General features: G+C 39.8%; 86 protein-coding genes, 1 tRNA gene and 1 other RNA gene (1 of these 88 running past the window's edge). 46 read left to right on the top strand and 42 right to left on the bottom strand.

Annotated elements, in window-relative coordinates:
- The 5 genes from JEY82_RS09435 to xerD all read right to left on the bottom strand — a co-directional run.
- On the bottom strand, nt 1-344 hold the 5' end (the start) of the coding sequence (locus JEY82_RS09435; protein ID WP_304085163.1) for a lipopolysaccharide assembly protein LapB. 796 nt of this gene lie to the left of the window's left edge; only the first 344 of its 1,140 coding nucleotides appear in the window; its start codon is at nt 342-344; its stop codon lies off the left edge, out of view.
- A 23-nt stretch (nt 345-367) separates the two neighbouring features.
- Nucleotides 368-718 carry a lipopolysaccharide assembly LapA domain-containing protein gene (locus JEY82_RS09440; RefSeq protein WP_304085164.1) on the bottom strand — a complete coding sequence of 117 codons (351 nt, stop codon included), beginning with the start codon at nt 716-718 and terminating at the stop codon, nt 368-370.
- 19 nt (nt 719-737) lie between these two features.
- A complete protein-coding gene (locus JEY82_RS09445) occupies nt 738-1,226 on the bottom strand; it encodes an HIT domain-containing protein (protein WP_304085165.1) in 489 nt (162 codons plus the stop codon).
- Between the two features lie 324 nt (nt 1,227-1,550).
- The gene (locus JEY82_RS09450) at nt 1,551-4,235 is read right to left on the bottom strand and encodes a CBS domain-containing protein (protein ID WP_304085166.1); all 2,685 of its coding nucleotides are present in this window, start codon (nt 4,233-4,235) and stop codon (nt 1,551-1,553) included.
- A 10-nt stretch (nt 4,236-4,245) separates the two neighbouring features.
- A complete protein-coding gene (gene xerD, locus JEY82_RS09455; protein WP_304085167.1) occupies nt 4,246-5,160 on the bottom strand; it encodes a site-specific tyrosine recombinase XerD in 915 nt (304 codons plus the stop codon).
- 116 nt (nt 5,161-5,276) lie between these two features.
- On the opposite strand from xerD, the gene JEY82_RS09460 reads away from it, so the two are divergent.
- From JEY82_RS09460 to JEY82_RS09480, 5 genes are all read left to right on the top strand, one after another.
- Nucleotides 5,277-6,443 (top strand): LL-diaminopimelate aminotransferase, encoded by a 1,167-nt coding sequence (locus JEY82_RS09460; protein WP_092161454.1) that lies wholly within the window; start codon nt 5,277-5,279, stop codon nt 6,441-6,443.
- Nucleotides 6,440-6,937: a 2-amino-4-hydroxy-6-hydroxymethyldihydropteridine diphosphokinase gene (folK, locus tag JEY82_RS09465; RefSeq protein WP_304085239.1), complete on the top strand. Its 498-nt coding sequence runs from the start codon at nt 6,440-6,442 to the stop codon at nt 6,935-6,937. Before JEY82_RS09460 ends, folK begins: the two co-directional genes overlap by 4 nt.
- Nucleotides 6,938-7,023: 86 nt before the next feature.
- On the top strand, nt 7,024-7,290 hold the full coding sequence (locus JEY82_RS09470; protein ID WP_092161458.1) for a transcriptional regulator: 267 nt from the start codon (nt 7,024-7,026) through the stop codon (nt 7,288-7,290).
- Between the two features lie 102 nt (nt 7,291-7,392).
- Entirely contained in the window at nt 7,393-7,971 is a 579-nt protein-coding gene (locus tag JEY82_RS09475) for a transaldolase family protein (RefSeq protein ID WP_304085168.1), read from the top strand.
- A 616-nt stretch (nt 7,972-8,587) separates the two neighbouring features.
- The gene (locus tag JEY82_RS09480) at nt 8,588-10,678 is read left to right on the top strand and encodes a tetratricopeptide repeat protein (protein WP_304085169.1); all 2,091 of its coding nucleotides are present in this window, start codon (nt 8,588-8,590) and stop codon (nt 10,676-10,678) included.
- Between the two features lie 139 nt (nt 10,679-10,817).
- Here the strand turns inward: JEY82_RS09480 and JEY82_RS09485 are convergent, their stop codons facing one another.
- From JEY82_RS09485 to JEY82_RS09535, 11 genes are all read right to left on the bottom strand, one after another.
- Entirely contained in the window at nt 10,818-12,272 is a 1,455-nt protein-coding gene (locus JEY82_RS09485) for a TrkH family potassium uptake protein (RefSeq protein WP_304085170.1), read from the bottom strand.
- On the bottom strand, nt 12,272-13,636 hold the full coding sequence (trkA, locus tag JEY82_RS09490; RefSeq protein WP_304085171.1) for a Trk system potassium transporter TrkA: 1,365 nt from the start codon (nt 13,634-13,636) through the stop codon (nt 12,272-12,274). The genes JEY82_RS09485 and trkA overlap by 1 nt, the downstream gene beginning before the upstream one ends.
- 216 nt (nt 13,637-13,852) lie before the next feature.
- Nucleotides 13,853-14,116 (bottom strand): 30S ribosomal protein S20, encoded by a 264-nt coding sequence (gene rpsT, locus JEY82_RS09495; protein WP_304085172.1) that lies wholly within the window; start codon nt 14,114-14,116, stop codon nt 13,853-13,855.
- A gap of 180 nt (nt 14,117-14,296) precedes the next feature.
- Entirely contained in the window at nt 14,297-16,390 is a 2,094-nt protein-coding gene (gene glyS / locus JEY82_RS09500; protein ID WP_304085173.1) for a glycine--tRNA ligase subunit beta, read from the bottom strand.
- Between the two features lie 17 nt (nt 16,391-16,407).
- Nucleotides 16,408-17,280 carry a glycine--tRNA ligase subunit alpha gene (gene glyQ, locus JEY82_RS09505; RefSeq protein ID WP_304085174.1) on the bottom strand — a complete coding sequence of 291 codons (873 nt, stop codon included), beginning with the start codon at nt 17,278-17,280 and terminating at the stop codon, nt 16,408-16,410.
- A 211-nt stretch (nt 17,281-17,491) separates the two neighbouring features.
- Nucleotides 17,492-18,232: a DNA repair protein RecO gene (recO, locus tag JEY82_RS09510; RefSeq protein ID WP_304085175.1), complete on the bottom strand. Its 741-nt coding sequence runs from the start codon at nt 18,230-18,232 to the stop codon at nt 17,492-17,494.
- A 19-nt stretch (nt 18,233-18,251) separates the two neighbouring features.
- Nucleotides 18,252-19,151, bottom strand: coding sequence for a RodZ domain-containing protein (locus tag JEY82_RS09515; protein WP_304085176.1), 900 nt, complete (start codon nt 19,149-19,151; stop codon nt 18,252-18,254).
- Between the two features lie 128 nt (nt 19,152-19,279).
- Nucleotides 19,280-20,218 carry a SurA N-terminal domain-containing protein gene (locus tag JEY82_RS09520; RefSeq protein ID WP_304085177.1) on the bottom strand — a complete coding sequence of 313 codons (939 nt, stop codon included), beginning with the start codon at nt 20,216-20,218 and terminating at the stop codon, nt 19,280-19,282.
- Between the two features lie 157 nt (nt 20,219-20,375).
- Nucleotides 20,376-21,338, bottom strand: a complete 963-nt coding sequence (locus tag JEY82_RS09525) for a SurA N-terminal domain-containing protein (protein ID WP_304085178.1) — start codon at nt 21,336-21,338, stop codon at nt 20,376-20,378.
- A 29-nt stretch (nt 21,339-21,367) separates the two neighbouring features.
- Nucleotides 21,368-24,826, bottom strand: a complete 3,459-nt coding sequence (mfd, locus tag JEY82_RS09530) for a transcription-repair coupling factor (protein WP_304085179.1) — start codon at nt 24,824-24,826, stop codon at nt 21,368-21,370.
- Between the two features lie 211 nt (nt 24,827-25,037).
- Nucleotides 25,038-25,514: a chemotaxis protein CheW gene (locus JEY82_RS09535; protein ID WP_092161480.1), complete on the bottom strand. Its 477-nt coding sequence runs from the start codon at nt 25,512-25,514 to the stop codon at nt 25,038-25,040.
- 264 nt (nt 25,515-25,778) lie between these two features.
- On the opposite strand from JEY82_RS09535, the gene JEY82_RS09540 reads away from it, so the two are divergent.
- Nucleotides 25,779-25,994 (top strand): hypothetical protein, encoded by a 216-nt coding sequence (locus JEY82_RS09540; protein WP_092161482.1) that lies wholly within the window; start codon nt 25,779-25,781, stop codon nt 25,992-25,994.
- 48 nt (nt 25,995-26,042) lie between these two features.
- Here the strand turns inward: JEY82_RS09540 and JEY82_RS09545 are convergent, their stop codons facing one another.
- The gene (locus tag JEY82_RS09545; protein ID WP_304085180.1) at nt 26,043-27,389 is read right to left on the bottom strand and encodes a UDP-glucose/GDP-mannose dehydrogenase family protein; all 1,347 of its coding nucleotides are present in this window, start codon (nt 27,387-27,389) and stop codon (nt 26,043-26,045) included.
- A 278-nt stretch (nt 27,390-27,667) separates the two neighbouring features.
- Here JEY82_RS09545 and JEY82_RS09550 point away from each other — a divergent pair, with 278 nt between their 5' ends.
- The 8 genes from JEY82_RS09550 to JEY82_RS09585 are packed head-to-tail and all read left to right on the top strand — an operon-like array spanning nt 27,668 to nt 34,975.
- Entirely contained in the window at nt 27,668-28,393 is a 726-nt protein-coding gene (locus JEY82_RS09550) for a pyridoxine 5'-phosphate synthase (protein WP_304085181.1), read from the top strand.
- Between the two features lie 2 nt (nt 28,394-28,395).
- A complete protein-coding gene (locus JEY82_RS09555) occupies nt 28,396-28,770 on the top strand; it encodes a holo-[acyl-carrier-protein] synthase (protein WP_304085182.1) in 375 nt (124 codons plus the stop codon).
- Between the two features lie 15 nt (nt 28,771-28,785).
- On the top strand, nt 28,786-30,324 hold the full coding sequence (locus JEY82_RS09560) for an NAD(P)H-hydrate dehydratase (RefSeq protein WP_304085183.1): 1,539 nt from the start codon (nt 28,786-28,788) through the stop codon (nt 30,322-30,324).
- Entirely contained in the window at nt 30,318-30,773 is a 456-nt protein-coding gene (locus tag JEY82_RS09565; RefSeq protein ID WP_304085184.1) for a CBS domain-containing protein, read from the top strand. Before JEY82_RS09560 ends, JEY82_RS09565 begins: the two co-directional genes overlap by 7 nt.
- Nucleotides 30,770-31,261 (top strand): tRNA (adenosine(37)-N6)-threonylcarbamoyltransferase complex ATPase subunit type 1 TsaE, encoded by a 492-nt coding sequence (tsaE, locus tag JEY82_RS09570; RefSeq protein WP_092161494.1) that lies wholly within the window; start codon nt 30,770-30,772, stop codon nt 31,259-31,261. Before JEY82_RS09565 ends, tsaE begins: the two co-directional genes overlap by 4 nt.
- A gap of 41 nt (nt 31,262-31,302) precedes the next feature.
- Nucleotides 31,303-32,541 (top strand): aspartate kinase, encoded by a 1,239-nt coding sequence (locus JEY82_RS09575; RefSeq protein ID WP_304085185.1) that lies wholly within the window; start codon nt 31,303-31,305, stop codon nt 32,539-32,541.
- Between the two features lie 2 nt (nt 32,542-32,543).
- Entirely contained in the window at nt 32,544-34,148 is a 1,605-nt protein-coding gene (gene cimA / locus JEY82_RS09580) for a citramalate synthase (RefSeq protein ID WP_304085186.1), read from the top strand.
- Nucleotides 34,130-34,975: an MBL fold metallo-hydrolase gene (locus JEY82_RS09585; protein ID WP_304085187.1), complete on the top strand. Its 846-nt coding sequence runs from the start codon at nt 34,130-34,132 to the stop codon at nt 34,973-34,975. Before cimA ends, JEY82_RS09585 begins: the two co-directional genes overlap by 19 nt.
- 102 nt (nt 34,976-35,077) lie before the next feature.
- Here JEY82_RS09585 and JEY82_RS09590 read toward each other — a convergent pair whose 3' ends face one another.
- Nucleotides 35,078-37,315 (bottom strand): DUF3536 domain-containing protein, encoded by a 2,238-nt coding sequence (locus JEY82_RS09590; protein ID WP_304085188.1) that lies wholly within the window; start codon nt 37,313-37,315, stop codon nt 35,078-35,080.
- 231 nt (nt 37,316-37,546) lie between these two features.
- Nucleotides 37,547-37,972 carry a hypothetical protein gene (locus tag JEY82_RS09595; RefSeq protein ID WP_304085189.1) on the bottom strand — a complete coding sequence of 142 codons (426 nt, stop codon included), beginning with the start codon at nt 37,970-37,972 and terminating at the stop codon, nt 37,547-37,549.
- A gap of 236 nt (nt 37,973-38,208) precedes the next feature.
- Between JEY82_RS09595 and JEY82_RS09600 the strand changes: the two genes are divergently transcribed.
- From JEY82_RS09600 to JEY82_RS09640, 9 genes are all read left to right on the top strand, one after another.
- Entirely contained in the window at nt 38,209-38,469 is a 261-nt protein-coding gene (locus tag JEY82_RS09600) for a DUF493 family protein (RefSeq protein ID WP_304085190.1), read from the top strand.
- 280 nt (nt 38,470-38,749) lie between these two features.
- Entirely contained in the window at nt 38,750-41,566 is a 2,817-nt protein-coding gene (gene ileS, locus JEY82_RS09605) for an isoleucine--tRNA ligase (RefSeq protein ID WP_304085191.1), read from the top strand.
- A gap of 89 nt (nt 41,567-41,655) precedes the next feature.
- Nucleotides 41,656-42,147, top strand: a complete 492-nt coding sequence (gene lspA, locus JEY82_RS09610; protein WP_304085192.1) for a signal peptidase II — start codon at nt 41,656-41,658, stop codon at nt 42,145-42,147.
- Entirely contained in the window at nt 42,128-42,883 is a 756-nt protein-coding gene (gene lgt, locus JEY82_RS09615; protein WP_304085193.1) for a prolipoprotein diacylglyceryl transferase, read from the top strand. Before lspA ends, lgt begins: the two co-directional genes overlap by 20 nt.
- Nucleotides 42,883-43,119, top strand: a complete 237-nt coding sequence (locus tag JEY82_RS09620) for a PLD nuclease N-terminal domain-containing protein (RefSeq protein WP_304085194.1) — start codon at nt 42,883-42,885, stop codon at nt 43,117-43,119. Before lgt ends, JEY82_RS09620 begins: the two co-directional genes overlap by 1 nt.
- Nucleotides 43,106-44,026: a tol-pal system protein YbgF gene (gene ybgF / locus JEY82_RS09625; protein WP_304085195.1), complete on the top strand. Its 921-nt coding sequence runs from the start codon at nt 43,106-43,108 to the stop codon at nt 44,024-44,026. Before JEY82_RS09620 ends, ybgF begins: the two co-directional genes overlap by 14 nt.
- A 36-nt stretch (nt 44,027-44,062) precedes the next feature.
- Complete coding sequence (locus JEY82_RS09630) at nt 44,063-44,509, top strand: 4Fe-4S dicluster domain-containing protein (RefSeq protein WP_304085196.1); 447 nt, start codon at nt 44,063-44,065, stop codon at nt 44,507-44,509.
- A complete protein-coding gene (locus JEY82_RS09635; RefSeq protein ID WP_304085197.1) occupies nt 44,509-45,021 on the top strand; it encodes a hypothetical protein in 513 nt (170 codons plus the stop codon). The genes JEY82_RS09630 and JEY82_RS09635 overlap by 1 nt, the downstream gene beginning before the upstream one ends.
- Nucleotides 45,022-45,047: 26 nt before the next feature.
- Entirely contained in the window at nt 45,048-45,782 is a 735-nt protein-coding gene (locus tag JEY82_RS09640) for a protein phosphatase CheZ (protein ID WP_304085198.1), read from the top strand.
- A gap of 93 nt (nt 45,783-45,875) precedes the next feature.
- On the opposite strand, the gene JEY82_RS09645 is transcribed toward JEY82_RS09640, so the two are convergent.
- Both JEY82_RS09645 and JEY82_RS09650 read right to left on the bottom strand, forming a co-directional pair.
- Nucleotides 45,876-46,982 carry a M20/M25/M40 family metallo-hydrolase gene (locus JEY82_RS09645; protein ID WP_304085199.1) on the bottom strand — a complete coding sequence of 369 codons (1,107 nt, stop codon included), beginning with the start codon at nt 46,980-46,982 and terminating at the stop codon, nt 45,876-45,878.
- A gap of 81 nt (nt 46,983-47,063) precedes the next feature.
- Nucleotides 47,064-47,447 carry a helix-turn-helix domain-containing protein gene (locus tag JEY82_RS09650; RefSeq protein ID WP_304085200.1) on the bottom strand — a complete coding sequence of 128 codons (384 nt, stop codon included), beginning with the start codon at nt 47,445-47,447 and terminating at the stop codon, nt 47,064-47,066.
- A gap of 117 nt (nt 47,448-47,564) precedes the next feature.
- On the opposite strand from JEY82_RS09650, the gene JEY82_RS09655 reads away from it, so the two are divergent.
- Nucleotides 47,565-48,170: a flavodoxin family protein gene (locus JEY82_RS09655; RefSeq protein ID WP_304085201.1), complete on the top strand. Its 606-nt coding sequence runs from the start codon at nt 47,565-47,567 to the stop codon at nt 48,168-48,170.
- Nucleotides 48,171-48,292: 122 nt separating this feature from the next.
- On the opposite strand, the gene JEY82_RS09660 is transcribed toward JEY82_RS09655, so the two are convergent.
- From JEY82_RS09660 to JEY82_RS09685, 6 genes are all read right to left on the bottom strand, one after another.
- Entirely contained in the window at nt 48,293-48,550 is a 258-nt protein-coding gene (locus JEY82_RS09660; protein WP_092161529.1) for a HypC/HybG/HupF family hydrogenase formation chaperone, read from the bottom strand.
- Nucleotides 48,551-48,582: 32 nt separating this feature from the next.
- A complete protein-coding gene (locus tag JEY82_RS09665) occupies nt 48,583-49,071 on the bottom strand; it encodes a HyaD/HybD family hydrogenase maturation endopeptidase (RefSeq protein WP_092161531.1) in 489 nt (162 codons plus the stop codon).
- 73 nt (nt 49,072-49,144) lie between these two features.
- Nucleotides 49,145-50,854 carry a nickel-dependent hydrogenase large subunit gene (locus JEY82_RS09670; protein ID WP_304085202.1) on the bottom strand — a complete coding sequence of 570 codons (1,710 nt, stop codon included), beginning with the start codon at nt 50,852-50,854 and terminating at the stop codon, nt 49,145-49,147.
- A 59-nt stretch (nt 50,855-50,913) separates the two neighbouring features.
- Entirely contained in the window at nt 50,914-51,861 is a 948-nt protein-coding gene (locus JEY82_RS09675; protein ID WP_304085203.1) for a hydrogenase small subunit, read from the bottom strand.
- 526 nt (nt 51,862-52,387) lie between these two features.
- Complete coding sequence (gene tmk / locus JEY82_RS09680) at nt 52,388-53,032, bottom strand: dTMP kinase (protein WP_304085204.1); 645 nt, start codon at nt 53,030-53,032, stop codon at nt 52,388-52,390.
- A complete protein-coding gene (locus tag JEY82_RS09685; protein ID WP_304085205.1) occupies nt 53,008-54,042 on the bottom strand; it encodes a 3'-5' exoribonuclease YhaM family protein in 1,035 nt (344 codons plus the stop codon). Before JEY82_RS09685 ends, tmk begins: the two co-directional genes overlap by 25 nt.
- Before the next feature lie 149 nt (nt 54,043-54,191).
- On the opposite strand from JEY82_RS09685, the gene surE reads away from it, so the two are divergent.
- The 3 genes from surE (at nt 54,192) to gap (ending at nt 57,113) form a co-directional block, all read left to right on the top strand.
- Entirely contained in the window at nt 54,192-54,947 is a 756-nt protein-coding gene (gene surE / locus JEY82_RS09690; protein WP_304085206.1) for a 5'/3'-nucleotidase SurE, read from the top strand.
- Nucleotides 54,948-55,148: 201 nt separating this feature from the next.
- Nucleotides 55,149-56,072, top strand: a complete 924-nt coding sequence (gene fba, locus JEY82_RS09695) for a class II fructose-1,6-bisphosphate aldolase (protein ID WP_304085207.1) — start codon at nt 55,149-55,151, stop codon at nt 56,070-56,072.
- 54 nt (nt 56,073-56,126) lie between these two features.
- The gene (gene gap, locus JEY82_RS09700; RefSeq protein ID WP_304085208.1) at nt 56,127-57,113 is read left to right on the top strand and encodes a type I glyceraldehyde-3-phosphate dehydrogenase; all 987 of its coding nucleotides are present in this window, start codon (nt 56,127-56,129) and stop codon (nt 57,111-57,113) included.
- A 61-nt stretch (nt 57,114-57,174) separates the two neighbouring features.
- Here gap and JEY82_RS09705 read toward each other — a convergent pair whose 3' ends face one another.
- Entirely contained in the window at nt 57,175-57,930 is a 756-nt protein-coding gene (locus JEY82_RS09705; RefSeq protein ID WP_304085209.1) for a hypothetical protein, read from the bottom strand.
- A 222-nt stretch (nt 57,931-58,152) separates the two neighbouring features.
- Here JEY82_RS09705 and JEY82_RS09710 point away from each other — a divergent pair, with 222 nt between their 5' ends.
- From JEY82_RS09710 to JEY82_RS09720, 3 genes are read left to right on the top strand one after another with little or no spacing between them, the layout of a single operon-like run.
- Complete coding sequence (locus tag JEY82_RS09710) at nt 58,153-58,965, top strand: amino acid ABC transporter permease (RefSeq protein WP_304085210.1); 813 nt, start codon at nt 58,153-58,155, stop codon at nt 58,963-58,965.
- Nucleotides 58,966-58,993: 28 nt separating this feature from the next.
- Nucleotides 58,994-59,827: a transporter substrate-binding domain-containing protein gene (locus JEY82_RS09715; RefSeq protein ID WP_304085211.1), complete on the top strand. Its 834-nt coding sequence runs from the start codon at nt 58,994-58,996 to the stop codon at nt 59,825-59,827.
- A 10-nt stretch (nt 59,828-59,837) separates the two neighbouring features.
- The gene (locus tag JEY82_RS09720) at nt 59,838-60,725 is read left to right on the top strand and encodes an amino acid ABC transporter permease (protein WP_304085212.1); all 888 of its coding nucleotides are present in this window, start codon (nt 59,838-59,840) and stop codon (nt 60,723-60,725) included.
- Nucleotides 60,726-60,744: 19 nt separating this feature from the next.
- On the opposite strand, the gene JEY82_RS09725 is transcribed toward JEY82_RS09720, so the two are convergent.
- A complete protein-coding gene (locus JEY82_RS09725) occupies nt 60,745-61,446 on the bottom strand; it encodes an HD-GYP domain-containing protein (RefSeq protein ID WP_304085213.1) in 702 nt (233 codons plus the stop codon).
- A gap of 254 nt (nt 61,447-61,700) precedes the next feature.
- Between JEY82_RS09725 and JEY82_RS09730 the strand changes: the two genes are divergently transcribed.
- Nucleotides 61,701-64,145, top strand: a complete 2,445-nt coding sequence (locus JEY82_RS09730; RefSeq protein ID WP_304085214.1) for a methyl-accepting chemotaxis protein — start codon at nt 61,701-61,703, stop codon at nt 64,143-64,145.
- Here JEY82_RS09730 and JEY82_RS09735 read toward each other — a convergent pair.
- From JEY82_RS09735 to JEY82_RS09745, 3 genes are all read right to left on the bottom strand, one after another.
- Nucleotides 64,142-64,789 carry a lysophospholipid acyltransferase family protein gene (locus JEY82_RS09735; protein ID WP_304085215.1) on the bottom strand — a complete coding sequence of 216 codons (648 nt, stop codon included), beginning with the start codon at nt 64,787-64,789 and terminating at the stop codon, nt 64,142-64,144. The genes JEY82_RS09730 and JEY82_RS09735 overlap by 4 nt on opposite strands.
- A 151-nt stretch (nt 64,790-64,940) precedes the next feature.
- On the bottom strand, nt 64,941-65,588 hold the full coding sequence (locus JEY82_RS09740) for a lysophospholipid acyltransferase family protein (protein WP_304085216.1): 648 nt from the start codon (nt 65,586-65,588) through the stop codon (nt 64,941-64,943).
- 8 nt (nt 65,589-65,596) lie between these two features.
- The gene (locus JEY82_RS09745; RefSeq protein ID WP_304085240.1) at nt 65,597-67,312 is read right to left on the bottom strand and encodes an ABC transporter ATP-binding protein; all 1,716 of its coding nucleotides are present in this window, start codon (nt 67,310-67,312) and stop codon (nt 65,597-65,599) included.
- Nucleotides 67,313-67,546: 234 nt separating this feature from the next.
- On the opposite strand from JEY82_RS09745, the gene yedF reads away from it, so the two are divergent.
- Nucleotides 67,547-68,173, top strand: a complete 627-nt coding sequence (gene yedF, locus JEY82_RS09750) for a sulfurtransferase-like selenium metabolism protein YedF (RefSeq protein WP_304085217.1) — start codon at nt 67,547-67,549, stop codon at nt 68,171-68,173.
- Between the two features lie 79 nt (nt 68,174-68,252).
- Nucleotides 68,253-69,014, top strand: coding sequence for a pseudouridine synthase (locus JEY82_RS09755; RefSeq protein ID WP_092161559.1), 762 nt, complete (start codon nt 68,253-68,255; stop codon nt 69,012-69,014).
- Between the two features lie 60 nt (nt 69,015-69,074).
- Here JEY82_RS09755 and lolA read toward each other — a convergent pair whose 3' ends face one another.
- Nucleotides 69,075-69,716, bottom strand: coding sequence for an outer membrane lipoprotein chaperone LolA (gene lolA / locus JEY82_RS09760; RefSeq protein WP_304085218.1), 642 nt, complete (start codon nt 69,714-69,716; stop codon nt 69,075-69,077).
- A 65-nt stretch (nt 69,717-69,781) separates the two neighbouring features.
- Here lolA and JEY82_RS09765 point away from each other — a divergent pair, with 65 nt between their 5' ends.
- Nucleotides 69,782-70,252: an L-2-amino-thiazoline-4-carboxylic acid hydrolase gene (locus tag JEY82_RS09765; RefSeq protein WP_304085219.1), complete on the top strand. Its 471-nt coding sequence runs from the start codon at nt 69,782-69,784 to the stop codon at nt 70,250-70,252.
- Here the strand turns inward: JEY82_RS09765 and JEY82_RS09770 are convergent.
- The 3 genes from JEY82_RS09770 to JEY82_RS09780 form a co-directional block, all read right to left on the bottom strand.
- On the bottom strand, nt 70,249-72,456 hold the full coding sequence (locus JEY82_RS09770) for a DNA translocase FtsK (protein WP_304085241.1): 2,208 nt from the start codon (nt 72,454-72,456) through the stop codon (nt 70,249-70,251). The two genes, JEY82_RS09765 and JEY82_RS09770, sit on opposite strands and share 4 nt — an antisense overlap.
- Before the next feature lie 113 nt (nt 72,457-72,569).
- Entirely contained in the window at nt 72,570-73,130 is a 561-nt protein-coding gene (gene efp, locus JEY82_RS09775) for an elongation factor P (RefSeq protein ID WP_304085220.1), read from the bottom strand.
- A 177-nt stretch (nt 73,131-73,307) separates the two neighbouring features.
- Nucleotides 73,308-73,763, bottom strand: a complete 456-nt coding sequence (locus JEY82_RS09780; protein ID WP_304085221.1) for a type II 3-dehydroquinate dehydratase — start codon at nt 73,761-73,763, stop codon at nt 73,308-73,310.
- Nucleotides 73,764-73,890: 127 nt separating this feature from the next.
- Between JEY82_RS09780 and yihA the strand changes: the two genes are divergently transcribed.
- Nucleotides 73,891-74,520, top strand: coding sequence for a ribosome biogenesis GTP-binding protein YihA/YsxC (gene yihA / locus JEY82_RS09785; RefSeq protein WP_304085222.1), 630 nt, complete (start codon nt 73,891-73,893; stop codon nt 74,518-74,520).
- 110 nt (nt 74,521-74,630) lie between these two features.
- On the opposite strand, the gene JEY82_RS09790 is transcribed toward yihA, so the two are convergent.
- From JEY82_RS09790 to JEY82_RS09800, 3 genes are read right to left on the bottom strand one after another with little or no spacing between them, the layout of a single operon-like run.
- Entirely contained in the window at nt 74,631-75,764 is a 1,134-nt protein-coding gene (locus JEY82_RS09790) for an LptF/LptG family permease (protein ID WP_304085223.1), read from the bottom strand.
- Entirely contained in the window at nt 75,761-76,921 is a 1,161-nt protein-coding gene (lptF, locus tag JEY82_RS09795) for an LPS export ABC transporter permease LptF (protein ID WP_304085224.1), read from the bottom strand. The genes JEY82_RS09790 and lptF overlap by 4 nt, the downstream gene beginning before the upstream one ends.
- A 54-nt stretch (nt 76,922-76,975) precedes the next feature.
- Nucleotides 76,976-77,173, bottom strand: a complete 198-nt coding sequence (locus tag JEY82_RS09800) for a hypothetical protein (protein ID WP_304085225.1) — start codon at nt 77,171-77,173, stop codon at nt 76,976-76,978.
- A 214-nt stretch (nt 77,174-77,387) separates the two neighbouring features.
- On the opposite strand from JEY82_RS09800, the gene JEY82_RS09805 reads away from it, so the two are divergent.
- From JEY82_RS09805 to JEY82_RS09845, 9 genes are all read left to right on the top strand, one after another.
- Nucleotides 77,388-78,182: an undecaprenyl-diphosphate phosphatase gene (locus JEY82_RS09805; protein WP_092161570.1), complete on the top strand. Its 795-nt coding sequence runs from the start codon at nt 77,388-77,390 to the stop codon at nt 78,180-78,182.
- Between the two features lie 137 nt (nt 78,183-78,319).
- Nucleotides 78,320-78,396: transfer RNA gene (locus JEY82_RS09810), tRNA-Met, on the top strand.
- Between the two features lie 95 nt (nt 78,397-78,491).
- Nucleotides 78,492-79,286, top strand: a complete 795-nt coding sequence (gene map / locus JEY82_RS09815) for a type I methionyl aminopeptidase (protein ID WP_304085226.1) — start codon at nt 78,492-78,494, stop codon at nt 79,284-79,286.
- A gap of 67 nt (nt 79,287-79,353) precedes the next feature.
- Nucleotides 79,354-80,874, top strand: a complete 1,521-nt coding sequence (locus JEY82_RS09820) for a nitrogen regulation protein NR(II) (protein WP_304085227.1) — start codon at nt 79,354-79,356, stop codon at nt 80,872-80,874.
- Nucleotides 80,875-80,904: 30 nt separating this feature from the next.
- Nucleotides 80,905-81,321: a hypothetical protein gene (locus JEY82_RS09825; protein WP_304085228.1), complete on the top strand. Its 417-nt coding sequence runs from the start codon at nt 80,905-80,907 to the stop codon at nt 81,319-81,321.
- A 118-nt stretch (nt 81,322-81,439) separates the two neighbouring features.
- A complete protein-coding gene (locus JEY82_RS09830; protein WP_304085229.1) occupies nt 81,440-82,762 on the top strand; it encodes a hypothetical protein in 1,323 nt (440 codons plus the stop codon).
- A gap of 227 nt (nt 82,763-82,989) precedes the next feature.
- Nucleotides 82,990-83,607, top strand: a complete 618-nt coding sequence (locus JEY82_RS09835) for a hypothetical protein (protein WP_304085230.1) — start codon at nt 82,990-82,992, stop codon at nt 83,605-83,607.
- Nucleotides 83,608-83,636: 29 nt separating this feature from the next.
- The gene (locus tag JEY82_RS09840) at nt 83,637-84,389 is read left to right on the top strand and encodes a DUF4198 domain-containing protein (RefSeq protein WP_092161574.1); all 753 of its coding nucleotides are present in this window, start codon (nt 83,637-83,639) and stop codon (nt 84,387-84,389) included.
- A gap of 203 nt (nt 84,390-84,592) precedes the next feature.
- Nucleotides 84,593-85,984 carry a response regulator gene (locus JEY82_RS09845; RefSeq protein WP_304085231.1) on the top strand — a complete coding sequence of 464 codons (1,392 nt, stop codon included), beginning with the start codon at nt 84,593-84,595 and terminating at the stop codon, nt 85,982-85,984.
- On the opposite strand, the gene JEY82_RS09850 is transcribed toward JEY82_RS09845, so the two are convergent.
- A complete protein-coding gene (locus JEY82_RS09850; protein ID WP_304085232.1) occupies nt 85,967-86,164 on the bottom strand; it encodes a hypothetical protein in 198 nt (65 codons plus the stop codon). The genes JEY82_RS09845 and JEY82_RS09850 overlap by 18 nt on opposite strands.
- 132 nt (nt 86,165-86,296) lie before the next feature.
- Here JEY82_RS09850 and JEY82_RS09855 point away from each other — a divergent pair, with 132 nt between their 5' ends.
- Nucleotides 86,297-86,620: a hypothetical protein gene (locus JEY82_RS09855; protein ID WP_304085233.1), complete on the top strand. Its 324-nt coding sequence runs from the start codon at nt 86,297-86,299 to the stop codon at nt 86,618-86,620.
- Between the two features lie 151 nt (nt 86,621-86,771).
- Nucleotides 86,772-87,130: a transfer-messenger RNA gene (ssrA, locus tag JEY82_RS09860) on the top strand.
- A 154-nt stretch (nt 87,131-87,284) separates the two neighbouring features.
- Here the strand turns inward: ssrA and JEY82_RS09865 are convergent.
- Nucleotides 87,285-87,512 (bottom strand): hypothetical protein, encoded by a 228-nt coding sequence (locus JEY82_RS09865; protein WP_304085234.1) that lies wholly within the window; start codon nt 87,510-87,512, stop codon nt 87,285-87,287.
- Nucleotides 87,509-88,576: hypothetical protein (locus JEY82_RS09870; RefSeq protein ID WP_304085235.1), on the bottom strand; the 1,068-nt coding region annotated here is incomplete at its 5' end. The genes JEY82_RS09865 and JEY82_RS09870, both read right to left, overlap by 4 nt.

Raw genomic sequence — 88,576 nt, forward strand, 5'->3', positions numbered from 1 at the left:
AAAGCGTTCACTGCGCGGTCTAAAAAACCACCTCGGCTGAAATCTCTGCCAAGTTCATAAAGAGCACGCGCTTTCGTAGCAGGGGCGAGTCCTGGCCGAACAATCAAACTGTTTCTGATTTGTGCAGCCCGTTCAATCTCACCTTGCGATCTATACAGATTGCCAAGAGCAAGATAAATTTCGACAGCTTCAGGAGTGTCTTTTACCGCTTTACTTAGTTCATCAATAGCCGCACGAGTATCCGCAAGGCCGGTTTCTGTTTTAGCAGTACCAGACGAATACGACGGCGCCCGATTATCGGGCGCCGTCGATTTTTTCTTCCTGAATAAACTAAATAAAGACACTTAAACCTCGTAACAACGAGTCATTAGGATTTGTCATCACTGTCATCTGCGGAGGGATAATTCTTTTCATCAAGTGGCAAATTACGAAGTGAATTAACTTCCTGTTCAAGATTAGACATTTTGGTGCGGCAGGTGCGCAACTGTCCGGAAAGACGAACTTTGTCAGCCATAAAATAAAACAGACAAATAAATGATCCTGCACAAAATGCAACTAGAATCAAAAGATAATATGGAAGAGGCTGGCTTGTAAACTTGAAATCAAGCAAAGCCATAGAAAGCGTAACTTCCTTGGAAAGTTCAGGAGTGTTCTGAATAAAGAACACCATTGAAACGAAAAATAGGATAACCAGAGCCAAAACCTTCAAGTAACGCATGAAACCCTCCTTAGTGTTACTACTCGACAAAACTGTCAAATAACGGCTTGAGTCTACTATAAGTTGAAGACAAGTGTTGCGGAATTACAGTAGTTTCTCCGAACACCGCCATAAACGACGCATCGCCGTTCCAACGTGGAACTAATTGAAAATGAAGATGGGCTGCAATCCCAGCTCCAGCTGCTTCCCCGATATTTAGTCCGACATTTATTCCTTGCGGGTTAAATGCTTTCTCTAAAACATCACAGCTTATTGTTATATACTTCATGATCTCGGAAGCTTCTTCTTCCTTAAGATCAGTGAGTTTGCTTACATGCCTATAGGGCGTAACCATAATATGACCGTTATTGTAAGGAAACTTATTAAGCAAAACAAAACAATGTTTAGCTCTAAAAAGTATACATCGTTCTTCGTCTTCATCTGTGTCAGATGGTATGCAAAAAACGCATTCATCAGGCTTAGGGCCTAATATATAATCCATTCGCCAAGGAGCCCATAATACTTCCATAAAAGCAGTCCTTGATTTTCAGGCATTAAAAGCCGAGAAAGTTACTATTTGATTAGCTTTAACCTTTAATTTGTCACGTTTAGCAAACTAAAAATATTACATTTCAATAATTGTATAATCTCACTTTAAATATCAACATGTTATGTTGACTTCGTAAAAAAAATTACGCCTTAAAATGCGACCTTTATCGTCAGCAAGTAATATTTATAGATATAATTAATCAAAAGTGTGGATGTTCTACACGTGTTATAGCCCAAGAGCAAGGAAAACTCCGTTTTTTATCAGGATGATGCAGTCTCAAAAAACTATCCTGATTTTAACTCCTCAAAGTTTCTCATCAGTTTTATTATTTACCAGATTTAATAACTTTTTTTTTACAAACTCCAATTGTTCATCCTTTCCCTTAACAACTGAATCAAGGCAGGCTAATTTAGTTTCAAAGAGTAACTGGGCATATTGAGGTCCGGGAATAAGTCCCAACTCCTTCAAATCATCACCTGTAATATCGATAGTTTGCAACCTTAACGTTGTCAGATATTGCGAAATATATTTTTTGATCATATCCCGCTTAGTTCTAGCCATTATAAAGAGGACTCCTTCAAGCGGAACAGGGTGCAAAATTGTGTATATTTCGCTTGGCTTTAGTTCTTTCCTTATGTTCATGATGTTTCCGGCAGCCCAGAAAATAGTTTCACGCAAATGTACAAATTCACGTTTTTCTGTTTGAGAAAAACTGAACCGATTGTAAATTTGTTCCATTTTAGGTTTAGAAATGCCCATACAAAGACCGAGAAAATATGTTTTCCAAACTGAAATTGTTGGTTCAAGATAGAGCAGGCTGTGCCAGCTGATAACTCTCTCAAGTTCTGTAATTACTTGTTCACGCGAAGAATTAAGAACTAAAAGCGGATGAATTGCTTCTAACACTCCTAGTTCATCCATCCTTTTAATGCTTCCCGGCACAGCATCTTCATTAAGGATTAATTTAAGCTCATGAACAATTCGGTAGCCGGATAACTTATTAAAAAGATTAAGTTTGAGTGCGTTTTTAATCAGATTAAGCGTTTGGCCACCAATTCTGAAATCAAATCTTTGTTCAAATCTTATTGCACGCATTATACGAGTAGGATCTTCAACAAAACTGAGGGCATGGAGAATTCGAATTGTTCTATCTTTAAGGTCTCTTTGGGCCCCGAAAAAGTCTACCAGCTTTCCAAAGCTTGAGGGATTGATGTGAACAGCCAGCGCATTAACGGTAAAGTCACGCCGATACAGATCCATCTTAATTGATGATAATTCAACTGTAGGCAGAGCGGCAGGGTATTCATAATATTCAAGACGAGCCGTCGCAACATCTACCCTTTGTCCATCCGGCAGAATAACAACTGCGGTTTTAAATTTACGATGATATTTAGCGCGGCCAGACATTTTTTTAGCCAGTTTTTTCGCAAACTTGATTCCGTCAGTTTCAACGACCAGATCAAGATCGAAGTTAGGTTTTGTTAATAAAATATCTCTAACAAAACCACCGACAACATAGGCTTCTGTTCCGAATTCCTCCGCCATTTGTCCTGCTGTTTCAAGTATTTCAAGTATTTTATTAGGAAGACGGTTACGCATGATATTGCGTATGTTCCGCACCTGTTTATTTTCAGGAAATAAAGATTCAGGAATTCGTGCAGGATCTTGAACCAGCAGATTAATAAGATCAGTTCTTGTAATAACGGCAATGACTTTATCATTTTCAACAACCGGCACAAGCCGTTGCTTCTGACCAAGGATAATCTCCATAACTCTATGTAGGTCACAGTCTTTTTTGACAGAAGAGAAAGGATGCTGCATGTATATTTCAACATCAACATCACCAAGTTGATGTGCAAGGGCTTTGTCGGCAATTTTTTGTTCAAGTATTCCTACGCATCTCATGTTCTCCATGTTGTCAACAACAGGAACTCCCTTTAAACTGAACTGAGTCATACGCTCAACAGACTGGGAAATAGTCATGTTGCGAGGGATTGCCACTGCCGGTTTTGACATCAAATTTTCAATATTTAATTTAGGAGTTACTTTGGAGTAGAGCATTGAGAAAAGCTCATCTCTAACCTCGGCCAAAGTCTGGTCTTTAATTGTGGCAGAAGCAGCATAAGCATGTCCGCCTCCGCCGAAAGCTGAACAGATAACACCGACATCAACATCTTTCGTCCGTGATCTGGCCACAAGATGGATTCTGTCATTCATTCTTCCTAAGGCGAATAGAACTTTGACGTTTTCCATATCCATAAATTTGTGAACAAGAACTGAAAAATCACCTACATAATCAGGTGTGCTTATTTCAGAAATGACAATATCTAAATCATTTATAGTATGAGTTGCAGCCCCTTCGAGAAGTTTGCTGAGAAGTGAAATTTGTTGCGATGTCAGTTCGCGGTTGAGCAGGTCGGTTATTACATCAAGCTCCATGCCGCATGTCAGTAGCCATTTACCGGCCTCAAAATCATGTTCTGTAGTAGAATTGAACATAAAAGATCCGGTATCTTCATAAAGCCCAAGCCCGAGAATTGTAGCTTCTTCTTGATGCAGGGTTATATTTTTTTTGCGGATTTCATGAGTAAGAATGGCGACGCTTGATCCCCAGGGTTTTTTTATAATAAATTCGGGATTCAAATCGCATTCCGACTGCATATGATGATCATAGACATGAATTTTGAGGCCCGGATTATCAAGAATAGATTTAACGTGGGAAATTCGAATTTTTCTTGAAGTATCAACAACAACTAAAAGTTTAACTGAATCTTTATCTATTTCTTTTAATTGTTTGAAATTAAAAAAATATGTTGCGCTTTCCATGTAGAAGTTGCGAAGATTTTTTTCCTGACTTCCTGGAAAAATAAGCGTTGCACCGGGATATAGCTTCCCGGCAGCAACAATCGCGGCAAGACAATCAAAATCGGCATTTACATGTCCTGTTATGATTGTTTCAGCTTTTATTAGTTCTTCAGTTTTTGACATATTTTGAATCTCACATTATTGAACGTGGGTGAAAACGTTTATGGAGCTGGACCAGTCTTCCGGCTTGAATATGGGTATAAATTTCAGTAGCACTTATGTCAGCATGTCCTAAAAGTAATTGAACTGTGCGCAAATCCGCGCCTCCATCTAAAAGATGGGTAGCGAAAGAATGCCTGAATGTATGCGGTGATATTGATCTTTTTATACCGGCTTCAAGCGTGTATTTTTTTATTAATTTCCAGACGCCTTGTCGTGTCAGGCCGTTTCCTGATCGATTTAAAAAAATGTTTTTAACATTAGGATTAAAAGCAGGGCGCCAGTCTTTAATGTATAGGTTTAAGAAATTTTGAGCTGTATAATGAATAGGCACAAGCCTTTCTTTTGAACCTTTGCCGAAGATGATTAATAAACCTGTTTGAGGATCAAAATCTTCGATCTTTAAGTTAATTAATTCAGAAACCCGCATCCCTGCAGCATATAAAAGTTCAAGCATCACTTTATCTCTGAAACCAAGTTTTGTGTTCAGGGCAGGACGGGCAAGAACAAGGCTGATTTCATCAGTTGAAAGAAATTCTGGAAGTTTTTTGGGAAGTTTCGGATTTTCAAGCAAAACTGCCGGATTTTCTTTTAAAAAATCACGAGAGGTACAAAAGGCAAAAAAACCTCGTAGTGATGAAAGATGTCTTGCGAGTGATCTGCTTTTAAGAGATTTTGACCGCAAATATGTAAGGTACAGTAACAAAGTTTGACTTGTTGTCTCTTCGATTGTTGAGGATCTATTTTCCAGAAACGATTGAAATGATTCCAGATCTCTTAGATATCCATCCAGACTGTTTTCTGCAAGACCTCTTTCTATTAAAAGATGCTCCAGATAACGGTCAACCCATTGGTGTTTACAGGAAATGTTGTTTTTGTTTTCAGTCATACAAAATAATCACTACACGTATGCAACCGTCTGCTCAAGTTGATTGACAGAGCAAACAAGCCCAATTAAACAGTTTCAGTAATAATCTTACTAAAACTTGAAGGAGTATATTAATAATGCCAGAATTTAAACTTGCCGACAGGATTGCATCTCTTCCGCCTTATCTTTTTGCAGAAATTGACAGATTGAAATCTGAAGTAGCAGCACAAGGGGTGGACATAATCAGCCTCGGCATCGGAGATCCTGACCTTCCGACTCCCCAGTTTATTATAGATGCTCTCTATGAAGCAGCAAAACGTCCCGAAAACCATCAGTATCCTTCATATGTAGGTATGCTGACTTTCCGTGAAGCTGTTGCAAAATGGTACAAACAAAGATTCAATGTAGATCTTGATCCTAAAAAAGAAGTTGTCAGCCTTATTGGTTCAAAAGAGGGAATAGCACATTTTCCTCTGGCATTTGTGAATCCCGGTGATCTCGTTCTTGTAGCATCTCCTAATTATCCTGTTTATCCTGTTGCCAGCAGTTTTGCCGGCGGCGAAGTCAAAATGATTCCGCTTCTTGATGAAAATGATTTTTTGCCCGATCTTGATGCTGTTGATGCGGCAACTTGGGACAAAACAAAAGTTTTCTTTATAAATTATCCTAATAATCCGACTGCTGCGACCGCAACACCTGAATTTTTTGCAAAAGTTGTTGAAATCGCACATAAACATAATGTAATCATTGTTCAGGACGCAGCGTATACTGAAGTTTATTACGATGAAAATAAAAAACCGATATCCATTTTGGAAACTCCCGGCGCGAAAGAAGTTGCTATTGAGTTCCATTCTCTGTCAAAGACATACAATATGACCGGATGGCGCTGCGGAATGGCCGTTGGTAATGCGACCTTGGTTGCTGGACTCGGCAAAGTTAAAGAAAATGTAGATTCAGGTATTTTCCAGGCTGTTCAGGAAGCTGGCATCGTAGCTCTTCAGCATGGTGAACCTTATGTAAAAGAATTTCGTGCAATTTACAAAGAACGCCGCGATGTAGTTGTCGAAGCTCTTAGAAAAATTAATATTTCTTGTAGAGTTCCTGATGCATCCATCTTTGTATGGGCTAGAACTCCTGAAGGTTACACTTCATCTGAGTTTGTATCTAAATTGCTTAAGGAAACAGGCGTCGTTGTTACACCCGGAAATGGTTTTGGTGATTCTGGTGAAGGATATTTCCGTATATCCCTGACAGTAGACACCGAAAGACTCAAGGAGGCAGTATCACGGATTTCCCAACTATAAAGGTCTATGTCAGTCTTGGTTCCAACATCGGCGATACCGATGAGAACTTAAATGAGGCTGTTGCAAGACTGGAAAAATACGAAGGCATTGATCCTGAAGTTTGGTCGGAAATTTATATGACCGAACCACAGGGGCTTAAAGAGCAAGCGTGGTTTGCTAATCAAATTGTTCGATTTGCTGTTGATCCAGAACTTTGGGCGCCGCATGGGTTTCTTTCAACGCTTCAAGCTGTGGAAGGGCAGATGCAGAGAGTCAAAGATCAGGTCAACGGGCCTCGAATCATTGATCTGGATCTTATCCTGTTCGGCGATGAGGCTGTTGAAGGTGGAGACTATTTAACAGTTCCACATTCTCGTGCGAAGGAACGTGCATTCGTTCTTTACCCGCTTGCTGAACTTGATTCTGAACTGGTTTTTCCTGATGGCAGCAAGATTGCTGATGTTTTATCAAAAATTGATTACCGGATTGAAGGTAAGAAAATTTATCAGGATTAATAAGCAGGTTATGCCCGTTTCTTTCGGGCATAACTTTTAAATTTCCAGCCCGTAAGTATGCGGTTAAAATCAAGGCGGAATCCAATATGCTTAAGTTTGTTGTGATTGCTGTGGCTGCTTTTATTATGTGGAAATTATTCACTGGAGAAAAAAAGAATAAAGAAAAGCAAGATAGCAAGCAGCATGATAAAAAGGTCAAAGCCGGAGAAATGGTTAAAGACCCTATTTGCGGAACTTATGTTCAAAAAGACAGCGATATACGAGTCAAAAACGGTGAAAAAGTTGAATGTTTTTGCTCTTATGAATGCCGCGATAAGTATATTAAACGCATTGAAGCAAAAAATGATGATTAGCTTTATTTAGCAGTAATCCTAATTTTATCTTTTACACCCTTTCAGCTAACCAGTTGAAAGGGTGTTCGTGTTTTTTTTAAACTGACAAAAGGGGAGTTCCTAATGAAATTTTTTCTCGATTCTACTTCAATAGACGAAGTTAAGAAGGCAATTGATTATAAGTTGATTGATGGAGTTCACTTTGGTTCTGATTTTTCGACCATAAAAGATATGAATTTATATGAAGATGTGATGGAGATTTTAAAAATTGTTCATGGTCCAGTAGTGATAAAAACTTCAGAACTTAACTCGCAGTGCATTCTGGATGACGCCAAAAGGATAATCGGATTTGGTCCAAACGCGGTTGTGGAAATACCGACGACATTGGAAGGATTGAAATCTGCCGGTATTCTTTCTGAACGTGATATTTCAGTAAGTATGGTTTCGAGATTGATTCCTGTTCAAGCTGTAATGGCGGCAAGATTAGGAGTAGATTTTGTAAATTTGGATTTGCACGAGAGCGAACAGGAAGAGGGTGCAAGTGAATCGCTAGACAGCATCGTTTCAATATTTAAAAATTATGATTTCAAATCAAAAATTATCGCATCAGGTCTGACTGAGGTTAAGCAAGTTTCGGAAGCTCTTAGAATTGGAGTCGATGTCATTTCAGTCTCATATGAATTGCTGATAAAGCTTGTCTAAAAAATGGATATTGCAAGCAACGCATTAAGATTTAGCATTCAAGTTTAGATTCACTCATAGCAAGAGCGAAGAATGCGCATTGCTTACATGTTTAAAAAGTTTTTACGACCAGTTGCTTCATATGAGCTGCTAAATGCGCTTAGAACTTAAAATCTAATGGAAAGCAGAAAGTAGCTAGAACAAATATTATCTCGTTCCATATCAAATCCCATATTTAGGCTGAAAATTGGCATAATTAGTGTTTGTTTAATACAAGCTATTGTAATAATTATGTTTATATTAATGTCTCATAATGTAAATTATGTAAACTTTGGAAATAGTATTGTTTGGTTTAGCCCTAATATGCTGGGTTCATCAATCATTAATCGATAATCTTAGATGGTAAATAGTCTTAATAAACAATAGCTTATGACTTATCGATTGCTTTAAAACCTCTAAGTTGCTCATTGACGAGTACTTGAAAGGCGGTTTTGCAGTTCGTTTCCTTAGAAATGTATATATAAGGTTCAAAATTTCATTTAAATAGGTTCAAGCGTTTGCCTCTTTTAAAGCTTTTCATTAATTGTTTTTGTGACAGAATTTTCTGATTAATTAATTTTGAATAAATGAGGACTTCATGATTTCAAACTTTTGCAGACATAAATTTCGACCGCTACTGATTGCCCTCTTTTTATTTTTTTTAACTTCAACATCATCTTATGCAGTTGAAACGAAAAACGGTGAATCTTATGATTCATGGCTTGAAAAATATGGTGCATGGGACGTTCTTGAAGAAAACTATTCCGGTAGCGGAGATTCTCCGGAATTAATTATAAAAAGGGCTCAAACTGCCTATAATTTAGGTAGGTATTCTGCCTGCATGAATATTTTACAGGGAACACCTGCTTTTGATGATAAATCTCTCGAAACATCACGACTCTGGCTTGGTGGACAAACACAACGAGCTTTAGGTGATCCTGTTAAAAGTGTCATTTGGTTCAGTCAGGCTGCCCGCTTTATGAAGCAGGATTTTATGACTGATAAGTTTAAATCTGAACCAAATCTCAAAACTGTATGGTTTGATGTTTGGCGATCTCTCTATTGGTCGGTGCTAGTAACTTCTGGTTCCGCTCGTGAAGCTCAGAATATGATTCTAACCCAATCTTTTGAACAAGCTGAGAAGGTTTGGCCCACTACTTATTTCATAGTTAATACTAAACCTGTTTTTAAGAGCTCGCTTCAAAAAGGTTTCGATTTCAAACCGGCGTTGCGCAACTCAACTATTATTAATGATAAGGATCGTGAGCTGATTGCAATGTCTATCGCTGCATCAAGTTTGAGCGAATGGGACAAGTCCAACTCTATTCTTGAAGATATCAGTAATTCAACAGTCAAAACTTTTTGGAATTCGGTAAACAGCTATTTGGAAACCGGTAAAAATCCGGCTGGTGTTGATTCGTTTCAAGATGAAAATATTGTTAACGCGTGGTCCTTTTTCAAATCAGGTGTACTGGAACCCGCATATGAATCCCCTACTTTGTGGAAAATGGCCGCTCCGGCCTCCCCTGCTTGGAATGCTTTTCGTAATAAACTGATGTCTATGTCTCCTCGGGAAGCACTTGATACGATTGACCGCGAAACTGGATCGCTGCTTCTTTCAGAAGAATTGGTCAGTGCTTTGCAAAATTATAAATTGGCATTTGCTCTCTTGACCGGAGATATGGAATTAGCAAAAAAAGTTTGGGGGCAACTTGACCCTAATTCATTACCTATGAGTCTTCGTATTGCTGCGGGAATAGTTTTTAAACCTGACTTTTCTAAAATTTTAAGTACTGCAGATGCAGGTAAAAATTCAAATCTATTCATAATATCCGGGCTTTGTGATGCCGCAGGTGTTGAATATTTTAACGATATCAATTCTCTTTTTTGGCAATCTCTTTCAGGTAATCAGTTTAATGCACAGGTTAACAGCAGACCATTAGATCGATTGCTTTTATTTTCAGAATTGGCAAAGGAAAGCTCGAAGAAGATGGATGACAACATTGCACGTAGATGTGCTATGTTATTTCCTAACTCTGACTTAGGCGCTAGAAGTTTTATTTATCTGGCAGATAATGCTGCTCAAAATAGAGACTTCAAGCTTTCAGCTTTTTATTTGAAAAGGGTTGATCCAAATAAGTTTGGAGCTGACATGCAACTAAAATGGCTTATCGCTGCCGTTGAGTATGACCTCGCCGTTGGTAATGAAGCTAAAGCCCTTAAAGCATATAATGAAATTTTAGGATCGGGAGGCGCCCTTCCCCCTGAGAAAGAACTGAGATTAGCGCTTTTAATACAGCAAAAAGGTGATCTTAAAAAAGCTCAAGCTATACTTGAAAGAATATGGAGTGGGCAGGACAAGTTAGATAATGAACTTAAAGCGGAAATTTTGTTCTGGATTGCTGAGGGGGAACAGGCAATGGGAGACAAAGATAAAGCGTTGAAGAGTTATTTGGAATTAGCGTTTAAATTTCCAGAACAAAATATTTGGGCTGTGACCGCCATGTACAGAATTTCAATGATATATGAACATAGAGGTCAATTTGAAACAGCTAAAAAGTTTCTAAATACGGTTATAAAAAATGCTGACAGAAAGGCTCAAAAAGAGGCTGCAAAAGCAAGGCTCAATGCAATCGACACCAAGCTTGCCAAAACAGGAAACGGAAAAGAAGCTTCTTTTCCGTTTTAGCTGGTAACTTGATAAATCGTCTTAAAATTCATTACAGCTTATAGGACAAAAAAACGGCTATGAGGTTCACCTCATAGCCGTTTTTTTTACGAGTAAAGTTTGGATTTATTATCTTTAGAGTTATGCATTGGGGTGCAATTTATTTTCTCCAGAATTCAGGAACACAAAGTACAATTACTGTATAAATTTCAAGTCGTCCAAGCAGCATACAAAAAATTAATGCCCACTTACCAACCTCTGGAATATGAGAGAAGTTGTCAGCCGGGCCGACAGTTCCAATTCCAGGACCTATGTTTCCGATACAAGCGAGAGATGCTGCAAATGAGGAAACAACGTCTACTCCTGTCGCCGCAACAATAAGGCCGCAAAGCACGAATAAGCCGATCCAGAGTACTGCGAAACCGAGAATATCATTCATAGTTTCAGGCTTAATTACTTTTTTTCCGAGCTTTACTCTATTTACTGAGCGCGGGTGAATAATTCTGAAAATTTGCTGATAAGATTGTTTCAAAAGAAGCATAATACGAAGGTGCTTCATACCACCGCTGGTTGATCCGGCGCATCCGCCTAAAAACATGCACAAAAGTAGTAACCCTTGAGCCAGTGCCGGCCATAACTCATAATCCGCAGTTGCAAAACCTGTTGTGCTCATAATTGAAGCAACCTGAAATGATGTGTATCTGACAGTATCAGCAACGGTTTCATAATTGTGGGCAGAATAAACAACGATAGTAACTATAACCGTTATTAAGGCCGTAATGGATGCAAAAAATCTAAATTCAGGATCACGCCATAAAATTAAAGGCCGCCCTTTCAACATTTGGTAATGAAGACTAAAATTGATACCTGCGACAATCATAAAAAAGGTGATAACATAATCGATATAAGCACTGTTAAAATATGCAACTGAAGTGTTCTTGGTTGAGAATCCACCAGTGGCGAGTGTTCCGAATGTATGGCAAAGAGAATCGAAAAAATCCATTCCACCAAGCATTAAGAGTATGGCTTCTATGGCTGAGAATAAAAGATAAACTTTCCAAAGAACTATCGCGGTGTCTTTAATTCGGGGTTTCAGCTTATCCGGAACAGGACCGGGAACTTCTGCTTTATAAAGCTGCATTCCTCCGACCCCGAGAAAAGGTAGAATTGCAAGAGAAAGAACAATGATCCCCATACCGCCAAGCCAATGAGTAAGACTGCGCCAAAAAAGAATCCCTTTCGCAACACTTTCAATGTCAGTCATTACTGAAGAACCTGTCGTAGTAAAACCGGACAAGGATTCAAAAAAACAGTCAACATTACTTGAAAATACATCTCCGAAATAAAAAGGAAGACTTCCGAAAAAGCCGGCTGCAACCCATCCTAACGCAACAATAGCCATTCCTTCTCGATGACTTAAGCCTTGATTTTCATCCTTACTTCGAAAAACAAGAAACAACCCTAAACCGCAGAGACAGGAAATTAACATGGACTGAATCAAAGGCATTATTCCTGAATCTTGATAATACAATGAAAAAGCAAGTGGCATTATCATTGTAAGGCCGACGCACAAAATTAGTGCTCCGATAATATGCAGAACGACCTTCCAGCGCATTAATAATACTCCAGTTTGGTGGTAAGTGCTTTCTCTATTTCAGGTATATTTTTACGAGTTGAAATAATTAAAAGTCTGTCATTGGGCTCAATTACAGTGAAACCTGAAGGAATTATTACTTCCTCTCCGCGTTGGAAGCAGAGAATGAGTGTTCCTTTAGGAAGATTTAAATCTTTGATCGGTTTACCGACAATTCCAGATTTTTCTTGAGCAATTGCTTCAAGAGCTTCAGCTTCTTCACCTTTTATCGAAACGGCAGAAATAACTTTTCCTTGTCTGACAAAATGTAGAATTGAATTAATTGCGGAGAGTCTGGGACAAACAAGATGGTCAATCCCAATAGGTTGAATCAAAGGAATATACGCGAAATTGTTAATGCGGGTAATGGTCTTACGGGCGCCTAAGTTTTTAGCAAGCAGGCAGGATAAGATATTCATTTCTTCATCGCCTGTAACCGCTATAACCATATCCAGTTCACCGACATTTTCTTCTTTAAGTAATTCCTGATCAGTTCCATCTCCATGTAAAACAATAACACGGTCAAGTTTTTCAGAAAGTTCATCACAACGATCAGAATCTTTGTCTAGAAGGCGTGTATGATATTTTTTGTTATCGAGAGCTTGAGCTAAAAGGAAGCCGACATTTCCGCCACCGACAATAAGAACTTTTCTAATGGGATCTGAAAGAATTCCAGCTTGTCTAAGTAGAGATTCCTGCTGGTTACGCATGGATGTAAAATAGACAATATCCCCTTCTTGAATGGTATCGAGACCACCAGGGATGATGAGTCTGTCTTCGCGAACCAAAGCGGCAATGACGACATTAATGCCGATAAGATGCTCTTTGATATTCATAAGAGTTACCCCTACAAGGGGGCTCTCTTTTGGAAGCTTAACTCCGATAAGGCGAACTTTTCCACCAACAAAGTCATTAATTTCCACAGCTCCGGGGACACTCATGACTCTTAGTATGGATTCAACAACTTCTTCATCAGGATTGATCAAAGTGTCAATTCGCAGATCACCTTCAGTGAACATTTCGGAGTACTTAGTATAGTCTTCATTCCGGATGCGCGCGAGTTTGATAATTTTGGGTGCAATACGGTTCGCCAGAAAAGTTGAAATTAAATTTATTTCATCTTTATCTGTAACAGCTAAAAAGATATCAGCGTCAAGAACTCCGGCCCGTTTCAAAATTTCCGGACTTGAACCGGAGCCAAGTATGGTTTGAACATCTAATGTATCAGAAACCCTACTTAATGCTTTGGAGTTTGTGTCTATGACAACAACTTCCTTACTTTCACCGGAAAGACGTCTCGCGACGTTAAACCCAACTTCTCCGGCACCAACGATTATAACCCTCAAAAGCAACTCCTCATGTAAAATCAAATCACAACTAAACGCGAAATTGAAAACACAGTTGAAATCAGCAATTACTCTTTGCTTTGATAGCGCAAAGACAGTGATATTGCCATCGACTTTTTGTATAAAAAGTTAATAGAAAATAGTTAAACACAAAAAGCCCGCCGCATTATGCGACGGGCTGAATAAATCTTTACAAAAATAATAATATTGTAAGAGTTACGCCATCTTATTTACAGCAGCGTGAAGACGAGAAATCCTACGGGACGCTGCGCGTGCGTGGATAACTTTCTTTGTGGCTGCTGCATCAAGAACGGAAGTAGCTTTACGAAGAGCTGTTGCTGCAAGTTCAGTGTCGTTTGAATCAACGGCTGTACGTACTTCTTTAACAACGTTTTTGATACGAGTACGTACCATGTTGTTGCGTGAATTACGAACGAGGCTCTGACGATGTCTTTTGAGTGCGGACTTATGATTAGCCAAGGTATTTCTCCTGTATCTTAAATTTGTATTTCTTTCTCCGGACAGCCGGAGTTACGTTCGAACAAAATGGGTCTTTAACTAAAATCAGTTATACTTGTCAAGTGTTTAAAATGATTTTTTGATTTAAAAAACATTTAAAAAAACTGTCTAACATAACAAAATCATTCAGATGAATCTGATTTAAACCTGAAGAGCACCAAAATCAGCCAACCTGCTAAGTCTGTCTACCAGAGCTTGAAGCAAGTTCAGGCGATTAATTTTTAATGATTCATCATCGCTGATGACCATTACGTTATCAAAAAAGTCATCCACAAATGGTCTTAATTCTCCAAGAATTCCAAAGAGATTTGTGAAATCATCATTTCCCCAAAGTTCTTCGAAACGATCAGCTGTATCATCCAGCTTTGTAGCAAGAGCTTTTTCCTGAGGTTCAATCAGTTTTTCAACTTCATATCCTCCAGTCAAAATGATTCCTGCTTCACTACCCTGTTTTCTGATAATATTTGATGCTCGCTTAAAAGTAAGCACCGACTGCTCGAATCCTTCTTCTTTTGCGAATTCAGATAAAGCTTCAACTCTAGCTTTTAGAGCATTAACATCTCTGAATCCGGCACCTAAAGCAGCATCAACGACTCTTGTTTCATATCCTTGGCCTGTAAAATAGGCGCGGAGTCTGCTGGAAATAAAATCTCCAAGTTTTTCAAGAATCTCTGCTTTATCAAGTTTCCATTTAATATCCTTAGAATATCCGTCATAAGCCATGTCGAAAATTTCGAGGATGTCGACACTTAATCTGAATTCAAGGATCATCCGTATAATACCAAGGGCAGCGCGCCTGAGAGCGTAGGCATCGTTGGCACCGGTAGGTATTTTATTTAATCCGAAGCAACCGACGAGAGTATCGGCTTTATCGGTCATGGATATTATAGCTCCACCAATTGTGGAAGGTACAGGACTTTCTGGTCCTGCAGGGAGATATTGTTCGCTGATAGCTTTGCATACAACATCATCTTCGCCCTTTTTAGAGCCGTAGATTCCGCCCATCAAGCCTTGCAGTTTATCAAATTCATTAACCATTTCAGATACAAGGTCTGCTTTGGCAATTTTACCGGCGCGAGCCATTTCAGTCTGCAAATCAGGATCAATTTTGCCTGCGATTAATGCAGCCAGGCTTTCGAGTCTACGCGATTTATCGCCCATGGTTCCCAAAGGACCAAGGAATACTACGTGTTCAAGCTTTTCAAGCCAGACACCAAAATCTGTATCTAAATCTTTAGCCCAGAAGAAACGAGCATCTTCAAGTCTTGCTTTAAGAACTTTTTCCCATCCCTTACGAACCAGATCCATATCTTTAGGTTTCAGATTTAAAGTACATAGAAAATGAGGAAGCAGGTTTCCGTCAGAGTTCTCAATACCGAAACATTTCTGATGGCTTTCCATACTTGTCAGTAAAACTTCTTTAGGAAGTTCAAGGAAAGATTCTTCAAAATTTCCAATGATAGGCATGGGGAATTCAACAAGGTTACTGACTTCTTGAAGCAGACTGTCCTTCCAGACAACAGACCCGTTAAGCGCGGAAGCAAGTTTATCTCCTTCAGCGCGTACGAGTTCTCCTCGTTTTTCCGGAGAAATAACTACAGAACATTTCTGCTCAATAATATTGAAATAGTCAGAAGCAGAAGCAATATCCCATGGACCGGCACCCATGACACGATGTCCGTAGGTTTTCCGTCCTGAAGTAAGTCCTGCCAATTCGAAGTCTACAACTTGGTCGCCGCAAAGGCACAACAGCCAACGCAGCGGTCTACCAAATGTGAACTCGAGACTGCCCCACTTCATCTTTTTAGGAAATGAAAGCTTTTTAATTGCGGTGATACACATCTCAGGAAGAATAGAAATAGTTGCAGCGCCGCCGACTGTTTTTTTGGCTCCGAGATAGTCACCTTTATCAGTTTTGATAAGATAAATATCTTCGAGTTTGATTCCTTGAGATTTAACGAATCCGTCACAGGCTTTAGTTGGTTTTCCGTCAGCATCGTAAGCTATTCTAGCAGGAGGCCCTGATACTTCCTCTTCAACTTTTCTCTGATCGAGTGCGATGTCTGTGACAAAAACACTAAGTCTGCGAGGAGTGGCAAAAGCGGCTACTTCTGCAAAATCAATCATGTGTTCTTTAAGAAGATCACTGAAAATATTTTTAATATCCTCGCCCAGACGTGGAACAAAGCGGGCGGGCATTTCTTCAATACCTATTTCGAGAATAAAATCGGCCATATCTAATTCCGTTTTTTTTAATCGTTTTCAAGCATGGGGTAATTTAATTCTTCGCGCTGTGCGGAATAAAGTCTTGCTGCAGCGGAAGCTAAAGTACGCACTCTGCCTATATATGTTGCCCGTTCGGTAATGGATATTGCACCGCGAGCATCAAGCATATTGAAAGTGTGAGAACATTTTAGACAATAGTCGTATGCGGGACGGGGAAGCCGTTCTTCGCATAGTCTCAAACTTTCAGCTTCATATTTATTGAATAGATCAAGAAGCATGGCTGAATCGCTGAGCTCAAAATTATATTTAGAATTCTCAACTTCGTTCTGATGGAATATTTGACCATAAGTGATCTTGTCGTTCCACATCAAATCATAAACGGATTCTTTGCCCTGCAAGTACATACAGAGTCTTTCAAGACCGTAAGTCAGTTCAACGGAAACAGGGCTGAGGTCAAGTCCTCCGACCTGCTGGAAGTAGGTAAATTGAGTTACTTCCATACCGTTAAGCCAAACTTCCCAGCCAAGTCCCCATGCACCCAGTGTAGGAGATTCCCAGTCATCTTCTACAAATCTGATGTCATGTGCAGCAGCATCTAGACCGAGAGCTTCGAGGCTCTTGAGATAGAGGTCCTGAACATTGTCAGGGGAAGGTTTTAAAATAACCTGAAACTGAAAGTAGTGCTGAAGCCTGTTTGGATTTTCTCCGTAACGTCCATCAGTAGGACGGCGGGACGGTTCCACATAAGCAGCATTCCAAGGCTCAGGTCCGATAACTCTGAAAAAAGTTGAAGGATTGAATGTTCCGGCCCCTACCTCAATATCAAGAGGCTGAACCAGACAACAACCGTAATCAGACCAAAAGTTTTGCAACGTAAGTATAACATTCTGAAAATTCATTAAATCCCTCACATCTAGAAAAAAACCAAACTTTCTATAGAGTCATTTTTTATATAAATACTATTTGTACAATATAAAAAATGTCCGACTTCTTAACAATTAATAACAGAAATATTTTAGACTTTTTCAAGAAATTTTAAATTAGAATAAGCCTCAAGATTAAGCACAATGTTTATTGCTGCACTTTGAACCAGATAGACATTTAACTTCACTAAATTTTTCGATAACCACTTTCTTCCCAGACCAAACCCATATGATATGCCATGAATTTATCCATTACTGAAAAACATTCTTGCCGTATTTCATATGGAAGGTTCACAGGCATCCAATTAGAAGGACCTGTATCCTGAATCCATGCTAAAGTCCGTATGGTTCCAGCCCCAACAGAATCCCCACTCCTGCCGTTGTCACATTCTGAGCAGGTTATAACACCTTTCTCAATATCAAAAACTACAGGTCGTGCGCTGAATAGAGGTTTGCCGCATCGCGCGCAAATTGTAAAGTCAGGATTGTATCCTTGTTCAAATGCAACCTTTGCTCTGAAAAACAATGGGAAAAAATCATCCGGTTCTGAACTTTCGATAACATCCAGAGTTTCAGATAAAAGATCAAAAACTCTTCGACTGCTTTCCTTTTCTGTTCCGGCTGATTCTATAAACTTTAAACAATTAGCAGCAAGCCCAGTTTTCCGGAGGTTTGTTCTTATTTCAGGATAGCTTTTCATAAGGCTTCCTTCTTTAAGAACCTGATAAGCACCCGTTTTATTGGTTTCGATCTTAAACAAAACCTGTGAAAAAGGCTCTAAGCAACCGCCGAATCTTTTACGACTTCTGCTTCCGCCAAATGCAAAAGCTGTTTGAACACCACGAGAAGCTGAAAGAAAACGAACCCAAAGATCATTTTCTTTAAATTTTCCTGTTTTAAGAATTAAAACTTTATCCGTTGTTTCCATTTTTTAAACGCTGAATTTCCTATTCGGAAATCGGAAACTCGATGGTTTTAACTTTTCCTTTTGCAACATCAAGAACTAAAGGCTTACCATCAGAAACAACCTCGACTCCGCCGGCATTTCCGAATTTAATCTTTAAAGATTCTTTGTATGGCAATGAAATGCTTTCAGTTTCTTGCAGAACGAATTCTTGGTTCTTACCGTCAGTAACGGCCTCTAACCAACAAGCTTCTCCAGATTTAGCTGTAATAACAACTGTATTTGTTACTATTGGTTGAATTGCCGCAACAGGAATTTCTTTTTGTTCGCTTGTAGAAGCTGATTCTTCCGGTTCAGAAATAACTACAATGTTTTCAATTGAGTCAGCAATTGGAGCTTCTTCCTGTACTGTTTCAAGTGAATCTTCAACTGGTGTTTCGATAGATAACTCGTCATTTTGTTCATCAACAGCTACATTTTCAACAATTTCTTCAGTTACCACGATCTCTGTTTTGTTGTTGTTCCAGAAATCCAACAATGCGTTATCATGAAGATAATACACAAGCCCTGCGAGAACTGCGATTAGAATTAGAATTAAAAAAATCGAAGACATAGATGTTTTAGTGGAAACATCTGAATAATCACTTCGAGCCAAGTTTTCGTCGATGGAAGGATCCTGAATATTTTTATCAGTACTACCGTCAACAGAATAAAATTTTGAGAATTCATCTCCAATTTCTTCTGAATCAAGCCCAAGCGCTTTGGCGTAATTTTTTATAAATCCTTTAGCATAGACAGGGTGTGGAAAATCTTTTTTATTGCCGTCTTCAATCGCATGAACATTCACACGGCTTAATTTGGTAAGCTCCATCATATGTTCAACGGTAAGCCCTTGTCGTTCTCTTTCCGCTTTTAATCGGGAACCAAGCTCTTTCAAATCCATACGGCCCTCATAATGATAGTCTGGCTGTTTTATTCAAAGAAAATCTGATTCTTTGAACTTGTCTTTCGACAACAGTTTTTCATTTTAAAAACGCAAAAAATATCCGCTTATAGTTTTCTTGAAAAAATTTACTTTATCTCGATAACGGCTTTCTCTCTCAGTTTATTTATAAAATCAACGAAAACTGCGTCCTGCTTTTCTCTATAAAGACGTTCATAGATATTATCTCTATTGTCAGCGAACGAATCTGATTTATTTTTTACAAAAGAATCAAGCTTAAGCAAAGCAGTTGATTCCTGAACTTTAAACGAGGTACTTATATCCCCGGGGTTAAGTCCATTTAATGCATCATGCCACGTTTTAGCAAGGTCATCCCATTCCAGCACACCAAGATCTCCACCGGTCCCGGCTCCAGGGCCAACAGTGTACTTATTTGCGGCTTCTTCAAAAGTCGTTTCTCCAGAAATGATTTCTTTTCTGATTTTATCTGCCGAAATATTTTCAGGAAAAAGTATTAATTTCAAGTGAACACTCTGTTTAACTTCTTCTTGTTGAGATTGAGTGCTGTTCCATACTCCTTGGATTTCTTCTTCCGTGACTACTACTTTATTTTTAACTTTGTATGATAAGAGTCTGTTTTTACGAATATCTTTCCGCAAAGTTTCTTTAAACCCTTCTAAGTTTGTTTTTTGCAATGCAAGTTGGCGTGCAAATTCTTCATCGGAAAACTTGCTTGCTTCTTTAATACGCTTGATTTCACCTTCGATATCTTGTTCTGAAATTTCGACTTTGAGTCTTTTCGCTTCCTGATCAAGAATCATTTCATTAATCATGCGGTCAAGTATCTGTTTTCTGATATTTTTAATTTGCTGAACTTCTACAGGAGAAATAGATTTCCCATTAAACTGTTTCATAATGGGAGCCATCTTTGTGTTCATTTCATACATGGTAATGATATCGCCGTTAACGACTGCTACAACGCCATCAACGATTTTTTCTTCTGCTCCGGAAAAGGACCCGAAGGAACTGATCAATATGACAAAAAAGACAATAATTACACGCTTCAATACGGCATCTCCCATAAAATATATAATATCGGTATGTTTCTTATCCGACTTTAAATTCGATCTTGTTTCCAGATATAATCCTTAGCAAGAATAACAATTGTTTTAACTAACTAAACCCTTTCATAGAAGTATGCAAGATTAGTAAAACTCTTAATTTTTATTCAGTCTTTGTGTTCTTATTTTCAGAGGCGACAGGGGGTTCAGTTTTTTTCTGTGGTAATAATTCTTTGCTGATTTTAATACTAGAATTAGCCAGTTTATTCTTAAGCCATAATTCAAATTTGTCATCCAGTTTACGTTCAAGAAGAACTTTTTCTACAGCGGGATAAGCTTGAAGAGGTGTTAACAAAGTGGCATCTTTTTTTTCTTTTAAAATTAAGCAAATAAATTCTTTTTCCTGTGTAATTACAGGACTTGCTTTTCCAGATTCAAGCTCCTGAACAAATGGTTCCCAAGTCGTTGGCAACTGTCCGTTTCTAACCCATATTTCTCTAACAGTAACCTGCTTCAAGTTGTTTGATATTTCTTCAGGAGAAATTCCTTTTCTAAATTGTTCAACCCCTTTAGTCACCAATTCGCGGCTGAATCCTTTTATCATTATAAATTTGAACCCTGCCTGCATATAGAAGTCAGATAAATGAGTGCGGTAGTATTCTTCTGCTTCTTTGTAATCAATTTTAATTTCAGGACGCAATATTTGACTAAAAAATTTATCCATTGCTAATTGATATTTGAGCTGACTGCGCCATGAATTGAGGTCAATATATTCTTCGATTAAAATTTGTTCAAATGCGTTTTCAGGATAATCAGAACGGACTTCGTCTTCCGCTTCTTTCAATTCTTTATCTGATACAGGGATATTCCGTTCTTCAAGTTCTTGTGAAACAAGCTCCTGTACAATGATATCGCCTAAAATTTGACCATATTCACTTCTGACCTGACTGACGGAAGGAACAAACCCTGCACTTCCGTCATGCATCAAATCATATTTATAATCCAACTGCGAAAGGTAAACAGGTTCACCGTTTACTCGTGCAACTATGCCCGGATCTTCTGTCTTGTTTTTGCATCCAAAGACAAAAAGAGAGGTCAGCATTAAAAGAATAATTATCTTTTTCATTTATAATTTCCGTACGTTATCACTATGATTTAAATTTGTTCAACTAACGGTTCAAGATTTTTACAAATTTGATTAAGTCCTGCTGCTATTTTAGTGTCTTTTTCAAAACGTATTTCAATACTTACAGGAGGCTTAAGGCGTGCTGAATTTTTATCATCAGCAATCCATTTCATCAATTTAACAGGTTCTACAGGATTTCGACTTTCTTCCCATGTCAAAACAACTCTGGCAGGAAATAAATCAGCTCTTGTAACTCCGAGACATGCTAAAGTTCGTTTCAGATAAAGTACTGTTATAAAATTTTCAACTTCTTCAGGGAAATGTCCAAATCTATCTTTAATTTCAGAGGCAAGTTCTTCTATCCGTGCTTCTGTATTTGCCGAGGAAAGTGCCCGATAATATCTCAACCTTTCTCTGGCATCAGGAACATAGTCTTCAGGTAAATGGGCTTTAAAAACAAAATTCATTTCAGGATCTGTCGCAACAGTGCTGTCATCTCCCTTGATTCTGCGTACTTCTTCGTCAAGCATTTCAAGAAACAGGTCAAGCCCGACTTTTGCCATTTGTCCTGATTGAACTTCTCCGAGAATATTACCTGCACCGCGCAGTCTTAAATCTTCCATTGCAACTTTAAAACCTGCTCCCAGGTAATCAAGTTGAAGAATAATCTGCATACGTCGCTTAGCTTTTTCCGACAAAGAATCAAGAGATGAAACTACAAAATATGCGTACGCCTGTCGTGTGCTGCGTCCAACTCTGCCTCGCAACTGATAAAGCTGCCCAAGCCCGAACATTTGAGCCTGATCTACAATTAATGTGTTGGCATTGGGGAAATCAAGGCCGGATTCAATAATTGCGGTAGCTATAAGAATATCTAATTCTTTGTGCCAGAATTTATGAATAGTATCTTCTAAAGTCTTTTCTGACATTTGACCGTGAGCCATGCCGACTTTGGCATCAGGAGCCAATTTTTTAACAAATTCAGCAACCCTTTCAAGGCCCTGAACTCTGTTATGCACCCAGAAAACCTGTCCGCCTCTTTCAAGTTCACGCTTAACAACAGACGCAAGCATTGCTTCGTCTCGTTCAACTAAAGCTGTTTCAACTGGTTTGCGATCGACAGGAGGAGTTTCAATTGTACTCAGGCTTCGCACGCCGGATAATGATAACTGCAAGGTTCGGGGAATCGGGGTAGCGGTCAAAGTCAGCGCATCAATATTTTTACGCATTTCTTTAATACGTTCTTTATGCCTCACTCCGAAGCGCTGTTCTTCATCAAGAATGAGCAAACCCAGATTCGGAGCTTCTACATCTTTAGACAAAACTCTATGCGTGCCGATAAGAATGTCGAGGGTTCCTGAAGATAGTTGCTCGAGAACTCTTTTTTGGCTGGTCTTGGTTACAAACCTGCTGAGCATTCCAACTACAACCGGGAACCCTTCCATGCGTTGCATAAATGTTTGATAATGCTGTTCAGCCAGAACGGTCGTAGGGCAAAGCAGAATAACCTGTTTACCATCTAAGACGGCTCTGAAAGCGGCTCTTAATGCAACTTCAGTTTTTCCGAATCCAACATCACCGCAGACGAGTCTGTCCATAGGTTCAGGGCTTTCCATATCTCTGAATACATCTTGGATGGCCTTTTCCTGATCCGGAGTTTCTTCAAACCCGAAAGTACTTTCAAACTCCCAGTACATATCATCCAAAGGACCGTAGGCATATCCTTTGGCAACTTTTCTGTAAGCGTACATTTCAACAAGTTCACCGGCGATTTTCTCAATAGCCTTGCGGGCTTTATCACGGGTTTTAGACCAGCGTGTTCCGCCCAGCTTGTCCAGAACAGAACAGGTCCCTTCCGGACCTTTATATTTTTGAACAAGATTAAGCCTGTCGACCGGGACATATAATTTATCATCTGCATCAAAAAACAGCAGAAGATAATCATTAGAAACATCCCCTACTTTAAAATGATGCAGTCCGCCGAAACGGGATAAGCCGTAATCTCTATGGACAAGTAAATCTTCTGGAAGCAAATCTTCATAACTCGTCATTCCTTCAAAGGCTTTGTCCCTGATGCGGGTACCTTTGGCGGCTTGCGGCTGAAGAACGTCTTCTCCTAAAATAATGGTTTGATTCCACTCAAGTTCCATCCCGTTTTTAAGGGGCGAAATAAGTGCATATATTCCTCTGTTCATAGAGGAATACTCAGTTGAAATAGAGAGCTGTTCCGATTCAATTAGCGATAGAAATTTTTTCCGAGATCTGTCGGTTTTAAAACTGAGTACAGTTTGGAACCTGTCAGAGCTCCATTCTTTTAACCCTGCAACAAGAGCAGCCCATGGCCGCTTCATCTGTTCAGGTTTCCAAAAAATATCGGTGAATGCTGTCAGCGATCTTTCAGAAAGATCTATTCCGTCTTTTTCACGGCCTATGACCAGATCTTCATATACAATTTGTCTTTCATCGCGCCAGATGGATCTTGCTTTTTCTTCATTCCAGCAAATTGTATTAACAGGCCATTTACAACCGGAATGAGCAGATTTGTCGTGAAGAAAGGTTTTCCAGCTGTACTCATGGTCCTGAAGACGTAATCTTAAATTTGAAGCTGACGAAAGAACATAAACAGCATTTTTAGATAAAAATGATTTGAGGTCAGTACACTCAGGATAAAAAAGTCCGGGCCAGATCATTCCGTCCGCGTTGCCAACTTTTTCAAGAAGTTTTGCATGCCCTTCAGCAGAAATTTCTCCCGTCTTTTTCAAATGCTTCCATAGTGCTGCGGCTTCATCGATATTGTTTCCGGTCAGCATTGCCGGAGCAACAGGAAGCAAGGTCATTCCATCTAAATCGGCCTTCGAACGTTGGGATGAAGGGTCGAAAACACGAATTTCTTCTAATATATCACCAAAAAATTCTAATCTTAGCGGAAGGTCATATCCCGGAGCATAGATATCAAGGATATCCCCGCGCATGGACATTTCACCATAGCCAGAAACCAGTTTTGTTCTGGTATATCCCCATGAAACTAATTGTTCGATGAGGAGTTCCGGCTCCATCTCTTCGCCTTTGGAAAGATTAATATAATTATTTTCCAAAACTGAAGGCATAGGCCATTTGGGCAGTAAGTTGTCAACAGTCATCAGAACAGACTGTTTTCCGCCGCGCGTTAAAGCATGCAGGGCTGACCAGCGTTCAGACCATTCTGATGCAACAGGATTTTTACAAAGATAAGGAGGAAGGAAAACCCAATCTCTTTCCCATGCAGGAATAATTTTATTGTTTTCAGCAAGATCATTGCGGCTGAATAAAGTGATAAGCGCCTTCAGTTCAGCATATTCCCGTGCTCCCGGAGCAATCATTACAACTGATTGACCTCTGGAGTGTAAATTATGCGCAGTAAACGCCTGTGTCCCGGGACCACTTTTAAAAATTCGTGCAGTGTTTCCGCCTCCGGCAGCAAAAGCGGTAAATTCGGAAGGTAAAGACAATTTGGCTCCAAAATTATTATGAAAAGGAAAGGCCGTCCTCCCGATAATTCAGGGGACGGCCTTTTTTTGCAGAGAAACTGTTCTGTTGTCCAGTAAATAGACGTAAATCGCAATATTTACTGGTGGCAGACATATCAAATCATGGCAATATGCAGCTAAATATAGGATCGTAATCGTTCCTTAATCATACACAACAAGTTGGAAGATTTGATTAAACCTGTGCTAATAATTCCTGCTCATCACCTGAAAGAAGTCTGTTAAGATCAAGTAAAATAAGCAGTCTGTCTTCAAGTTTGCCTACCCCACTGATATATTCAGATTCCAGCCCGGAAACAACAGGCGGTGGTGGTTCAACAGTGTTTGCCGGGATTCTGAGAACCTCGGAAACTGAATCGACAACAAATCCGACTATCATATCGCTGATTTCAATAACGATAATACGAGTATTTTGATCATGTTCTCTGATTTCGAGACCAAACTTACTTCTTAAGTCAATGATTGGAATTACCTTCCCGCGAAGGTTGATTACACCTTCAACGAATACAGGAGCCCGGGGAACTTTGGTGATTTCCATGGTTCGGATAATTTCCTGAACCTTAAGGATATCCACTCCGAACTCTTCTTCGGCAATGCTGAAGGTGACTAGCTGGATAAGTTCGGCGTCTTGCCTTTTCTTATCTTCTTCCATTCATGCCCCCTGTTAGTTGCTATTGCAGTGCACAATCAAAATATTTTGATCATGTAAAAATATTTTTAAAAATAATCTATTCATATTTAATCAGTATATTATTATTCATCTGAAATATTTGCAAGCTAATCATAAAATTATAAAACAATTTAATCAAAATTTTTTATTCAGAGAAAATTGACTACTGGCCCAGAAATGACTACCTAGAAAATTGATTAGCAGAAAATAGCAATAAGGCGAAGACTCAGGAGGGTATGAACTCGCATGGCTCAGTTTTCCCCAACGGATAATGTTACCTTGGAAGATCAGATTAAATCATTAGCAAATGATGAGTTGCTTGACTTCTGGGAAGAAACCCAGTTTCTCGCGAAAATGTTAAATCAAGAAAACCAAGAAGATGTTCCATACAGTCCCGAATATGAACGATTAATTTTGCAGGAACTGCAACTTAGATCGTGTATGAAATCGTTATCACCTTAGACAAATTTAAAGGCCCGCTTAAAGCGGGCCTTTAAATTTTGAATTAAATTAAACAGAATCCCCGACCGGTCTGCGTCCAACGCTGAAGTAAGCAAAACCGTTACTGCCTAGGTAAGACGGGTCGTAAAGATTTCTACCGTCAAATATAACCGGAGCAAGCAAGGCTTCTTTTATTTTATCAAAATCAGGATTTCTAAACTGATTCCAATCGGTCACAACCGCAACAGCATTTGCCCCTTCAAGAACTTCATACTGGTTGTGTACGATCTCCACCAGATCATTATCACGCAAAATTTCTTCTGCTTTTATATGAGCAACTGGGTCAAATGCTTTAATTTTCATTCCTGCTTCAGTCAGCTCTGAAATGATAGATAAGGCAGAAGATTCTCTCATATCATCAGTGTTAGCTTTAAATGCAAGTCCCCATATTGCAAGGGTTTTACCTCTAACTCCACCCTGAGGTTCAAAATAATCCAGAATCTTGCGGGAAAGCATTTTTTTCTGTCTGTTATTAACAGAATCCACAGCTTCAATAAGCTCAGGTCTGGCGCCGACCTCTTTAGCTGTATTGATCAGGGCCTTCACGTCCTTAGGAAAACATGATCCACCGTAACCTACGCCGGGGTAGATGAAATAATATCCAATGCGGTGATCAGAACCTATGCCGAGTCTGACTTCGCGCACATTAGCTCCGACGAGTTCACAAATACCGGCCATTTCATTAATAAAAGAAATTTTTGTGGCCAGCATGCAGTTCGCTGCATATTTAGTCATTTCCGCACTTCTGGTACCCATAAAAATGAGTTTTTCTCTACTACGGGCATAAGGTGCGTATAATGTCTCGAATTCCTTACAAGTTCCTTTTTTTTCAGTGCCGACAACCACCCTGTCCGGCTTCATAAAGTCGCTTACAGCATCCCCTTCTTTTAGAAATTCGGGGTTTGAAGCGACATCAAACTCAAGATTCAAACCTCTTTTTTCAAGTTCTGCTTTAACTATTGAGCGGACTTTATCAGCCGTTCCAACCGGAACGGTAGATTTGTCTACAATAATTTTAGAGTCGGTCATGGTCTGCCCTATTTCGCGGGCAACATTTTCCACAAATCTCAGATCACAACTTCCATCTGAGCTGCATGGAGTTCCGACAGTAATAAAAACAAAACGGGCTTTATCCAGTCCTTCTTTAAGACTGGTGGTAAAGAAAAGTCTTTGATCTTCATAGTTTCGTTTAACCAAGTCTTCAAGGCCCGGTTCAAAAATATGAATTTTCCCCTCTTTAAGAGTCTTAATAACGTCTGGATTTACATCAACACACCAAACATGGTTTCCCATTTCTGCAAAACATGCTGCGCTGACAAGCCCGACATATCCGGTTCCTACTATACATATGTTCATTATTTGTTCTCTCGATAATTCTTTACGTTTAAAAAAACGTCACTAACAGTCCGGCCAAAAAAGTCAAATCAAGCAGATCGTCTGCAAGCTGTGACACAGCGGATAACGCCAGTATATTTTTAATGTCAACTAGTAAATAGTTGCGCCAATATGACAGTTGCCATCAAACACCAATGACTATATTGTCCTTCAACAAAGTCGGATTATACTAATATGCTATGTAAAAACAAATTAATTTCGACAATAAAAATAAAGTTTGTTCACCGGAGGATATAACCATGCCACTCTTATGCGTCAATGTTGATCATGTTGCAACAATCAGACAGGCTAGACTAGGAACAGAACCGGACCCGATAGTTGCAGCCGCTATGTGCGAACTGGCAGGAGCAGCCGGAATCATCATGCACCTGCGTGAAGACAGAAGACACGTTCAGGATAGAGATGTTGATCTTATTGCGCAGACTATTCAAACAAAATTTAATTTTGAAATGGCTGCAACTGACGAAATGCAAGCCTTCGCACTCAAAATAAATCCCGTCACTGTGTGTCTTGTCCCTGAAAAAAGAGCGGAACTCACAACCGAGGGCGGTCTAAGTTGCGCCGGGCATGAAGATAAACTGAAAAAATATCTTGCTCCGATTCATGATGCAGGAATCAAATCAAGTCTTTTCATCGATGCAGATCCGGCACAAATTAAAGCTTCACATGAGATCGGCGCCGATTATGTTGAGATTCATACTGGTCATTATGCCGATGCTAAAACCAGATCAGAACAAAAACTAGAGCTGAACAGAATCATCGACGGTATAAAAAGAAGTCAGGATCTCGGCCTTAAAGTTAATCTCGGCCATGGTCTCAATTATACCAATATCCTCGATTTTGCTAATGTTCCGGGAATTTGTGAATATTCCATCGGGCATTCAATTATGGCTCGTGCAATCTTCGTCGGTATAGATCGCGCTGTAAAAGATATGGTTGAAATTATCAGGACATTTGTGGATTAGAAATGATAGTAGGCCTCGGAATAGATTTAACAGAACTTGATCGCATAGAAAGCTCACTGGAGAAATTCGGTGAGCGCTTTATGCGTACTTTTCTTACTGAAAAAGAAATCAGCTTAGTTCCCGAAATAAACAAGATTCAACATCTTGCAGCTAGATTTGCCGCAAAGGAAGCCGCTGTGAAGGCCTTAGGTACAGGATTTGCTGAAGGAATTACCTTTAAGTGTGTTGAAATTTTAAATCTTAAATCCGGTGCTCCTGAGTTGGTCTTTAATGGAAAGGGGCTTGAGCGATCCCGTGAATTAGGTGTAGAAAGAATACTCATATCAATTACACATGGACGAGACTCCGCTGCGGCTGTTGTAATTCTTGAGAAGTAACATACGGGGGTAATTATGTTTTCATCGCTTCCTACGCCTGTCGAAATGTCGGGTTGGGATCAGGCTGCAATTAACGATATAGGTATCCGTGGTGATATCCTTATGGAAAATGCCGGCCGTGAAGCTACCGCCACCCTTCTCAAGGAATACGGTCCTGTTAAAAACAAATCAGTCCTCATTATCTCGGGTTCAGGGAATAATGGCGGTGACGGCTTTGTCATAGGCAGGCATCTGGCTGACCTCGGCGCAGAAATACTGATTCTGCACACCGCGCCTAAAAATAAATATAAAGGCGAAGCTTCATATCATCTTAAGCTCGCAGTAAAATCCGGTGTTCAGCTTAAATATTTTCGTATCACTGATAAAATCAATATTCCTGAATCTGATATTATCATTGATGCTCTGCTTGGAACCGGTTTTGATAATGAATTGCGGCCATTTGCCAAGGCTGTGGTCGATGCAATAAACAAGGCAAAACAGCGTTCTTTTGTTTTGGCGATCGATATTCCTTCCGGTCTTAACGGACTTACCGGAAAGCCTCATCCTGTAGCCGTCAACGCCCATGCTACAGTGACATTTGAAGCTGCAAAAGTCGGGCTGAGTCTTCCCGAAGCTAAACCTTTCACTGGAAATCTTATTGTCAAAAAGATCGGTATTCCAAGTAAGGTTAAAGAAGATCATCCTGTTGCTCATTATTTAATTAATGATAAAATTTTTGATCAGCTCCCTTCTCTTACTCCGACCATGCACAAAGGAACTTCCGGTCATGTTCTTATAATCGGAGGATCAATAGGGCTCACCGGGGCTTTGCAGCTTTCAGGGCTTGGAGCTTTAAGAGCCGGCGCCGGCCTCGTTACCCTTGCCTGCCCTGCGGGGCTCGCTTCTCAAGTGAAAACATACATGCCGGAACTGATGACTATGGGGCTTGGTTCTGGTGATCACTGGGATGATCAGGCTGTTGAAGAACTTCTTCCGCTGCTTGAAAATTATGATGCGATAGCTATTGGTCCGGGGCTGGGCAGAGCTGAAGGAGCCATGAATCTTGTTGAAGCAATAGTTTCTGCAGGACATCCTCCGGCTGTTTTTGACGCGGACGCTCTTTATGCTTTATCCAGAAGATCACACCTTTTGATCTCAATTGACGAAAATTCTATTTTTACTCCGCACCCCGGCGAAATGGGACGGCTGGTTAATAAGAGTATCGCTGAAGTTGAAGATTCACGCATTGAAACTGCTCATCAGTACGCAGTTTCAAAAAAAGTGATACTTGTTCTTAAAGGTGCCGGAACCGTGATAGGTTGCCCTGACGGTAAAATTGTAATTTCACCTATTTCCGCGCCTAACCTTGCTGTCGCGGGTTCAGGTGATGTGTTGGCCGGAATTATCGGAGCATTACTTGCCAAAGGAATTCCCGCTATGCAAAGTGCATGTATGGGGGTATACTTACACGGAAAATGTGGGCTTTATCTCAAAAAAAATTTTCCACACAGAGGAAATCTCGCATCTGAAATTGCCAACTCACTTCCCGAAGTACTTAAGGAGGAATTATGTTAACTGCTAAAGACATTATGACATCCGGAGCTCTTACTCTCACACCCGATTCCGAAGTAGCTCTCGCTGCAAAATTGTTGCTGGAAAAGCATCTGAACGGTGTTCCGGTTGTTGATTCAAATGGAAATCTTGTCGGCGTAATCTGCCAGAGCGATTTGGTAGCTCAGCAAAAAAGTATTTCAGTACCGTCTTTTTTCACAATACTTGACGGTTTCATCTCTCTGTCATCAAGTGATGATTTTGAAAAAGAAATCACTAAGATTTCAGCTACGAAGGTTAAACAAGCCATGACTCCTAATCCTGTAACCATAACACCTGAAACAAGCATTGAAAAAATTGCCGACCTGATGGTTGAGAAAAAACTTTATACTCTACCTGTTTTGGAAAACGGGAAGCTTATAGGTGTTGTCGGTAAAGAAGATGTTCTTAAGGTGCTGACTAAATCATCATGACAAAGAACCAGTTGATCATAAATCTGCCGGATGTGGAGGCGACGCTGAGATTCGGCTCTTTTCTGGCAGATTTCTTCCAAAAAAAGAAAGAATTCATTCCAATTTTTCTAAATGGAGATCTTGGAGCAGGAAAAACAACTTTTGTTAGAGCTTTTGTAGAATCTCTTCCCGGTGCGGAAAACGCAGAAGTAAGCAGTCCAAGTTTCAATATTCTTAATATATACCCCACAAAACCGCAGGTTGAGCATTTTGACCTCTATAGACTTGAAGGGCAATGTCCTGATGACGAGTTTTTTGATCTATTAAACAATAAAAACACTTTGACAGTTGTAGAGTGGATTCAGTATCTCAATATTGAATTTTGGCCTGATAACGCACTGCTCTTCACTTGGAAAGCTACCCCCACCGGTAGAAAAATCGAATTGACCCTTCATGGTTCAGCGACCCCCCTCTTCGAAGAGATTGCCACACTTCTCGATTCTTTTTAATAACTTACGTTGAATAAATGTGGTAAGGAGATAATGTTCAAATGAACATAGTAGTACAAAAATTCGGAGGAACCTCAGTAAGGAACCTCGAATGTATGAAGCAGGTACTGGAAAAAGTCATGGTACCTTACGAACAAGGCAACAAGGTCATTGTCGTTTTATCTGCAATGTCCGGGGAAACTAATAGATTGATTGCTCTTGCAAAAGAATGGTCAAAAACTCCCGACCTTGCGGAAATGGATTCTCTTGTTTCAACAGGTGAACAAGTTTCAACCGCTTTGTTTACAATGCTCCTTAAAGATAAAGGGATTAAAGCCCGCTCTCTTTTAGGTTTTCAGATCCCCATCAAGACAAATTCATCTCATTCCCGTGCTCGAATTTTAGAGATGGACAGTGATGAAATTATTAGTCTTTTAGAAAAGCATGATATTTTAGTCGTCGCCGGCTTTCAAGGGTGTACGGAAGATAAGCGTATTACAACTCTGGGACGCGGTGGTTCTGATACATCCGCGGTTGCTATGGCTGCAGCTGTTAATGCCGATGTCTGCGAAATTTATACTGATGTTTCCGGTGTCTTCACTACCGATCCTAACATCTGTACTCAGGCGCGAAAGCTGGACACAGTTTCTTATGATGAGATGCTGGAAATGGCCAGTATGGGAGCAAAAGTTCTACAGATACGCTCGGTTGAATTTGCAAAAAAATATAATGTAAAAGTTCATGTTCGCTCAACTTTCAGCGATGAAATTGGGACGTTTGTCACTCAGGAGGATGAAAATATGGAATCGGTAATGGTTTCCGGCATTGCATATGATAAAGATCAGGCTCGCGTTACTCTTGCAAAAGTTCTCGATAAGCCGGGTGTTTCAGCGACTCTTTTTACCCCTCTTGCAGAAAACGGCATCCTTGTTGATATGATCGTTCAGAATCCGAGCCGTGACGGCCGTACTGATATGACCTTCACCATTCCAAGAGCTGACTTGGAAATTACTCTTGAAGTTCTTGATAGAATTAAAGACGAAATGGGTGCAGAAGAAATTCTTTATGATCAGAACGTATGTAAAATTTCTGTTATCGGTGTTGGAATGCGTAATCATTCCGGTGTTGCTTCTAAGGCTTTTCAGGCTCTCCGTGATGAAAACATCAATATCCTGATGATCAGCACATCTGAAATTAAAATTACTTGTCTTATTGAAGAAAAATATACTGAACTTGCCATCAGAACGCTCCACAACACGTTCGGGCTTGATAAAAGCGGGTCCGAAGAAAATATGCTGTAATTATGAAAACAATAAAGATATATGACACTACCCTGCGTGACGGAACTCAAAGCGAAGAAATCAACTTAACCGTACAAGACAAAATACGCATTACCAAAAAGCTCGATGAGCTGGGCGTACATTACATTGAAGGCGGATGGCCCGGATCAAACTCCACAGATAAGGAGTTTTTCGAGGAGATTACGAATTATCACCTTGAAAATGCCAGAGTTTCGGCTTTTGGTTCTACTCATAATACTCGGGTGAAGCCGGAAAATGATACTAATCTGGCTGCTCTAGTTGATTGTGGAGCTAAGGTTGTAACTCTTTTCGGAAAAAGCTGGGACTTTCACGCTACGAATGCTTTAGGTGTCAGTCTTGAACGAAATATTGAACTGATCAGTAATAGTATTGGATTCATGCGCAAGCATGTCGAAGAACTGTTCTTTGATGCTGAGCATTTTTTTGATGGATTTAAAGATAATCCGGAATTCACATTGGCATGTTTGAAAGCGGCCCACGATGCAGGATCTGATGTTCTTGTTTTGTGTGATACTAACGGCGGAGCATTGCCTGAAGAAGTTGCTGAAGCTTGTAAGATTGTGCTTTCTAAGATTCCCGGATCAAAGATCGGGATTCATACCCATAATGACTGCGAGCTTGCCGTTGCCAACGCTCTTACAGCGGTAAGCAATGGAGCTGTGCAGGTTCAGGGAACCATAAATGGATATGGTGAAAGGTGCGGTAACGCTAACCTCTGCTCCATTATCCCGAATCTTGAACTTAAAATGGGTTTTAATGCTATTGGTAAAGATAATTTGATTAAGCTTAAAAGTGCTTCAAATTATGTTACCGAAATTGCGAACTTACGTCCGTTTCTCAGACAACCGTATGTCGGCGCCGCTGCTTTTGCTCACAAAGGCGGCGTTCACGTCAGTGCGGTCATGAAAGATTCAAAAAGCTACGAACATATTGACCCGCTTTTAGTTGGCAATGATAGACGAGTTCTGCTTTCAGACCTTTCAGGCAAAAGCAATATTCTCTACAAAGCTAAACAGTTCGGGTACAATCTAGATAAAAATGATCCAGCTGTAAGAACAATCCTTGCAGATATTAAAGAACGCGAAAGCATCGGTTTTGAATACTCCGCTGCCGAAGCCTCTTTTGAGTTGTTATTCTTTAAAGCCATGGGATGGTCCAAGAGATATTTTGAGTTCATCAACTTCTTTGTGGTTGATGCCAAGCGTAAAGAAGATAATGAGCCATTCTCCGAAGCAACTGTAATTGTTAAAGTTCACGGTCAGGAAAACCATACCGCAGCATCCGGTGATGGACCTGTTAATGCTTTGGATAAGGCCTTGCGTAAGGCTCTTGAGCAATTTTATCCCAGTTTGAAAGATGTCCGGTTACTCGACTTTAAAGTACGCGTGCTTACTGGAGCAATCAGAGATACCGAAGGCACAAGCTCAAATGTCCGCCTGCTCATCGAATCTTCAGATGGTAAGAGTCAATGGACAACAATGGGAGTCAGCAACAACATTATCGAAGCAAGCTGGCAGGCTCTCGTAGACTCAATTAATTACAAGCTCTTCAAGGATGATCCGCAAAAATGGCCAAGCTCAATGTAAACGGTGTAACGATTGATAAGCCTAGTAAGATTTCGATCTTATGTGATAACACCACCACAAGTGATTCTCTAGGTAAAGAATGGGGGCTTTCTATGGCCTTAAACCTACCTCAAGATGATCTTTGGTTGTGGGATTGTGGTGCTGGTTCACTTTTCCTGCAAAATGCACAAGAAATGAAAATTGACACAAATAAGGCGAAAGGGATTGCACTCAGTCATGGTCATTGGGACCATTCCGGAGGCATGGATGCTCTTATGGAGACTGATTTTTTAGGTCCGGTCTATGCGCATCCCAATTTTGCTGCAAAACGGTATTCAGTCCGTGCTGAAGGTGAAGTCAAAGATGCTTCTTTCCCTTGTGAATATCCGGGAACCATAATCGTTCGCGATTATACTGAGCTGGATGATGGGTTATTCATGATCACCGAAATACCTCGCATAGCCGGTCTTTTTGAGGCTACTGGGGGACTGTTCACCGACCCTGAATTGACAACCACAGATCATGTCCCCGACGATGCCTTTTTGTTAATGATGACCAAATCCGGTCCGGTCGTTATTTTAGGATGTTGTCACAGTGGACTTGCCAATAGTCTTTATCACCTGCGTGATTTGACAGGGCTTGAATCAGTGCACGCTATTATCGGCGGACTTCATCTTTTTAAAACTGATGTTAATGAATTTGAAAGCACCGCTAAAGTGATTGAAGAATTTAATCCTAAACTTGTTGCTGCCGGACATTGCACAGGTGAAAAAGGTTATGGATTTCTAAAAAACAAACTTTCATGTGATGTTCATCAGATGGGGTCAGGCTCTGTATATGAATTTTAATCATATGTTCTGATCAGTCGTTTTTATGGTTTTACATAATCGAAATGCCCCTTGGAAAAATTAATTTCTAAGGGGCATTTTTTATAGACTTTAATATTTTAACTACAAATCAAATCCAAGTAGTTCGCTCAGTTCAGCGGAAACAGTGCCATTCTGAGCCTTATCCCAATAGCAATTTTGCAACTTCCAAATATTCAAAGAAAATTCAATTGTTTTAGCTTTGCGTAATACCTCTACAACTTTATCCCACATGAACACCTGATTATGCAGCATATCGCAAAGAGTAATAGACATGCGCTCTGTTAAAGCTGCTGAGTCAGGATGATCACGTCCTGTTTCTTTAATAAAGGCCATAAAATCATCACAGGCCAAAACGTCCGTAAACAAATAGGTCCAGACAAGAGGTGACCAAAGTTCTTTCCATTTTTGAACCCAGATTTGCGTTGATTGATAATCTTCATACCCTAAGAAAATATCAGGCCCATATTCGATGACAGGTAACAGTTTTCGATCCCAGCTGTTATCTGATACGCGTTTAACCCAAGCCATTGAAAGAGACTGTCTTTTTTTCCATGATAACTGATCAAGCTTGAAGACTTCACTGTATCCGTTTTTTATTCCTTTAATCTGAACTTCACCGGAGATTACACTAGGCTCCTTCGTCCATTCCCATTTATAAGTATTAACAGCGGATTCAAGGGACCATCTGATTGCGGCCTCCCCTTTCAACCTTGAACCTAAATTACTTTCAAGTGTTATCGAAACGGAAGCCCCGGGCCAATCTACACGCCCTTCTTCACCCGGAACAGGGAATGCACCTTCTGCGGAAAGTCTTATAAGACCCTGCGCTATTAAACTTCCCGAAGTATCTTTTTGTGGTTTAATTTTACTGTTCCAAAGATCCACACCTGAACCGTATCTTTCTTCGTTGGATTTGGCTTCGGCCATAATTTGTAAAAACTTCTCCTCAAGACCGATCAGCCCAGTACTTTCGGCTATTTCCATAGCTCTAAGAACAAAGGACATATCATTTAACGGTTCAAGTCGAGCCAGATCATCAAAAAACCATCCACAGCTTGCAAATGAAGATAAGGCCCATTTTTGCATGGATAAAAGCTTCCACCCTAAATCAGCCTGAAGCGAACCTTCTTTGCACTTAAAGTAAAGCTTGAAGAAATCAGCTTGATTTATAGATCCGCTAAGCACCGCTCCATATTCCACTAAAGCTTCGCGAGAATCATTAAAGACATTCTTGCCAACTGCAAAAAAATGTTTGTCCATCAAAGTTTTAATTTCATTCAACCCGTCTCTAAGAGGCTTTCTCCATTGCTGATTCCACCCGTCATGGCCTCCGGTGCAACAGCCGCAATCAGAGCGCCATCTCTCAACGCCGTGATAGCAGCTCCATGATGAATTTTCACGTATTTTGACTTTTCTGGTAGGCGGATTTTGCGCAAGATATGCACCGTAGTTAGTCAGATTAAGGTCATCCCGGCCAGTAGCTCCTTGCGATAAAACATAGGCAAGAGCCATTTCTCCGAACTCAAAATGATGACCATAGGTTTCACCGTCCGTGCCTATTGAAAGCAGTCCCTCACCCGAAGCGCCAGAAAGTTTATTCCAGAAATCTTCACCATTTTTAAGGAGTCCTTCAAAAGCAACCGCCTGCGATAATCCTCCGTCATAGAAAAAAACAGATATAGTTTTGCCTGACGGAAGTTCGACAAGATAAGGTTCTTTAATATTAAGTGATCCTTCGTCTACCTGATGCCAATCATTTGAATTCAGTTCAGCGAGGGCTTCTGCCTGACGCGGAGCAAGCAATGTGTAAACGACACCTTGTGCGGCGAGAGCTTCAAGAGAGGCGGTGTTACAGGCCGTCTCAGAGAGCCACATGCCCTCAGGTTTACGATTAAATCTGGATTCAAAATCGGCTATTGCCCAGGCTACCTCGGTTTCCTTATCAAGGTCAGAGGCAAGCGGCATGATCACATGATGGTAAATCTGGGCTATAGCATTTCCATGTCCCCAGCGTTCAATACTTTTTGCATCGGCTTCAATTATTTTTGCGTAAAGTTCAGGCTCAGCTCGCTCAATCCAGCGAAAAAGAGTCGGGCCGACATTAAAACTCATCCATTCATAACAATTTATTATATCAAATATTCCTTTGTCACCCATGCGTCTTGCCCAGGCTAAAGGTCCGTAGCTTTCACTACAGATTCTTTCATTCCAGTGTCTGAAAGGAGCAGCACTCCCTTCTGGAAATATCATATCCAGCCAAGGATCTTCACGAGGGGGCTGATAAAAATGCCCATGAACGCATAAAAATTTTCCAGACATTTGGACCTCACTATTCATTATTTTATTAGTTATATATCCTAAATTACGTTTCAAATCCATTCTTAGTGATTCAAAGTATACTTTTAAATTATAGAATCAAACCCTATCACACTCAATAATTATAACAATAAATTCAGCGCCGAATTACTTTTTCTGTTTTGATTATTATTTCCACAAAAAAAAGCCTCTTGTTTTTTCACAAGAGGCTTTTTAAAAAATCATTTATATAAATTACTTAACACTGAAAAGTTTTAATGGAGGTTTAGTTTTTCTTTTAGGTTTTTGATTTTTATCAGTGACTCCTTTTGGAATCTTTGCAAATAAATTTTCACAGCTATAACATTCCCAGTGCTTATCTCTTTCTTGTAATCGAATTAAAACACCTTCCTGATCATAACAGACCTGACAATAAGGACCGGTTACATCAGAATCCTCTTTGATCCAATATTTTTGACCATCAAAATCCATGCACTCGGCAAGATCCAGAATATCAGAAACTTCTTTAATTTGAGAGCGTAACTCTTTGTTTTCGCTATATAGATCGAGGTAATCTTCTTGAATAATTTTTAAAAGATTTATTGCTTCTTCATTGCGTTCTTCCCGGAAGAGTTCAAGAACTTTGCGGAAATTAGTGGCATGAATGGTTTTATTTCTCATGATATACGCCCTCTTTTGCTTACAATATACAAGGCAACTTAAATATTATATCGGCAGAGTGAGAATATCCTTTAGATATTGAACTATATTTTTTGCTGCCATTGACAGGTTGTTGCAGGATTCATATATCAACAATACATTTTTTAGCGAAATCAGTTTAATTTTTGCTAAAAAATATTGCTTTCAACAATGAACATTTTTCTTTCTAATAAAGAGGAATGAGATCAGGAGTAAATATGGACGAATCAATTAACAAATTTAAAAGAGTTCTTGAAGAACATCACGAATGGCCTTGCGAATACACATTTAAATTTATTGTCCCTTCAAAGTCGCTTGATGAATTGAAAAGTCTTCTCGAAGGCATTGTCCATTCTGAAAAAGACTCCAAGACGGGCAAATATACCAGTGTAACCGCGACAGTTACCGCGGATTGCTCAGATTTTATTTTGAATTTTTATCAGAAAGCCGCAACCATTGAAGGACTTATTTCTTTATAATTAAATTGTAACAATTCACCGTTATGCAGGATGAAGGTTGACTTCCTTCTGTCCTTGTTTAAAAATGACGCGGCTTCATTATACATATATATAATAAATATATATTTTCGAGCTTGCTGTTTAAGCATTCTACTTAAGTCCAACCTACTATTATCTAAAGATTAATTATTAAATTAGTTGTCTATTTTGGTGATGTAGGGTGTTCTTAATTTTGATATTTTCGACAACTTAATAAATTTATCCAATGTTTTAAAGATACTCCCGGAGGATTTTCTAAGCGATGAGCGATTACAAAAAGACCCTGTGTCTGCCCAAAACAAAATTTCCAATGAAGGCAAACCTCAAACAGCGCGAACCTGAAATGCTTAAGCGCTGGGAAGAGACCGGGGTTTATAATAAAATGGTCGAGGCGAATAAAGATGCAGAGCAGTATGTTTTGCATGACGGCCCTCCGTACGCCAACGGGCACATTCACATGGGTACTGCCATGAACAAAGTGCTTAAAGATATCATCGTTAAATCCCGCAACATGCAAGGTCAGAAAGCCGAATACGTTCCCGGATGGGATTGTCATGGTCTGCCTATTGAACATAAGGTTTCGCAGGATCTTAAGAAAAAGAAAAAAGATCTCCCTACTCTTATTATTCGCAAACTTTGCCGTGAATACGCGCTTAAATATGTAGATATTCAGCGCAAAGAATTCAAACGCCTTGGCGTAATGGGCGTATGGGATAATCCATATCTTACACTGAAACCAGAGTATGAAGCGGCTACAGCACGTGAACTCGGACGCTTCATGGAAAATGGTTCTGTAGTAAGAGGAAAAAAACCTATTCACTGGTGCTGCTCATGTAAAACAGCCTTGGCTGAAGCAGAAGTTGAACACGAAGATCATACTTCGCCATCAATTTATGTCCGCTTTCCTCTAAATGATCCGAAAGTTCTGGAAGTTCTTCCTTCAGACATTTCATCTAAGATGGATCTGTCCCGTACATTTGTTTGTATCTGGACCACTACTCCGTGGACATTGCCCGACAATATGGCTGTGGCTCTGCATCCTGAATTTGATTACTGCGTCGCCGAAGTAAATGGTGATTTTTATATACTTGCTGAAAGACTTCTTCCTGTTTGCGCAGAATCTTTCGGTTGGGATAAGTATAATGTCCTCGGAACCTTTGAAGGAGCTAAACTTGAAGGCGCAGTTGCGGATCATCCTTTCTACGACAGAAAGTCTCCTATAGTTCTAGCTGATTATGTAACTTTAGACAGTGGTACAGGCTGTGTTCACACGGCTCCCGGCCATGGTCGCGAAGACTTTGAAACAGGAAACCGCTACGGACTTGAAGTTTATTCTCCGATTAATAATGACGGAGTTTTCCTCCAGGAAGTTGAATTTTTCGCGGGACTTAATGTTTTTGAAGCTAACCCTAAAGTTATTGAAAAGCTTGAAGAAGTGGGCAATCTCCTTGCACGTGAAAACATTACTCATTCCTATCCTCATTGCTGGCGTTGTAAAGAGCCGGTCATTTTCCGCGCAACCACACAGTGGTTCATTTCAATGGAAAAGAACGACCTGCGCAAAAACACGCTTAAAGCTATTCAGGACGATGTAAACTGGATTCCAGCCTGGGGCGAAAACCGCATCTTTAAAATGATTGAAAACAGACCTGACTGGTGTATTTCACGTCAGCGTAATTGGGGCGTGCCCATCATCGCCTTGATTTGTCAGGACTGTGATGAAGTATATAATGAAGCCAAATGGGTTTTCTCTATTGTAGACGAATTTGAGAAGCACGAAAACGGTTGTGATTACTGGTTTGAAAAATCAGTTGAAGAACTGGCCCCTGCCGGACTCAAATGTCCTAAATGCGGTGGAAATCATTGGGCTAAAGAAACCGACATCCTTGATGTATGGTTTGACTCAGGAACCAGTTTTGCTGCTGTCGTTGAAAAAAGACCTGAACTTAGATTCCCTGCGGATTTGTACCTTGAAGGATCAGATCAGCACAGAGGATGGTTCCACAGCTCACTGCTCGCTTCTATGGCAACTCGCAAAACGCCTCCTTACCGTACGGTTCTGACTCATGGCTATGTTGTTGATAAACATGGTAAAAAGATGTCTAAATCTATCGGTAACGTTATTGCACCGCAAGAAATCATAGACCAGCATGGCGCTGAAATTCTGCGCATGTGGGTTTCTGCTGTAAACTATCAGGAAGATGTTAGAATTTCTGACGAGATACTCAGCCGTCTGGTTGATGCTTACCGTAGAATCAGAAATACATGTCGTTACCTACTCGGTAACCTCGACGGTTTCAATCCAGAAACCGATGCAGTACCTGTTTCTGAACTTCTGCCTACCGATCATTTTGCACTTGATTTGATTAAAAGACAGCATGAAGTTATTCAAAAAGCTTACACAGACTTTGAATTCCATAAAGTCTACCATACCCTGCATAATCTTTGCACAACTGACCTTTCAGCTTTTTACCTTGATATCATTAAGGACAGACTTTATGTGTCCGGTGAAAAGAGTTTGGAACGCCGGTCAGCACAGACTGTGCTTTGGCAGACAATGATGATGTTGCTTACGGATATGGCTCCGGTCCTTTCTTTTACTTCCGAAGAAGTTTTCTCACATCTTCCTGAAGAAATGAAATGCGGAGTTGATACTGTTTTTGCTATCCGTCCGAAACTTCTTACTCCTGATCTCAGCAGTGATGAGATCTCCAAATGGGAGCTCCTGCTGGATGTTCGCAGAGAAGTAACTAAAGCAATTGAACCTTTGCGCAGAGAAAGGGTTATCGGTCACTCACTTGATACCAAGATTACTCTTTTTGCAGATGAAACAATCACAAAAGCTCTTGAAAGTGTTGATATGAGAGAGTTCTTTATTGTTTCCGGAGCAGAAGTTAAACCTTTAGCAGCAGCTGACAGTGACGCAGTTAAACCTGAAGAACTTGAAGGACTTGCTGTTGGAGTTGTTAAATCCGAAGGTGAAAAATGCAGCCGTTGCTGGAGATATGACACCCTTGGATCAAACGCAGAACATCCTGAACTTTGTCCGCGTTGTACAGCAGTACTTGCGGGCGAATAAGTCTAATCTTATTCATAATTAAAAAGACTACATGCCCCCGCCCCCATAATTGATTGAGGACGGGGGCATGTTTGCAAAAAGGGTCTGCAATGAAGAAATACTCACTGGCTGGAATTATTGCTGCAGTGATCATTATCCTTGATCAGGTTACAAAAATAGCTGTTCGCAACAATCTGGAACTGTGGTCTTCCAAAACATTGATTCCTGACTATTTCAATCTTGTTTACGTGGTTAATAAAGGAGCCGCTTTCGGTTTCCTTAATCGCGGTGATATCAGTTGGCAACGAACTTTTTTTATAGTTGTGACGATCATTTCATTAGGAGCAATCACCATGTTGCTCAGGTCAACAAATAATAAAGATTTTTTTCAAATATCAGGTCTTGGTTTTATACTTGGCGGAGCTATCGGAAACTTAATTGATAGAATTCTATACGGTGAAGTTACGGACTTCCTTGATATTTATGTCGGGACATATCATTGGCCGGCATTTAATGTAGCAGACATTGCTATCTGTCTTGGAGCTTTAGCCATGATTATTTCAATTTACCGGAACAAGTCTAATGCACCCGATACTGTTTAGCATAGGATCACTGCCGATATACAGCTACAGCGTATATCTCACAGCTGGCTGTCTGATGGCAATGGCGTGGACAATGAGAGAGGCTCGTCTCAAAGACCTGCCCTTCACTATGGCTCCCGTTGCCGGAATTATTGCAATTGTCAGCGGACTTGTCGGGGCGCGTGCTCTTTATGTGGCTCTATATTCACAGGAATTCATTCATAATCCTGTTGAAATTTTATACATATGGCAAGGTGGACTTGTTTTTTCAGGGGCTTTTTTATTCGGTTCACTCAGCGGTTTACTTTTCCTTAAATCTCAAAAACAACCTTTATTGCAATGGCTTGATTGCATTGCTCCGGGAGTAGCTCTTGGGCAGACAATTGGACGTCTAGGCTGTTTTTTTGCGGGATGCTGTTACGGAAAAACAACATCTCTTCCGTGGGGTGTTACTTTCTCCGATCCCGGCTCACTTGCGCCGATAGGACATTTATTGCACCCAACTCAATTATACCATAGTCTGGCCGGGTTATTAACATTCGTTATTCTTCTTACAGCTAAGAATTTTATAAAAAGTGAAGGCGGATTAACAGGTTTATTTCTTATATTGTTTTCAGTGTGCAGATTTATTATTGAATTTTTCAGAGCTGATTACAGAGGCGAACTAGGGTCTTTCAGCTTAACTCAGTTTTTTACTTTGATCTTTTTTTCAATTGGAATTTATCTATTATTTATACATAAGCACAGGAGCGCATAATGTTTTTTGGAAATATACCAACCCTTCCAGCTGAAACATGGATGATTATCCTCGGCAGTGTCGGTTTTTTTGCACTACTTACCCTTTTTGCAATATGGGATGCGTTTAAAAGAGAATTCCCTTCAAATATGGAAAAAGTAGGATGGATTCAGCTTGTAATTTTTATTCCTTTTTTGGGCTGTCTGGCATACTTTATTCTCGGACGAAACAGGGGAAAGAAATATGAAGAAAAATAATTTTATACATCGCCTGCTTATTTCGATTTTGACTCTTTCCGTAATTACGGGGATAGGCGGATGTGTCACCACTTCTGATATGGAAAGCCTCAGAATGGAAGTAAGACAAAATAGAAGTCAGCTTAACAAAAAAATTGACACCCTTGATCAGCAAATGGATCAAGCGGATAAATCTATTCGAAATGAGATAAAAACATCCAATAATCCAATGCAAACCCGTCAGGCAAACATCTGGGCTGAAGTTAATTCTCTAAAGATGGATGTCGCGAAGCTACAAGGATCGTTAGATTCTCTTACTCTCACCGTTCAAGAAATTAATGGTGGCGACTCTAACAGTACTATTTCACTTCGTGAACTTTCTCAGCAGTTTAGCCATATGCGAATGGCTCTTGAAAGCCAACTTGATATGGACTTAAACCTCATTAAGCCGCACAATGAAATGAAACGTCCTGCATCGGTTTCAGCGACAATAAGTCAACCAACTGGAATCGCGGCAGTTCTGGCTTCTCCTGCTAAAACAGACAAAACGGCTGATCCTGCTCAAGCCCTCTATAACAAGGCTCTTGAATCCTTTAAAGCTAGAGAGTATAAAAAAGCGATTGTAGATTGGGCAGAATTCACTAAAAATTTCCCTAAAAATAGCCTTGTACCGAATTCGATATTTTGGGAAGGAGAGTGTTACTACCAACTTAAAGACTATCCTAACGCCGCATTAAAATATCAAGTTGTCATCGCTAAGTATCCATCGAGCAACAAGTTTAAATCGGCGATGCTTAAACAAGGAATTTGTCTTATTAAATTAGGAAAAACAAAATCCGGTAAATATATTTTGGAAGACTTGATCAAAAAAGCTCCTGAATCAGCAGAAGCTAAAAGAGCCAAAGAAGTTATTAAGAACCTAAAATAGCACACCTTTATAAATCTTTTAATTGGAATAAATAAAATGACTGAAAACAAAAATTTCAATAAAATAGTCCACTTGTCATTTCCTCCAAACGTTTCAGGTCGCCCTGTTATCTGTAACCTTGGTAAATTATATGATTTAAGTTTTAATATTTTAAAAGCAGACATAAACCCTCGCCATGAAGGGAATATGACTCTTGAAATTACCGGACCTGAAGAAGAATTTCATAAGGGAATAAATTACCTGAAAGAAAATAGAATTAAAATCATACCGGTTACACAAAAAATATCCAGAGACGAAGAATCATGTATGCACTGCGGAATGTGCCTTGCCATGTGCCCTACCGGAGCTCTTTCATTGGATATGCAGTCTCGCAAAGTTCTTTTTGAACTTGAAAAATGTACTGCATGTGGATTGTGCACCAAAATATGCCCCGTCAGAGCAATGGAAATTGATCCGCAGGAGAAAGAAAATAGGACTACATAATGGACCACACCACTGATTATTCAAGCATAAAAACCCGGATCAAAGGATACGGAAGAATTTCTGCGTCCCTTAGCAATCAGCCTCTTTTTAGAGGATTCGGAGGTGGGAAAAAACATCCAGCTGAAGACCTTGATGACTCTAAGGTGCCAGAATGGTTGAGGGTTTATCTTATTGAAATTGATCGAAAACTTGATCAACTTCTTGGTGTTCAGAGTGTAAAAGATATTTCTAAAGATTTTCCAATTGATATTGAAGTTCTGGAAATTTCCGGTAACGGAATAACCTTTAGAACGGATTCCAAATTAAAGCCCAAATGTGTCATGGAGGTTGTTCTTGTTTTGGATAAGTTCCCTCTGCGTATGGTCAGTACAAAAGGAATAGCTGAAGCAGGACAGAATGCAGACACATGGTCTCTGAAATTTAAAAACATAAAAGAACATGACCTTGAGGCTATAATTAAATTCGTGTTCAGTGAACAACGCGAACGAATTCGGACCGATAAAATATCCTAAAAACGAGATCCCCGAAGGAGTGTACTGTGGTTAACGATGATCAAATCGTGCGAGACATGATGGAAAAAGTTTCTGCGGACCTGACTAAAAGCTTGAAAGAAAGCATCACCTTAGCGATCCAGAAAGAAATTTCCAAAAGCATGTCTAAAACACTTCTTGAAGGGGAATTTTATCGTCGGATTAACGAAGATCTTCAAAGCGGACTTAAAGATATTTATCAGGAAGTCGCAAAAGCTAAAAAAGGTCCAACATCCTCTATATCTGTTTCAGTTGATGCGAACCCCGATGATTTGTTCAACGAAGCATCCGATCAATTGGATGCGATCATGCGGACAACGGAAAAAGCCACTCAGGACATAATGGATATTGTTGAAAAACTTCAGGATATGCAGTTCGCCCTTGCAGCTATTGTTAAAGGCTTTGAATCCGGTGGAGTAAAAAAAGAACAACGTGAAGAACTTGGTAAGATTAATCATACTCTTGGCGAAGATCTCATGAACATTATGACAACGCTCAGTTTTCAAGATCTCACAGGACAACGAATTAAAATTATTGTTGATACTATTAAAAGCGTCGAAAAAATAGTTTTAGATTTGTACATGTCTACCGGACTAAAAATTAAAGCTCGTGAAAAGACTCCAGAAAAATCACTTGAGGAATTGGATCAAGTAGCTGAGACACAGATGAGCGAATTACAAGGTCCAACCGAAGGAAGCGATCAAGGTGAAGTCGACGATTTACTCGCTTCTTTAGGCTTATAGTAACAATTTTTATTTTTATAATTATTCACGAATAGAGCCCTCAGTTTATAAAACTGAGGGCTCTATTCGTTTAAATAACTTAACAGAAATTAACTAGCTCTTCATAATATCAGCAACCAATTCCGCGCAATCGGTCATGGATTTAATTTTAATAAATTCCTCGACAGTGTGCACCTTGCTCATACCAATTCCGAGCGTTAAAACGTCATACCCTTTTCCATAAAGAATATTGGAATCACTGCCGCCTCCAGTTGAAACGCGACTGGAAGAAAGACTTATATTCTTACAACTTTGTTCCACTTTAGCCAAAAGCATGCTGCTTTCGTCTACATGAAGAGCCGGATATGAAATTTCATAATCAAAGTCGCAAGCTCCACCAAAATTATCAGCTGCATCCACACAACATTTTTTCATGTGATCAAGTTGACTCTGCAAGGATTCTTCGTTTGTGGAACGGGCTTCAGCAGAAAGCGTAACCTGCTCAGTTACAATATTTGTCGACCCGCCGCCTTCAATACTTCCGAGGTTTGCAGTAGTTTCTTTGTCTATGCGAAGCAGATTCATATGAGTGACAGCCTCAGCTGCAATCTGGATAGCACTTATTCCCGATTCAGGAGTGATGCCCGCATGAGCTGATTTACCTTTAAAAACAATCTTAATTCCAGCCTTAGCAGGAGCCTTAATAACAATGGTACCAACCGCTCCGCCTGAATCGAGCACAATAACATTTTTAGCAGGTAATAAAGTGGCATCCATATTTTTAGCGCCGTGCATGCCGGATTCTTCACAAATGGAAAACATTAAATAAATCTCAGGATGAGGAATAGACTCTTCTTCAAGATGTTTTAATGCCTCAATCATTATCGCCAGCCCTGCTTTATCATCGCCACCTAAAACAGTGTCACCCGAGCTGTACACAACGTCGTCTTTAACAACAGGAACAACTCCGCAACATGGATTTACACAATCCATATGAGCAGAAAAAGCGATAGGATCTCCGTCACCCGTTGCTGGAATTTGAACAAAGATATTCCCGGTATTTCCACCGCATGCCTTTCCGGCATTATCCTTTATAATTTCATATCCTTTATCCTGCATCAAAGAGCAGAGATAATCTGCAACATTTTTTTCTTTGAGGGAAGGACTATCAATTTTAACTAAATCTAAAAATAAACTTAAAATTCTATCTTTATTAATCATATTGTACCAACTTTGAGTCTAAATATTTATGATATGCAAAATTATCATTAATCTTTTAAAATGAACAAGAGAAATAACGGCTTATTTTTTTTCGTATCCATCGCCCTTTAAAACTTCTCCATCATACAGAAACTCTTCATACTCCACTCCCCATTTCCGCATACTTTCTAAAACAGGAATCAAACGTTCTCCTATGGGAGTTAGCGTATATTCAACTTTAGGCGGGACGACCTTATACACTTCTCGATGAACCAGACCATCGGATTCAAGTTCACGGAGTTGTTTTGTCAGCATTCGTTCAGTTACTTCCGGAATTCTTTTTCTAAGTTCTCCGAAGCGCAAAACTTTCTCTCGAAACAAGAAATATAAAATTATAGGTTTCCATTTGCCACCAATAACAAGTAAAGTAAGCTCAAAAAAACATTTATACTCTTTGCCGTTAAGATTTTTCATACTGCACGTCATAATAAAACCTCTTTATACTATCTTTTGTGTAAGTACATAACAAATAAGTTGGTACTTGTAAAAAAAGAAGAATGGGGTATTGTTCATTATCTTAGAAATTCAATAAGGAGAAATCAAATGTACGCTTTAGCTATCAACGGCAGTCCTCGTAAAGGAGGGAACACTGAAATATTACTGAATACAGCTCTGGAACCATTAACCGAAGCAGGTTGGGAAACTGAACTTATTCGTGTGGGCGGAAAGCCTATGCATGGATGTATGGCTTGTTATAAATGCATGGAAAATAAAGATAATAAATGTGTGATAAAAACAGATAATTTCAATGAACTATTTGAAAAGATTATGAGAGCTGATGCTCTTATTTTCGGATCACCTACATATTTCACAGATGTTTCGGCTGAGCTTAAAGGAGTGTTAGATCGCGCAGGGATTGTATCCATTGCAAATGACCAGGTCCTACGTGGTAAAATCGGAGCAGCTGTAGTTGCTGTTCGCCGCGGCGGAGCAACTCATGTTTATGACACTATCAACCATATGTTTCTCATGAGCCAGATGATTGTTCCAGGGTCGACTTATTGGAACATGGGTTATGGTAGAGAAAAAGGCGATGTGAAAAATGATGCGGAAGGATTACGTAATATGAATCATCTTGGAATGGCAATTAACTGGCTTGGCAAAGCTATAAAGCCACACCTTGATTCTTATCCTGCTCCGCGTGATTAAAGTTTAAAAAATAAATTGATTACTTTCGTAGTTATTATAAAGCCCGTAATCTTAGAAATAAGATTACGGGCTTTATCTTTCAGAAAGAAACTTTAATAAAATCAATCAAAAAAGTTTTATACTTAAAAACCGCAAGCTTCTGGTTTTGTTCCGTCAGCTAAACTAAGCATTTCTCTTAATATTTTAAGAGTTTCTTCTGCTTCAGATGTTTCCAGTTTTCTTAACGCAAATCCAGCATGAACTATCAGATAATCCCCTACCTTAACTTCATCAGCCATAAGCATCAACGAAGCATCAAGATATGTTTCACCTTCACCCACGCGACAACGGGCAACCTTGTCGTTAATGGACTCAATTTCAACAGGAATAGCTAAACACATGAAAAAACCCCTTATTTACGGTTGGTGCAGACTTATGCTGTTTTATAGGAACCGCCGGCAGCGATAACTTCTTCAAGCACTCTTTCTTTCATAATAGGAAATTGTGCTTTAACAGTATCAGAAACATGCTCGCACATAGTCTCGTAATCAAAAGGCTCAACCCCTACAACAACACAATCAGGACGGCTGTCGCATAGATCACATAAAACTAATGTATCAAGTAAGTCAGTCTGATGCATGGAATCTTTAAATGCCAGACTCCTACGCAAATCCTCTCCTGTCAAGCGATAAACAGATCCGGGTTCACCGTCTCCAAGCACCGCATCTACCACTATAAGCATGTCACATTCCATTATGGGCCCCATAAGAACGGTTCCCAGAGTTCCGCCATCCATAAGTGTGACGTTGGGAGAAAAAGAAAATTCTTTTTGCAGATCGGTTACAACCTTTACACCGATACCTTCATCGGTGAAAAGAATGTTTCCAACTCCTAGAACTAAAATTTTTTTACTTTCAGACATCTTAATCCTTTTAAATAGAAAACGGGAACCCGGAAAAGCCGGATTCCCGTTAAGTAGTCGGAAACTCAGGGCCTTACATTACTTTGAATTTATGAACCTCATTCGTTCTTGCATCGATAACATGCACACCACAAGCAATGCAAGGATCGTATGAATGAACAGTACGGAGGATTTCAACCGGACGTTTAGGATCAGCAATCGGAGTCCCAACAAGGGCTTCTTCAACCGCAGACATTTTGTTCTGATTACAGCGGGGTCCGAGGTTCCATGTTGAAGGAACAACAAGCTGGAAGTTCTCGATTTTTTTGTCTTTAATCTTAATCCAGTGAGAAAGAGCACCACGAGGTGCGCCGACGAATCCGACACCTTCAGCTTCATCGGGCATATCCCACTCAACTGCGATGTCTGTGTTGCCGGAACTGATGTTGTCTTCGAGGTTATTAACCCATTCTGACATGGTGTTAGCCACAACAGTGGTTTCAATACCGCGAGCTGCAGTACGGCCAAGAGTAGAGAATAGAGCATCTGCTCCGACTCCAAGATGACTGAGAACACTGTTAACAACAGGTACGAAGTCTTTATGTCCTCTAGCGTATGCTGTGAGAACGTGAGCAAGAGGACCGACTTCCATGGATTCGCCTTTATAGCGAGGAGCTTTCATCCATGAGTAGCGGTCTCTGTCTTCGTAAGAAGTATACTGAGGATCAGTTTCGCCTTCATAAGGATGGAGTGAAGACTCTCCCTTATACCAGCTGTGTTTAATATCTTCTTTGATTGATGCAGGATCAAAATTCATAACGTTTTTAAGGTCACGATTCATGATTACACCCTGAGGAATGAAACGGCTGTCGATATCATTTTCAACAGACGGGAATTCACCGAAGCTCAGGAAGTTACTGGTTCCGCCGATTCCAGCCCAATCTTTATAGTAGGAAGCTACCATTAACAGGTCAGGAATGTAGCATTCATCAACGAATTTTTTAGTTTCATTGTAAAGATCTTTAAACTCTTGAATACGTTCTTTTGATAAAGACTCGTAACAAGTTACACCACCTACGATGGTAAACTGCGGATGTGGATTCTTTGCACCGAAAACAGCCATTGCGCGGGCTGCTTTAACCTGAAGATGTAGACCTTCGAGGTAATGAGCTGTTGCGATGAGGTTTTCTTCGGGTTTCAGATAGTAAGCATCATGACCGCCGAGGAAGTAAGCATTGGTGAAAATACCAAGTTGTCCGGAATCAACAAAAGCTTTCAATTTTACTTGAACAGCTTTGAGATCTTCAGGTTTGGTCACACGTGAAGACATGCTGTTAGCGAGCTTTGCAGCCTTAACAGGGTCGGCCTGAAGGCCGCTGACTACGTCAACCCAATCAAGGGCATGGAGATGATAGAAATGAACGATATGATCATGCAGGTACTGAGAACCCATAACTAAGTTACGGATAATTTTAGCATTTTCAGGTAGAACTTTATCTACACCGATAGCGTTTTCTACAGCGCGGGTGGAAGCAAGGGCATGTACATAAGTACAAACACCGCATGAACGCTGTGTGAAATGCTGAGCATCTCTTGGATCACGGCCTTTGAGAATAATTTCAAGACCGCGGAAGAGCTGAGCACTACTCCAAACGTTGCTTACTTTACCATTTTCAACTTCAACTTCGATTTTCAAATGTCCTTCGATTCGAGTAAGCGGGTCAACCGTGACGGGACCAGTGTAGTTCTTATCGAAGGGGGTGGCCATTACAGCAGGCCCCGACTTTGACTTGCAACCAGACATATACAATCCTCCAGAAAATAGAATGTAACTTCAACAAACTTCCATATAGAAAGATGATATTAACTCGGTTCGTAGAACGGACTCATCTCATCCCAGAAGTTTGGCTCACTACAGCCGATGCATGGATGTCCAGCTTCAACAGGCCAGTTAGTCTGATTAAACTTGACTTTCGGGCAATTATTGTAGGTGTCCGGTCCTTTACAGCCCAGCTCGTAAAGACAGTAGCCTTTTCTAGCTTCTTCGGAACTAAAGGATGGTGCAAATTCATCAGCTTCAAAATGTTTGAGTCTGGGACAGTTGTCGTGAACTGATTCGCCATAAAAAATGACGGGGCGACCATCGCTATCAAGTTCAGGAATACCTTTGGTCAGGTAATGAACAACTGTTCCTACGAAATTATACGGGTTTGTCGGGCAGCCTGGAAGATTTACAGTAGTAATTCCGCCAAGAGCTTCACTGACGCCCTTTGCCTGTGATGGATTAGGTGCTGCGGCCTGAACCCCTCCGTAACAGGCACATGTGCCGATACAGATGGTAGCCATTGCTTTAGGAACTATTTCCTGACAAATTTCAAGCATTGATTTACCGGCAACCTTACCCCACGCACCATCTTCAATAGTAGGAATTCCACCTTCTATTACACAGATAAATCCTTCTGGAGCGTTGATTGCTTCATGCAGTGCTTCTTCAGCAGCATGTCCGGCGGCAGCCATAATCGTTTCATGATAATCAAGAGAAATCGTGTCTAGAATCAAAGCATCAATGTAAGGAGAAACAGTACGAAGAACTGCTTCTGAACAGCCGGTACATTCGGCCATGTGCAGATAAACAACAGAAGGACGCCTTTTTTGAGTAAGAGCTTCAGCTATTGTAGGAGCAAAAGCCGGTCCCATACCCATAACAGCGGCAGTTGTTGCGCAGAACTTCATAAAGTCACGGCGGGATACACCATTCTGCTCCAGGCGTTTTTCCGCTCCATCCTTTCCGAGTCCCACAGAGAATTTCATAAAAACCTCCATCCTCTAGTTAAAAATCAGTGAGAGTTACCCCCTGACAACACAGTTTTTAAGGTGGAATTAGAAACATATCCAATTCCTAAAAACGTGAATACAAACCCCGTGATCAGTTTACAGTTGCAACTTGATGTAATGCGTATGCAAAAATCAGTTCTCTAGTCCAAGCAACTGCTTAGCTATTGAATATTTCAATTAGAAATAAACCATTTAACTATGACTGCGTCAACCACAAATGCAAAATTATGGATTTAGATGGCTTATTGCGTCTTTTATAGACAAAAACAGCACCATATAACACCGATCCTAATTTCTTATGCATTAAAGATTACGTTTATAATAAATAATATCTTAAAAATAAAATACTTGATAGCTGGAATAACATGGCATCATGTGCTACATGTGGGGGATTCGTGTTACCTAACAAAAAAAAGTAGCTCCGTTCCTTAAACAAGAAACGGAGCTACTGTAATACTCAATAAAATAAATATATTGGATAATTAAAATACTTAATTTATAATTAATTTTTACCCTTTTCGATAACTTCTAAAACTTTCTCTTTAATTTGAGAAAATATTTCATCCGGCGTCTGATCCGCATTAATTACAAAAATTCTTTCGTTATTAAGTGCTGCCCATGTCAAATACCCTTCTCTGACTCTGGAATGAAACTCAATTGATTCAGCTTCAAAACGACCTTCTTCCTGAATTTTATTTTCATCTAAATTTCTGGTCGTAGCTCGTTTAAGACCTAATTCCGGTTCGATATCAAGTAGTATCGTTAAATCCGGCCAACATCCAGAAACAGCTACTTCATTAAGTTCACGTAACAGTTTTGGGTCAAGGCCTCGTCCATATCCTTGATACACTATAGTAGAGTCAGCAAATCGGTCAGAAATGACAATCCGGTCAGCTTCAATGGCTGGACGAATCACCTGGCTGACATGCTGGGCTCTATCTGCAAGGTAAAGAAAAAACTCGCACTGTCCTGTAATATCGGTACTATCCATATTAAGAAGAATCTTACGTAACTCTTTACCTATTCTGCTTCCACCCGGCTCCAGTGTTACATCCACTCCATGTCCGGACTCTTCTAGAAATTTTACCAAACGCTTTATCTGCGTAGTCTTTCCAGTTCCTTCTATGCCTTCAAAGGTAATGAACATTGAGCCTCCGATTTTTTAATGTCAGATTGGGGGTTGTTATCACATGGTGATTTTTCCGATCTATATAGATACCTATCAAGAAAACGTTGATATGGAGTCCAGTTGCTTTCGACTCCTTCCAATTTATCAAGTTCAGCAAAAATTGTATTCATTTTGGCATCAATATTATCGGCAAAATGTAAAATGAACGCCTCAGGAGTTTTGGGTCGTTTCGGCGCACCGTACTCATATTCACCGTGATGAGACAATATTAAATGCTTAAAGTGAAGCTTTAACTTATTATCCAACTCCTTAGATCGTTGGAGAAAAGGTTCTAAAACTTCAACTCCGATATGTATATGCCCTAGAAGACGACCTTCATCGGTGTAGTCATTTTTTAGGCCTCCGGAGAGTTCCCAAGCCTTGCCTAGATCATGAAAAATTGCCGCGGCAAGCACAACCTGTCTGTCAACCTGCGGGTAATTATTGCAAATGGACATACAAAGCTTAGCAACAGCAAGAGTATGTTCTAAAAGACCTCCGACATATGCATGATGGACAGTCTTTGCTCCTGTTGCGCTAAGTAGCCGTTTATGAATTTCTTCATTTTTTAAAACCTTACGGCAAAACTTTTTCCACGGTGGATGAACCATATGTTCTGCCACCATGTAATCTAATTCCTGCATCATTTCTTCAGGCTTTTGCGGGCTTGAAGGTAAAAAGTCCGATATTTCAAGCTCAGATTGATCAGGATCAAGTATTTCAAGCTGTTCAATTGTAAGTTGCGGTTGATCTCTATATGAACCGACCATCCCTCCGGCAACTACAAACATCCCCGCTTCAAGGCCTGCAAATGCCTGACTTAGCGGACTCCAGATTTTAGCTTCTACTGAACCGGAATTATCCTGCAACTTTAGATTCCAGAAAGGTCCATTCTTGGATTCCCGAATCTGAGCATCAGAAATCAGAAAAATGTCTCTGATTCTTAAACCATTAATAAGATCTTTAATATATGTAGTTTTTTGCGACACTTCTTGCTATTCCCGAGTTGCTTTGATACCTCGCCACAAGGCGTTTGTTTTTTACTGTAGCCGCTGGCATAATGTAAACTGCTTCTAACTTGTATTCATAGACAAACCATTAGAAGACTGTCCAATTTTTTTTTCAATTGAAAAATATTATGAACATACTTTTGACAAACGATGACGGAATTCAAGCCGTCGGCTTAAGAGCCTTATACCGCAGCATGAAGAACGCAGGTTTGAATGTTCAGGTTGTTGCACCTGTTACTGAACAATCTGCTGTAGGACATGCCGTATCCCTTTCTTCCCCTCTTCGCGTTAAAATGTTTGAAGAGGAAGGTTTTTCAGGGTTTGGTGTTTATGGGACTCCAGTTGATTGTGTTAAGCTCGGTTTGACTACCCTGCTTGATGTAAAACCGGATATTGTCATATCCGGCATCAATAACGGAGCCAACACCGGTGTTGACATACTCTATTCCGGTACAGTTTCAGCCGCAACGGAAGGAGCTCTCATGGGAATATCGGCTTTGGCTGTTTCTTATGACGGCTTTAATCCCACTGATCTTACTGAGCAGGCGGACTGCTGTGTTGAAATGCTTAATAAAATTCCATGGTCCAAACTGGCTGAAAAAACAGTTTTGAACCTTAATTTTCCGGCTTTGACAATGGCTGACACACGTAAAATTCAATTTTGCAGACACACCAGAGTCTCTTGGCAGGATTGGTATGATGTCCGGAAAGATCCGCGCGGTCAGCCTTATTACTGGCTGGACGGGATTATGCCGAAAGAAAATATCAGCCCCGGTACTGATCGGGATTTACTTACAAAAGGTCATATAACAATGACCCCGCTTCATTTTGATTTTACAGATAGAGAAGCAATTGTAACTCTTGAACAATCATTCGACATATAATCGATATGCTTTTAAACTGTTTATAGACATTTAGTTTCTACCTAGTGTATATATTTAATATTTGGAACCCAAAAGCGGTAAATTTCTCTGATTCATAAGCTCTGTACTCTGTATTTTTAAGATTATAGCAGTTGCTGTTTCAGTTCAGCGTTACCATTTTTGCAAAGATTTTACTTCATTCATTCTACCAAGGAGGAGTTTATGCCACTCGTTTCACCTAAAGAGATGTTCGAAGGAGCTTATGCCGGTGGTTACGCCATTGGAGCATTTAATGTAAACAACATGGAAATCATTCAGGGTATCATGGAGGCAGGTAGCGAAGAAAACGCCCCTGTTATTCTTCAGGTTTCCGCAGGAGCCCGCAAATATGCAGGCCAGAGATATATCATTAAGTTGATGGAAGCCGCTCTTGAAAAAACTGATCTACCTGTTGTTCTCCACCTTGACCACGGCCCTAACTTCGAAATGTGTAAAGAAGTAATTGACGGCGGATTTTCCTCTGTAATGATTGATGGGTCACATCTTCCATTTGAAGAAAACATTGCTATGACTAAAAAAGTCGTAACATATGCACATGATAAAGGCGTATGGGTAGAGGCTGAGCTCGGTAGACTTGCCGGAGTTGAAGAAGATGTTTCCTCCGATGAACATATTTACACAGACCCTGATGAAGCTGTTGAATTCGTAGAACGCACAGGCTGTGACTCTCTTGCTATCGCTATAGGTACAAGCCACGGTGCATATAAATTTACCGGAGAAGCAAAACTGGACTTTGATCGTCTTGATAAAATTGCTTCATTAATCCCCGATTTTCCAATAGTATTACACGGCGCATCAAGCGTTGTTCCTGAATTTGTAAAAATGGCAAATGAATTTGGCGGCGATATCGGCGGAGCAAAAGGAGTTCCTGAAGATCTCCTTCGTAAAGCAGCTTCCAAAGCAGTTTGTAAGATTAATATTGATACGGATATCCGTCTTGCGATGACTGCGGTCATTCGCAAATTTTTGGCTGAAAATCCCGCAGAATTTGACCCCAGAGGATATCTCGGCGAAGCCCGCAAAGCAGTGAAAGAAATGGTTCGCCATAAAATCACAAATGTTCTGGGATGCTCTGGAAAAGCATAAACTATATTATAGCCGCCTTTATTAAGGCGGCTTATATTTTAGAAGGAGTAAATGATGGCTGTAAAAGTTGGTATTAATGGATTTGGAAGAATCGGTCGTTACCTAACTAGACTTATTCACGATAGCAAAGATTTTGATCTTGTTGCAGTAAATGCGCGCGCTTCTAACGAAGACCTTGCTCTTCTTCTAAAGCATGATTCTGTGCACGGAAAATTCAATGCTGAAGTCGTAGCAAATAAAGATGGATTTACTATCAACGGCAAACAGATCAAAGTTACCCGCTGTGCTCCAGGTGAGTGGATTTGGGGAGAACTCGGGTGTGATCTCGTTGTTGAATCCACAGGTAAATTCCGTGATCGCGAAAGCTGTGAAAAAGCTATGGCATGCGGTGCTAAAAGGGTTGTAATCAGTGCTCCCGGAATCGATTCTGACATAACAGTTGTTATGGGCGTAAACGACGGCGACCTAAAGCCTGAGCATAAAATCGTGTCCGCAGCTTCCTGTACTACCAACTGTCTTGCTCCGGTTGCGAAAGTAATAAATGATGCTTTCGGAATTGAACGTGGTCTCATGACTACAATCCATGCATACACAATGAGTCAGAGAGTTCTGGACGGTTCTCACTCTGATATCCGTAGAGCAAGAGCATGCGCTGTCAATATGGTTCCGACAACTACGGGCGCGGCAAAAGCTGTAACGCTGGTTATTCCTGAACTCAAAGGAAAGCTGGACGGCATGTCCGTTCGCGTTCCAACTCCTAATGTGTCACTTGTTGATCTTACTTGCGACCTTGCAAAAGAGACCACCGCAGAAGAAGTCAACGCAGTTCTAAAAAAAGCGGCAACTGAAAATATGGGCTATACAGAAATGCCTCTGGTTTCTACTGACTATCTCGGTGACACCCACGGTGGTGTTGTCGATGGTCCTTTGACTTCAGTAATGGACGGTAAATTGCTGAAACTCATCATCTGGTATGATAATGAAGCCAGTTTCTCCAATCAGCTTGTCCGTTTGATGAAAAAAGTTTCTGATATGATCTAGCTTTTAAAGCGAATCACTTAAGATTTAAATCCCCTCCGACCATTTGGTTGGAGGGGATTTGTTACAAATTAGCAGCTTGTATATGCATCCAGTCTCTATCTTTTGTACGTCCCAGACTTGTCCAACCGTCTTCTTCCCAGAAACTCCACCAGGCATCATATTCAGACTTTGCAAATAAAGCCTTATCGCGGCCCCATTTAAGTTGGTTATGACCGGGGTCATAGTCAACAGCAATCCCCCAACTGTGAGTAGATGGTTTAGCACCGCCTCTCATTGTCCGAACATTTAAACAGCCACCCCAAAGATTTAGATTCAATTGTTCGATTTTTTCATTTCCATAATGCAGTAAGGTACGCGTAAGAACTCTTTTAAGACTGTCATGAACTTTTTCATGACATAAATATGAATTTACAATCGTATCCGTGTCCCACGCTAACTTATGAGGATAAGGCAAAGTTATACGGGTTTGATTCACACCAATCTGTCCATAACAATGAACTAACTCTTTCATCGAAGAATTAGGCCAAGTTGGAATTTTAAAATTTTCTTCATTGTCATTTTTAGAAAGAATTAAATCGTACGCAGAAGAAGTTTTAATTCCCCAATATCCATCAAGCGGACCACATTCAACTCCACTGCGAGTCGCAAGAAATTGGATATATCCCACTAAACAACTTTTTTCTGTCCAATCTTCCGCTACAGCTAAAACAGCTCTTATGGCGGAAATGGTTGCCTGACCTGCAATACCGTCAACAATTAAATTTGCGTTATCTTTATTCAAACACTGTTGAATAAACTTTATTTTTTGATTATTCACAACGCCCTCTTATTACGTAATATTTTTAATTTAATCATCTAAACTAATATACTAAATTATTAAAAAAACATAACCAAGCTACACCTTTTCAATATTAAATAGATAAATTCAACTCTTAATCACTATAAATAGCGTCAGGGTCTGCCTTTGACTGTCGTTATTTATTAGTTATAAAAAAACAACTCTAGATTTGTACTGTAATTAATAGTAATCATAAAAAATATGTTCAAAAACAACTCCATTAATCAATGTGCCCAAAAAAGAAGACTATTTTTTGGGGATCTCTTTCTTTTTATTCTATTATTAGCTGTCGGCAGCTTTTTTTTATACCAAGGAACTGAAAAACTTGGTTACAATTGGCAGTGGTTTAGAATTCCCGATTTCATTTTCACATATTCAAATCACGAATTTATCTCCGGACCTTTGTTAAAAGGACTTTTGGTCACTTTAAAAATTACGGGACTGGGGTTCGTTCTTACTTTTATTATAGGACTTGGAACCGCTATTTTGCGTCTTTCCGACTCATTTGTGGGGAACAGCATTGCCCGCCTGTATCTCGAAATTGTCCGTAATACTCCACTGCTTATCCAACTTTTTTTTATATACTTTGTCGTTTCCCCGATACTGAATATCAGCGGATTCTGGTCCGCAGTTATCGCCTTGAGTCTCTTTGAAGGAGCCTATGCGTCAGAAATCTTCAGGTCTGGAATTACTTCAATTGATAAAGGTCAATGGGAAGCCGCATTCAGCTTAGGAGGGAATACAAAATTTGCCTATATGAATGTGATTCTTCCTCAAGCAATTCCTCGAATAGCTCCTCCGCTTGCCGGACAGGCCATAGCGCTTGTCAAAGATTCCGCCCTTGTCAGCACCGTTGCAATTTACGACCTGACGATGCAGGGGCAATCAATAATATCAGAAACATTTCTAACTTTTGAAATTTGGTTTACAGTCGCGGCAGCATATCTTGTTGTAACGCTTTTACTTTCGTGGACGCTGGACAGGCTTGCTGAAAGCTTTAAAAGTGCATGGTAAGTATTATTCTTAAAATGGAGGAATTCTAATGACTTTGTGGAGAACCATTAACACAGGGCTTGCAGCCGTAATCCTGATCATAGGGGTTTCAACTGCGGTATGGGCCGGGAATGTCAGACAAAATCTGGCACAGGAAAGCACACTTGAAACCATTCAAAAAAATCAAACTCTGCGCGTGGGATTTTCAACATTCAAACCGTGGGCAATGAAAGATAAAAACGGTGATTTTATTGGATTTGAAATTGATGTAGCCAAACGCCTTGCAGAAGATATGGGCGTAAAGATCAGATTTATACCCACCAAATGGGACGGTATTATTCCCGCTCTTCTCACTGGAAAATTTGATATAATTATCGGTGGAATGGGAATTACTCCAAAACGCAACTTAAAAGTTAACTTTTCTGATCCCTACGAATTCACAGGGATGTCCATTATTGCCAGCAAATCAGCGGCGTCTGGTAAAAAATCACTTGCGGATTTTAATAACCCGGCTACAAACGTTTCTGTTCGTCTAGGTACAACAGCGGAAAAAGCCGCTCAAAACTTTCTGCCAAAAGCAACTCTTCTCAAATTCAGTGATGAAGCTGCGTCAATTCAGGAACTTCTTAACGGTCGAGTGGCATGCCTGATCGCATCCAACCCGCTCCCTTCCAATCTTGCTCAAAAATATCCCGAAAAACTTTACCTGCCGCTTAAAGATGACTTCACCAAAGAACCTATCGGCTTTGCCATTAGGAAAAGTGACCCTGATTTTCTCAATTATCTCAATAATTGGATTAAAGTTACCAACTCAGAAGGCTGGCTCGAATCTCGTTTTAATTATTGGTTTAAAACAGCCCAATGGGAATCCCTCGTAGAGTAACTTATTAAGAATGAATAATACTCATAAAAGGATAACATCCCTTGATATATTGCTTCTTGCAGTTATCATAGGGGTGTTATCCACTCTTTCCTATCATATTGTTACGCAGCTTAATTACCATTGGAACTGGTCTGTAATACCCAATTATATCATAAGATATGATCAGGTTACAGAAACGTGGAAAGCCGGGCAGCTCACACAGGGACTTTTGGTGACGCTGCGTCTTTCCGTATGGTCAATCATTTTTGCACTGATTATCGGCACAGTAATGGGCATTTTCAGAGTAAGCTCACGTCCACTCTACCGTATGATTTCAAGCTCTTACGTCGGGCTTATTCGCAATATTCCGCCATTGGTATTAATTTTTATCTTCTATTATTTCCTAGGCGATCAATTAATGAACCTTACGGGAATAACAGAGCTTTCTTATTCTCTTGATGATAAGGATTTTCCGTTTCTAACTTTTTTATTCGGTCCCATTGAGCAACTCCCTGCTTTTCTTTCGGGAGTACTCACCATGTCCCTGTTTGAAGGGGCATACATTACTGAAATTGTACGTGCTGGAATTGAATCCATTGACGTCGAACAGTGGGAAGCGTCTAAGGCGCTAGGATTCAACCGCCGTAAACAATTTATTTACATAATCCTGCCACAAGCATTTTCACAATCTTTACCGACTCTGGCGGGACAATTCATTTCAACAATAAAAGATTCCTCAATAGTTTCAGTTATTTCGATACAAGAATTAACTTTTGCAGGACAGGAACTTATGTCTGCCACGTACCGTACTTTTGAAATTTGGTCCGTAGTAATAGTTCTGTATTTTTTACTTACATTTCCGTGCTCACTTGCTGTACGAGCTTTAGAAAAAAAGATGAATCGCCATAAAAGTTTGTAAATATTATCTTTTAAATGAGTTATAAAGTTTTAATATGTGCAATTAAATCATCTTCATTCAAAGTTCGCATATCAGACAAATATTTTCCAACCTTATCGGAAATCTTCATAAAGGCTTTAACAACAGTCGGATCCAGCTGTGTCCCGGAGCACCATTTAATTTCTCCCAAAACATGTTCAAAAGCGATTGCTTTTCTATAAGGTCGGTCCTGCATCATAGCAGACAATGTATCTGCAACCGCTATTATTCGCGACCCAAACGGAATATCATTCCCCTTTAATCCAGCAGGATATCCTTTACCGTCAAATCTTTCATGATGATGTAATATCATCTTTGCGATGCCGTTATCTCCAGAAAAAACTGTAACCGGACCGACAATTTCAGCGCCTGTTACTGGATGCAGCTTTACCACTTCATATTCTTCATCAGTCAAAGATCCATTTTTCTTCAAAATTGAATCAGGAATTCCAATTTTACCTATATCATGAAGATGTCCGGCAACGTGTAAAGCCTCGCATTTATCTAAAGCAAGCCCCATCTGCATTCCGATTGCCTGCGAGATAACAGCTACATCTTCTGAATGTGAACTTGTACAAGCATCTTTAGCATCAATTGCATTTCCAAGGGATTCAGCAAATTGATGAACAGTCAGGTGAACTATATCCTGCTCTTTTTTTTGTAACTCAACATGTGCTCCAACAATATCAATAATATCTTTCATAGTTCCTCACGCTCAAATAGTAATTTTTTTTATTATCGCCTGCATATTCATTAGTGAAGTTGATTTTCATTGTCAACTATTTGATAATTGTTATTAAGGCTCATGATTATTAAATTAAGCACCATAAAGGATTAGATTAAAGAGTTTGTATATAGTTATGGAATAAGTTTCTAATTTGTAACAATAACGACATCTATACATAACCCTCAGTGCCATAAGTTGCCTCCAACCTAAGCTGAGGGAGGTTACCCAGCATGTCACTAAAGTTTAAATTGATTTCTTTTTGTCTTATAATCGGGCTTATTCCACTCCTAATTGTTGGAGTTTTCAGTGTCGAACTGGCCTCAAAGGCTCTTTCAGAACAGGCTTTCGGACACCTTGAATCTGTTCGTGATACGAAGAAAAAAAATCTGGAAGGTCTTATCAACAAATGGTTTAACGAAGTTGAATTATTTTCAAATGTTAAAGAAGTGTATAATACGGCAGGTTTGATCGGTGAATATTCAATGGAAAACGGTGTATCAGGTAAAAGAATGGACGTTAATTCCGAAGAATATACTGAACTACACCAATATACCAAAACTCCTTTTCAACCATTTGTTAAAACTCTCGGCTATGATGACGCGATCCTGATCAATGATTATGGGCGTGTTCTCTTTACTGTAAAAAAACAAGCTGATCTTGGAATTGATTTAGACAAGGGCCAATATAATAATTCAAATTTAGCCAAAGTGTGGGAAAAAGCTGTTAAGGGCGAGATAGCCTTTGCTGATTTTGAACCGTATGAACCTTTAGAAGGCGCGCCCGTTGCGTTTGTAGCTGCTCCAGTCTACTCGCATGCCGGAGATATTCAAGGAGTTGTCGCGCTTCGCATTCCTTTAAAAGAGATTAATGAAATAATGACCCTGCGGTCAGGTATGGGAGAAACCGGAGAGTCTTATCTGGTTGGTGAAGACTTTCATATGCGCTCTGATTCTGAACTTAATCCTCTCTTCAGATCAGTTAAGACTTCATTTCAAAACCCTGAAAAAGGTAAAATCCAGTCCGAAGCAGTCAAACAGGCTCTTCTCGGCAAAAGCGCCACTGCTATTATGAAAGACAGCACAAACACGTCTTTTCTCACCGCTTACACCCCTCTTAAAATTGGAAGTTCAACATGGGCGTTGATTTCAGAAATTCATGAGGAGGAAGCCTTCTCTGCAGTAACCCAACTGCGCATTACAGCATTAGTAATCTCAGTAATCACTGCTATCATAGTTGTTGTAATTTCACTTATATTTTTGAGACATGAATTGCTTAACCCACTAAAAAGAATCGAAGATTTCGTCAGTTATGTTGCAAATGGAGACTTTAAAAAGAATCTTGACGGTAACTTTAAGAGTGAAATTAAAAACTTATCCGACGGCATTCAAGTCATGGTTGAGGAACTGAAGAATAAATTAGGATTTTCACAGGGAATTCTGGAAGGAATGACCGTCCCCTGTCTTGTGGCTGATACAGAAGCTAATATTTCATACCTGAATGATCCACTCTGCAAATTATTAGAAAGCGGCGATACTTGTGAGAATTGGATTGGTAAGCCTGTTAAAGATTTGTTGCAAATTCCGCAAGACGAGCAAGGAATTATAGCACAGTGCCTAAAAGATAAAGCTCCGATTCTTAACCGGGAAAGAACTTTTTCTACCAAAATGAACCACTGCCGACATGTGCGGATTGATGCTGCTCCTCTCTATAATTTAGATAAAGACCTCATAGGAAGTTTTGCAGTAATTATCGACCTTAGTGACATAAAAAATAAAGAAGAATTGATCAGTGAACAAAATAAAATGATGATAGATATTACTGCAAATGCGGAATCAATTTCTAAATATCTGACTAAAGGAGCCGCTGAAATTGCTTCTCAGGTTGAACATGTTTCTACTAATACAGATCGTCAGTTTGATAAAATTGAACATTCTTCTCAGGCAGTTACAGAGATGAACCAAACATTACTCGGTTCATCTCAAAACGCAGAGAACGCCTTTACACAAGCTAAAAACACTCAACTTCAAGCTCAAGAAGGAATGCACACTCTGACTGAAACGAGTATTGCCATAGATCAACTGCAATCGCTGTCTGATATGGTAAAGGGAAATATGCACGAACTTGGCAAGCAAACAGAATCAATAGGTGGAATTATTAATGTAATTGATGATATTGCGGACCAAACCAACCTACTTGCACTCAATGCTGCAATTGAAGCTGCAAGAGCCGGTGATGCAGGAAGAGGGTTTGCAGTTGTTGCAGATGAAGTTCGAAAACTTGCAGAAAAGACAATGATGTCTACCAAGCAGGTTGAAAGGGCTGTGAAAAGTATTCAGAAATCAGCGCAATTAAACATTGAAAAAACAGACATGACTGTTGAGGCAGTTATACATGCGAGTGGGCTTGTTTCAAAATCCGTCAACGCCCTTCAAAGCATTTCCCGAATGTCAGTTGATACGGCTTTGGAAATTGAAAAGATTGCTCAAGCAACAGAAGAGCAATCAGGGGCGCACGATCTCATTCATAAAAATGTAGAAGATATAAAAATAATCGCAGGCGAAACTAAAACAGACATGCGACACTCATCAGACTCAATATCAAATCTGGCAAGAACAGCAGAAGAACTTGAAAAATTAATTGATAAACTTAGTTCAGCAGGCGGGCGAGCGGTTTAAAAGCCGCTTCCAAGATTATCCATTGCAGCCTCAATTTTGGCAGCTTCAGATTCCAGTATTTCCGGACTGAGTTTTTGATCAGTAACCTTGAAAGGCTTATCCATGAATACCTTGCAACGACTGAAAGGCTTTGCCACCTCAAAATGATCCCAGGATTTTTTAAAAACCATAGGATTTTCAACATATCCGCGTATAGGAATAATAAGGGAGTCTGTTTTTTGCGCAATGGCTAAAATACCCTGCTTAACTTTATGGCGCGGACCTTTAGGGCCATCGACGGTAATTATGCCTATACAACCTTCCCTTTTCATCAGGCGGGTCATACCGAGCATTGCTTTAACCCCTCCACGTGTAGAAGAGCCTCTTGCAACTTTAAACCCTAAGCGTTCCAAAGTTTCAGTAATGATTTGACCGTCACGACTATCACTAGCCATGGTAACGTATGGAAAACCCTTAGTCATTCCATAGGATGTCAATGCGAATAGCTCATTATGCCATAAAGCAAGCATGACAGGCTCTTTGCGATCCATAATCTCAATGAGATTTTCAAGACCTTCAACGTCAAAGCGAAGAGTTTTAGTAAGAGCCTTATAAAAAAACGCCATAGGCGCGGCAACTAAAGAGGGTTTAACTTTTATCTTCATAGCAACTACTCAAGTATCTTGAAACTGAATTTTGTGAATCCTAATATTCAACGGATAAAAAACACGACGATAGTCTATAATTTACTTTGAACCACGGTAACCGATACGTAAAAAAAAATAAAGTATGCTCACGACAAAATCAAGGTTGTGATTAAAATCCACTACCTAGGTTTTTCATTTCATATTCTATTTTATCAGCTTCCATTTTTAGTTGTTCAGAGCTGAGTTTTTGATCGGTAATCTGAAACGGGGTTCCCATAAAAATTTTGCACCGGTCAAATGGTCTTGGGAGTTCAAATTTATCCCATGCTTTTTCAAAAACAATTGGATTTTTGAGATATCCTCTCATGGGAATAATAAGAGAACCGGTTCGTTGGGCAATCGCCATAATCCCCGGTTTAACCTTATGCCGGGGCCCTTTCGGACCATCCATGGTAATGATCCCTACGCGCCCTTTTTTCTTCATTACACGAGTCATTCCGAGCAATGCTTTTAGCCCGCCTTTTGAAGAAGAACCGCGTACGACCTCATAACCTATGCGCTCCAAAATATCGGTAATAATCTGACCATCATTGCTATCGCTGGCTATGGTAACATAAGGAAGATCTTTTATAATGCCATATGCGGACAAAGCTAGAAGCTCATTATGCCATACAGCCATAATAATTGTTTTTTTACTGTCTAAAGCTTTAGTTATATTTTCAAGACCTTCAACTTCAAAGCGAAGGGATTTAGCCATCAGCTTGTAACAAAACGCCAATGGAGCGGCAATAAGCGCCGGATTAACTTTTATTTTCATTGAGCCTTCTAAGCATCCTGGAACTGCATGTTATATAGTTTGATGTATAAAGGACAATTTTGGAGCAGTTCTTTATGACTGCCTTTTGCGACAATATTACCCTTTTCCATAACAACTATAACATCAGCTGTAAGGATGGTAGAAAGCCTATGAGCAATTACAATACTGGTTCTATCTTTCATCAAATTTTCAAGAGCCATCTGAACTACCCGCTCTGATTCTGTATCAAGGGCGCTTGTTGCTTCATCAAGTATAAGCAAGGGAGGATTTTTAAGCAATGCGCGAGCGATTGTAAGCCTTTGTTTCTGACCACCTGAAAGCCTTACACCTCGTTCGCCGACAACTGTATTATATCCTTCCGGTAATCCTTCAATGAAGTCATGTGCGAATGCTGTTTCGGCAGCTTTTCGGACTTCCTCAAAAGGGGCATTCTGATGAACATATGCAATATTCTCACGAACAGTAGCATTGAAAAGGAAAGTTTCCTGAGAAACCATACCCAGATTCAAACGCAGCGATTTAAGTGAATAATCCTGAACCGGATTTCCATTAATTTTAAGACTGCCTTTTTCTGGATTATAAAAACGAGGAATAAGATTAACAAGAGTTGTCTTTCCTGATCCGCTTGGTCCCACAATGGCAATTTTCTGTCCGGCCTTAACTTTTAAATTAATATTGTTAAGGACGGGTTCGTGGGAAGATGTATAGCTGAAGGAAAGATCTTTTATATGAAGCTCTTTAAAAGGAAGTTCAAATTCCTTTATTCCCCCTTTCTCTACATTAATAATAGGAGAATCTAATATTTCAAAAACTCTTTCAGCACCGGCAAAAGCTCTTTGAATTGTTAAATTTGCACTGTTAATCTTTTTGATAGGTTCATAAAGCATGATCAGTGCCGCAATAAAGGAGAAAAAAGTACCCGGAGTTGAACGCCCATCAATAACCTGCGCGCCTCCATACCATAAAACAAGACCGATTCCGAGCGCACCGACAATTTCCATTATGCGGGAAGAAAGCTCGCTGTGCAGAACTTGATTAATCGCGATTTTAACTAATCTATGATTTTCAAGGTCAAACTTTTCGGATTCAAGTTTTTCATTGGCAAAAATTTTAATAACTTTAACACCGCTAAAAACTTCCTGAAGGCGAGCATTAATATCTGAAATTTTTACCTGATTTTTACGGCCGAGTTTGCGCAGTTTTTTGCCGAAATAGAAAAAAGGGAAAATAGCCAACGGAAGAACCAGTACCGCCCAAAAGGCCAGATAAGCGTCACGATAAAAGACTAATGAGATAAGACCTATAATCGTGATCACTTCGCGAATCATCATAATAAAAGACGGTAAGCTTTGCCTTATTTCCATGACATCATTAAGTATTCTGGACATAAGCATGCCCACCTGACTCTCTTCAAAAAAGTTCATAGGTAAACATACTATTTTTTGAAAAAGATCATTTCGAAGATTTTCCAGAACAAGTAATCCAGTGGTATTCATCAAATAGGACTGGAAAAATCTAAAAAATCCCTTAACGAGCATAACTACGACAAAAGCGATAGGGATTAAAAACAGAGCTTCGCGGTCTTTATTAATAAAAATATCATCCATAGCAGGCTGAATAAGATAAGCCGTAGCCGCTGTAGCAGCTGCAACAAATCCCATAGATATAAATGCTATGAAAATTCTGAATTTGTACTGTTTAAAATAAGATAAACACCTTTTCATAAGGTGTTTATTGTTCAAGTAATTATATTTATCGCCTTTGGGCAAAGTAATCTCCTTTATTTGGGCTTAAAGCCGAATGCGATATTCTCCATACTTCTCATTTGAATCAATCGCAAGCACCGATTATTCTGTAATAGATATAACCGATATATCAAGACTTAATGGATAGTATTATTCGATTTGACCACTTACGCCCCCCTGTGATTGAACATACTTTCAGGAGGATAATAAGTTATGTCAGTAAAAATAGAATGTCAGGGGTTACCCTGCCCTCAGCCAGTTATTAAATGTAAAAACGCCATTGAAGCTGATAATCCGGCAGAAATTATTATTCTTGTCGACAATGAAGCCGCGATGGAAAATGTATCCAGATTTATGACAACAAGAGGATACGAAGTCCAGACAGAAAAAAAAGGTTCATTAATTACCATTACAGGTAAAAAATCTTCGGAAAACAATATTCCTACAGCTGCAACTTGTGAAAACTGCGTAATAATGAGCGATGATGAATTAGCGCAGATAGGCAGTAAGACACTGATTTTTCTTAATAGTGATTACTTAGGGCACGGAGACGACGAACTGGGTGCTAAACTGATGTTTAACTTTGTTGCAACGCTTTCAGAGCTTGGTGATTCATTGTGGCGCATCATTCTGGTTAACGGAGCGGTCAAGCTTGCTACAGTCGGCCACACTTGTCTGGAGACACTGCAAACATTGGAAAAATCAGGAGTTTCAATCCTAGTATGCGGAACTTGTCTGGATCATTTCAACCTGCTTGATAAAAGAGCTGTCGGTGAAACAACCAATATGCTTGATGTTGTCACAAGTCTGCAACTTGCCAGCAAAGTCATTAAAGCTTAAACAGAAGTCTGGTTGCTGTCAGGAATGTTTCTGACGCTGCAACTATAAAGATAAACGATCTTTCTGTTTAAAGGACAATATGGCTGACAGCACAAAAAATCCCGAAACAATCAGGCTTAATAAATTTATAGCTTCTGCCGGAATAACATCAAGACGCGGCGCAGATGAGCTGATTAATCAAGGAAAAGTAAAAATAAACGGCGAACGTGTTGATTCTCCAGGTGTTCAGGTTGATCCTGAAAATGATCTGGTGGAAGTTAACGGAAAGCCTGTAAAACATGACTCACAGGCTGAGAATGTTTATATTTTATTAAATAAACCGATCGAAACTGTAACAACAGCTAAAGATCCTCAAAAGCGTAAAACCGTGCTTGATCTTCTGCCGTTAAATTTTAGGCAGAAACGAGTTTTTCCAGTGGGCAGGTTGGACTTCTATTCAGAAGGACTGCTGATTCTGACCACGGACGGAGAACTCTGCAATCGGTTGACTCATCCGAAATGGCATTTACCCAAAGTATATGAAGTTATAGTGCGCGGACCTGTTTCGCCTAAAAATATAGCAATCATGGAAACCGGAATGTGTTTATGCGAAGGTGACAGGCTCGCACCGGTGAAAGTTAAAATACTAAGCGAAGGTAAAGATACTACCAAGATTGAGATGATTCTTAATCAGGGTGTAAATCGTCAGATAAGACGGATGTTCAGAGATTTCGACACGACTATTTTGAAGATTAAAAGATCAAGACAAGGGAAAGTCGAACTTGGAGATCTGCCTGCTGGAAAATGGCGGGAGCTAACCTCGGACGAGGTCAAGTCTTTAAAGAAAGACGTAGGACTGTAAACTAAAAAAGGGAGTGCAGATTTAAATCAGCACTCCCTTTTTTTTTAAATATATTATTTATTAATTTTTAGTATTATCTTCCACATCCACACCTTTAGGTGGAGTAAATTCATAAAGTGAATCAGCTACTTCTGGATCAATCTCAATGTTTGACAGCAGTACTTCATTTCCGTTTCCGTAAAAGTCCACAACCAGAATCTTCGTAAGCATTTTCTTATCGGGATCAACCCACACATAAGATAGGACCAGCCCTGTTTCAGGTTCTAAAGGCATAAGCTTAAGCTTGATCAGCCCCCCTTCTTCCCCTTGATTTTCCACTACAAAATCTTCTTCCAGCTTAGCTTTACCGGAAATAAACTTAATCATGGTTTTAGAATTAAAGAGCTGTTTTGTGCGATATTTAAGAGCAAGTTTCTCATCCGGGAAATAATCCCACACAATAGACTCACCGACTATCAGTAATTCTTTTTCCGGCGTAATTGATTCCCAGTGCAACAGAGATGGTTGTTTAAAAGTGATTTTGCCGGACCGGACTTCACTCTCTTTACTCGCGGCGTTAGTCAAAGTCTGGCTGAAATCAGCTTTAAAAGTTTTAATGGAATCATATGTTTTTTGTATTTCAGTGGTCAGCTCATCTGCCGAAGCAATTGAACCGATTGATAATAAAACTGTAAGTATAAGTATGCAGAACCTAAAATTCATTGCGTTCCTCATGGATCAATTTTAATGTTAATTTATACATTAAATATAACCCCGTTAGGTGAATTATGAAAGAACAACCTGTCGCAGCAATTTCCCGCCGTAAAATCGAAGCTGAACTTTATGGACAGCTTTACGAAACAATATCAAATAAATCAGGCAAAGAAAAAGCACTGGAAATAATAAGAGAAAACCTTAAGACATCAGCATTTAAGGCTGGACAGAATTTTGCAAAAACGGCCGAAAACGGACCTAATCTTAAACACTTTTCTTCTATCGTTGAAGCATGGAAAACAGGTGATGCCATTAAGGTTGCAGAGATGTTTATAGAAGACAACCTGCTCAAAATTGACGTCGTTCGCTGCAATTACCAGCAAGCCTACTATGATATGGGGTTACCGGATGAACTTTGCAAACTATTATCCTGTTCCCGCGACGAACCATTCGCCAAAGGTTACAGCAAAAATCTGCGTATGGTTCGCGAAACTACTCTGGCTGAAGGAGGAAAATGCTGTCCATTCAGATTTTATTGGGATTAATCTTTCGTAACAAGAATTATACGAGGCTTACTGCCATCTTGAGGTCCGAGAATCCCGTCCTGTTCCATTTGTTCTATAAATCGAGCCGCACGGTTGAACCCGATACGAAAACGTCTCTGTAATAGAGATATAGATGCCTTGCCCTGTGTAAGAACAAATTCAACAGCTTCTGCGTATACCGGGTCATCAGATTCTCCGGGCATACGTCCCTGACTGGAGCCGGACGGAGTCTCTTTCCAGTCACTAAAATCAAGTTCAAAGTCTTGCGGATATTTCTTTTTCCAGAAATCGACAACCAATTTTATTTCATCATCTTCAACTAAAGCACCGTGTAACCTGCGAAGCTGTGCTCCACTAGGTTTAAACAACATATCCCCTCTACCAAGCAACTTTTCTGCACCGCCCATGTCCAAAATAGTGCGGGAGTCATGTTTTGAGGTGACCTGAAAGGAAATTCGTGTTGGAAAGTTTGCTTTAATCAAGCCGGTGACAACATCTACAGAAGGTCGCTGTGTTGCAAGAATAATATGAATTCCGGAAGCACGCGCCAACTGAGCAAGCCGCACAATACTGATTTCAACATCTTTTCCGGCAGTCAGCATAAGGTCAGCAAGCTCATCAACAACAATAACTAAATAAGGCATATGTTCAAGATCGGCCAAATCTTCAGGCATTTCGTCTTCCATCTTGATCAGCTTCTCATTGTAGCTGGCAATATTTCTCACCCCGAGACGAGCCATCTTCTGATAACGCTGGTCCATTTCATGAACAGCCCATTCAAGTGCACTTTTTGCCAAAGCCATATCAGTTACAACAGGATGAACAAGATGCGGAAGACTTGCATAAACAGCAAGTTCAATTCTTTTGGGATCTATAAGCAAAAGTTTTACTTCGTCAGGTCCGGCACGATAAAGCAGGCTCATGAGAAGTCCGTTTAAACAAACACTTTTCCCGGCTCCGGTCGCTCCGGCTACAAGTAAATGCGGCATCTTTATAAGATCCGCGACAACAGGTTCACCCTGAATATCTTTACCCAGCGCCATTGTCAGAGGCGATTTTGCATTCTTAAAACAGTCTGCTTCAAAAATTTCCCGCAGATAAACAACCTGTCGCTGATCATTAGGAATTTCTACCCCTACTGAATTCTTGCCGGGAATCGGGGCCTCAATTCTGACGGAAATTGCTTTTAGAGCAAGGGCAATATCATCAGTTAATCCTGCTATTTTACTGACTTTTACACCGGGAGCAGGACGAAATTCAAACATTGTAACAACTGGACCGGGAATAACATTCTTTATTTCGCCATCAATATTGAAATCTTTAAGACAAACTGCGAGACTTTCAGTTTTATTCTCTAATACTTTCGGATCAACCTTAATACCGGTAACTTTAGGCTCCACCAGCATATCAAGAGGAGGAAAAGGAGCGGTTGTATCTATTTTTTGCGGTTTAGGTTTAACTTTTTTCTTAGGAATAGCCTCTTTAAATGGCTTTAAAACAACTTCAGAATTACTTTCCTGTTCTTCAATTTTCTTTTTAGGTTCGAAATTTTTAGAAGCTGTATCATTCTTTACAACGATCTCTTTTTTTTCTGCTTTTTTGCGATCTCGTTCAGTTTTTACTCTTTTAGCTCTACGGTCATAGCGTTCTTTATTTTTAAGACCAAAATCAATGAGTATAGTTCTAATTCTCTTGCAGATGGAAGCCCAGCTCAAATTAAGAGTCAGCTGAATTCCGGCAAGAGTTGTGAACATCCAGAATAGAAAAGCTCCGATAGGCTTAAGATAGCGGTAGGACCATTTGGAAAGCAGCGCACCTATAAATCCGCCTTCGTGGATCGGCATATTTTTTTGATATTCAGTCAACCAAGGATGGGACGACCATGAAAGAATACAGACATAGAGCAATACTAAGCCAGCCCATCTCCACCAAGGCTGCTTTAAAGCTACGAGAAAAGATGCAAGACCTAAATACAGGCAATAAAAAGGTATCAACCAAGCACCGATTCCGACCATATCTATCATTAAACCCGCGGCATATGATCCGGCTGGCCCTATTAAATTCTTTATTTTCCAGTTCGAACTTACAGCTTGATTAAGAGTAGGGTCGCCCGGATGGAACGAGTACATGCTTATAAAAAGAAAGGCGGCTAAAAAAATCCAGAACAAGCCGGAAATTTCTTTTGCGAATTTTTCGCTGGGCAGTGTCTCATCCTCCGTTTCGCTCCGTTTTTATATAAAAGGAGCTGGTTTAAATACTCCGGGCAGAATTAACCACCCGGAGAAAATACTAATCATTAATACAACTAAAAAAAGGCTTATTTTTCACGGCCTAAATATTCTTTGGAGCGGGTATCTACTTTTACTTTATCATTTTCATTAACAAAAAGAGGAACATTGATAACAAGACCTGTTTCCAGCGTTGCAGGCTTGGAAGCGCCACTGACTCTGTCACCCTGCACACCTGGATCAGTCTGCGTAACTAACAAAACAACAGAAGCCGGCAATTCCATTCCAATAACTTCTCCATTATAAAGAAGAGCTTTGTTACTTTCGCCTTCTTTAAGAAATCCACCGGTATCACCGATGATTTCAGCTGGAACAGTCATCTGTTCATATGATTCGAGATCCATAAGTACGAAAGCGGTTCCATCTTTATAAAGGAACTGCATTTCTTTTGTTTCCATATCAGGCTTTTCTACTTTTTCTCCAGAGCGAAAAGTTTGATCAATAACTCGTCCTGTAAGCATATTTTTAAGTTTTGTACGAACAAAAGCGCCACCTTTACCCGGCTTAAAATGCTGAAATTCTATAATGTCATAAGGCTTTTTATCAATTTCAATTTTCAATCCTGGTCTAAAATCTTTAGTAGATATCATTTTAACTCCGCTAAGTATTAAGTGTACGAGCCTTTAAAGGACCGTCGAAATATTAATCCCGAGCTGTCTGCTACAGCGCTAAGACAGCATGAATCATCAATTTATACTCGTTGTTTATATTGATTCTTCACAATAACAGCCTATAGGTTCAATAAACATCCGCTTAAAAAGTTTAATTTAATCGGCTGTCACATGACAAAACAATGCCTGAACGGCAAACACATAACTCAGAATTCCAAATCCGGCAATTACTCCAATGCAATGTTTCCCCATGAAACTACGCTGCCTGACGGGATCTTCTGTTCGTGCCCAGATATTACTGATATGAACTTCAACGCATGGAACATCAATCCATGCGAGTGAATCAGCAATGGCAAGGCTCGTGTGCGTATACGCTCCGGCATTAAAAACAATTCCATCAATTTTATCTTTTCTGGCTTTTTCAAGTCGATCAATTAACGCGCCTTCCGAGTTAGCCTGAAAAAATTCAAGTTTTATCTGTTCGGCCTTTTTGCCCATATTTTTTTTTAAATGATCCGGAATATCTTCAATTTTATCAGAACCATATATTTCTGGCTGTCTTTTGCCAACATGCCCCAGATTCGGACCGTTAAGTATTAAAAAGGTGTACATCTAAACTCCTTTATTTTTTCAAGGTTGACCAAAATGTATTCTTGAAAGATTATCTAACTTGACTCACTGAAACAAATGGGTGATCAGTGTTCCTTACTTTAAACATAATATTTAAGGACCATTCCTAATGAATAATACTCTCAAATTGATGCAAACCGTTTACGAGATCGATCAACTTGAACAATTGCCTGTTCCTCAAATCATTCTTGCCGGGCGATCCAATGTAGGAAAATCTTCACTGGTTAACTGCCTTGCAGAAAGAAAGAAACTTGCGAAAATCAGCGCAACCCCCGGTAAAACAAGAAGCTTGAACTATTACGAAGTAGTACCTCATGGTTACTATATTGTTGACTTGCCGGGATACGGATATGCCAAATGTTCAAAAACAGAGCGGGCCAAATGGGGTACGCTTATTGACCGCTACCTAGAAGGAAACGCTTACGTTGCCGCAGCAGTCGTGTTACTCGACAGCCGGTTGACGCCCCAGAAAAATGATATCGACATGATATCGTATTTTAGACAATGCAATATTCCGATTCTGCCGGTTCTGACTAAGTCAGACAAAACTAAACAAGGTGAACGTGCCAAAATTCAGAATAAATGGCAGGACATTTTACATGTCAAACCTCTATGTGTATCCAGTAAGAGCGGCATGAACCGCACCAAGCTCTGGAATCTTCTGGATAAAACAGCAATGCCTGAATTAGCTCATGCTCCGGTTTCCATAGAAGATGTCGAAAGCAATACAAACGAATAGTCAGTTAGAATAAAAAACAAGTAATTGTCATTTTTTTTAAGACCAAACCATCACGTGATATAAAACGGGTTGTTTGGTCTTTTTTATATTCGAAAAGTTTCAGCCCCAGCCTATTTAAGTCTTTTATTACGGCTCATATATTTACCGGCAGATTCAGGGATAAGAACCCATGCGATACGAAGCCCTGCAAGAGTACTGATCACAATGTTGCCGATCCATGCCGCTACAATTGGCGGCAAGACTCCTGACTGTCCCGCTGATGCTCCAATCATGAACAAAGCATAATAAGTAAACGTCAGCGCCAACCCGAGCCCTATATTCAGATAAATATTTTCTGAAATTGTGACCAGAGCTAGAGAAACAAGTGCCATTGCCAGAAGAGAAAACGCATATGACCACTTGGAATGCCATGCGGTTATTAAACGATCAACATTTGAACCGGATGTTTTGAGTTGATCAATTACTTCCGCCAACTGCCATAATGGAAGCTGAGCCGGATCTGCCCCCGGATCAACTGCTTTAAATACTTTCAGATCCAACTTAAGAGGCATCGTATAAATTGGATGTTTCCGCGATGAAAATTTATCAGGACTGAGTTCCACAGCATTTTCAAGCTTCCAGCCATACTTTTCACTGACTTCAGCACTTTCAGAGGTAATAACTTTTAATATTTGATTATTATCTTCGGCAAATTCATATACTGTAACCCCCTTTGCCTTATTACCGAAAGGCATTACTTCATCAGCTTCAACAACGTATTTTCCTTCTCTGAACCAGATGTTGTGGAGCACTCTTTTATCCAGCTGACTTTTGCGCACATCTTCTTTCCAGATACGAAAAGCTTCCTGCTCTCCATAAACTCCGATGACCTGCGAAAACATAAGTTGCCCCATACTCCAAAAAACTGCGTAAATAATGAAAAAGCGCACAAACCAACCAAGAGAAAGACCTCCGGTTCTAAGTGCGAGCATTTCTTTATTTTTAGCCATTACACAGAGTTGTATCAGCATGGAAAGAAGAAAGACTGCCGGTAATATCTGTGAAAAAATAAGCGGCATTTTAACAATAAAATAGCGGAGAATTAACCCTATTCCAAGTCCGGCTTCTATAAAATCATCAAGCCTGTCAAAAAGATCCGAAAGAAGATAAATCCCCGTTCCGACACCAAGACAGACCATCATCAAAAACAGATTCTGTTTTAATACATATGTCGCCAGATATCCGGGAAGCAATTTACGAATCATACTGCCTCCCTGCGTTTTTTCTTGAAAAATGACAGTTTAATTCGAAACGAGCGTTCCATTACAGCCATTTTTAATAATAAAATTGAAATAACCGCAAAGATTGTATTAGGAGCCCACAAGCCTACAACCGGTGACAAAGTCCCGCTTTCTCCAAGAGTTATACCAAGTGAAAGCATGGTGTAATAAATAAGAAAAAGCCCCATTGAGATAATCAGCCCGTACTGCTGCTTCAAACCTCTGAAAATACAGGCAATAGGCATGGCAAACATGCCAAGCACCAGACATGCTACGGGCAATGCTAATCTTTTTTGAACTTCAACTTGAACTTTACGATAAAATTTCGGGTCAAGATCACCGGCTCTGTCCCCTCCTCTGCTGATGCGGACGAGCTTTTCCCATGACATTTCTTTAGGACGCAGATCATCAACATCATAACCTTTCAAAAGGTTTCCAAGAGGAATCCTGACATCATAATTTTTAAATTTAAGAACACTTAGCTGATCTTTTTGCTGCTGATATATCCGCCCGTTTTCAAGATGGACCATGATTCTTCCACGAGCGGAATCAGTTCTTATCTCACCAAGCGGCGCAACAATCGTTGCAGTCATACTTTTTCGTGTACTGTCGCGCACAAAGACAGAGTGCATTTTGCCGTCTTTAGAATCAACTTTTTCGGCATAAAAAACTAATCCCGGGAAATCTCTATTAAAAACACCAGGTTGAATAGCAAGTTGACTTCGAGTTCGCGCAAACTCCATCAAAGCATTGCGGAAATTTTCTGTACCCCACGAAAGTCCGTATAATGAAAAAAAGACATCTGCTCCGGTGCAAAGCATGCAAAAAATAATCGGCGCAGGTAAAAGCTTATAAAGACTGAGCCCGCCTGATTTAAGGGCTGTGATCTCATTATCTGAATTCATTCTCAAAAAAGTCAGAAATATTGCCAGCATAGTAGCAATAGGAGTCAGCACAAGCAGGAAAAAAGGACACAAGTATAGGAACAACTTTCCCATTTCAAGAGCGCCGAGACTTTGGCCTATGAAAAGATCTCTGAATTGTAAAAGTCTACCAATCAAGATCAATCCCATAAAGCCGGACAAGCTCAACGTGAAAATGGAAAGAAGTTCCTTAAATATCTGACGATGAAGAATCTTCAAATTGATTCCATAAGGAATTGCAGACTGTTAAGTCTTGTTTTGGATAAAAAATATTTAGTCACATTCAGGACTTTTGTCAGAATTTTCTTTATAGAAACGAGTAAGAAATTCCATGTCATTAGGTGATAAATTAAAACGCATTGCGGCTTCTTCAAGCAATACTATGTGAGTCTTACCTGTTTCGACTTGCTTTTCAGAAATCCACTTAATAGCTTTGCGGGTTAGCTCGCAATGAGGAACGATGGTTGTCATATATTTAATTCCTTCGAAGACGATTGTTATTAATTCATATTACTACACCAGCTTGCCCCCCCTTGCAACTTCGAGCAGGCTGGAATATTTAAGTCACGGCTTCACAATATTAAACAAGGGAATTTCTCCCTTCTTCAATTAGCTTATTCATAACTATATGACTATTTAAATTGATTTTTTTTGATATTTAACTGTGCTTTTCAAGGGGTTTTAAATGCCTTCTCTATATGCAGCAGCAATTCTCGGAGTTGTTGAAGGTCTTACAGAATTTTTGCCGGTCTCCAGTACAGGGCATCTTATCATTACAGGTCACCTTCTTGGTTTCACCGGAGATAAGGCTTCTTCTTTTGAAGTTGCTATCCAGCTAGGGGCCATCCTGGCGGTTGTATTATTGTATTGGTCACGTTTCTGGGGATTATTTTTTCCGGTTCATGGGCAAAGATTTTCCGGAACCAGAGGGCTTTACCTTTTATTTTTAACAAGTTTACCAGCGTCAGTTCTCGGACTTCTCGCACACGATGCCATTAAAAAATACCTTTTTAATCCTTACACAGTCGCGTGGGCGCTTTTAGTAGGTGCCTTAATGATTCTTTTTGTAGAAAGAAAAGAAAGAAAAGCCAGCTGTTTCACATTGGATGAGCTTACACCTAAATTAGCTTTTGGTATTGGATGTTTTCAATGTCTAGCTCTCTGGCCGGGATTTTCAAGATCTGCGGCTACAATTATGGGCGGCATGATTTTAGGCGCCAAACGAAAAATTGCCGCAGAGTATTCCTTTATTGCCGCTGTTCCAATTATGTTTGCCGCAACCGGATATGATATGCTCAAAAGCTATAAATTATTTACGGTTGCAGATATGCCGTTTCTTGCAGTTGGATTTGTAATCTCTTTTATTTCAGCATGGATTGCAGTCAAAGGTTTTATCTATCTTTTAAGCAAATTAACCTTGCGCCCTTTCGCATATTACAGGCTAGCACTGGCTCCGTTAGTACTTTTTTTCTGGAGTTAAAATTGAATGGTCAACAATCTAGAATTGCTAAGTAAAAGCATTATTTTAAGAAAAATCAAAAAAAGTTAATTTTTTACTTGCCAAGGAGAAGGAGAGCGTATAGTACTCTCTCTCGTTGGCGGCGAAGGCCGAAACGTGGCGAGGTAGCTCAGTTGGTTAGAGCATGCGGCTCATATCCGCAGTGTCGGGGGTTCAATTCCCTTCCTCGCTACCACGAATGTATAAGCCCGTAGTTCATTTGAACTACGGGCTTTTCCTGTTTAAATTCTACTTTGACTTCCATTTCCTCTAGATTTACAATTAATTATTATGAGAACAAAAATTTCAATTAAATCAAAAAACGATATCGCTAAAATGCGAAAGGCTGGATTATTGCTTCAGGAAACTCATATGGTTGCCAGAAGCATGGTTAAGCCTGGTGTGACGACTTCTGAAATCAATGAAGCCGTGGAGTCCTTTATTTCCCAAAATAGAGCCATAGCCCTATTTAAAGGCGTTCAAGGCGTTACACCCTACCCTGCGGGAACCTGCATATCCGTTAATGAAGAAGTTGTGCATGGAATTCCCGGATCAAGAGTTCTTTTAGAAGGTGACCTCGTAAGTATTGATATCGGAGTAAAATTAGACGGATGGTGTTCTGATTGCGCCTGTTCTTATGGTGTCGGAACAGTTTCTAAAGAAGTTCAGGATTTATTAAATATAACTGAAGGATGCCTTAACATCGCCCTGACTAAAATGAAGCCCGGAATTAAGTGGAGAGACATTGCCAAAGTAATGGCCGACTCAGCGAGAAATGCCGGATACTCAGTGGTTGAAGAGCTAATCGGGCACGGTATTGGTCGAGAGCTATGGGAAAGCCCGGATGTACCCAACTATTCTACTCGTGCGATTCCGGATTTTACATTAGAAGAAGGAATGGTAATAGCTGTTGAACCTATGATAAACATGGGAACAAATAAAATTTTTACTAAATCTGACAACTGGACCATCTGCACCAAAGACAGAAAGCCTTCAGCTCATTTTGAGCATTCAATAGCAATTACGGCAGACGGGGTTGAAGTTTTGACCTGTGATCCAAATGGAAAAGGATGGGCCATCTGGTAAGTTTTGGCACTTTATATTCTAAGAAATCTGTTCAATATTAATACATACACCTAGCTAGGATGGAGCATTGAAATATTTTATAAATCCTTATCGCTCTCTAAATTGTCCATTTAAAAACCTGTTGCCAATCGTATTAATATTATTTTTAACTTTTATATCAGTTTGCTCATTCCCTTATGAAGTTTTTGCAAAAGACAAATTTATCACACCTGATTTAATTACAATCGATCATATTAATCATACAATATGGCAACATATAGCCGACAATTTATTCTTTGACCCTAGTGTTGATCACTACGAATTAAAAAAGGAAACCATAATATACATAGGCTTGCTATTTGCCTCCGTCGTGCTTGTTCTACTGTTCATGATGCTATTTGCTCGCAAATTAAAAAAAGAAGTTGATACAAGAAAAGAGATTGAAGCTAAATTAATAAAAAGTGAGCAATACTACCGCAGTTTATTTCATAATACCGGCACAGCTACGGTGATACTTGGAGAGGATCTTTACATAAAAAAATGCAATAGCAATTTTGCAGACTTATGTGGTCTTAAAAATGATGAAATTGAAAATAAAAAAAAATGGACTGATTTTGTAACTATTGATGAATTAGCTAAAATGCATAAATACCATTTAGCTAGAAAAGATAATGAAAGCACGGCTCCACGCGCTTATGAATTTAAATTCTTACGCGCAAACGGTGAAATCAGAAATGTTAGTGTTTATGTCGAAAAAATCAGCGGCTCAACAGATCGGGTTGCATCCCTGATTGATTTGACTGAAAAAATAAAGACACAAGACTTGTTAATTCAAACTGAAAAAATGATCTCAGTAGGCGGACTTGCTGCCGGCATGGCTCACGAGATTAATAATCCCCTAGCCGGCATCCTGCAAGGTACTCAGAATATTTTACGTAGACTTTCTCCGGACTATAAAAAAAATATCATCACAACAAAAGAAGGGAAATGTTCTTTTGAAGAAATGATCAGCTTCCTTAATGAAAGGGGCATACTACGCATGATCGAAGGCATTCAAATTTCTGGAGAACGAGCCGCAGAAATTGTTAAAAATATGCTTGAATTCAGTCGCCGCAGTGATGCAGGAAGAACTTCATGCAATTTAAACAAGTTACTTGATGGAATCATTGACATTGTTTCCTGCGACTATGATTTACGTAAGAAATATGATTTTAAACATACACAAATAGTCAAAGAATACGCTGACAATTCATACATGATAAGTTGTTTTAAAACTGAAATTGAGCAAGTTTTATTAAATCTTATAAAAAATGCCGCTTTTGCCATGGCTGAAACTGCACAAAAAAGAACTCCAAAACTTACATTAAGAACTAGATACAAAAAAGATTTTATTATAATTGAAGTTAAAGATAATGGATCGGGGATGCCCGAAGACATTCGCAGAAGAGTTTTCGAACCATTTTTTACTACAAAAGCACCGGGGGTTGGCACCGGATTAGGTCTTTCTGTTTCGTATTTTATAATAACTCAGAACCATAAGGGTATTTTTGAAGTTGAATCTACAGTCGACAAAGGAACAAAATTCTCAATCAAAATCCCCTCAATTTAACCCTTTATTTAAATACAGCAGTACATACATATGTTTCACAAAACGATCTCGTTCATTTTGTTTTTAGTTTTTATTTTTGCTTGTCCGGCTTGTGCGAAAAAACCAGCAATATATCCGAATGATCATTCTAAAGCAGTCGGTAAGGCCCAGACAAATCAAGATATCCAATACTGCCTGAAGCTTGCTGATGACAATGTAGGTAAAGAATCACGAGGTAAAAAAAGCGTTAAAACTGGAGTTAAAGGCGGCTTAATCGGGGGTGCAATAGGTTTAGGCATTGGCATTGTGACTGGCAGCCCGGGAACATCCGCGCTTGCAGGAGCTGCGGGAGGAGCTGCCGGAGGAGCTGCTGGCGGAGCAATTCAAGACAATACAGACTCTGTATACCGTAATTTTGTAGAAAAATGCCTGATTGAAAAAGGATATGAACCAATAGGTTGGAGATAAATTTTAAAGATTAAAATATATATTAATTCCACTTTTATTTTTTAAACCGTTAAGATTATTTGATCATTGCCGATCTGTTTTATGAGCATGAAAATTTAAACACAAGCGGCTGGTAAAAATGCGCATACTGACACTTTTTATACTACTTTTAATCTTCCCTCTTTCAGTTCAAGCATGGCAGGGAAAGATTATAGCAGTTGATAGCTCCACATCTTTAATAGTTCTTAAAGATGGGCAAGACCCTGTAAAAATTAAAATTTCAGGAATAATTCCTTCGCCCGAAGTTGACAAAGCGAAAGGTAAGCTGGAGTGCAGTAGTATTGCTCTGATGAAAGATGCAGAAATCAATGAAACTGGTAAAAACGACGAAAATACAATTTTAGCCGACGTTACTATTAACGGACAACCGCTTGCACAGGAGCTGATTAAGCTCGGCGTTGCTCAACAGATTGGCAACGTTTCAACAACAACACAGCCTGAATCAACAAATGCGGATAAATCAGAGTCCGTAGCCTCGCCAACTGACAATATAAGCGAAAATCCTACTTCAAATAAAATTATTTCAGAACTGTCTACAAACGACGATCAAATAAGTTCAGATCATCAATACGTCGCGCCAGTGCCCAAGCAATCATACAAATCAGTACCAGCTCAAGCTCCTGTCATTAGATATGTTCAAGTTCAACAGCAGCCCCAGCAGTTAGGGTTCTGGCCTGCCCGCCCTGTTCAGATAATTCAGCCGCAAGCTGCTGCACCATCTGTAACAGCGCCAATAGCTACAACAACAAAAAAAACACCTTCAGATTTCAGGCAGCCGGGTGAAATTGCCCAAGAAGAATATGACCTTGCAATCAGAGTTAAAAAAGCAAGACCTTTAAAAAAGAACCAAGGTTTTTTTCTTTCAAAGAAAAAATCAGAAACATTTATCGGAGCGGCCGTAGGGACACAATACTCTACAAAATCTAAAACAGATGTACCTTATGCTTCGTTTGGCCCTTCCGGAGGGGTAGCTATCCGTCACTTTTATCCTTCCGGCTTGGGACTGGGCGGAGATATGATGATCAGTGGAACTTCAGGAAGATCCGGAACTTTACCGGCAGCTAGTAATGCAACTAACGGAACTTCTTACGATTATAAATCTAAAAGTTTTAACACATACACTTTTACAGCTTCCCTGCTTTACAGGTTCTATACTGACTCTAAATTTACGCCTTATATAGCGGCTCAAGGCGGTTATTCTTTCTTCGGCTACCCGAATACAGATTTTAATATTTCCGAAGGTGCTCCTGTGGCCGGAGGCGGTTTAGGCTTCCTTTATGAATTTGATTCAGGTTTTACCATCGGTTCAGATGTAAGATATTTAAAAACCTTCGGAAGAAAAGCACATGACCCGGACGGCTTTTTGAACACAACTATCAATTTCGGGTACACCTTTGACTGACTAATAAACGCATGCGTTTAATTGTTGCTACTTTTTATTTTTAATTATTGGCTTTATGAAAGTCGTATCCTTGCCTCGTTCTTTAATCCCCTGCTTTTTATTATCAATTGACCTTCTTTTTTTTTAAATTACAATTGACTTGACATATTTGCGGCTGTATACGTTTTTCAAATGTGTATCACTTTGCAGTTAATATTTTGTAATAAAAACTCAAAAGGTCTGTAATCATGCCTCAAAAAATATTTCGTATGCTGTCATCGATAATGTTTCTAGTTTTAGTAATGTTATTTTCCACCTCCCCTGCACAAGCTCATAGAGTCTCAGTCTTTGCATATGTTGAAGGATCTGAAGTTTTTACTGAAAGCTATTTCTCGAAAGAAAAAAGAGTGCATCAAGGTAAAATTGAAGTTTTTAATTTAACAACCGGCTCACAGATTTTAACAGGAACGTCCGATGACGACGGCAATTTTAATTTTCCTATTCCAAAAGAAATTTCTTCTGACCATGCAGGACTTAAAATTGTTCTTATAGCTTCTGAAGGCCATAGAAACGAGTGGACTCTAACTCCAGAAGATATTTTCCCGAATGCTTCGCCTACGTCATCTGAACTGCCTCAAAAAATGCAAACAGAAATTATACCCGACGTTAAAACCACTTTAACGAACACGGATACATCATTGCTGAGTGCTCAAATACAAGAATTAAACACTAAGATAGATACCTTAAAAAGACTGATCTTAAATCAACAAGAAGATGGTCCTGGTATAAAAGAAATATTTTCAGGGATTGGATATATTTTTGGTTTTTTCGGGATTGCGGCATTTTTAACTTCTAGAAAAAAGTAAAACTTTAAATTTAAAAATGGAGAGTTGTTATGAAAAAAATTTTAATTGCTTTAATTGCATCAATCGCATTATTTGCGGCGGCAGCAAGCGCACATGCACATTTCGGAATGCTGATTCCTGACACTTCTATTGTTTCTCCTGAGAAAAAAACAATCAACATGGAATTATCATTCGCACATCCTTTCGAACTTGCAGGAATGGATCTGGTTAAGCCCAAAAAGTTCAGTGTTTATCATGAAGGAAAAGAAACAGACCTTCTGAGTTCCTTAAAAAAGTCCAAATTTCTCGGTCATAATGGTTTTACAACATCTTTTAAATTTAAACGTCCGGGAATGTATACATTCTTCATGGAGCCTACTCCATATCCAGAACCAGCTGAAGACAACTATATAATTCACTATACAAAAACAATTGTATCAGCGTTTAATGAAGGTGAAGACTGGAATAAACCTTTAGGTGTTAAAACTGAGATTGTCCCTCTCACCCGTCCTTGGGGAAATTATTCCGGCAACGTATTTCAAGGAATAGTTTTACTCGATGGCAAGCCGGCTCCTTACACACGTGTTGAAGTTGAACTTTACAACAAAGACTCAAAATATAAAGCTCCATATGAATGTATGGTTACTCAAGAAGTTCTTTGTGACGCTAATGGCGTATTCACTTTTGCTTGTCCTAAATCCGGCTGGTGGGGTTTTGCAGCTCTCAATGATGCAGACTATAAAATCAAAGGGAAAACCGTTGAACTTGGAGCAGTTCTTTGGATTGAAATGTTTTCATATTAATTTAAAAAATGTTTTTTTAAAAAATAGCCAAACAGAATTAATAGACATTTCACATATAACTAAAGTAAAGGTTAGACCAGATGGTCTGACCTTTACTTTTTTTCATTATTAGGCCACTAATAATATAATTAGAAAACATAGCCATTACTTTGTTAATAGTAATAAATTCAGCTTTTTATTTGATATAATACTATGGAGTATGAATGCGTAACCCGCATGTCTTAATTGTCGATGACAGTAAAACCATACGTTCTGTCCTAAGCTCACAGCTCAAAAGCCGGAGTATTGATGTAACTGAAGCAGTCGACGGCCTTCAAGGGCTTAATCACATTCGCAAAAGGCATTATGACTTGGTAATTACCGATGTAATCATGCCTAATATGGATGGATATCAGCTTTGCACTGAAATTAAGAATAATCCTGAAACGAAATCTACTCCCGTTATCATTCTCTCTACTAATGAAAAAAACGAACAGATAGAAAAAGGATTTGAAGTCGGAGCTGCGGCTTATATAACCAAGAATAAAGCAGGCAAAGAACTTTTTCCTTATGTACAAGAGATACTGGATAAATCTAAACTACTCAGAGATAGATTGATTTTAGTAGTCGATGATTCAAAATACATTTTAAAAGTTGTAAATTCCGGTCTTTCTGACGCAGGATTTAATGTTATAACAGCATCAAACGGATCAGAAGCTTACGAAATTGCTTCCAATGAGCTTCCGGACCTCATTCTTTCAGATATAAACATGCCTGTTATGGATGGAATTGAATTTTGCGATAAAATTCAAAAAAATCCCGACCTTTCAAGTATCCCTTTTGTTATAATGAGTTCAGGTGGCGACCGTAGAACTATGCGCGAGTTACTGCATAAAGGAGCTTCTGCTTTTTTGGTCAAGCCTTTCAATATTGATCAGCTTGTAATTACTGCGGAAAAACTACTTAGTGACCATTTCAAAATGGTGCTGCAACAACGTGAACTCTTAAAAACAGAAAGAAATCTTATACTTGGCAGCATAACAAGCCTAATTCAGGCACTCGAAGCACGCGATCCCTATACACGTGGACATTCTGACACAGTTGCATCTATTTCAGTCAAAATTGCAAAACAAATGTCGTTTAACCCTCACGATTTAGAAAGAATCGAATTTGCTGCACGACTGCATGATCTTGGTAAAATCGGAATAAGAGATGATGTTCTTTTAAAGCCTGGTCCATTAACCTCGGAAGAATTCAATTTAATCAAACAACACCCTAGCTTGGGAGCCGAGATACTACGCCCTATTCCAAGTATGGAAGATGTTATACCGGCAGTACTTTATCATCACGAAAAAATGAACGGTCAGGGCTACCCACATGGTTTGATAGGTAATGAGATTCCGATCTGGGCTCGCGTAATCGCTGTTGCGGATGTGTATGATGCACTAACAACGGACCGTCCGTATAGAAAGGCAATGGCTCACAACAAAGCAATGGATATCATTACGCAAAACTCAGAATTCCAGCTCTGCCCCGAATGCGTAAAAACCTTTAAATCTGTGATTCCCGATAATCCAATGGACTGTAAAGAATTAAATTTAGCCGAGTGTATCTAACCCTGAAACTTCCCAAGCTTTTTCTTTGCTTACTTCTTCTCCTGACTCAAGGATAAGAGCTTCTACGTCCACATCAACGTCACTACTTTCTTCTACTCCCATCTGAAAAATACGTTTCTGATTTTGATCATAGATATAAGCAGAATCTTCATAGACATAAAATTTAAAAGGGCTTTCCATATTTCCTCCAGAATAAAATCATATTTGATGGACAGCTATTAACACTTTGTCACATGACATGAAAGGGCTAATGATATAGACTTAATAAAAGGTTAAGTGTTCATGTTAAAATTAATTCACACAGGAGTTTATATGCAGTCACGTTTAATATGCCGGATATTAATGTTGAGTCTTTCCGTCATAATTATTACGGCCGCATGCGCATTTGCGGAAACAATCACATACAAATGCAAAGGTGGAGCTGCCTGTATTGAAGAGCGCATAGATTTTGGAGCAGCAACCGTAACTTGCGCTGATGTTAATGGAGATGTTCTTGCGCACTGGGTCTGCGAGTATGAATTAGAATATACATGCCGCAACACCCTGACCGGACAAATACAGAAAGGTGGATTTAATCCAATATCAAGTTCTCTTTGCTCCCATCTTTGCGGACCATGCAAAGACGGCTGGGAATAATTTTTTGTGAGCAGTTAAGGACCTTGCCATTAACTGAGCAATAGTATAATCGTACCGACTTCTCGCATAGATTCCGGTTATTTATTTTCACCGGGCTATTGCATCCTCTTCTAAATGTCTTATAATAGAGTTAGGAAGAGTTCTTTGATATGGGGGCGCACTGGTTTCGACGGGGATGAGAGAAGCTGAGGCTGCAGGTCGAGGCGCCGCTGGCCTCGTAAAAAGCGGCACAATCATAATTGCAAACGACAATTACGATTACGCACTAGCAGCTTAATTAAGCCGCTATGTCATTGCTTTGATGTCTGATATCTGCAGTGACACAAAACCCATCAGGCTGGCTAGTTTCCGGTTGCACGTCCCGGAAGCAGTGAGAACCTAGCACGCGCTGGCTCACATGTTGCCCGTTCAGGGGCGTTCATGAGAGTGAGAAACAATACCTGAACTATGCCTGTAGATGTCTTAGTGGAGCATTCCCGGACGGGGGTTCGATTCCCCCCGCCTCCACCAGTTAAAGTCTATAATTTCAACACCTTAGACAAACTAGGCTGTAAGCATGGCCAAAATGGCCCCACTATAGCCCCACCTTTTTTAAAAGGCCCCATTTCAAAAGGCCCGCTTCCAATCGGAAACGGGCCTTTGTTTTTTGGTCTGATAAACTCGATTAATCGTTCAAAATTTTATCAACAACTCCACTGCTCATAATAGATGCAGCAAAATGCCTAAAATCTTCCGGTATTGCACCACCAGTATCACATATCCTTTTCCATGCCGCACGGGTTTCAACACTCATTTTGCTAACGTCAAATTCATCAGCAGGCCGCGCAGCGGGAATTTCACGATGCACAGACACGCCCGGTTGCTGTTCAACTTTATGTTTAATATTACTCACGATGTTTTCTCCTGAATATAAATTTTACCGCCAATAAAGCGCATATCTTCCGGCCCGCGCACAGCCATTGCGAGCTGCTTTAGATTTGCGTCTTCTTCGAGATCTATTTTAGCCGCAGAACATATCAACTTGCCGTCGGGTGTTACGAACGAGCAATCAGTAGGAGATATGTTAAAATCTACCTCTGTGAAAACTTGATCTACAGCCCCAGCCGCTAATACAAGACTAATATTATTCTTACGTGAGATATTTTGCGGAGCTTCGGTAAGATTAAGAGCGGTTATGTCTACGATGCTGTTTCCACTGGATATATATGAGATATCATCCATAGTATCCCCACCGTAATGACCGAACATGCAGAGCCTTTTACCCGATGATAATTTTCCGTACTGAGGAGAAATTCCAAAAACAAGTCCAGTATCTTCAACCGTGTTAGTACTCGTGGAGTACTCAAACACTTTCGCATCATTAGCTACATAAATGATGCCAGTTTCGGAAATACCCGCAGAAGAAACCTTAGCAGAGTTCAACCCTACAAGGGTTATTGTTTCGCTTGCCCCGTCTGGAACAACTTTTTTAGTGACCGTATCCATGTCAAAGTAATAAACAGTGTCACCAACACAGATAGGTTGTCCGTAACCCCCAACAACTAAGGTACTTGCTGTCGTTAATGTATTAGATGATGGTACATATCTTAACAGTTTATTATCTTTACCAAAGATGTATATATCTCCGCTGGCCTTATGAGTGCATGCCGAAGAGAAATCCCTAAAATCGGCTACACCTGTTTTTATTGTTTCGATAGTTTCAGTTTCCGGGTCAAATCTCAATATATCTTGGCGTGCTGCGACTACAGCAAGTGAAGTCCTGCCTCCAAATAGATATATTTTCCCATCATTCCCTAAACAACCAGCTATACCAACTGTACCGTTAGGTATTGCCGCAGTAGTCAGGATTGAAACGGAGTTATCAGAATAATTAAATTTTCCGATTTCCCCTGCTGCTGTATTGGAATAAGAACCAAAGATGTAACATCGGTCTTTGTACTCTACTGCTAACGCTCC

Origin of the sequence: Maridesulfovibrio ferrireducens (assembly GCF_016342405.1) — a bacterium.
Taxonomy (GTDB): domain Bacteria; phylum Desulfobacterota; class Desulfovibrionia; order Desulfovibrionales; family Desulfovibrionaceae; genus Maridesulfovibrio; species Maridesulfovibrio ferrireducens_A.

Excerpts from the sequence above, each read along its gene's own strand:
- JEY82_RS09440 (WP_304085164.1), bottom strand. The coding sequence starts at position 718 with ATGCGTTACTTGAAGGTTTTGGCTCTGGTTATCCTATTTTTCGTTTCA.
- JEY82_RS09445 (WP_304085165.1), bottom strand. The coding sequence starts at position 1,226 with ATGGAAGTATTATGGGCTCCTTGGCGAATGGATTATATATTAGGCCCT.
- JEY82_RS09450 (WP_304085166.1), bottom strand. The coding sequence starts at position 4,235 with ATGTCAAAAACTGAAGAACTAATAAAAGCTGAAACAATCATAACAGGA.
- xerD (WP_304085167.1), bottom strand. The coding sequence starts at position 5,160 with ATGACTGAAAACAAAAACAACATTTCCTGTAAACACCAATGGGTTGAC.
- JEY82_RS09460 (WP_092161454.1), top strand. The coding sequence starts at position 5,277 with ATGCCAGAATTTAAACTTGCCGACAGGATTGCATCTCTTCCGCCTTAT.
- JEY82_RS09470 (WP_092161458.1), top strand. The coding sequence starts at position 7,024 with ATGCTTAAGTTTGTTGTGATTGCTGTGGCTGCTTTTATTATGTGGAAA.
- JEY82_RS09475 (WP_304085168.1), top strand. The coding sequence starts at position 7,393 with ATGAAATTTTTTCTCGATTCTACTTCAATAGACGAAGTTAAGAAGGCA.
- JEY82_RS09480 (WP_304085169.1), top strand. The coding sequence starts at position 8,588 with ATGATTTCAAACTTTTGCAGACATAAATTTCGACCGCTACTGATTGCC.
- JEY82_RS09485 (WP_304085170.1), bottom strand. The coding sequence starts at position 12,272 with ATGCGCTGGAAGGTCGTTCTGCATATTATCGGAGCACTAATTTTGTGC.
- glyS (WP_304085173.1), bottom strand. The coding sequence starts at position 16,390 with ATGGCCGATTTTATTCTCGAAATAGGTATTGAAGAAATGCCCGCCCGC.
- glyQ (WP_304085174.1), bottom strand. The coding sequence starts at position 17,280 with ATGAATTTTCAGAATGTTATACTTACGTTGCAAAACTTTTGGTCTGAT.
- recO (WP_304085175.1), bottom strand. The coding sequence starts at position 18,232 with ATGGAAACAACGGATAAAGTTTTAATTCTTAAAACAGGAAAATTTAAA.
- JEY82_RS09515 (WP_304085176.1), bottom strand. The coding sequence starts at position 19,151 with ATGGATTTGAAAGAGCTTGGTTCCCGATTAAAAGCGGAAAGAGAACGA.
- JEY82_RS09525 (WP_304085178.1), bottom strand. The coding sequence starts at position 21,338 with ATGAAAAAGATAATTATTCTTTTAATGCTGACCTCTCTTTTTGTCTTT.
- JEY82_RS09535 (WP_092161480.1), bottom strand. The coding sequence starts at position 25,514 with ATGGAAGAAGATAAGAAAAGGCAAGACGCCGAACTTATCCAGCTAGTC.
- JEY82_RS09540 (WP_092161482.1), top strand. The coding sequence starts at position 25,779 with ATGGCTCAGTTTTCCCCAACGGATAATGTTACCTTGGAAGATCAGATT.
- JEY82_RS09545 (WP_304085180.1), bottom strand. The coding sequence starts at position 27,389 with ATGAACATATGTATAGTAGGAACCGGATATGTCGGGCTTGTCAGCGCA.
- JEY82_RS09550 (WP_304085181.1), top strand. The coding sequence starts at position 27,668 with ATGCCACTCTTATGCGTCAATGTTGATCATGTTGCAACAATCAGACAG.
- JEY82_RS09555 (WP_304085182.1), top strand. The coding sequence starts at position 28,396 with ATGATAGTAGGCCTCGGAATAGATTTAACAGAACTTGATCGCATAGAA.
- JEY82_RS09560 (WP_304085183.1), top strand. The coding sequence starts at position 28,786 with ATGTTTTCATCGCTTCCTACGCCTGTCGAAATGTCGGGTTGGGATCAG.
- JEY82_RS09565 (WP_304085184.1), top strand. The coding sequence starts at position 30,318 with ATGTTAACTGCTAAAGACATTATGACATCCGGAGCTCTTACTCTCACA.
- tsaE (WP_092161494.1), top strand. The coding sequence starts at position 30,770 with ATGACAAAGAACCAGTTGATCATAAATCTGCCGGATGTGGAGGCGACG.
- JEY82_RS09575 (WP_304085185.1), top strand. The coding sequence starts at position 31,303 with ATGAACATAGTAGTACAAAAATTCGGAGGAACCTCAGTAAGGAACCTC.
- cimA (WP_304085186.1), top strand. The coding sequence starts at position 32,544 with ATGAAAACAATAAAGATATATGACACTACCCTGCGTGACGGAACTCAA.
- JEY82_RS09585 (WP_304085187.1), top strand. The coding sequence starts at position 34,130 with ATGGCCAAGCTCAATGTAAACGGTGTAACGATTGATAAGCCTAGTAAG.
- JEY82_RS09590 (WP_304085188.1), bottom strand. The coding sequence starts at position 37,315 with ATGTCTGGAAAATTTTTATGCGTTCATGGGCATTTTTATCAGCCCCCT.
- JEY82_RS09595 (WP_304085189.1), bottom strand. The coding sequence starts at position 37,972 with ATGAGAAATAAAACCATTCATGCCACTAATTTCCGCAAAGTTCTTGAA.
- JEY82_RS09600 (WP_304085190.1), top strand. The coding sequence starts at position 38,209 with ATGGACGAATCAATTAACAAATTTAAAAGAGTTCTTGAAGAACATCAC.
- ileS (WP_304085191.1), top strand. The coding sequence starts at position 38,750 with ATGAGCGATTACAAAAAGACCCTGTGTCTGCCCAAAACAAAATTTCCA.
- lspA (WP_304085192.1), top strand. The coding sequence starts at position 41,656 with ATGAAGAAATACTCACTGGCTGGAATTATTGCTGCAGTGATCATTATC.
- lgt (WP_304085193.1), top strand. The coding sequence starts at position 42,128 with ATGCACCCGATACTGTTTAGCATAGGATCACTGCCGATATACAGCTAC.
- JEY82_RS09620 (WP_304085194.1), top strand. The coding sequence starts at position 42,883 with ATGTTTTTTGGAAATATACCAACCCTTCCAGCTGAAACATGGATGATT.
- ybgF (WP_304085195.1), top strand. The coding sequence starts at position 43,106 with ATGAAGAAAAATAATTTTATACATCGCCTGCTTATTTCGATTTTGACT.
- JEY82_RS09630 (WP_304085196.1), top strand. The coding sequence starts at position 44,063 with ATGACTGAAAACAAAAATTTCAATAAAATAGTCCACTTGTCATTTCCT.
- JEY82_RS09635 (WP_304085197.1), top strand. The coding sequence starts at position 44,509 with ATGGACCACACCACTGATTATTCAAGCATAAAAACCCGGATCAAAGGA.
- JEY82_RS09645 (WP_304085199.1), bottom strand. The coding sequence starts at position 46,982 with ATGATTAATAAAGATAGAATTTTAAGTTTATTTTTAGATTTAGTTAAA.
- JEY82_RS09650 (WP_304085200.1), bottom strand. The coding sequence starts at position 47,447 with ATGACGTGCAGTATGAAAAATCTTAACGGCAAAGAGTATAAATGTTTT.
- JEY82_RS09655 (WP_304085201.1), top strand. The coding sequence starts at position 47,565 with ATGTACGCTTTAGCTATCAACGGCAGTCCTCGTAAAGGAGGGAACACT.
- JEY82_RS09660 (WP_092161529.1), bottom strand. The coding sequence starts at position 48,550 with ATGTGTTTAGCTATTCCTGTTGAAATTGAGTCCATTAACGACAAGGTT.
- JEY82_RS09665 (WP_092161531.1), bottom strand. The coding sequence starts at position 49,071 with ATGTCTGAAAGTAAAAAAATTTTAGTTCTAGGAGTTGGAAACATTCTT.
- JEY82_RS09670 (WP_304085202.1), bottom strand. The coding sequence starts at position 50,854 with ATGTCTGGTTGCAAGTCAAAGTCGGGGCCTGCTGTAATGGCCACCCCC.
- JEY82_RS09675 (WP_304085203.1), bottom strand. The coding sequence starts at position 51,861 with ATGAAATTCTCTGTGGGACTCGGAAAGGATGGAGCGGAAAAACGCCTG.
- tmk (WP_304085204.1), bottom strand. The coding sequence starts at position 53,032 with ATGTTCATTACCTTTGAAGGCATAGAAGGAACTGGAAAGACTACGCAG.
- surE (WP_304085206.1), top strand. The coding sequence starts at position 54,192 with ATGAACATACTTTTGACAAACGATGACGGAATTCAAGCCGTCGGCTTA.
- fba (WP_304085207.1), top strand. The coding sequence starts at position 55,149 with ATGCCACTCGTTTCACCTAAAGAGATGTTCGAAGGAGCTTATGCCGGT.
- gap (WP_304085208.1), top strand. The coding sequence starts at position 56,127 with ATGGCTGTAAAAGTTGGTATTAATGGATTTGGAAGAATCGGTCGTTAC.
- JEY82_RS09710 (WP_304085210.1), top strand. The coding sequence starts at position 58,153 with ATGTTCAAAAACAACTCCATTAATCAATGTGCCCAAAAAAGAAGACTA.
- JEY82_RS09715 (WP_304085211.1), top strand. The coding sequence starts at position 58,994 with ATGACTTTGTGGAGAACCATTAACACAGGGCTTGCAGCCGTAATCCTG.
- JEY82_RS09720 (WP_304085212.1), top strand. The coding sequence starts at position 59,838 with ATGAATAATACTCATAAAAGGATAACATCCCTTGATATATTGCTTCTT.
- JEY82_RS09725 (WP_304085213.1), bottom strand. The coding sequence starts at position 61,446 with ATGAAAGATATTATTGATATTGTTGGAGCACATGTTGAGTTACAAAAA.
- JEY82_RS09730 (WP_304085214.1), top strand. The coding sequence starts at position 61,701 with ATGTCACTAAAGTTTAAATTGATTTCTTTTTGTCTTATAATCGGGCTT.
- JEY82_RS09735 (WP_304085215.1), bottom strand. The coding sequence starts at position 64,789 with ATGAAGATAAAAGTTAAACCCTCTTTAGTTGCCGCGCCTATGGCGTTT.
- JEY82_RS09740 (WP_304085216.1), bottom strand. The coding sequence starts at position 65,588 with ATGAAAATAAAAGTTAATCCGGCGCTTATTGCCGCTCCATTGGCGTTT.
- JEY82_RS09745 (WP_304085240.1), bottom strand. The coding sequence starts at position 67,312 with ATGAAAAGGTGTTTATCTTATTTTAAACAGTACAAATTCAGAATTTTC.
- yedF (WP_304085217.1), top strand. The coding sequence starts at position 67,547 with ATGTCAGTAAAAATAGAATGTCAGGGGTTACCCTGCCCTCAGCCAGTT.
- JEY82_RS09755 (WP_092161559.1), top strand. The coding sequence starts at position 68,253 with ATGGCTGACAGCACAAAAAATCCCGAAACAATCAGGCTTAATAAATTT.
- lolA (WP_304085218.1), bottom strand. The coding sequence starts at position 69,716 with ATGAATTTTAGGTTCTGCATACTTATACTTACAGTTTTATTATCAATC.
- JEY82_RS09765 (WP_304085219.1), top strand. The coding sequence starts at position 69,782 with ATGAAAGAACAACCTGTCGCAGCAATTTCCCGCCGTAAAATCGAAGCT.
- efp (WP_304085220.1), bottom strand. The coding sequence starts at position 73,130 with ATGATATCTACTAAAGATTTTAGACCAGGATTGAAAATTGAAATTGAT.
- JEY82_RS09780 (WP_304085221.1), bottom strand. The coding sequence starts at position 73,763 with ATGTACACCTTTTTAATACTTAACGGTCCGAATCTGGGGCATGTTGGC.
- yihA (WP_304085222.1), top strand. The coding sequence starts at position 73,891 with ATGAATAATACTCTCAAATTGATGCAAACCGTTTACGAGATCGATCAA.
- JEY82_RS09790 (WP_304085223.1), bottom strand. The coding sequence starts at position 75,764 with ATGATTCGTAAATTGCTTCCCGGATATCTGGCGACATATGTATTAAAA.
- JEY82_RS09800 (WP_304085225.1), bottom strand. The coding sequence starts at position 77,173 with ATGACAACCATCGTTCCTCATTGCGAGCTAACCCGCAAAGCTATTAAG.
- JEY82_RS09805 (WP_092161570.1), top strand. The coding sequence starts at position 77,388 with ATGCCTTCTCTATATGCAGCAGCAATTCTCGGAGTTGTTGAAGGTCTT.
- map (WP_304085226.1), top strand. The coding sequence starts at position 78,492 with ATGAGAACAAAAATTTCAATTAAATCAAAAAACGATATCGCTAAAATG.
- JEY82_RS09825 (WP_304085228.1), top strand. The coding sequence starts at position 80,905 with ATGTTTCACAAAACGATCTCGTTCATTTTGTTTTTAGTTTTTATTTTT.
- JEY82_RS09830 (WP_304085229.1), top strand. The coding sequence starts at position 81,440 with ATGCGCATACTGACACTTTTTATACTACTTTTAATCTTCCCTCTTTCA.
- JEY82_RS09835 (WP_304085230.1), top strand. The coding sequence starts at position 82,990 with ATGCCTCAAAAAATATTTCGTATGCTGTCATCGATAATGTTTCTAGTT.
- JEY82_RS09840 (WP_092161574.1), top strand. The coding sequence starts at position 83,637 with ATGAAAAAAATTTTAATTGCTTTAATTGCATCAATCGCATTATTTGCG.
- JEY82_RS09845 (WP_304085231.1), top strand. The coding sequence starts at position 84,593 with ATGCGTAACCCGCATGTCTTAATTGTCGATGACAGTAAAACCATACGT.
- JEY82_RS09850 (WP_304085232.1), bottom strand. The coding sequence starts at position 86,164 with ATGGAAAGCCCTTTTAAATTTTATGTCTATGAAGATTCTGCTTATATC.
- JEY82_RS09855 (WP_304085233.1), top strand. The coding sequence starts at position 86,297 with ATGCAGTCACGTTTAATATGCCGGATATTAATGTTGAGTCTTTCCGTC.